Source organism: Pseudalkalibacillus hwajinpoensis (assembly GCF_015234585.1).
In the GTDB taxonomy this organism is placed as follows: domain Bacteria; phylum Bacillota; class Bacilli; order Bacillales; family Guptibacillaceae; genus Guptibacillus; species Guptibacillus hwajinpoensis_B.
The window spans coordinates 1,095,759-1,211,101 of the sequence record NZ_JADFCM010000001.1; the positions used below are offsets into that span (position 1 = coordinate 1,095,759).

Sequence of the window (115,343 nt, forward strand, 5' to 3'; positions counted from 1 at the left end):
CTGCTGATTTGGAATTATTATTGAGCCAAGACGACAGCGGAGCAAATAAACGTCTTGAAGATGAAGACATAACAAAATTTGATTTAAGAGATTATCAACAGAAAGCCGTTTTAGCAACAGAACAGGCTTTAAAAGAAGGACAAAGAAAAATGTTAGTTGCAATGGCTACTGGTACAGGTAAAACTCGTACAGCTATTGCGCTAATGTATCGTTTAATTAAAACTAAAAAATGTCGCAGAATACTATTCTTGGTTGACCGCAATTCCCTGGGTCAGCAGACAGAAGATTCTTTGATTGATACTAAAGTAGAAGGGCTTTCTTTTACAGATATTTATAATGTAAATACTCTTGAAGATGTAACGCCAGATATTGAAACAAGAGTTCAAATTGCTACGGTTCAAGGAATGGTAAAACGATTATTTTACAATGATGGCGACAACATTCCGAGTGTTGGTCAATTCGATTTCATTATTGTAGATGAAGCTCATCGTGGTTATTCAGTTGACCGAGAAATGACCGATGAAGAGCTTGAGTTTAAAGACCAAAATGATTACGTAAGCCAATACAGACGAGTAATTGACTTTTTTGATGCAGCTAGTTTGGCGTTAACTGCTACACCTGCACTTCACACATCAGAAATCTTTGGAGAACCAATTTTCAAATATTCTTATAGCGAAGCAGTATTGGACGGATTTTTAGTTGACCACGAGCCACCGTATTTATTCCAAACAGAGCTTGCTCAAGCAGGAATTAATTTTGAAAAAGATGAAGAAGTTGAAATATATGATGTCGATACCTCAGAAATCCAACTAGAGAAAATAGCAGATGAATTACATTTTGAAGTTGCTCAATTCAATAAGAAGGTTATCACTGAACCTTTCAACAGAGCTATTTTGAACAAACTTACGGATTATATTGACCCAACGAGTAATGAAAAAACTTTGATATTTGCGGCTACTGACCAACATGCTGATTTAATAGTACGTTTATTGAAGGAAGCATTCACAGAACGAGGCGATGAAGTAGAAGATGACGCTATAGCTAAAATCACTGGTTATACTTATCATGTTAAAGAAGCCATAAAGCGATTGAAAAACGAACGGTTACCTAATATTGTCGTTACAGTTGATTTATTAACAACTGGAATTGATGTTCCTGCTATTACAAACCTTGTTTTCATGAGGCGTATTCAATCACGTATTTTATATGACCAAATGCTAGGACGTGCTACTCGTTTATGTCCTGAGATTGGGAAAACTCATTTTAATATCTTCGATGCTGTAGGCATTTACGATAAGTTAAAAAGTTATACTGAAATGAAACCAGTAGTTAAGAAACAAAATGACACCATTGGAGCATTACACGAAGCGTTTGTTAATGCTACTTCAGAAGAAGAGCAAGCTTTCTTTAAAGACCAATTGGTTGCAAAAATCCAAAGACGTAAGCAAAAACTAAATGATAAAGCTGAACAAAAGTTCAAGGAATTGTCTGATGGGAAAAGCATTGATGAATGGGTAAATAATGTGAAGTCTCATACTCCACTAGAAGCTAAAAAAGATGTTTTGCTTTTTGAGTTTATTGAAACGTATAGACCAAGTGGCGAAAAGCGTTATATCTCAAATAAAGAAGATAATGTAGAATCTGTAGTTCGTGGTTACGGTGAAGGAAACAGTCGACCTGAAGATTATATTGATGGTTTCGTCACTTTTATTCGAGAAAATATTAATGAAATCCCAGCTCTTAATCTGATTTGTACAAAGCCAAAAGATTTAACTAGACAAGATTTAAGAGAGCTTATTACTATCCTAGAAACAAAAGGTTTTAAAGAATCACATTTGCAAACAGCATGGAAACAAACCAATAATCAAGACATAACAGCTGATATTATTAGTTTTATTCGACAAGCTGCTTTGGGTGAAGCGCTTGTTGACCATGATACACGTATCAGAAATGCCATGAAGAAAGTTTACTCTCTAAATCAATGGACTCCTAGACAAAAGAAATGGCTTGAAAGAATAGAAAAACAGTTGCTCCGATTTCCAATTTTAGCCCCTAATCCTCAAGAAGCTTTTACTGAAGAGCCATTTAAAAGTGATGGCGGATATAAAGCTTTAAAACGAGAATTTGGCGAGGACATTGATACTGTTGTAAAAACAATAAATGATAGCTTATACGTGAGTTGAAATAGTGCCTCTTCATAGAGGCGCTATTTACGTTATAATAGTAAAGTTCGCTTTATAAACACAAAAATATTATAAACATAAATAACGGAGGTAAAAAAATGAACAACCAAGAAATCGTTCAGAAATTATGGAAACTATGTGATGTGCTACGTGACGATGGTATTACATATCAAGAATATGTAACTGAACTAACATATATTTTATTTCTTAAAATGATGAAAGAACAAGAAACTGAAGCTGTTATTCCAGAAGGTTACCGATGGGATGATTTAGTACAAAAAGAAGGCGTGGAACTTAAAAACTTTTATCAAGAATTATTATTGGAATTAGGTAAAAGTGAAAACAAGAAGCTTCAGCAAATTTATATGGATGCTTCCACGAGAATAACGAGCCCTAAGAATTTAGATACAATAATAAAATCTATCGCTTCTCTTGATTGGTATAACGCTAAAGAAGAAGGATTGGGCAACCTTTATGAAGGACTGCTACAAAAAAACGCAAACGAAACAAAATCTGGAGCAGGGCAATATTTTACACCTCGTGTATTAATTGATTTAATTGTTCAACTTGTAGACCCAAAAGTAGGGGAAAAGGTAAATGACCCTGCAGCTGGAACGTTTGGTTTTATGATTTCAGCAGACCAATATTTGAAGAATAAAACAGATGATTATTATGATTTAGACCCACAACAAGCTGAATTTCAAAAGAAGGAAGCATTTACAGGAATGGAACTTGTACAAGGAACTCACCGTCTTGCATTAATGAATGCTTTACTTCACGACATGGAAGGTCGTTTGGAAAATGGAGACTCATTGTCAGGGAACGGAAAATGGATTAAGAATTTTGATGTTATTCTAACAAATCCTCCGTTTGGTACAAAAAAAGGTGGGGAGCGCGTTTCTCGTGATGATTTAACTTTTGAAACATCGAATAAACAGCTTAATTTCTTACAATTAATTTATAATGCTCTTAAAGATGATGGGAATGCTCGTGCAGCTGTTATAATACCTGACAACGTGTTGTTTGAAAGTGGAATTGGAGCTAAGATTCGTCTGGACTTAATGAATAAGTGTAATCTCCATACTATTTTACGATTGCCTACAGGGATTTTCTATGCACAAGGTGTAAAAACCAATGTACTATTCTTTACAAAAGGTAAAACAGACAAAGGAAACACAAAAGATGTATGGGTGTATGACCTTCGTACAAATATGGACTCTTTCGGCAAACGCAATCAATTAACGATGGCTCATTTTGAAGATTTTATGAAAGCTTATGTGTCTGAAGACCGTACTCAAATAAAAGATGAACGGTGGAACAAGTTTACAAGAGAAGAAATTTCTAACAAAAACGATAATTTAGATATTGGATTAATTGCAGATGAATCTTATTCTTCTTATGAAAACTTACCTGACCCAATAGAATCAGCAGAACAAGCAATCTTAAAACTTCGGCAAGCGATGAATTTGTTGAATGAAGTTGTACAAGAGCTCCGTAAATTAGATGATTCTGAGGAGGTGGACAAGTGAGTAAAAAGAAAAAAACTATGAATGTGTTATTGGAAGAAGCATTGCTATCAAATGAAGAAAAGCTTTATGATTTACCAGATAATTGGATTTGGGTAAATTTATATTCTATATCAGATTTGATAGCTGATGGTTCTCATAATCCTCCTCCTAAACAAGAAAAGGGTATACCGATGTTAAGTGGGAAAAATATTCAAAATGGATACATGACATTTGACACTAATAGATATATCACCGAAGAACAATATAAAAGAGAATTTAAAAGGACACCTTTGGAACCAGGGGATTTATTATTAACAATAGTAGGTTCTATAGGAAGGACCACTATCTTAAAAGAAGCTGCACCGCTCTTTGCATTACAAAGAAGTGTCGCTCATATTAAAGCAAAGCATATTAATTCAAGTTTTTTAAAATATTATTTTCAAAGCCTGCCATTTCAAAACTTTTTATTGGATAATGCTAAAGGTACAGCCCAAAAAGGAATTTACTTAAAAACTTTAAAAAGTAGTCCTATTGCTTTACCGAATAAATTAGAACAGGCGAGAATTGCCGAAAAAATCGAACGTCTTTTAAATAAAATTGAAGAAGCTAAAAAGTTAATTGAAGAAGCAAAGGGAACATTTGAACTTCGTCGAGCTGCAATTTTAGACAAAGCTTTTCGTGGTGAATTAACTAAGAATTGGCGTGCAGAAAACAATAAAAGCAATTTCCAGGATTACAAAGAAAATGATATAGAGATTGGTTATCATATTCCAAATCAGTGGCATTGGACTACATTTGGTGAGGTTACCACCTTTGTGAGTAGTGGTAGTACTCCCAAAGGTGGTAGTAAAGTTTATCAAGAAACGGGCGTTCCCTTTATAAGGAGTCAGAATGTCCTTAAAAACCACATGAGTGTTGACAATATAGTTTATATTAGTGATGAAATTCATTCTAATATGAAACGAACACATTTGGATGGCAGCGAAACTTTATTTAATATTACTGGAGCATCTATAGGTAGAGCGGCTAAAATGAATAAAGAATTAATACCAGCTAATGTTAACCAGCATGTATGTGCTTTAAGGTTTAATGATGATGTAAATGATTACCTGCCACAATATTGGTTGAACTCCCCATATATGCAAAGAGAAATCAATAAAAAACAAATTGGCGTAACAAGACAAGCTTTAAATTATACCCAGGTAAAGAACTTGCCTTTCCCCCTTATTCCAAAGGAAGAACAAAAAGAATTATTAAGAGTGGTGGAAAATTTATTAAATAAAGAAAATGAATTGCATGTAATAGAATCATTATTCAATGATTTAGAAAGATTGAAGGATTCTATTTTATTAAAAGCCTTCCGTGGTGAGCTTGGAACAAATGACCCGAAAGAAGAAAGTGCAATTGAATTATTAAAAGAAGTTCTTCAAGAACATGTAAAATAAGGATTTTAAATTTATAAGCTCATAAATAAGAAACGGAGTTCCTTTGGGAACTCTGCTTTTATGTTTGATTAAATTGATTACAAATAATATTTTGAGCCATTAGCAAGTGATAACCATTCAACTTCATAATTTCCGTCAATTATATAAACATCTTTCTTCTTACCCGTTGGCTTCATTATTTCACCATGCAACAGCTGACCATTGCTAAAATAAGAATATATACCATTGGTTTTTGAGCCTTTATAAATAATCTATCTTCAACATATGTAACAGCAAATGTTTGAGTAAAGCCAAGTTCCTTAGTTTGTTCCATAAATTTTATGTCTTTTACAAAGCTAAACGTGGATTCAGGGTATTGTCCGTTTATAGGAAACATTAATTCTATTGCATATTTCTCAGAAGCATCTTGATTGTAAATAACTTATAAATTTCACTTTTCACACACTTATCTCCAGGTTGAAAGGATCTTACGTTGCGTTCAAACTCAACTTTAAAATGTTTGTGTATTTCGTTTCTTAAGAAAATTCCTAGCTAATGATGTAAAAAAAATTCATTATAAATATCTACCTCGTTGTTTGCTACAAGAGTAAAAAATCATGTATGTACTTCGGTATATTCAATAAAAAAGCCCCTTCCCCAAAAAAACATTTTATTCCTTTTGATTATATAAGTAATTTAAAGATTTAAAAATGCAACAACACAAATACAGTAAAATAGAAGTTTCATAAATGGAGGATTTTGTCATTAGATGGCGAATTTTAATAGTTAAAGGAAATTATAGGAGTGAACCGTTTGCGAGAAAAATTCATGGATGTTTTTGTGGCTGTAGTTTTTGGAGGGGCATTAACATTTTTTGGCCCATTTTTGATAGTTTATTTTTTTGATGATACACCGGAAGTTAATATTGGTGAATCGCTGAAAATTGATAATGAACAATTTATGACTCCAATTGAATTATCAACTTTCAAAGAAGGAATAGATGAGCTTAAAATTAGTATACCTGTAACAATTTCACAAGAGCAAGTTAAATCAAATACCCCATTAACAATCTCACTTTTAGAAAATAATATAAAGACGGCAGTGGGAACAGATATTTATGTAACAAATATATCCGAAGATAAAAATGTTCAACTTGGTATCGTTACAACGGAAGAAATAAATGACGAAAAAATTAGTGTAGCAAGCTCGAACAGCAAAATTAATACTTCAAAGAACTATTTTCAACTCTTCTTCTATCATCAAGGATCGAATTACATTGAATTCCATACCGCCCCACCCTTCTTTCCACTAATTTCCTTCTTTTATTATACCACCATTACAGTATAGGATGGGGCTACTTCACACAGAAAGTGTGGCGTTATTCAGACGTATTCGAACTAAAAATTCCTAATAATTAATTATAGAACTGCTTGATTTATATAGGATATAGAATTAAAGCCTGAAGGGATAGAATCATATGCAATTGAGCTCATTATCCTATGTGATTGCTTCCTTTACCTGTTTGTCTTACATCAATTTGTGAGTTATCCAAATGTATAGGCTGCTATTCAGAAGCTTAGAACACGTAATAATATATAGTTAATAATGAGTGTAACCGAATTTGGTTATGTTCTTTTAAATAATTCGAAATTAATCAGTAAAATTCAATTTCTAAATGCATTATATTCTGCGAGGTAGAAACTCCCAAGAAGGGTTAAAGGCAGACTGGTAATGAATAAAATTAAAGGGCTATGGAATTGAGAGAACCTTCCCCACGTTTCTAAGAGATGAAGAAAAATATATTAATGAAACGTTTTCGTTAAGTAGGTAAATACTTTTTCTTAATACGAATACGCCAAAAATAAAAACGTTAATATGATAAAATTGTAATAAAAGCTAATATTTGGAGGGAGTAGAATGAACAATCAAATCCTAATGTTATATGGGGCACTTCTGATGATTGTTCCGACATTTATATGTACGTGGAAGCTAACGAGATGTTAATTTACCAATGATACTTTATTCTTCATAAATCTTTTATAGAAATTGAGGAAGAAGTAGAGAAATTGCACAATAGAATAGAAAGAAAATTTAATTTGGAAGTGATAACATGTCAGAAGGAAATGAAATTGCAAAAAAAATAATATCATCGGGATATTTTGCTAGCCAAATACCAAGTGAATTTAATTCTACTACTTTAAGTGAGATTATTGATAGTCTTGATTTAACAAAATCAAGACTATCAAAAGAAGGTTTAAATAAATGGTGCAAACTCATTGATTTTTCAATTCCGAAAACAGAAAATTTCCGAAGGATTCTGTCTGTTCCACACCCATTACATTATATATTGTTAGCAAAATTAATTGAAAATAATTGGGGTGATTTAGAGTCACATTTTGCAAAGTCGCAATTTTCTTTGACCACTCCACAAATTTCTGAAGATAGGATAGAACCAAAATATAAAATGTCTGAAAAGATCAATAGAAGAATTCATAATCTAGTATTAAATAGATATATATTACAAGCAGATATCACAAGGTATTATCCAAGTATTTACACTCATTCTATTCCATGGGCACTACATACAAAAGAGGTGGCAAAAGCAAATCCAAGAGAAGATGGGTACTTTGGTAATGTGATTGATAGATTGGTAAGAAATATGCAGGATGGACAGACTGTAGGAATTCCTATCGGTCCAGTTGTATCATTAATAGTACAGGAGATATTAGGAACAACAATTGATGATGAATTCAAAAGAGAATATGGTGATGGTTTAGTAGGTTATAGATATACAGATGATATGGAATATTATTTTAGTTCATCAGAAGAAGCTGAAAGAGCCCTGAATATCTTAAATAAAATTTTAAAAAATTATGGACTTGATTTAAATAATTCAAAGACAAAAGTAATTAAAATACCACAAGTTTTGGAATCTGAGTGGTTATTCTTCTTTAAAAAGTATGAATTTAGAAAACATAAAAAGGATAAGAGAAAATCAATTTCTATGCAACATACAGATATAAAGGAATTCTTTAGTACAGCTTTTAAAAATAAAATTCAAACAGACGAAAAAGGAATATTAAACTATGCAGTAAAAGTATTGAGGGGAGTGGTAATTTATAGAGAGAATTGGGATGTATTTGAATCATTACTATTACAATCTATCCTTGTAGATTCATCGATAATACCTACAGTGTTTGAAACTATTGAAGGATATAAATATAGAGGTTATCCATTAAATGATGTAAGGATACAAGATTTTATTAATGTACTTATTAGAGATAATGTAGAGTTAAGAAATGACTTTGAGGTCTCATGGGCTCTTAGTTTTGCTGCAAAGTTGAATATTCCTATAAAAGAAGATGTTAGTAAACTATTGTTAAAGGATGACAATGCAATAATAAATATATTGGTAATGATATTAAATTCTAAGAACCTTTTAAAAGGAACTTTAGATTTTTCCCATTATGAAACTCTTCTGTCTGAAGAAAGCCTTTATGATGGCAATTGGCTCTTCTATTAAGAATGCTGTATTCATGGTTGGCTAGGTAAATGCAAAGATAATCAACATTTTAAAGATGACAAGTTTTTTGAACAGCTTTTGGATAACAATGTATCATTTGTTAATCCTAAATATTCTAGTGTATTAAATGAAGTAAAGAAGTCAGTCATTTATATATGTATTAAACACTATAATAATAATATGAAGACCTTAGAAGCACAGGATATTATGTCAAATATAATTGAAGAGTACTCTTTTTCGATAGAAGCCGACTTAATAGAAGAATTGGTTAATGAGTTAAGGGTTGAAATCAATAAAATAAACGCTGCTGAAGGAGAAACAGAAGAAGCTGAAGGAACGGCAGGAGAAACAGAAGAAGCAGGAAGGAAGCTGAAGGAACGGCAGGAGAAACAGAAGAAGCTGAAGGAACGGCAGGAGAAACAGAAGAAGCTGAAGGAACGGCAGGAGAAACAGAAGAAGCTGAAGGAACGGCAGGAGAAACAGAAGAAGCTGAAGGAACGGCAGGAGAAACAGAAGAAGCTGAAGGAACGGCAGGAGAAACAGAAGAAGCTGAAGGAACGGCAAGAGAAACAGAAGAAGCTGAAGGAACGGCAGGAGAAACAGAAGAAACAGAAGAAACAAACATAGTACCTTCAGTAAGTAAACAAAGGAATGATAGCAACTGGCTATATTATTTCTTAACAACAAATTTAAACAAAACATCTAATATTGGTAGATATGAAATTGAGGATGACTATTAAGTTTTTTTCCTGGAATCTGTGGGGATGGTTTTTATGATTTTATATTAATATAGAATCAAAGGGTTGGATGTAGTTACCAGATTGAAATATTGAGTAATTGAATGAAACGTGAATGGGATATGAATCGTGAGAACCGTCCCGATGATTCGATAAAGGAAAGACCAAATGGAAATTTATTTTGGTGTGAAGTTAAACAACTTTGCTATAAAAAAAGGTAAACAGAGTGATAGATCATTTGGCTTAATTTATTATACGGAAAACGTTGAAGTTTGGATAAAAAAATGGAATCAAGTTATTCAAGATGGTAAAGGTAAGTATCAACATCTAAAAGATCAACTTGAATATGGAGTGCAAAATAATAATGAAGGTTTAAGTTATTTGCGGGAGTAATATAATCAATATCTACCACAATAAATAATTACGTTCCTTTAATATTCTATATAAGGTTATCTTAAAGAAAAGGGGGTTATCTCATTTTCCAAACAGATGATAAAGTGAAAAATAGAATAGAACATGCAGTCAAACAGGCATTTAAAATTCATAACATATCTAGAAAAGATAGGTGTAGAGATGTGTCGTTAATTACTGGTACTTTAATAGCCAGCTATGTTACTAAAGGGTATGTACTTGCTATAGGTAATGCTGTTTTACCAGAATATAACCTTGAGTATCCGTTTAATCCCCAAAATAATAGCTACCACATGTGGGTCTATACTGGATACTACGAAATTGTCGATCTTGCAATTGACTCTATTTTTGAGCGTGATGACTTCAAATATACTCCTAGTGATGGAGAAATCACCAACGTGTGGAAACCTATTGAAAAGAATGTAAGTATGTTAAAGGATCCAACTGAATTATTACTTAGAAAATTGCAGCCTGGGAATGGTGTAGTATACCAACCTTTTGATGTGGGGAGTTGGGAAGAGATAGGTACTCATCTGATTTCTATGGATGTTGAAGATAGCAAAACATTAGATCAAATTTATAATACTGCAGAACGAGTATATCGTGAATGTACCTACAAAGATAAGAAGATTTAATGGTATTGACTAATTTATTTAATACAGGGAATGTGCGGAATTCCACCCAAACTTAGCACCTTAGCAAGGTGATAATGGTAGAACAATATTTAATGAAATTCAGTTATACTGGGCTTATTTATCCCTTATCACTATCAATACTATTATGAAATCATGACTGGCAGTGTATAGGTCAGCGGTTCGAGCCCGCTATGCTCCACTTGAAAACCCTTGTGTATCAAGGGTTTTTCTTGTGTATGCATTTATTATAAAGACCAAAATTAAGAGTTTGTTGACGAAATTTTTATTCGGGGCATGTTAATCGAATTGACTTGCTGTTTGAGTAGCTCTTTTTAAATGGCTGGTAGAATAATGTTATCTATCTAACAGCATACAATGGCGTAAATCATGGAGACGAATTTTTTTCAAAACCCGGGGTATTACGATTAGCTAAGCTTGGAACCTAATTTTATTTATCTCTGTTTACCTGGGCAAGTGAAAGGTTCGCCTTATATTAGCCTGCTTTCCGTCGCGTTCAAACGTTTCTTCTGGAGATTTTTCATATCGAGTAAATAGAAAACTAATTGAATTGCTTCTTCAGACAGAACCCCAGTGTAAACCACGCCTCTCCAAGTAATATACACGTATCCAATTGGGAAAAAGAATTTCATCTCTTTCAGGATATCACTAAGTAATTCTCTTTAATCAGAAGAGCCAAAACATTCAGGTGTCAATGTATAAAGTATGCGTGCCAGTACGCATGCTTTATTGTGATTATTAATATTGACATCAAAATTGCCCCTCCCACTAAAATATTAGCGGAGGATGGATCATCCCAAATTCTATAGATAAAACCTGATATTCTACCGGTTGAATTTTCTATACACCAAAATGTAATCGGATTCATAAAACCAAAAAAACAATAATGAATATTCTGAAAAATTTCCATTAAAATCAAATGAATTTAAAACTATAATAAAATTATTAAGAACAAAGAGGGGGGAAAGAATGGGCGAAGATACATTTATATTACAAATGAAAGGTGTTTGTAAGTATTTTCCGGGTGTTGTTGCCTTGGATCATGTTTCTCTTAACATTAAAAAAGGAGAAGTTCATGCTTTAATGGGAGAAAATGGGGCAGGAAAATCTACTTTAATGAAAATACTCTCTGGAGTTTATTCGCCAGATGAGGGAGAGATTATCCTAAATGGAAAGATAACACAAATCAGTAACCCAAAAGATGCCTTAAATTCTGGGATAAGTATGATTCACCAAGAATTGGAAGCGATTCCAGAAATGACAGTTGCCGAAAATATTTTCATTGGTCGTGAACCCTCATATAAATTTTTAGGTGTAGTAAAGAGTAGAGAATTAAACCAACGAACAACCAAGTTATTTGATGAGATAGGATTGTCTATTAACCCAAAAGCTAAGTTATCAACCCTTAGTGTAGCAGAGATGCAAATGATTGAGATTGTAAAAGCAGTTTCCTTTAACTCGCAAATTGTTGTCATGGATGAACCTACATCAGCTATTACAGATCGAGAAGTAGAAAAATTATTTGGAATTATTAAGATGTTGAAAGAGAAGGGTGTCTCTATTATTTATATATCACACAAGATGAGTGAAATTTTTCAAATAGCTGATCAAATAACGGTATTGAGAGATGGAGGCTTTGTTGATAGTAGAAATGCAAGCGAGTTAACGAATCAAAAGCTAATCTCTTTAATGGTGGGTAGAGACATAAAGGATATGTTTATCAAAGAAAAGATTGAGATTGGCGGCCCTATGCTAGAGATAAAAAATTTTAGAAGAAAGGGTAGTAAACAAGCAGTTAATTTAAAAGTTAACCAAGGAGAAGTATTAGGTATTTCTGGTCTAATGGGTGCAGGTAGAACTGAACTCATGGAAGCTATCTTTGGAATAGGAGAAATTGTGGAAGGAGAACTATTTCTTCGAAAAAAACCGGTGAAGATTAAAAGTTCAATGGATGCAATCAAAAATGGAATATCATTTGTAACCGAAGATAGGAAACTATACGGACTCAATCTGAAGGGATCGGTGAAAGAGAATATTTCTTTAGTAAACTTTGATAATATCACTTACTTAAATCAAGTGATTAATAAGACTAAAGAAAAATCGATTGTTAATGAGCAAATCAATAGTTTGAATATAAGAATTGCTAACCAACAGCAGGTCGTTGGGACGCTAAGTGGTGGGAATCAACAAAAAGTTGTACTTGCAAAATGGCTGTTAAGAGAACCGGATGTATTAATATTAGATGAACCAACTCGTGGCATTGATGTGGGAGCTAAAGATGAAATCTATAAAATTATTACGGAACTGGCTAAGTCTGGGAAAGCAGTTATTATGATTTCATCGGAAATGCCAGAGTTATTGGGAATGAGTGACCGGTTAGTTGTTATGTATAATGATGAAATAACAGGAGAATTCGAGCGTGATGAGTTTGATCAAGAAAGCATACTCAGTTGTGCAACCGGTTACAAAAAAGGGGGTAGGGTATGTTAAATCAAAAAAGTGTTATTCAGAGGACTGCATCAATTCAAAACAATCAAACGGAAAAAAAGTCATTGAAGTATTTTCTAACGAATTATGGGATCACCATTGCTTTCGTTATCCTATGTATAGTATTAACCATTGCCTCTCCTGCTTTTATGACAGTAAGTAATATATTAAATATTTTGAGGCAAGTATCTATTATCGGTATTATTTCCGTGGGGATGACATTCGTTATTATCAATGGAGGAATAGACCTTTCAGTAGGTTCTGTGTTGGCATTATCCGCAGTAGTAGCGACAAGTTTTGCGCACCCAGAATCCTATCCATTAATTGTTCCTATTATTCTAGGTATGTTAGTAGGAACGGCATGTGGGGCTGTCAATGGTTTTGTTATTGCAAAATGGAACATTGCTCCTTTCATCGTTACATTAGGTATGATGACAGTGGCACGCGGAGTGACGTTAGTTTATACGGATGGGAGACCTGTTATTAACTTAAGTGAGAGTTACACCAGTTTAGGTGGAGGGCATATCTTAGGAATTCCGATTCCAATCATCTTCTTTATCGCGGTTGTTTTAATTGGAATCTTTATACTGAAATTCACCAAATTTGGCAGATATGTATTTGCATCTGGAGGAAATGAACAAGCAACAAAAGTTTCAGGTATAAATGTAAAATGGGTGAAAATAGGTGTATATTCCATTGTTGGTTTAGCTTCAGGGCTTGCGGGAATCCTTCTTTCCTCTAGAGTAATGACTGGTTCACCAGTGTTAGGAACGATGTATGAGTTAGATGCGATCGCAGCAGTTGTTATAGGTGGTACAAGTTTAGCAGGTGGTATCGGAAGTGTTAGAGGTACTGTACTAGGTGTTTTAATTGTTGGAGTAATGAACAATGGGTTAGATCTGTTGAATGTTTCTTCTTATTATCAACAAATTTTGAAGGGGATAATTATTGTGTTAGCAGTATTACTTGATCATAAGAAAAATTAAGAATCAATCAAAAAAACATCACTTATGGGAGGAAGAACAAATGAAAAAAGGTAAATTACTAAGTTTTATTGTGTTCACGCTCATCCTATCTCTTATGGCTGGTTGCTCTGGTAACATAGATCAGGCATCAGGTACAGACGAGGGAGCTGACGGTGGAGAAGACAAACTGAAAATCGGTGTATCTTATCAAAATCTTCAAAATGAGTTCATTATTAATATTCAAAATGCATTAAATGACAAGGCAGAAGAACTCGGTATTGAGTTAATCGAAAGTGATGGACAAGGAAAAGCGGAAGAGCAAATAGCTCATATTGAAAATTTCATCTCCCAAAAAGTAGATGCGATTATTTTAAATCCTTATGATAAATTTGGAACTGTTCCAGCTGTTGAAAAAGCCGTTGCAGCTGATATTCCTATTATCATAGTAAATTCACAAGTAGATAATTTAGAAAAGGCAACGGCATTCGTCGGGTCAGATGATGTGATAGCGGGAGAGCTTGAGATGGAGTATGTCGCTAAAAAATTAGGTGGAGAAGGAAACGTTGCAATAATCCATGGTCCGAATGGTAACTCTGCAGAAATTGGAAGAACAGAAGGAAACAAAAATGTCCTAGAACAATATCCAGATATTAATGTAGTGGCTGAACAAACGGCCAACTGGGATCGAGCCCAAGCGTTATCTTTAGTAGAGAACTGGCTGCAAAGCCATGATGATATTAGTGCAATAGTTGCACAAAATGATGAAATGGCTTTGGGCGCTTATAATACTGTAGAAGCTGCTGGTAAAGAAGACGAAATTATAGTTGTTGGAATTGATGCTATTCCTGATGCTTTGAATTCTGTTGGAGACGGGAAACTTGCGGCCACAGTATTTCAAGATGGGTATGGGCAAGGGGAAGCTGCATTCGAAGTAGCGGTAAAAGCTGCTCGTGGAGAAGAAGTTGAAGATACAACATACATTCCATTCCAGTTGGTAACGCAAGAAAATCTAGATGAATTTAAGTAATAGTAGTTTTAACAATTTTAATAAAAGACGACAGTGTACGAAAACAGTCAAAGTAGAAGGGTGAGGGAGTATGACAATTGAAAATAGAGTAGCTCTAATTGCCGGCGGTGGTCAAAGTTTAGGGGAAACATTAAGCTATCAGTTAGCAGAAGAAGGATACGATGTAATTGTAGCAGACATAGATATAGAGAATGCCGAACGAGTGGCTAAAACAGTGGAAGAAAAATATGACAAAAAAGCAATTGCTATCAACAGTGATTTCACAAAAGAAGAAGAAGTAACAGCTATGATTGGAAAATCAGTCGAAACATTTTCAAGGATTGATTTATTGGTCTATGTTGCTGGTGTTGCAAAAAGTAGAAAGGTTACCGATTTTAATTTAGAAGATTGGGGTCTAACTCTAGATGTAAACCTAACTGGCTATTTCTTATGTGCAAGAGAAGCATCTAAAGAAATGATTAAGCAAGGTGGCGGCAACATTATTCAAATAAACTCCAAATCTGGAAAAGTAGGAAGTAAACATAATAGTGCTTATTCTGCATCTAAATTTGGTGGTGTCGGATTAACGCAAAGTCTAGCACTCGACTTAGCGGAGCATAACATACGAGTAAATTCGATCATGCCAGGTAATCTTCTACAATCACCGATGTTCCAGAGCTTAATTCCTCAGTACTCTAAAAAGTTAGGAATCCCGGAAAATGAGGTGGAACAAGCGTACATTGACAAAGTGCCATTAAAGCGTGGTTGTAATAATGAAGATATCGCAAATGCAGTTATCTTTTATGCATCAGACAAAGCAACCTATATGACTGGTCAATCTATTAATGTGACGGGTGGTCAGGTGATGTTTTAGCAAGATAGGAACTCCAATGAGGTTTGCACTCAAAACGTCCATAAGAAAGAAAGGAATGAATGAGATGAAGACAAAAGCCGTTCGATTATATGGGTCTAATAATCTTAAATTAGAAGAATTTGAGCTTCCAGAAATTAAAAAAGATGAGATTTTGGCATCAGTGAAAACAGATAGTATATGTATGTCGACATGGAAATTAGTTCAACAAGGAGAAAATCATAAAAAGACACCGGAGGATGTTGCTGTTAACCCTATTATTTTAGGGCATGAATTTTGTGGAGATATTATTCGTGTCGGAGAAAAGTGGCAACATCAGTTTTCAGAGGAAGATAAGTATGTTATTCAGGCCAATTTGCAATTACCTGACCGGCCAGATTGTCCTGGTTACTCTTATCATTATGTCGGAGGGGATGCCACCTATATTGTTATTCCTAACGATGTCATGGAACAGGATTGCTTATTAAAGTATAACGGTAAAACTTATTTTGAGGGCTCCTTAGTTGAACCATTATCGACAATCATTGGAGCATTTAATGCGAACTATCATTTAATTGAAGGTACGTACAATCATAAAATGGGGATAAAAGAGCATGGAAACTTGATTGTTATGGGGGGGACAGGGCCAATGGGCTACTTAGCTATCGATTTTGCAATTAATGGCCCTAAAAAACCTAGAAATCTAGTTATCACAGGAAGATCTCAAGATAAGCTTGATAAGGTTAAATCGCTATATCCACCAGAAAAAGCAAAAGAAAATGGAGTGAACCTTTTCTACATCAATACGTATGGGGTAGAAGACCAAGAAAGTTTGTTGAAATCAACTATTGATCAGCAAAGTTATGATGACGTGTTTGTTTTTGCTCCTTCTAGGGAGTTGGTAGAGACAGGGACAAACCTTTTAGGTAAAGATGGTTGTTTTAATTTTTTTGCTGGCCCTAAAGATCAAGGGTTTAAGGCAGAAATTAATTTTTACGATATTCATTATAATTTCACTCATTATGTTGGCACTAGTGGAGCCAATAGTGATGACATGCGGCAGGCAATAGATTTAATTGAGACTAAGAAAATTGATGTTTCAAAAATAATTACACATATATTAGGGTTAAACGATGTTGCGGAAACAACCGCGAACTTACCTTCTATTGGTGGTGGGAAAAAGCTCGTGTACACACAAAAAGAATTTGATTTGATGGATTTAGAGAATACTAGTGAACTAAATCATAACGATAAATTAAAGAAAGATTTAGGAGAAATAATAAAACGGAATTACAATAGGTGGTCACTAGAAGCGGAAGAATACATTTTTAATCATGCAAAGGATATTTAATTTGATTTAGGGGGAAGGGAAGATGCGTTATATTGCATGTGGGCTTGTAGCGAACCTAGATTTAGTTGGGCATATGAATCAACACTTTTATGAAGAAGTTAAGGTTACTAATCCAGTACAGCCGGAATCTATTATTCATACTTGGGATGATTTTCGTCATGCGGTTTGTTGGAATAAAGAAAAAGGTTGTGGTGCGGAATATATCGTAGAAGATGAGTCTATTTTAAATCGTTTAGAGGATATGTTGCAGTGGCAAGTTGGAATTGGTGGTACGGGGTTACAAACGTCATATGCTGCAAGTTATGCGGGGTATCCTTCGATTGTAAATGTGCCGATTATTTCCGATGAACTGGAGCATATAGTAAAAGATAATCTTCTTTTAAATATCGCTGTAGACAAGAAGGGTGATACTCCAAAACACTATATCATTGAGTATTCGGATCAGGGACGGTCAAATCGACTCATTTTTAGAAAGTTTAATGAATTTACATCAGATTTAATTACAGATTCTTTTGTTCGACAAACCAAGGAATTTTCATGTGATTGGTTATTACTTTCTGGTTATCATGTAATCGATAATGCGGAGGATATTAATAAAGCTTTAAAAAGTACAATTGAATTTTTGGAATCTATAAGGAGTGAGAAACTAAAGGTTCATCTAGAATTGGCATCCATTTGGTCATTGAATGAACAATGGAAAATAATTGAAAAACTTCGTCCCTATGTTGATAGTATTGGTTTAAACGAAGAAGAATTTGCGGAATTAATTGGACTTAAAAAACAATTATTGATTTTAAATGATGTAGATTTATTAGAAGAAGTGGAAGCTGGCTATAGCATAATAAAGATTTCTAACCTGATTTTGCATACGAAACAGTTTTCCTTAGTTATGTCAAAAGATAATCATGTAATTTACTGGGCTAATGCCTTGGAAAGTGGGAATAAGCTTGCTTTTTCTAGAGCAGTGAAAGGTGATTTTTGTAACCGGGAAGAATTTGAACAGATAACTTTTAATGCTTCACGTTCAGATAGAGGGATAAGACTTAGAGAATTCGTCAAAGATAGAGAAAATATTATCATACAACCAGGGTTTGTTGGTGAGACGGTAAGTACGATTGGCTTAGGCGATACTTTTACTGCCGGCTTATTAGCTCAAGCTCCGTCAATCCTTCCAAAATACAAAAAGGATCAAAGTGAAAATTAACGAATGCACCCATACGGATAATCGAGAGAAGAGCGAATAACATTTGTTAGCTTGTAGAGAAATCTTTGTTTTTTCTCTACAAGTTTTTTTATTCTAATCCATTGGATCGAATCTCACTAAACCCTGGAAAAGCGAAGTATTCAAACTGTGGTAATAAAGCAAAATAATAACGCCTAAACGAAAATAAGGCTATTAAAAACGAATAATGTTTATTTTTCATTTGTTGCAATTATTCTTACGATAGATTTGCTGGTTCTGTTGAATTGATTTATAATTTCATTATTAAAGAATATTCTAATTTTTGTAAAATATCCAGAAAAAGCACTGGACTAGTATGCGATAGAGTGATAATAACAGCAGGGTGGATTCTCTATGATTAAACAGTTGATGCATCACTTATTTTATAAAAAAAGTATCAAGGTTCAGCTTTTCTTTGTTTTTGTATTGTTAAATATAATCATAATACTATTATTTGGATACATTTCATATAAGGTTTCTACGGCTGCAATGTTAGAAGAAGCTGAAAAAAACAACAAACAAATACTGGAAATTATCAGTAAAAATATAAACACTTACTATGAAGATGTTGAACAAGAATTAGATGATATATGTAAAATCTTCAATAAGAATGATATTACTAGTATTTCTGATCGCACAGAAAAAAATGATCTATCATTCCTTAAAGAAAAGATAAGAAACACTATCGATATAAAACATGCATTTTTTGATAGTGTACGAGTCTTTGATGATCAATCAGAGTTAGTTATTACTATAGAAAATCCAAATAAAGAAGGTTCCTTTTCCTATAACTCGCAGCAGGAGATCAATTGGAGGAAGAAAATGGAATCTAATGATGCAAATCAAATGATTTATAACGTTTATCAATCAGATGAGAATGGCGCCTTTAGTTTTGTTTCATCTAAACCTATTTTTGATCTCGATACAGGGGATAGAATAGGTTACATCAGTTATTCGAAAAGCTTGCCGGCTTTTTCAAGCATATTTCGTGAGTATGAATATAGAAAAGGAAGTATTGTACAAGTTATAAGACGGGACGACAGTATTTTATATCATAGCAACCATTCCTTAATTGGAAAGCAGGCAGAAGGTTATCTTTTAGATAAGCTCAAAACTTCTAGTATTGGAAGTATAAAAAAGAAAATAAATCAAGAAAATATTCTTGTATCTTATAATAAACTTACCTCTGCTGGTTTAAGTGTGGTTGGATTTTTACCTGTGACTGAATTGGAACGAGGAATCAATTCGTTACGGGTCCTTACAATTCTATTAATTTTTTTAGCATGTTTTTTAGTGTTTTTTTTCTCTTATTTTCTGTCTACTTATTTTTCAAAACCGATAAGAAACCTAAGTGATTCTATGCAAAAAGTGGAAAACGAAGATTTTAGTGTAAGGATCAAGGACAAAAATACAAATACTGAAATAGACCAATTGAATGCCAGTTTTAATTCAATGGTCCAAAAAATAAATGACTTAATTCAGAAACAATATAAAACTGAAATATTGAAAAGAGATGTTGAATTAAAAGCACTGTTGGTACAAATAAATCCGCATTTTCTTTATAATACGTTAGAAGTAATAAGTGGAATTGCTGCTACAAATGAGGTGGAGCAGATTGAAGATATTACGGATTCATTGAGTAGAATGTTAAGGTATAATATTGATTTACATGAGGACCAGGTCATGCTTAAAGAGGAAGTGAACTATTGTAATAGCTACTTATCGATAATGAAAAGTAGATATGAAGACCAAATTTCCTTCACGGTTGCCATTGATCAAAAAGTCGAAAACTTTATTGTGCCGAAAATGATTCTACAACCTCTATTAGAAAACGCAATAAAGTATAGTGTTGAACAGAATCAGAAACAGGCATCTATTCATTTATCAATAGGTATGGCGGAAAACTTAATTAATATTATTATTGAGGATAACGGTATCGGATTTAATTCAATCAAACGAAAAGCGTTTGAAACCTTTCAAATGAAACCTTCTATACAGTTTGAAGAAGTGACAAAAATAAACCATTTAGGTTTGAAAAATGTATATGCACGATTAAAGATGAACTATGGAAGAGGATTGGGGTTTACTATTGATAGTACAATGGAAAATGGAACGAGAATTTGTATCACATTTCCTGCTTTAAAAAGACAAATGGATGTGGGGGAGAAATGATGACAAAGGAGCAACAGAATATATCCTCTCTAGTGGTTGACGATGAACCAGGGGTGAGAAGGGGGCTTATAGCCAAAATTCAAAGAGAAACAAAAGATAAACGATTCGAAATAGAGGAAGCTTCCAGTGCTGAAGAAGCATATGAGAGGATAAAAAATAGAAAGATTGATCTTTTGTTTTTAGATATGAAAATGCCCGGCATGGGCGGAGTGAAATTTCTTGAATTAATAAATAATGAATTCCCTAATCTAAAAGTAGTTGTAGTAAGTGGATTTTCGGATTTTGAATATGCAAAGCAAGCGATTAAACATGGTGCATCTGATTATTTATTAAAACCGGTTATTAAAGAAGAGTTAGGAAAAACTCTCCGGAAACTTATTGAATTAATCGAAATTGAACAAGTTAGTAAAACAGGAAAGAATTCATTATTTAATGAAAGCATCCCTCTTTTGAAAAATCATTTGTTAAATAGATTACTAAAAAATTCTCAAGAAGAATCCGAGGAAATTTTAAAAAAGTTGAATTATCTAACGATTAATATCGATTATAAATCTTATCTGTTGGTACTCATTAATATAAAGAAGTTCCACAAAAACCGCAAGGAAAATACCTATCCTGAAGCAATAAAGCTATTCTCTATTGTAGAAAGTGAACTGGATGAACATTTCAATCGTTTCGGTAACGAATCTTACGTTAGTTTTAAAAGTTCCATACGGGAAAATGAATATATATGTATCTTTGAAGTAGAAAATGAACCACCTAGTATTCAGGAATTCAAGGAGAGTTTAAAGCGATTTAACAAAAAATTAGAAATGAACCAAAAGTTATTCTTAAATGTGGTGGTCAGTGATGTATTTAACGATGTGATACATATAAGAGATTATTATACTAGGTCATCGTATCATTTAAACATAGATAGAGAAAATAAAGATTTTTCATCAAAAGTTGTTTTCTTAGATGAGAAGAAAGAGGAGGAAGTTAGAGGGAATTTACTATCAAATGAAGATTATGAAGAAATTAAACAGCATGTGAAAAGGAATGACAAGAAGAACCTTTCCTCGAAAATTAAGACATTATTTGAAAGGAACCCTCAAAGCTCTTCTCAAGAAACTAAGAAGCTAGTTGAAAATCTTTATAGTGCTTTTGAAGAAGTCATAAATGACTTTCCGGAGTATTATAGGGATAAAGCTTATTATAGATTACCATCATACAATTATTTTATAACAACAATTGGTAATGAGGAATCTATGCAATTTGAAATTATTAAGATATTTTATGAAATAAGCAATTACTTTAACAAGATTCAGGATAAACATAATATTATACATAAAATAAAAGACTACTTAGATGGACATTTTTATGAAGAAATAACATTAGAATACATTTCAGCGAAGTTTTTTATAAATCCTACCTATCTTAGTGACCAATTTAAAAAAGAAATAGGTCATAATTTCAAGAAATACCTCAATGGTCTACGAATTGACAAAGCGAAAGAACTATTAATAAAAGAAAATATGAAACCTGTTCAAGTTGCCGAGTTAGTTGGGTTTAAGGATCCTATTCATTTTTCGACTGTTTTTAAAAAATATGTGGGAAAACCTCCTGGTAAATTTCAAGGGCAGTTAAAAAAAAAGAATAATTGATGGATAAAACCCACCAATTTTATCATAATTAAATTTATTTAGAGCATAAAGCATTTTCGAAATGAACGGTGAAGAACGATAGATTTTAGCTGCATTCTAAGATATGAAAAGGGACTCTCTACTTAATAATACATACATTTTCACTCTTGTGTGAAAATGTATGTATTAATTTGTCTTCTCCAACCTTATATACTAAAAACAGTTAGAAAGTGCTTACATCATCATATGAAATAAGGAGGAGAAATTGATGGGAAATTCCTGGTTAGATTTAGAAGGAAAAGTGGCAATTGTAACTGGTGGTGCATCGGGCATAGGAATTAAAGTGTCAAATGAACTATTAAATAATGGAGTGAAAGTGGTAGTTGCTGATTTAAATGGAGAAGAAGGGGAACAAGAAGATGGCTCTTACTTCCTAAAATGTGATGTGACAAATAAAGAAAGCGTTGATAACACAGTTGCTAAAACAGTTGAATTGTTCGGCTTTATCGATATTTTAGTAAACAATGCTGGTGTTAATCTGCCAAGATTACTAGTTGACGATAAAGGCGAAAAACCTGAATATGAACTAAGTGAAAAAGACTTTGATTTTATGGTTGCGGTTAACCAAAAAGGTCCTTATCTTTTTGCACAATCAGCTGCAAAAGAGATGTTGAAACAAAATAAAGGTATTATTATAAATGTTTCTTCAGAAGCAGGTCAAGAAGGTTCTGCTGGCCAAAGTTGTTATTCAGCAACAAAGGGTGCCGTAATTGCTTTCACTCGTGCTTGGGCAAAAGAATTGGGCAAATTTAATATTCGTGTTGTTGCTGTAGCACCTGGTATCATTGAGACGACAGGATTGAGAACAGATGCTTATAATGAAGCGTTGGCTTATACTCGCGGTGTAACGGTGGATGGATTATCCACGGATTATAGCAAATCAATTCCTCTTGGAAGAGAAGGAAAGTTAACAGAAATTGGCGATTTGGTTTCTTATTTAGCTTCAGACCGTTCCAGCTACATAACTGGAACAACTTTAAATATTTCCGGTGGGAAATCAAGAGGTTAAAAAGAAGTCAGAAAAGCCCTTTAATGGATGCTTAAAATATTTGCAAATGAATATATCTCCGTTTTCATAGGATCTAATGTTTGGCATCCATTTTATAAAGAGGTGATGAAATGTCTGACTTTACATTGGATGATAAAGGTGTTGAATTACTGGAAATCGTACGGAAACGAGACTACAGTTCCTTAGATTTTATTGCAGAATCATTAGGAGTCGGCACTAGAACGATTCGAAATCATATCAAAAAGTTGAATAGTGATTTAGAAGGAATAGCCTTATTGAAGAATAAAAGAGGTAAAGGCTATTGGTTATCCATTGAGGATACTTCTGCATTTGAGCTGGCATTAGAACAAATAAATGCCAAAAAAGGGTTAATAGACTCGCCAAAACGTCGAATTGCACTAATCATTGACCGACTGATAAATAGTGAAAAGAATTATACCTTAGATGACCTGGCTTTCGAGATGAATATCGGTAGAACTACTTTAGTAAATGAATTAAAAAAAGCATCCGTGTCCCTAGAATCTTATAATCTTAAGGTCTATGGCAAGCCGAACACCGGCATGAATTTAAGTGGAGACGAGCTGGATTTGCGTTTTTTTATCTTAGAGAATGTGTACGATTTATTGTATGATTCCTATCCATTAGATGAAGATATTGTAGAGGAGATTTATCAAATTGCTAATCGACATGATTTTGAATCTAGTACGCGAACTAGATTAATGCAATTTATTGTAGTTATGCTTGATCGGCTATTAAAAAATCATCCGCTTGAAGTGTCAAAGGAGAAATACTTAAAGTTACTGGAATCAACTGACTACCAGATTGGACTGGAATTAGCAGCAGCGATTGAAGCAAAACTCCCGGTTGAAATTCCCCTCGACGAAATCTTATTTATTACTATACCAATTGCCGGGAGAAGAACACCAACAAACAATCGCACAATTACAGAAATAAGAATTACCGATGATGTAAAAAGATTGTTAGAAACAATTGTAGAACAGATCGGCTTTAACAAAGAAACTATTAAAGAAAATCAATCTTTTTTTACTGACTTACAATATCACCTAACTTTTATGTTAAATCGTTTAATGTTTGGCTTCCATCTAAAAAATCCAATGCTTGAGGACGTCAAGGAAAAATATCCCGTTGCATTCAGGATGGCACAAATTGCCGGGAAAGTTATAGAAAAAGAGTACGAATTAAAAGTTTCCGATGATGAGCTTGGCTATATTGCTTTTTACTTTGGGGTATTTACCACGCAAAGCGAAGTGAGGTCGAAACGACTGCAGAAGGCTGCGATCATTTGTGGAACCGGCCGGGGCACCGCTAAGTTAGTTGCGAACCAACTGCGGCGTGTTCTCAACCAAAATACACAGTTCGATCTTTTTTCGGAATCGGACGTTACAGAAGAGATTTTGAATCAATATGATATTATTTTTTCGACTTTGAAATTGTCCTTTGAACCGAGACAGCCTATCATCGTAATCAATGAAATATTTGATGAACAAAGTGTTTCCAGAAAAATTGAAGAAGTGGCATACCGAAAAAGCTTTAAACTCAATGAAGATAGTAAAAGTTATTCCATATTAAATCACCTAATTAGCGAAGAAAAGTTTTTTGTTTTAAATAGTGAAATCAATTATCATGAAAATTTATATAACATGGTAGATGAATTAGTAAAAGCGAATCACCTTGATAAGGGTTTTAAAGAACGTCTAAAGAAACGGGAAGAAAAAGGATCAATGATTTTTGATAGGTTTATTGCCCTTCCACATACATTTAACTATCAATCTGCTCAGATTGAACTGGCACTTGGTATCTTTCCCGATAAAGTGGTTGCAGAAGGAAAGGAATTAAATCTTGTCTTACTGCTAGGGATACCCGAACATCAAACAGATAATATCGAACACCAACTAGTTAATATTTACGACGAGATTATTCAGATGGTTAATGATGAATCGTTAGTAGAAAAGATAACGAATGCATCCAGCTACGAAGATTTAACAGCCTATCTCAGGCAGGTCAAAAAGTTTGATTAATAAGCTGGTAAGCTTATGGCTATTAATTGTAAGCGCATGCGTTGTGGTTGAATAGGTTTGAAGAAAGGTTTTCTTCGATATATAAGAGTGAAAAGAGGTGGTGGAATGTTTTGGTCATTGATAATGCTGATTGGTGCGGCCTGGTTAACTCAAAGTTTGTTTGGTTTTTTACAAATCAAGCATTTTAATAGAAAATATGCAGAATTGCGTTCCTTAGGCCGGGTAGCGATCGGGAAACGGACAGGGCTTCTTCGGGCGGGAACAGTTGTAATGTTTGCCATCGATAAGCAAAACAACATTCTAAAAGCCGCAAAAATGCAAGGGGTTACGGTCTTCTCTCGGGTTAAGAAAATGAAAGAATTTGATGGGAAAAATTTGTTGACACTATCGGAAGACGACTACAAGCATGTCAATAAATTAACTAGAACTGCGATTGAAGATGCGTTGAATAGTTATGAGATTATTTCTAAGGGTGGAGAATTAAAGGTAAAAAAAGGTTGGATTGATTATTTAATTCCTAGAAAGAATTAACAAAGAAAGGAAGAAATGATATGGATTTTGTTATTTCAGGAGCAGAACTATTTATGGACTTATTCCGGCATGGGGGAGAAGTGTTCGTTGGTCTTGTCACAGACATCGTTCCCCTGCTAATCATGCTGCTTGTAGCCATGAACTCATTAATACGCATAATCGGAGAAGATGGCATTGAAAAACTAGCAAAAAAATCAGCAAAAAACCCAATTACAAGATATTTTGTTCTGCCGATTATCGGTACATTCGTGTTAGCTAATCCAATGACATTATCACTAGGGAAATTCCTATCTGAAAAACACAAACCTAGTTATTATGCAGCAGCATCATATTCTTGCCATACCCATAACGGCCTATTTCCACACGTGAATCCAGGTGAGTTGTTTGTCTTCCTAGGGGTCGCAGCAGGTATTACGACACTAGGTTATGATACCGCAGAATTAGCACTTCGTTACTTTTTAGTAGGGATTGTAACCAACTTCTTCAGAGGGTGGATAACAGACTTAACCACAACGTATGTGGCAAAACAGCAAAATGTGAAATTAAATGAAACAGTTAATTTAAAATCTTAAGGGCAGGTGAAACAAATGGCAGTTTATAAATCGGTCAAAGTAACAAAAGGTTCAAGTGGCTTTGGAGGACCTTTAGTGTTAACGCCAACCGCTGATAAAAACAAAGTAGTGTATATTACCGGAGGAGAAAAACCGGCTATTGCCGACAAAATTGCAGAACTGACCGGCTGTGAATTGGTTAACGGATTTAAAACAAGTGTTCCGGATAGTGAAATGGTTTGTGTTATCATCGACTGTGGTGGAACTTTACGTTGTGGGTTATATCCACAAAAACAAATTCCTACCATCAATATTATGCCGACAGGAAAAAGCGGCCCATTGGCCAAACATATAACAGAAGATATTTATGTATCCGGCGTGAAAAATGATAATATTCAAATCATTGATACTGATGCTGCAATTGATGTGGAAACAGAAGATGCGCCACTCGAAAATACAGATGCAATCGAAACAATAAATGAAACCGGTAATTATAAATACAGCTCCGATAAAAAAATCAGTGAACAGCACCAGTCTTCTGGTTTGATGACAAGAGTCGGTATGGCGATGGGTTCTGTTGTAAGCATTTTTTACCAGGCTGGACGTGACGCGATTGATACAGTAATCAAGACAATTCTTCCTTTTATGGCTTTCGTTGCCATGTTGATTGGTATTATTACAGAATCCGGGCTGGGTGATGTTTTTGCTCAAATCCTGTCCCCACTAGCTGGAAATATTTGGGGATTAATCGTGATTGCACTTGTTTGTTCATTTCCGCTTTTATCCCCGTTTTTAGGCCCTGGTTCTGTAATTGCACAGGTAGTAGGAACATTAATAGGTGTAGAAATTGGAAAAGGAAATATTCCCGTAAACTTGGCATTGCCTGCATTATTTGCCATAAACTCTCAGGCTGCAGCCGATTTTGTTCCAGTTGGATTAGGACTGGCAGAGGCAGAACCGAAAACAGTGGAAGTTGGAGTTCCATCTGTTCTTTACAGCCGGTTCCTTACAGGGGCACCGACAGTATTTATCGCCTGGCTGGCGAGTTTCGGTATGTATGATACTTAACCAATATCATTTAAACTAGGAATCCTAGCGCCATTATTTATAATATAAATAAAATAATAAAGGAGATTTACGCATGACTATAAAATATGAGACAAAAATTAATAATATTGGTTCATCTGTAAAAGCTTTTCTAGGAGATAAAATGCTGATCCTTTTTGGGGAAAATGCACCAGCAGAATTAGCAGATTTTTGTTTATCTATCACTGTCAATGAGGTAGAGAATAAGATAGAAGTGGGTGACACGCTTCAAATAGGAGAAAGGAAATATAAGATTACAGCTATTGGTGAGGCAGTAGAGAAAAACTTATCCTCGCTCGGTCACATCACTTTGAATTTTGATGGTTCGGAAACACCTGGATTACCTGGTACGCTTTATTTGGAAGAAACTGAAATTTATGAGGTAAACACTGGTGATATCATAAAAGTGTATGCAGATTAATAATTGCAATTAATTATATGGAGTGATAATTGTCACAGATTAATTAAACAGGTCCACCTGTACATTGTTAAAAAATACTAGCTTTTAATAGCCTAACCTTTAGTGATCATCTACTCATAGAGTAACACTAAAAGTTAGGCTATTATATTTTATCTTAAGGAGAAGCGAGTCGTGAAACTATAGATTGATTTAGCCAGTGTTGATCAAATAAAACAACTAAATGAATATTTTTCAATTTACGGAGTTACAACAAATCATAGTATTGTAACGAAGTACAAAAGGCATTTCTTCTATTATTAAAATAAATTTGTATTATTTGGTCCAGTACTAGAGTAATCATACATCAATAACAACAGTTTTGACACCCAATTGGATACGCCTCATAAGCGGCGCTGAATTTTTAATAAAAAATAATTTAATCAATTGGATTAGTCATATATATAGAATCATAGTTTCTAATTTTATTTATTTTAATTTCACAGAGAATTTTGCGGTATTCCAACCAAATTCCCCAACTTAGTAAGGTGACGATGGCAGAACAATAATTAATTATTGTTGTTGACGAATTGTTGACCAAACTCGTCAACAACTACTTTTTGAGATCATAATTAATCATACACCTATTTGAAGAAATTCAATTATACCAGGCTTTTTTCTCCTTTATCAGTAATCATATTACTAAGAAATCGTGACTGGCAGTGTAGAGGTCAGCGGTTCGAGCCCGCTATGCTCCATCTTTAAAAACCCCTCTTGCATCCGCAAGAGGGGTTTTTACTTGTTTGGGTATTTTATCAATATAAAACAATGAATCGTGAGAACCGTCCCCACGATTCTGCCCATTTAATAGAACATTTCTCATAAAATCAAAATTCCACTTATATTTGCTCACTCCCCTCTTCATATCCGTGCATAAGATATTATTACTAAATTTTTTGTATTTAAATTTAGCGATAATAGAAGGAGTGGGTATATTGAAATCAGAAACAAAATTGACGGGCCGAGTGATTTTTAAAGGCGAGCCCGGGTATGAAGAGGCGCGACTAAATTGGAATCCGTTTACTAACACATTTCCTCTAGTGATTGTATTCGCGCAAAATCATAATGATGTGTGTAATGCAATAAAATGGGCACGAGAAAACAATGTTCCTATTCGTGCTCGAGGCGGGCGCCATTCCTTAGAAAGAAATATGGCTACTGTAAAAGATGGCATCACGATCGATGTCAGCGAGATGACTCGAATTCGACTAAATAGTAATAAGGAAATAGCTCTTGTAGAAACCGGGAACGATGTAGGTCCGGTTGTAAAGACTTTAGCCCAAAAAGGCTTTATGTTTCCTTTTGGGGATAGTCCGTCCGTCGGCATTGCCGGTCTTACACTGGGTGGTGGTATTGGACCAATCCAACGCACGATCGGTTTAGCTAGTGATAACCTTGTTGGAGTAAAAATGGTTGATGCCAGGGGTAGAACACTAAAAGCTGATTATAATAGTAATCCTGACCTCTTGTGGGCCTCGCGCGGCGGTGGTGGAGGAAATTTCGGAATCGCTACAGAATACGCGCTGAAATTGCATCGTGCACCTGCAAAGGCTACGATTTATAGTATTACATGGCCGTGGGAACAAATGGAAGAGGTAGTTAAAGTTTGGCAAAGGTGGGCTCCTTTTGTTGACGATAGATTAGGTGCTATATTGGAGGTTTTCAGTAAAAACATTGGGTTACTTCAAGCAACAGGACTGTTTCTAGGTTCAAAAGCGGAGTTAACCAATTTATTAAAACCATTATTAAGAACAGGTACGCCAACAGAGGTTAACATTCAAACTTCATCCTGGCCATCCGTCGTTGACCAATGGCTTGTGCCTGACCCAATTCCGTCGGACATGGCGAATAAATTTTCATCATCATATGGTTTTCAACCATTTCCAGATGAAGCAATTAAAGTCATGCGCCGTTTTCTTGAGGAAGCAACTGGAACCGAATCCAACTTCTTTTTTCTAAACTGGGGTGGTGAAGTAAGTAGAATTTCTCCAAAAGACACAGCATTCTTCTGGCGTGATCCAAAATATTATTTTGAGTGGAGTGCAACCTGGACAAACCCTTCAGATGCCCGAAGAAATCTTGCTTTAGTGGAAAGAACCCGCGAGATGTTAAAGCCGTTCTCCAAGGGGTCCTATGTCAACGTTCCGGATTTTAACATTGAAAACTATGGCCATGCTTATTATGGAACGAATTTTGACAGACTCCGGAAAGTAAAAACAAAATATGACCCGATGAACGTATTTCACTTTCCGCAAAGTATCCCTCCAGCCTATTAGTGTTAAATGATAAAAGGGAACAAAAAAGGGAAAATGCTAGATTCTTTTCGGATGTTCCAGCTTCACTTGCTGTTATTGGTGGAGTTAATGCAGTTATAGGGACTTTCATCATTTTAGGTAGAAGGTTAATACAACCGAATAAGGAATTTAAAAGGAACTTGTTCAAAACCAATTGAACTGAAAAGCTTGAAAGATAAAGAGTAGTGTTTAGTATGCGATGTAATCGGTGTAATTGATGAAAATTGAATCGCTCTAACTCTAGAGCTTAACTTGGTGAGAGGGTAATTTGTAACTTTTGAATATCTTTTTTATAAGAGAAGCGCTATTCTGGTAAGAATAGCGCCTCTTTCTTTAATTAGAAAGGCTTGTAATGATTCTTTTTTTTAGTGACGGCTTTTGTTTTGCCTTCTATTTATTAGTTTGATTCCAGATTCTTTCTAGCTATAAAGGAACATAAACCTCATCACCATGAATTTGACGATGATGAATCGGTTTTTGAAATGATTGATTAATGAGATAGTAATCTTGGTGCCGTCGTGTGCTGGCAAGGGAAGAATGCTACAATTTAGCTGAGTCTACGAAAGGTGATTTTCCAGATTGTGACCCAGGAAAGCCTCGGACTCAGAACCCGTATTAAGTGTGAATTGAAAAGACAAATTGTATGCAATGACAGATAACCCCGAATCACTAAAGGAGTCATCTGTTTTTTTATCTAAAATTGATTTACTAAAGGCGTAGGATGAATAAAAGTAATCACAATGCTAACGTTTTCTCATGTATAGTTAAAGTATAATGCAGAAAGAGTGAAGGCGATCTCAAATAGATCCAAGGGGGAAATCGAATGCGAAGGATTATCTTATCCACCGAAAGCGGTGCCGACGTACCGGGTGATTTAGCTGAAAAGTACGATATTCAAGTCGTTCCCATGCACATCATTATGGATGGTATGGATTATTTAGACGGTTCATTGCCGGTCCAGGATATTTATGACTATTACGAACGCACGAAGAAAATCCCTTCTACTACCTCTACAAATGCTCATGAGTATCAGGAGTTTTTTGCGACGATAAGAGAAAATTCCCCAGATTGCATTATTGTACATATTGGTTATACATCAAAAGCGTCCTCTTCTTTTCAAAATGCTGTCATTGCTGCGGAAGAATTTGAAGACATTTTTCTCATTGATGCTTTGAACGTTACTGGAGGATTAGCTGCGATCGTATTGTATGGCGCTAAGGTTTTAGAAAAGGAACCTAGTATTGAAGCGGAACGATTAGTTGAAAAAATAGAGACAATTGTTCCTAAATCAAGACTGGCTTTCATCCCAGGCAGCCTTGATTTTCTTAAAGCGGGAGGACGGGTAAGCAATATGGCTTCACTGATTGGAGCTTTGTTGAAAATAAAGCCATGCATCGAGTTGAAGGATGGAAAGCTGATGTCTACAAAGAAGTACCGCGGGAAAATGAGTGGAGCTAGTGAAAAACTTTTGAGAGATTACTTAAATGAATTCAACATCGATCGAGAGCAGCTTTATTTTATCTATTCGATCGGTCTCGATGAAAAGATCAAGCAGCGGGTGGATGAGGTTGCTAAAGAAAACGGTTATCAAAACATAAGGTGGATCCAAGCGGGCGGTATGATTTCGACTCATTCTGGAGCCGGTGGCTTCGGGATAGCGGGGATAGAGGAGGGACGATTCTGAATGAGCAGTCGTTTGAGTGACACCCCACATGATCAAGCTGCTTTTCAGCCATAACAACATATAATAGTAAAGAGTATAACCATACTTGGTTATGCTCTTTTTGTTGTTTTGACATTATTATTAATGATACCGTTCTTTGAAGTGAAATCAGAAAATACGCTCTAGTACAATGAGGTGAAAGCCTGAACATGAGAAAGGGAGATTTTGAGCTAGAAGATGGCGCTTGTTTTCCCGGGAAAACCTACGTAGACGAACTGCTTAAACCGGTTTTCAAAGATCAGCGTGACTACTTATTTGATGCGATGTTTATGATTCATCGCGCGCATACAACGATGCTAAAAGAACAAAAAATTATTACCGCAGGGGAAGCAAAGAAGATATTGGACGGCGTAAATAAAGTGGCAAAGATGGAGAAGAAACTACTAAACTATGTGCCAGAATACGAAGATTTCTTTTTCCTTGTTGAGGCCGAAGTGGCGAAGGTAATTGGTGACGATTTAGCAGGCAAGATGCATATCGCGAAGAGTCGAAATGATATGGGTGAAGCGATGTATCGGATCGTAATTCGAGATCATATGCTCGATCTCTTGAGTAATGTAAGAAGGTTAGGCCAATCGCTTGTCACTCAGGCGGAAGACCATCTTCATACGATCATGCCCGCCCATACGCACACGCAGCCTGCGCAGCCAACAACCTTTGGTCACTATCTCCTAGCCATATCCGATAATCTATCAAGAGACGTGGACCGCTTGTGGCAAGCGTATCAAACAGTCAATCGTTCTCCGATGGGGGCGGCTGCTATTACAACCACTGGATTTCCGATCAGTCGAGAACGAATGGTTGAGCTACTAGGGTTTGATGATGTGATGGAAAATTCCTATGATGCGATTGGGACAGGAGACTATTTACTAGAAACAGCTTTAACATTAGTTAGTTTGATGACAAACATGGGCAGGTGGATTCAAGAGCTTCTCCGCATGGCTTCCAATGAAGTCGGCCTATTAAAAGTTTCTGATGCTTATGTCCAGGTGAGTAGCATTATGCCGCAGAAAAGAAATCCGGTATCATTGGAACATTCAAGAGCACTCGCTAGCAGCGCAGTTGGCGAAGGACTAAGCGTCATCCAAATGATTCACAACACGCCATATGGAGATATTGTGGATACAGAAGATGATTTGCAACCGCACCTTTATAACGGGTTTCATAAAGCCAATCGTGTTACAAAGCTCTTAACAGCTGTCATTACCACGATGAAATTTAACAAGGAACGCGCACTTGAACAAGCCAAAACAAATATGATTACGATTACTGAGTTAGCAGACGTCCTTGCTAGAGATTATGATGTGCCATTTCGAAAGGCTCACCAGATTTCGAGCTTCGTTAGTAAGAAAGCAAGTGATGCAAAGAAGGAATTATATGAAGTAAGCCTTTCTGAAGTAAATGAATGGATCAGTGGTGTCCAGCTTTCAGAAAAAGATTGGGAGCACATAGTTGACCCATCTAAATTTATTGAGAGAAGAAACATCACAGGTGGACCGAACCCACAAGTTGTTGAGCGGATGGTACGGGATCGTGAAGTGCGTTGGGAAGAGTTGGGTGAGAAGGTAGAAAAGTATGCTGCACAGATCGATTCCATTAAAGATGATTTAATAAAATTGTAAGTGAATGAAACGGTCTGGAGCATTTACTGCTAATCCTGAGTACATGATAAATAATAGCTAAGTAATTGTAACGAAGTCCTTGGAAACAAAGGCTTTTTTAGTGCAGAGGCAGTATTCAGAATACCACTGTTTGAGAAAAGTGTAATTTCATGGCTAAGCGGGAAAAGAGAGTATATGTAATTGGCTATTTAATTCTTTTGAGAAAGAGTTCTGTAGCTGAGGAGTATCCGAAGGAGGAATCACAAATGACTAACCAAAATTCAGAAAATCAGGAAACTATTGAGAATATAAAAGATTTGATTAAAGATGAGAAGGTGGCCATGTTGACCACTATATCTTCAGGTGGCAAGCTAATGTCCCGTCCAATGCAAACGCAGGAAGTGGAATTGGATAGGGAAGAGATCTGGTTTATTACGAAAAAAGATACAGACAAATATGATGATATCAAGTTTAATCCTGCCGTAAACTTAGCATACGCAGGTTCATCTTATGTATCGATTAGCGGTACTGCTGAATTGGTTCAGGACAACGAGAAGAAGAATGAGTACATGAATAAGATTGTTGAAAAGCTACTAAATACTTCTGCTGATGATCCGGATGTTGTACTGGTTAAAGTGACCCCTGAAATCGCTGAATATTGGGAGTCGGGAGTAAATGTGAAGACGGTCAAAGAGTTTGTAAAAAAGGTGACAAGTAGTCATTCATTAGAAGAAGGCAATGATTTAAAAGATACAGTCCACTTTAAAAATTGAACGAGATAGATCTAGGCTCATTGAACGACTGAGTATATAAAATTGACGAAACCCCTCTTGCTGAAGCAAGAGGGGTTTTCATGAAGATAATGGAAGAGGTTCCACTACTAATAGAGAAAGCCAGATGATCCATTTTGCCACTTTCGTAATATAAGGATAAAGACTGTGAGATTTTTAGTATACTTGAGTTAGTAACAAATTAGATAACATATACTTCATATAATATGGTCTTACTGACACAACGTAAGTTAAAGGGGGAGAAGCTGATGAATATAAAGCGGATTCATACAGGCTATTTACTAGGCTTATCGCTGCTTATCAGTAGCATCATCTATTTCTTCGCATCGAATTGGCAAGGAATCGAGCGGGTGGAAAAGATCGGGCTTGCGATTGGACTGATGTTGTTGTTCTTTATTGTAGCGACAATCCTTAGTCGTTTTCAGCATTCACACCGATTTCTAGAAAGATGGCTCTGGCTGACTGGAACGATTGCGTTTGGAGTTAGCGTGGCGCTTATTGGTCAAACGTATAATTCACATGCCGATTCGTATCTCCTGTATCTGATCTGGCTGGTTCCAGCGCTCGTATTTGGTGCACTTACGGGGTATAAAGCGTTTTATGTCTTAGGTTTTTTATTAAGTCAGCTCGCTTTTTATTTCTATGTGTTTCCATCATCCTATTTTCCAGATTGGGAGCCAGAGACAGCCCTGATTCTAGTATTCATCTATTTACTATTCACTCATGCTTGGTTTTTTCTGTCGCGATCCTCATGGCTCCGATCTAATTGGATCATGTTCGGTAGCTTTTGTTTCATTAAATATGTCTTCATCGCTTCTAGTTTTGGCTATTGGGAATACAGTCCGATTATGGCATGGCTTTATGTCGGCTACGGATTGATCAGCGTATTTCTTTGGAAACATCGTGAAGAAAAAGAACTGTTTATCTTAACAGGAATTTCACTAGGATTATTCCTATTCGGTAAAATGTTAGAAGGGTTAGGCGATGCACTGGGTGACCTTTTGCCATTTTTCTTATTAGTCGTTGTCGGTTTCATTGTATTTCTGACCATTAAGTATCTTCCTAGATTGGATCGAAGTGAAAAGGGGTCGGAAACTTGGAAACGGATGTTCAAATCATCCTTACTTTTTGTGATAACGGTAGTTAGTACAGTGATGTTAATCTCGGCCTTTTCTGGCATCATGTTTCTTACCTTCAGCTGGGATAATGCTCTTGCATTTATGTTTTCATCTCTTTTTTTATTGTTACTACCAGGTCTCGCATTAAAAGAGAAAATTCCGTTTTTATCAAATATTCTCCTGCTGTCTGGGTTATCAATCTTAGCATTAGCTAACTTAATAGATGCCTTTTCCAATCGTTTTCAGACTGAAACGGTCGTTGTGATGCTCGTCTCTTTTGGTATGATTGGAGTCGTACTTAAACTCATTGCGAATCCCTGGATTGGTTCGTATGCCTATCTGCTCGCAAACGGAGTACTTCTTTTATTTCTCTTTAAAATGGAAGAATCACTTATTTCGTTGGATTCCAACGAACCGCTACTGTTGCTCGTTCTTATCGTTGGTAACGGATTGATTCATATTCTCGGACGTGATGGATGGTTCAATCGCAACGCGCTCGTTTATAGTATCGTGCCACTGTTTATCTTAACGTTCTTCTTTGAAGGACAGTGGTTATATTGGCTTTTAAATAGTGTGTTTCTTCTTCTATCCACGCTGCTTGTCTTTTACAAACCATGGCAGTCGAATCCATTTCGCTATTGGATAGGGCTCGTGTTATGGTATGCGTTTCTGTTCTACAAGTACTATGACATCGCATGGTCGCTCGTTCATAAATCGATCACGCTACTGGTAGCTGGTCTTCTTGTATTAGTCATTACGCGAACGGTATCACGAAAGTACACACAAACGACTGATGAAGAACCCACTTTCGTCGCAAGTAGATGGAAATTAATCTGGTTGGTTGTCATTCTGATGATTTCGTTCGTCACCTATAATGGCGTCAAAAATGAGGTAGCGCTTCAATCTGGGAAAGAGATTCGTCTTGCTCTTGCACCTGTTGATCCCCGCTCGATGTTACAAGGGGATTATGTGACGCTTCGCTACGATATTTCAACGTTGCCAGGTGCCGTTCTTCCAGCTAACAAGAAAATAAAAGTTGTTCTCGCTTCTACTTCGGATGGAAGTTATGAGTATGGAGGGTATTACAAAATCGAAGGTGATTGGAATAAACCATATGAACCTTCTGATGACGATATTATCGTGAATGGCACCACCTATTCTGATCATGATGTCCAATATGGTATAGAGAGTTACTTCATTTCGGAAGGAGCGGGGGAAGTTGTTGAGGATAAAACGATGGCACTAATTAAAGTCAGTGAAAATGGAAATGCCTTACTCAAAGAGTTAGAATAAACAAGAAAAAAGTCACCTTGTTTTTAAGGTGACTTTTTTCTTGTATCTGTATTTTAGTTTACCCATTCATCAATCAAATCTTGATTCTCTTCTACCCATTTCTCAGCTCCATCAGCAGGTTCTTCGCTACTTTCTACGTAGTCAATAAGCTCGCTGATTTGTTGATTATTCATCTTCCAATTTTTGAACCACTTGCTTACTTCTGGATAATCTTCTTCAAAACCTTGTCTTGTTGCATGATGAATTTTTTCAACACCACCGAATGTATTTTGTGGATCTTCAAGAAATTTCAAGTCATATTTGGAGAATACCCAGTGTGGGCTCCAAAGTGGTGCTACGATAGGTTCTTTATCGTTTACTGCTTTTTTTATTTCGGCTAACATGGCGGCTTCAGAACTAGGTACTAGTTCAAAATCGAGATTATAATCTTTAATTAATTGTTCGGTAACTTCCATTGTACCTGCGCCAGGGTCAAAACCAACAATTTTGCTATTGAACAGTTCTTTATGTTCATTTAAATCTTCCACACTATTAATGTCTTCTAAATAGTTTGGAACAACAAGTCCTACTTTTGCTTCGTCAAACCAAGTCTCATCTGAGAAGTTAACCGTATCTTGATATTCCTCCAAATAATTCGCATCTTGAACAGGTAACCATACTTCTAAACTAGCATCGAGATCTCCGCTTTCTAAAGCCGTCATCGTAGAACCCATATTCAGATAGTTAAACTTCACATTATACCCTTTATCTTCTAAGATGACTTTCCACATATTCGTTACGGCGATGTTTTCAGCCCAGCTAATTTGACCAATTGCTATATCTTTATCTTTTTCCTCAGATTCTTTACCCTGGCTACTATTTCCGCATGCAGTCAGTGCAGCAACCATTAGAATGGCTAATATAAAACTGAGTCCCTTTTTCCCCTTAATCATGTTGAAAAACTCCTCTATTTATTATGTCTATTAACTCCAACACCCTTTATGTTAAATGTGTTAAGAATTTATTTAACTAAAATACAAACCAAAGCCTACTTTTATATGTAATTGTGGAAAAGTGATATTACCAGGTAGTCTATAGTAGCTCAGTTATAGGCTACCTGATCACTTATTATTAGCTTTGTTGATCTTTTGGTAAGAATTCGAATATCTTTCCGCTTTTTATACTTTCAACTAAGTCATCCAACCAGTGATAGTATTTTTTAGATTCTTCTAATTGATCATAGTGTTTCTTTGCTGTTGCCACGATTTCTGGCGTGCTGGTGGAATCTTTAATTACATCTATGAAATCTTCTTGTGCTTCCTCAATTGCTTCCAAATTCATTTTCACTTCGCGTTCCCACATTTGACAATAGAACGCCATAAAGGAACGAAAGAAATTTTTCTCAGCTACATAAGTATGTTTTCGAGAACCTCGCGTAAATGTTTTTTTAACCATTTCGATTTCTTGAAGCTTGCGAACGCTCGTACTCATACTTGGTTTACTCATACCGAGTTCCGTGCGCATTTCATCAAGTGTCATTTGATCTTTAAAGTACATCGTCGCGTATAAATTAGCGGCAGCTGGTGTTACCCCATATAAATCCATCGTTTCCGCAATCGCGCCAATTACTTTATCTTTGGCTTCTTCTATTTTCACTTTGGGTCTTTCAGTAGATTCACTCATTAGGTCTCTCCTTCGATATAAAGTAAATCGTGTTAAGTATTTATCAAATTTTCTTTACGAACTTAATGTTAACTTGTTCAGATGAAATGTCAAATATAAGATTTTAACTTTATCTATTATAAATGATTACTACTTTATTAATTATAGCCTTTCCATGTCAGCCTTATTCTTTCTAAACTTTACATGTGAATTTATTTTGACAGCCTTAAAATGACGTGTTAACGTTAAGTATGTTAAATAAATTCTTAACAAACTTAACTTAATTTAAAAATTGGAGTTGATAGATATGAATCTAAAACTACAACAATACATAAATGGTAAATGGGTAGAAGCGAACTCGGGGAATACACGTACAATTATTAATCCATTTAATCAGGAAGTGATTGCTAGTGTTCCGGAAGGCGATGAATCAGATGCAAAAGCAGCGATCGCTGCAGCAAGAGAAGCGTTTGATAACGGAGAATGGGCTTCTACACCAGCAACTGAGCGAGGGGCTATCGTAAGGAAAATTGCTGAATTTATTGAAAGAGACAAAGAAGAACTAGCTCACTTAGAATCGTTGGATACAGGTAAAACAGTAGAAGAAAGCCGTGGAGACATGGATGATATCGCTGGAGTATTTCGTTATTTTGCTGAACTAGCAGATAAAGATGGAGGAGAGCTAATCGATTCTCCAGTACCTAACTCGATCAGTAAAGTGGTCCGTGAACCAGTTGGTGTTTGTGGCCAAATTACTCCTTGGAATTATCCTCTCCTTCAAGCGTCCTGGAAACTAGCTCCTGCGCTTGCGACTGGTAATACGTTGATCATAAAGCCAAGTGAAATTACACCGCTTACTCATATAAAAGTATTTGAACTGATGGAAGAGGCGGGAGTGCCTGCCGGTGTTGCAAACCTGGTTCTTGGAGCTGGCGATACAATTGGCGCAGAGCTGTCCAGTAACACGGATGTAGACCTTATTTCATTCACAGGCGGCATTGTGACCGGAAAGAAAATTATGCAAGCTGCAAGCGTGAATGTGAAGAAACTTGCACTTGAGCTTGGCGGGAAAAACCCGAATGTTATTTTCGCTGATGCTGATTTTGATATTGCAGTGGATCAAGCGTTAAACGGAGTATTCTTCCACGCAGGACAAATTTGTTCCGCTGGTACAAGACTGATTGTAGAAGAAAGCATTCACGATAAGTTCGTTAACGCGCTTGTTGAGCGAGTGAAGAAATTCAAACTAGGAAGCGGATTTAATGAAGATACTCAAATGGGTCCTCTTATTTCAGCAGAACACCTTGCGAAAGTAGAAAAGTATGTAGAAGCAGGGGTTCAAGAAGGTGCTACAGTAGCAGTCGGCGGCAAACGCCCAGAAGATCCTGAATTGCAAAAAGGCTTCTTCTACTTGCCTACGATCTTCACAGATTGCACAACAGACATGAGTGTTGTACAAGATGAAGGCTTTGGTCCGATTATTACGGTTGAGAAATTCCGTACAGAAGAAGAAGCGGTCAACCTATCGAATGACTCGATCTACGGACTTGCTGGCGGCGTCTTTACAAACGATATTGCAAAAGCTGAACGCTGTGCAGCGAAAATGCGCATGGGTACTGTGTGGATCAATGAATTCAACCTTTATTTCCCACACGCACCGTGGGGTGGATATAAGCAATCTGGTATTGGGCGCGAACTAGGTAAATTAGGTATGGAAGAATATACAGAAACAAAGCATATCTTCCAAAACCTTAAGCCTGAAACGTTGAACTGGTTCTAAGAGAACGATCTCTTCTTACCATTCTATAAGATGAAATCAAGCTGAGAAATCAGCTAAACATAAAGAATAGCAAACTAGAAAATACATGTAATAGGGATGAAAAGATACCGGGCATTGCGTTTATTGTCTGAATACCTTTTTTCCTATATCACCATCAAGGAGGAACAGAGTATGACTGAATCATATGATTATGTAATCGTTGGTGGCGGTAGTGCGGGTTCTGTACTCGGCAACCGTCTAAGTGAAGATGGAAAGAAAAGTGTGCTTATATTAGAGGCGGGACGAAGTGATTATTCATGGGATCTCCTGATTCAAATGCCAGCAGCTCTACCTTTCCCATCTGGAAAAGATCTCTACGATTGGCAATACGAGACGGACCCTGAGCCATACATGAAGGGACGGAATATCCCACATGCTAGAGGAAAGGTGCTCGGCGGTTCTAGTTCTATTAACGGTATGATCTATCAACGCGGAAATCCGATGGACTATGAACGATGGGGAGCTGACACTGGCATGGAAGCGTGGAATTTTGCGCACTGCCTTCCATATTTCAAGCGTTTGGAAAATGCTCTGGCATCACCGGATGATGATCTTCGCGGTCACGACGGTCCGATCAAATTAGAACGCGGACCTGCCAAAAATCCATTATTCCAGGCATTCTTCAATGCAGGTGTAGAAGCTGGTTATTCACGCACTCCAGATGTGAACGGCTTTCGTCAGGAAGGCTTCGGCCCATTTGATAAGCATGTGTACAAAGGTCAACGTCTGTCCGCTTCACGTGCCTACCTACATCCATTTATGGATCGTGAGAACTTAACGGTTAGAACGCGTGCTTTTGTTTCGAGCATCGACTTCGATGGTACCCGTGCCAAAGGATTGACGTATCGTCGAAACGGAAAAACCCATCAAGTTGAAGCAGGTGAAGTAATTCTTTCAGGCGGTGCGATAGCAACGCCGCAAATGCTTCAACTAGCAGGTATTGGGGATGCTAAACATCTTCGCTCTCTTGACATCGAACCGATCGTAGACCTTCCTGGTGTAGGCGAAAACCTTCAGGATCACCTCGAAGTCTATGTGCAACACACATGTCCAGAGCCTGTTTCTGAACAGCCTAACCTAAGTAAAGCGCGTATGCCTTGGATTGGCTTGCAGTGGATGCTAAACCGTACGGGCCCTGCGGCGACAAACCACTTTGAAGGTGGGGGATTCGTTCGTTCTAACGAGGATGTTGACTATCCGAACTTGATGTTCCACTTCCTTCCTGTAGCGGTACGTTACGATGGTCAAAAAGCAGCTACAAAACATGGCTTCCAAGTACACATCGGACCTATGTACTCTGATGCACGCGGATCATTAAAGATTCGCTCGAAAGATCCTAAAGAGCATCCGAGCATGGTTTACAACTACCTTTCTACTGAACAGGACAAACGCGAGTGGGTGGAAGCGATAAGAGTTACTCGTAATATTATGTCTCAACCAGCCTTAAAGAAATATAATGGCGGCGAAATTTCCCCTGGACCTTCTGTTAAAACAGACGAGGAAATCCTTGAATGGGTGAAAGAAGATGCTGAGACGGCACTTCACCCATCATGTACATGCAAAATGGGGCCAAAGTCAGATCCTATGGCTGTTGTGGACCCAGAAACGATGAAAGTTCACGGAGTGGAAAATCTACGAGTGGTCGATGCATCTGCCATGCCTTACGTTACAAACGGCAACATCCATGCACCTGTATTGATGTTAGCGGAAAAGGCAGCAGACCTCATCCTTGGTCGTAAACCGCTTGATCCAATTGATGCTGATTTCTATCGTCATGGCGTTCATCCGGCAGATGCTGGAACAGTAACTAAATAACGCTTTCTATGAGAAGGCCTCTTTCAAAGTGTATGTGCTCGTGAAGCATACATTTATGAGAGAGTGCCTTCTTTTTTATCTTTTTAAATAAACACAAGTTTTCAAGAAAATAGGTCAGTTATAAATCCGATTCAGCTAGAAAGGTTTAAGATTTTTTCGTTTTCCTAAAACCGCGTCCGCAATTTTAAGTGGTTAATAGGCGGATGTAGATGATTTGAAAAGTTAAAAGTAAAGGGGAGTAAAGGTTTTTTTGAAATTCGTTCATCTAGAAAGAAATGCCTCTAAATTTAAGAAGCATTAAGTTGGGAGTGCGAGGTATTCTTCAAGCAGAATAACGCTATAAAGAGAGGGATAGTCATCCAGTTATGTGGGTAGTAGCAGACACCTATTGATTGAGATGTGCTCATCTGAAGAATACTTAGCAATTCTAGTTAATCAAATGTCTGTAACTCTTAAGGTGCAACAACACTTCAGCGGTCCTCTCAAGAAACAATATTGTAAGTAGAAGAATTATCCCTAATTAGTGGCAAAGTATCTTGTATGCCACCAAGTGTTGTTTAGAAGTCCAGTGCTAATCCTTATTGATGATTCACTCTTCTCTTATATCGCTAATTTAATAACTAATGGAAGAATAATAACAAAAAAACGGCTTACTTCATTAAAGTTAATGAAGTAAGCCGTTTGCTACTTAATGTACTATCCTAAATCAAGATTATGAATGACGATTGAGTCGATATAAATCATAACCGTCATCTCACTCTTAGACCTATGAAGCAATCTTCTCATTACCGTTCTCTCTCTCTTCTGGCATCAAGAGAGGTTTAGGTGGACACATTTTCTTGGTCATTTTAGATACAACGATAATCGTTACTAAGCCTGCAACCATTGCAAGTGTTCGAAATGGGAACAGTACCACACCATCTTCGATCATAGGATATGGCAGGAAGACTGGGAGTCCAATGATTGGTTCTCCGCCACCTATTCGAAGTATGAAAGAAACGATTAAACCTGCAATCGAACCATATTTATTCGCATCTTTAAAGAATAAAGCGGTTGTTAACTGAGGGAATAAAATAACATAAACAAGGTCTGCAGCAAGATACCATAAAGCGTAAACACTTTGAACATTTAGTGCAATGATGGTGGCTGCAATTCCAACCAGGATGATCGAGCGCTTAATCATTTTCTTAAGTTGATCGCTTGATGCATTAGGTTTGAAAAGTGGTCGATACACATTCCAAGCAGCCATTGAAGATGCTGAAAGAATGGAAGAATCCATTGATGACATTACGGCTGCGGCAAGAGCTCCCAATCCAATTGCGCCGATAATATCAGGCGTTAAATATTGCAAGACAAAAGGAAGGATCATAGATGGATTATCAGGTGCGTTTACACCGAGACTTGCCCAATCTGTATCCAATCCGATAGCACCGATAATAACGGCCGGTATCGCTGCAATAATACAGATAAACCCTGCTATGATTGAAAGCCACATGGCAGTGTTCTCCGATTTAGCTGAAAGAACGCGTTGGAAATAGACCTGCCATGGTATACCACCGAATATAAGTAGCAAAGCAAAGTCCCACCAATTCCAATAATAGTTCCCCCACTCAGGATCTTTCCACCCGTCTAATGGAGGGAAGAGACTTGCATAGCTCCCCATATCTGATTGATAGTGGTTCCAAACCGAACTTAATCCGCCTACTTCTGACAGGGCAAATGGAAGTACTAAGAACAGTCCTATCATGACAGCGAGCATTTGAAAAACATCTGTAAATGCTACTGACCACATGCCTCCTACGACAGTATACGCAACTGCAATAATAGCTGATAGAATAATAGATGTTTGAAAGTCTAATCCTAGAATCGTTCCAAAAGTTGTTCCTAAAGCTGTTAAGATCGCACCACTCCAAAAAACTTCACCTAATAGAGCGGGGAGATATAAGACACCAGCAACTTTTTTTCCGAATCGCTGTTCAAGTGGATCAATCATTGTCATAAATTCGTATCGACGCATTTTTCTAGCATAGAAGATACCACCGATAATTAAACTTAGCGCATAACCCCACGGGGCCTGAGCCCATGCTAAACCAAGTGAATATGTTGATTCTGCTGTACCAGATATGTAACCGCCGCCAACCCAGGTTGCGGCCATTGTAAACATTGAAATCCATAGTGGTAAAGAGCGTTTCGCTACCATCATATCTGATGCAGATTCAGATTTACCACTAGCCATGAATGCCCCAATATAATAGATTACTCCGTAAAATACTAACATAGCAATAAATGATCCCCAGTTAATATTAGAACTAGTCGTTCCTAAATAAATAAACATCACCAATATGGCTGCTACAAATGTACCGATTTTTAGTAGATTTCCTTTTTTTTCACTCAAATACCTTCACCTCAAGAAAATTTTAAGTTAAAACCTTTTTTAAGCTTCGATTCAAATCGTATTCGCTCCCCGCTTTCTTTTTACTTTCTTCTTTATTATTGATTTTTTACTTCTCAAACTTAAGGGAGTTGTTCCGTTGCTTTATCATTTACTTCCTTCACTTTCCAGTTTCCCCTTCCATTCAAAATTAATTATGTTAAATATTTTCTTAACGTATTTAATAATAAATATTACATGATTAGATTTCCTTGTCAAATGTACACAAATATAGAAGGTGGCTAATTTCACTTCATTTTCCTAATAGAATGGTCAACCAGCTTAGTGGATATATGCGTTTGATTTCCTCGACGGATTCACCTTCCTGACCATCTTATTCATTCTTATTCTCCATACTGAAAACCTAGTTTTAGAAGAAGCATTTGAACCCTTTTGACAGATAAAACCTTAAATGATAGCATTTAAGGTTGTTGGAAGTGTTAAGAAAATATTTAACAAAGTAAATCTTAATTCTGATAAGGAATTTTTTTCTGTTGGCTCGAGAGCACAGTGAGTAGTGGAAATAGGGCTAGTGATGAAGCAATTCATGAAAGTTACATCTTATATATGAAAGAGAAGATAATAGGGGTAAATGATGCTACAAATGAGCTTATAAGTCTGAAATATGTAAGGAGGGATCGTAAATGCCATCTACCAAGTCGCCTATGAGTGAACGTATAGAACGAGCAGCTCTGCCCATGTTTGCGAGAAAAGGTTTTGAAGGAACATCATTGAGCAAAATTGCTAAAAGTGTCGGGATTAAAAAACCTTCCTTATATGCTCATTTTGATAGTAAGGAAGATCTATTTCTTGCTATCCTCCAAAAAGTGAATCGAGATTATCGGGATTTTCTAGAACTGCAAGTACATAATTATCGCAACATGGCCACGGATCGGCAGTTATATTGCTTGTTGAAAGACCATTCAACTTATCTTGAAAGTGAAGATCTTGGACTTCTATTTAAGAGGTTCATGCTTTTCCCACCACTAGTATTAAAAGATACACTTAATGAACAATTTATTAAATCAGAGGAAGCACTAAGGGATGTATTGATTGCTATCGTAAAAGAAGGGAAGCAAAAAGGAGACATTCAGGCGGAACAAGATGAGGTAATCGATGCTTATATATGCCTCCTTGATGGCACGTTTGAACAGCTTTTTTATTATTCGAAAGTGGAACATGAGGAGCGTCTTCAAAACGCCTGGCGAATTTTCTGGAGAGGAATTCAAGGGTGTTAGAAATTATTTACTAGGAGAACGGTTCAAAATCAATTAAGAGGTTGCTTGTCTCTATATGCTTAGAGAGAAAAGAAACTTTAACATTTGCTGGTTTAATGACTAAGTAAATAATAATAAATAGCCGACGAATTAAAAATGTTCTTATGAAACCGATCGGTCTATAAATTAGTCCGATCGGTTTCTATATTCCCTGTCAGGTATGCATTTCTCGGGCGATTAATGGAGGGGTAAGCAAGACGAGAAAAAAGTAGAAGTGTGGCGCAACTCACCCCTCATCAATTCATTGATATATCTCAATATGCTTAATCTTATAATCCCCATATTCATCTGTCACAACATAATAGTCCTTGGTTCGTTCATACATGCTCCATTCCCCAGCCGCATTCATAAAATCAAAAACTTCATAGGTGCTAACGATCGCTTGATCAGTCTGCATGTCAATATTGGTTACATCATTTAACGTGAATTTAAAGACCATTCCCTGACCGCTTATCTCGTCAAGGTAGTTAGCCATTTCATAATATGCCTGACTGTCATACAAAAGCTGGTCTTCAATATAACCAAAGTCTTCATCTCGCAATGCCGTTTCATAGTTCCCTCTAAAATTGATGATGAAGTTAGCGAGGCTTGCTTCATCATATGGAACATCGTACGTGTCTTCTTCCTCTTCTGCATATTCATCATACACTGAAGCCTCATTGTAGTAGTTAAAGGTGCTGGCGACTTCATTTTCATCCATTGGCGATTGCGACCAGTTCGTTAAGAGATCCGTCATTGTGTATATTGGGATTGAGAAGGCGATGGATTCATCGCTCGTTAACAGGGCGGAGTTAATGCCGATCACTTTTCCTGTCTTTCCATCTAACAATGGACCTCCGCTGCTTCCGGGTGAAACTTGGGCATCGATTTGATAGACGTTTTCGTATTGAAATTCGGATTCAAATGAACGGTCAAGCCCGGTGAGATATCCGATTGATGCTGTGTTTTCTAACCCTTGGGGGCTTCCAAGTGCGATTACTTCTGTTCCAACTTCTGATTCTTTCATTTCCATCTCCAAAGGAGAAGTACCTTTTAAATTCTGTACTTCAATTAGAGCGACATCATACTGATTAGAGATGCCAATCACCTTGCCATTCATTTCTCGTCCATCCTGATCACGCAAGGTGACATCAATATAGCCTGCCACTACATGTGCATTGGTTACAACTGTTCCATTATCCTGAAACAAGAAGCCAGAACCAAGCTGATCCTCCGTTAAAATGGTATACACTTTTGTTTGTGCTTCACGTATAATTTCTTTCTTATCTTTTTCTATAGGTGTTTGAGGGGAGGGGACTTTCTCTTCTGACTTACTCTTTTCCTTAGGAACGCTTGGTGTTGTTTGGGGACTCGCTTCTTTTTCTTCTTTTGGTTCTTCCTCTAGTTTAGTAGATTCAGAGATGGTTTCGACTGGGGATTGAATTGTCTCTTCTCCTGTTGTTTCGTCTGTTCGTTCTTTATCAAGAACGAAAACGTAAATAAAGACACCGCTTATTAATAAAAAGGTAAGGATGAAACCGGTCAACCACCATCGACTCCTCTGCTGATCCCTTGCATATGAGTGACCACACTGGCTGCAAAACCGAGCATTCTCTATGTTTTTCGTCCCGCACTTCGGACAAAACATAATCATCTCCTCCTTCATACTCTTTGTAGATTATTATACCTCAGTTAAAAGTATGAGAGGGGTCAAAAATAGAATATATAGGAAGTAAGGTAGAAATAGCGAAAGCGACTGATGATCCTTTGAATTTGTACTCCCTCTGTTTAGTAGGAATATCATCACACTTTCATCCCACTGTTATTAGGTTATATTTCCTATTTATCCAGAAAACGATACCTCCTAATTGCACATCAAATAGAAGAGGAGTAAAGTGTCTCGATGTTAACAGTCTATTTAAGAAAGGGTGGATGAAATGATGAAAGATGGCTTTGTGAAAGTGAATGATGTCAACCTTCATTACGTAACAGAAGGAGAAGGGGAACTGATGCTATTTCTCCATGGTTTCCCTTATTTCTGGTACAACTGGCATCATCAGATGGAAGAGTTTTCGAAGGATTATCGTGTTGTTGCTGTTGATATGAGAGGATACAACGTATCTGACAAACCTGAAGGTGTTTCTTCATATGATATGTCCATTCTAGTCGAGGATGTAAAACAGTTGATTGAAGCGTTTGGGGAAAAGGACTGCGTTTTAGTCGCCCATGACTGGGGCGGAGCGGTAGCTTGGACGTTAGCTTACACCTCACCTGAATTTGTGAACAAACTAATCATGTTCGATGCACCTCACCCGTATACATTTAGACGAGAGTTAGCAGAGAACCCAGGGCAGAGAGAAGATAGTAGCTATATGGCATTTTTCCAACGACCTGATTCTCATGAAGCGCTGATAGAAAATAACGCAGAACGATTAAGAAAGATGATGACGATTCCTGGAAAGAAAAAAGGTTATTTAACCGAAGAAGATGAAGAGAAATACATAGAGGCATGGACACAGCCGGATGCGATGGAGTCAATGCTTAACTATTACCGGGCTATTTCATTCTATCCGTTCGAAGAGCACGTACAAAAGCCATTGGAACTTCCATATCAAATGTTTGATTCGCCAACGTTAATCATTTGGGGCGATGCAGATCCCGCTTTTGAAAACAGCAATCTTGACGGGTTGGAAGAATATGTTAATGATCTTACGATTCACCGAATGGAAGGCGTAAGCCACGCCCCGCATCATGAGAAACCGGAAGTGGTGAACCACTATATGCGCGAATTTTTAAAAGGTAAGAAATGATGAAGAAGGCTGTCCCTGATAAGGGGCAGCCTTCTTTGCTACTCTAATAGGCATTGAAGTGTAAGGCTAATCCTGCCCCATAAAATGTAAGAAAAAAGCGAGGTCAGCTTCAAGATGTTTCTTCATAAGTTCTTCTGCTTCTTCGGGATTTCGATTCCGAATCGCGTTGCAAATTTGTTCATGCTCATCAATTAGATGAGGCCGCTTATGGTAGACAACGGTTTTACGGAAGAGGTAAATAATCGATTGCATTCGATCCATTATTTTAATCATCACCTTGTTATTGTTCGTGTCTAAAATTATTTCATGAAAGGCTTTATTTGCTTTCATAATTTCTTCGGTTGTTCCATTTCTTCCAATGTCTACACATTTTTGTAGCTCTTCTATCGCTTCTTCACTCATATAAGTAGCTGAAGCGCGTGCCGCAAAACCTTCTAAAAGAATACGGACTTGAAAAATTTCTCTCAAATCTTTTTCAGTTGGGAGGACGACTCGTTTATCCTGAATCAAATCTTCTTGCTCAAGCTTACGAATTGCCTCTCTTATAGGAGTACGACTCACACCAAGATCTTTAGCCAGTTTTTCTTCTACTAACTTAGTGCCGCCAGCAATCTCTCCATTCAAAACTTTATCTCGAATACTCTCATAGGCATGCAGATAGGCCGATTGTGAAGCGTTTTTTTTCATAATGAACTCCTGTTAATAACAATTTGGTTTTTAATGAACCATTTATTGAACCATTTTTCTATCTTAAATTATAGAGTTAAAAATGGTTAATGAAAAGGATTCAATATTTTTTGTATACAATTTATATAATAATGTATACAAAAACAAATGTTTCGTGTACAATCGAAACAAGAAATGAAAGCGCTATACATAAAGGAGAGGTTATGATGAGTGAAAATATAGGTTTTATTGGGTTAGGAATTATGGGGAAGCCAATGGTGAAAAATTTAGTGAAGTCTGGTGCCAACGTAACTGTCTTTGATATTAATGATACAGCCGTACAAGAATGTGTTGGATTTGGGGCAAACGGTGCGCTATCACCAAAAGAAATTGCTAAAGAGAGCTCAATCATTTTCACGATGCTTCCTAATTCCAACCACGTAAAATCCGTTATTACAAATGAAAGCGGAATCATTAAGGGAGCAAAAGAAGGAACTGTCGTCGTAGATATGAGTTCCATTTCTCCTGTTGTGTCTGAAGAGTTGGCTAATGAATTGAATACCTATGGTGTTCATATGCTCGATGCTCCTGTCAGCGGAGGAGAGCCAAAAGCGATTGATGGTACTTTGGCCATTATGGTTGGTGGAGAAGAGAAAGTATTTGAGAGAGTGCTGCCTATCCTTCAAATACTTGGTGAAGATATTACCTTAGTCGGTGGGAACGGTTGCGGTGCTACAGCTAAATTAGCCAATCAGATTATCGTTAACGTAAATATAGCGGCTATGTCTGAAGCACTCGTACTAGCTTCCAAAGCAGGAATCGATATAGAAAAAATGTATCATGCGATTCGTGGTGGACTTGCTGGTAGTGCTGTACTAGATGCGAAAGTCCCTCTCATCTTAGAAAGAAACTTCGTAGCGGGTGGTCGAATTGACATTAATATGAAGGATTTAACAAACGTGATGGAAACAGCACATGAAATAGGCGTTCCACTCCCACTTTCAAGTCAAGTTCTTGAAATGTTTAGTGCTCTTAAAGTAGATGGAAAAGCTGGTGATGATCACGGTGGACTAGTGCAGTATTATGAGCGTTTGGCAAATACAGTTGTAAAAAAGGATGTGAAGGAGCATGTCTAACCAGCTAGTAATAGAAAAGCTTCCGAAATTAAAATCAATTGATTACGAATCCATTTCTGATCTTTGGAAGAAAGAGAGATCTGATTTTAACCATCAGATTGTTGTACTAGATGATGATCCTACTGGAGTACAAACTGTTCACGGAGTGTCCGTTTATACAGATTGGACAGAACAGACAATCAAACAGGGATTTGAAGAAGATACTAGTATATTTTTCATTCTAACGAACTCCCGAGCATTGTCAGAGCAAGACACAGAAGTTCTTCATCGAACGATTGCCGAACGTGTTAGCCACGTTGCGAGAACTCTAAATAAACCTTATCTCATTATTAGTAGAGGAGACTCGACTTTAAGAGGCCACTACCCACTTGAGACAGAAGTGATGAAAGACCGCATTGAGGAGAGCGATAAACTGCTAGACGGTGAAGTGATTATCCCGTTCTTTAAAGAAGGCGGCCGCTTGACAATCGATAATGTTCACTATGTTCAAAATGACAGTGTCCTCATACCGGCGGGTGAAACTGAATTTGCGAAGGATCGAACATTTGGGTTTAAATCAAGTGACTTAACAGAGTGGGTTGAAGAGAAAACGGCTGGAGAGTTTAAAAAGGAGGATGTCCTAACGATCTCTCTAGAAGATATTCGTGAACTTCGAATTGATAGAATGGTAGAGCAATTATCAGGTGTTACTGATTTTGGAAAAGTGGTCGTTAATGCCGTGGAAGAAGAAGATATTAAGGTCTTCACGATTGCCCTAATGAAGGCTATGAAAAATGGAAAGCGCTTTATCTTCAGAACGGCAGCCACATTCACAAAAATAATTGGTGATATTTCATCAAAGCCACTTCTTACAAGGGAACAATTAATTGCGGAAAACGCTACGACTGGAGGACTTATTGTTGTTGGTTCTCACGTACAGAAATCTACTGATCAACTTAATGCTTTAAAAGAACTCTCTCAAGTTCATGCCATTGAATTTGACTGTCACCTTGTTTTGGAAGCTGAAGCGTTTAAATCCGAAGTAAAGCGTGTTAGGAAAGAAGCTGAAGCAAAGGTTGCAGAAGGAACAACGGTTGTGATCTATACGAGACGAGAACGGTTAGACCTTGGTGATGGAATGAAGGAAGAGGAGCTTAAACTTTCAGTTGAGATATCAAATGCTGTAACGAGCATTGTAAGAGATTTCTCCATTGCACCTAAATACGTTATTGCGAAGGGCGGCATTACGTCTAGTGATGTCGGAACAAATGGTCTGCAAGTGAAGAGAGCCACAGTTCTAGGACAAGCGGCGCCCGGTATTCCTGTTTGGGAAACAGATGAAGAGAGCAAATTTCCTCACCTTCCTTACATTATTTTCCCTGGAAATGTTGGGGCGGTTACAACGCTGAGAGACATTGTTCAGAATATAGAGACGGTATAACCTTTAAGGAGTTGACATGATGGTAACTGGCAACACGCTTATATTAATCTTTCTACTTTCTCTCGTTGCTTTGTTTGTTCTTATTTTAAAATTTAAGCTTGAGCCTTTTCTAGCACTGATTGGTGTAGCATTCGGAACAGCGCTAGTCATTGGCATCCCTATTGTGGAGATTCCAGGCATTATCACGAGCGGTTTTGGTAATACTCTTGCTGGCGTTGGAATTCTAATTGGACTTGGTGTGATTTTTGGGCAGTTTCTAGCTTCTTCAGGGGCCGTAGAGAAAATTGCCCAATCTGTACTTAAAGTTTTTGGAGCAAAAAAATCAGCAGCTGGTCTGGCTCTTACCGGGACCGCTGTATCAATTCCAGTTTATTTTGATGCCGCATTTGTTATCCTAACGGGATTAATCAAAAGTTTATCAAGAAAAACGGGTATTTCAATTGTGACGTTTGTAACCGCGCTTGGTGTAGGGCTGATTGTGTCGCACAGCATGATTGCTCCTACGCCCGGGCCACTCGTTGTTGCTGAAAATACTGGTTCAGATTTAGGACTATTTATCATATATGGATTAGTTTGCGCGATCCCTGCAACATTAGTAGGCGGCTATTTCTACGGGATGTTTATTGGAAAGCGCGTTCAGTCGAAACCTGATGATGAGGCTGAACAAGAAGTCGCAGTAGCAAGAGAAGAACCTTCAAAGGAAATTAGTACAGGATTAGCTTACGCGATGCTAGTCCTACCAATCGCTCTCATTTTAGCGAATACTGTTTCACAGCTACTGGTTCCAGGAACAACTTTTGCTTCAGCACTTGCTTTTGTTGGAGATAAAAACATGGCGCTGTTCATAAGTGTAATCGTTGCCATTTTAGTATTAACACCTTATATCAATGCACCAAAACAATCTCTGTACACGGAAGCTATTAATTCCGCAGGTGTCATTCTCCTTATTACTGGTGCCGGTGGTGCTTTTGGAGCTGTCATCAATCAAAGTGGGATAGGAGACCATTTAATTCAAACGATGCAGAACTGGAGTATTCCTGCTCTATTGCTAGCCTTTATTTTCTCTCAAATCCTACGAGCTTCATTAGGTTCAACAACCGTGGCGCTTGTCACCACTTCAAGTATTCTAGGCCCACTGGCTCTTGACCTTGGCGTTTCACCTGTCTTATTAGGTCTTGCGATTTGTGCCGGAGGGGTTGGACTCTCTCTTCCTAACGATTCTGGATTCTGGGTCGTTAGTCGATTCGGTAAATTGACCGTACCTGAGACAATTAAAGCGTGGACAATTGGAGGTTTTATAGCAGGATTAAGTGCGTTTGCAATGGTATATCTTCTTAGTTTATTCTCCGGCATTTTACCGGGTATTTAAGCAGGGCACTTGCCCTGCTTTTTTTATTTGTTAATTTGGCTATGTTAGCTTATATTGTTGATTTCTCGTTTTTTGTGCATCACAGGGCGCAAGTGATCCAAATATCAACACCATTCATTAACATAGCCATTATTTTAGAGTTATCCCCGCATATACATATTGTTTATAAATAAAAGAGATGTGGTAAAAATCTATAAGTGAAAAGAGATGATTAAAGGAGAAAATAAATGGTGAAAAAAACGAAAAGATCAAAGCAACTAGTGTATAGTAAGAATCCTAATCTGTGGTCTGGCATTCTGTTTGGAATTGGTGTTGCTGCATTTCTAGATGAGGTGATTTTTCATCAATTGCTTCGTTGGCATCATTTCTATGATAAGTCTACTACGGATATTGGCCTAATCTCTGATGGCCTATTTCATGCATTTAGTTGGTTTGCCACTATTGGTGGACTGTTTCTCCTTGCTGATCTTAAAAGGAGGGGCGCATTCTTTCTGAAGAGATGGTGGGGCGGCGTACTAGTTGGAGCGGGTGGCTTTCAGTTGTATGATGGGACCATTCAACACAAATGGATGCAACTTCACCAAATTCGTTATGTGGACAATATTCTGATCTACGACCTTATGTGGAACGCTTCAGCTATTTGCATGATCCTAGCTGGTTTCTTACTATTGAAAGTTACTTCGAAAGAAGAGGTAGCGTAGATGAGTCCTCATCATTCAATAACTCATGGGGATGAGGCGACACATTTAGAAATAATAGGAATCTTACCTCAGCTTGGGTTAGCATTGCCCTTTGCGATTGTTTTCGTTTTGTATGTGATAGCTATTGTTCGTTCAAACCGGTGGTACAAACCGTGGCCGAGGTATCGAACGGTATGTTGGACTATTGGTGTGGTGTTGGCTATCTTTTCAGTTATGGGCCCATTGGCTAGGTTGGCTCATATGAACTTCACGGCTCATATGATAGGCCATTTGTTATTTGGGATGTTAGCACCGTTACTTATGGCGTTTGGCGCTCCGATTAAGCTCATGCTTCGAACGTTACGAATTCCCACCGCAAGAAAAGTTTCTAAGCTCCTTAAGAGCTCGCCGTCACGACTTCTTACAAATCCTATTGTTTCGTCTATTCTTAACATAGGTGGGCTCTGGTTATTGTATACGACTAGTCTCTATTTTCTTATGCATGAAAACATACTCCTTCATCTTATTGTACATTTTCATGTATTTATTGCTGGCTACCTTTTTACCATTTCAGTGATTTATATCGACCCCAGACCTCATCGGCTTTCGTTTTGGTATCGTTCGATTGTGCTCGTCTTTGCCTTAGCTGGACATGGGATCCTATCAAAGTATATCTATGCTCATCCACCTATTGGTGTCTCCATAGAGCAGGCAAAAAGCGGTGCAATACTAATGTACTATGGAGGAGATGCAATTGACATTGTTCTGATTTTCATTCTTTGTTTACATTGGTTTAGAGCCAGTCGACCTAATGGTTTAGCTACAAGTTAGCAATAAATATAGTAATCCTATTCCACGATTAAAAGCCACATTTCTTAGAATACAACGAGAAATGTGGCTTTTTAAAAAGATGGAGAAGGTAGTTTTACAACTCACGACTCTTGTAATCAATAAGAGCACTCTGATTCTTAGTGTACTGTATTGCAAAGCGGCTATTTTAATTTTCTAAAAACTAGTTGACTCTTAATTAGAAAACGCTTACAATAAAATCAATCAAAACATCTACGTAAACGATTACATGGATTCTTCTTTTTATGATAATAGGCTAATCAGATGAATCATTCACAGGGAATTCATTTTTTTTATCACAAAAAGTAATCGATTACGTAAACGATTAATTATAGGTGAGGAGAGATTATGGAGACGAAACTTAGAGCGTTACCTAGAAGAAATGTCCGTAGTGTCCCAAAGGTCAACAGCTCCTGGAAAAAGGTTTTACATAACTATGAATTGTACTTATTTCTACTACCTACGTTAATTTACTTTATTGTCTTCCACTATGTCCCTATGTATGGTGTCCTCATTGCGTTTCAAGATTATATGCCCACATTGGGGGTATCTGGAAGTCCCTGGGTTGGTTTTGAGCACTTTGAACGCTTCTTCAATTCCTTTCAGTTCTGGACTCTGTTAGAGAACACCCTCGAGCTCAGTGTGCTGCAATTATTATTTGGCTTTCCGTTACCGATCATGGTTGCTCTTCTTTTAAATCAGTTAAGAAATCAGCGTTACAAAAAATTCGTTCAAACTGTTATCTATGCTCCTCACTTTATTTCGGTCGTTGTTCTTGTAGGTATGGTGTATGTTTTCTTCTCACCGAACGGTTTAATAAACAATTTCCTCATGATTTTTGGTGCCGAACCTGTTCATTTTATGTCACAGGCAGGTTGGTTTAAACCACTCTACATTTCTTCAGGCTTGTGGCAGGAGACAGGGTGGGCAGCGATCATTTATCTTGCCGCATTAGCTGGTGTTAGTCCAGAAGTTCATGAAGCAGCGATTATGGATGGCGCTAGTAAGTGGCAGCGAATTCTTCATGTTGATATTCCAGCGATCTTACCTACGGCGATGATTTTATTAGTGCTCTCAGTAGGAAATCTCATGAACATTGGATTCGAGAAAGCGTATTTAATGCAAACGCCGTTAAATGTTTCAGCAGGTGAAATTATTCCAACTTATGTGTATAAAGTCGGTTTGCAGGGTGCTCAGTACAGTTTTGCTGCAGCGGTTGGGTTGTTTAATGCAGTCATTAACTTTATCTTGTTATGGGCAGTAAATCGAGCTGCTAAGAAATTATCTGGTTCAGGCTTATGGTAAGGGGGGGAGTAAGCAATGACTCAATATGTGATGAATCGATCGAAATTATGGTCTAGGAAATCGAAAGAGGATAAGATATTTGATCTGATAAATCTCCTTTTTCTTACAACGCTATCACTCGTTGTGTTATATCCGCTGTATTTTATCATCATTGCTTCAATTAGTAACCCGGATAGCGTCTATAATGGTGACGTTTGGTTTTGGCCACAGGGGATTACGTTTGAAGGATATGAACGAATTTTCCAGGATAACCGGATTTGGACAGGTTACAAAAATACGGTGTTGTACACCGTCGTTGGAACATTAGTGAATGTTACGTTAACCCTTATGGCAGCTTATGCGCTCTCAAGAAAAGATTTAGTGGGTAGAAATTTCTTCATGATCCTCTTTGTCTTTACCATGTTTTTCTCAGGGGGATTAATCCCTACTTATTTAGTCGTTAAAAACCTTGGTATGGTAGATACGATGTGGGCCCTCATTATTCCAAAGGCGGTTGCGGTTTGGAACCTGATTGTGGCTAGAACATTCTTTCAATCAACGATTCCAGATGAGCTGTTAGAATCAGCAAAAATGGATGGGTGCTCAAATACAAAATTTTTCTTAAAGATCGTGTTGCCGCTATCGAAACCTATAATTGCTGTCATGGTATTGTTTTATGCCGTTACACACTGGAATTCATTCTTTGATGCTTTGATTTATTTAAATAATGAAGACAAATATCCGTTACAGCTAATTCTAAGATCAATCCTGATTCAAAATGAAGCTTCTGCCAGCATGGTTGGCGATGTTGAATCGTTTGCTGCTCAGCAAAGAATTGCTGATTTAATCAAATATGGTGTCATTATTGTTGCCGCGATCCCGCTGCTCGTACTCTATCCTTTCATCCAAAAGTACTTTGTGAAAGGAGCTTTAATTGGAAGTATAAAAGGATAGCCATTTGTTTTACTTCGTTAATAGGAGGTGGATCGCTAGTCATATTGCAATACCGAAGTAGCTTGCCGTAAATTAAAACCATTCGGGGGGAATTTAGAGATGGGTAAACGAAAAATTTGGGCTTTTCCGTTCATATGTTTAATGCTCTGTTTCATTCTTGTATTAAGTGCTTGTTCTTCGAAAGATAGTAGTTCTGATGGGAAGGCAGAATCAGCTGAGTTTAATAAAGAAGGACTTCCAATTGTTGACGATCAAGTTACCCTGGAATTTGTATCACCAAAAGCACCACTTGCCCCAAAATACGATGAGATGGAAATTTTCAATACGTTAGAAGAAGAGACGAATGTGAAAATTGAATGGAGTAATATTCCGGATGACGGTTATGAAGAAAAGAAGAATTTGATGCTTGCAAGTGGTGACTTGCCTGATGCGTTTTATTCAGCTAAATTCACAGACCTTGACATTGTGAAGTATGGACAAAACGGCACGCTAATTCCTCTTGAAGATTTAATTGAAGAGCATGCACCTAACATTCAAAAATTGTTTGAAAAACGCCCTGAACTAAAGAGCATGGTAACCGCTCCTGATGGACATATTTATACGCTGCCTCGTGCAGAAGAAGCTGGACTTGGAGCTGTACCAAACTTTATGTCTATTAATAAAACATGGTTAGATGAGCTCGGCTTAGAAATGCCAACAACGCTTGAGGAGTATCATGATGTGCTTGTGGCCTTCAAAGAAAAAGATCCTAACGGAAATGGCAAGCAAGATGAAGTTCCGTTAAGTTTCATGTTCAACTTCTGGACTGGAAACTTCGGTGATATGTTTGCGGCATTTAATATGCCAGATAACGTGGATCATCGTATTGTAAGAGATGGAGAAGTGATCTATACAGCTGTTCAACCGGAATATAAAGAAGCCATTGACTATTATCATCAGTGGATGGAAGAAGGCTTGATTGATAAAGAATCCTTTACTCAAGATGTCTCTCAGTACTTCGCTAAAGGGAAAAATGAAAAATATGGCTCATATATTTGGTGGGAATCGGAAGAAGTAGTTGGACCAGAATTGAAAGATGATTATGTTCTCTTACCACCGCTTGAGGGCCCGAGTGGAGATAAAGTTGTTGGTCGCTCCAACTACTCAGACTACTCTCGTGGCGAGTTTGCCATCACGTCGGCAAATGCAAATCCAGAAATTACAATGCGTTGGGTTGATCAGTTATATGAAACAAAGATGTCAGCTCAAATTAACTGGGGACCAATTGGTACCATTTTTGAAGAAAAAGATGGGAAACTCGTTTTAAAAGAACAGCCTGACGATGTTGTAATGGGAGAATTAAGACAAAAGGTTGCACCAAATGGACCAGTAGCAATCTTGAAAGAAGACTTTGAAGAAACAGTTGAAATGGAACCCCGTGCAAAACAGCGTTTGGAAGATTTGAATTCCATCTATGCGCCTTATCTTGAAGATGAGAATTACCCGCAAATCTTCTTTAGTCCTGATGAACTAGATGAAATTAACCGTCTAGAAGTAGATATTAAAGAATTTACGAATCAGAAGAAAGCTCAGTGGCTAATGGAAGGCGGCGTAAACGAGGAGTGGGATAGCTACAATAAACAGCTTGAAGACATGGGTCTAAGTCGCTTAATGGAAATCTACCAAGATGGATTGGATCGCTTTAAAAAGAATCAGTAGAAAATAGAATAGGCATGATGAAGAAAGTTAGAACATGATTGAGATGTTCTAACTTTCTTTACAAACTAGGAGTGTTAAATATGTTGAATGTTGAGTTGGGAAAATCACTGGTAGCTTATTGGGGATTCTCTGAAGGAGAAGGGAAGTACGTCCATGACGGCTCTCGTAGAAATCCTATTCACTATGTGTTTAATGATCGTTCCGATTCCCCTATTCATGAACCTCAGTGGCGAAAAGGAATCAACAACCACGCACTTTTATTTGATGGCTATTCAACATGGGTTGAAAGTAAAGAAGGGGTCCCTACAATTGAACAAGCGTTTACCATTGAGGCATGGCTAGCCCCACGTTCATTCGGCGGGATTGAGGATGAACGGTTAACAGGTATTGTTAATCAACATAATAGAAAGATGAATCAAGGATTTATCCTTGGTGTTCATCGCCATGGGGAATGGTCATTACAACTTGGTGTAGAAGATGAGTGGATCGAAGTTTGGGCAGATAATTGTCCATTACCAAAGTTGAAGTGGTCTCATCTTGCAGCAAGCTTTAACGGTAAAGAAGGGCGTATTCAATTGTATCTTAATGGTGAAAAAGTCGCTGAGAAAACAATCGCTCAAAACGTTTCTATGACGGTGAGTCATGATGCGCTCTTGATAGGTAAAAGCAATGATGCGCTTACGATTGAAAGCGTGTTTTCATTGAATATGTTCAGTGGTTTAATCGATGATATTAAGATCTATAATCGAGCATTTAATGACTCGGAAATAAAAACGAGCTTCACTAACTATCTATTACCTTATAAAGGAGAGATTCCACACCTACCTTATGAAGAAATTGCGATTGATCGAAGCATTTATGATCATGACCCATTCCGACCTAAGTTTCATTTAACACCACCGGGTCACTGGATGAATGAACCACATGCGCCACTTTATTTCAAAGGGAAATACCATCTGTTTTATCAGCATAATCCACAGGGCCCTTATTGGGGTAACATCCAGTGGGGACATTGGGTGAGTGATGATCTCGTGTATTGGCGCGATTTACCTATTGCCATTGAAACGGAAGCGGATGATTTAGCTCCGGACGGGATTTGGTCAGGAAACGCCGCTTATGATGAAGATGGATTACCCGTTTTGTACTTTACGGCAGGTCATTCATCAAAGAAGCCAAATCAGATGACAGGTCTTGCAAGAAGTACGTTTAGGGAAGATCAAGATATCGATTTAAAGAAATGGAGAAAGCATCCCGTTCCCGTAACGGTTCAGCCTAAAGGATTAGGCTTGCATCATGATGGGTTTCGAGATCCTTTTGTATGGAAAGAAGAAGACCTCTGGTACCAAATTGTTGGGACTGGTATAGAGGGGGTGTGTGGAGCAGCCATTATATTTACTTCTGATAACTTAGTAGATTGGGAATGTAAAGGCCTTCTATATGATGATAAGGATCAAGAGTTTCCTTTCCTAGGTGAAGTGTGGGAACTTCCGATTTTACTTCCCATTGGGAAAGGAAAGCATCTTTTTATCATTAGTCCTGTTGGAAAAGACGCGGATGTAGAAGTGTTTTATTGGATTGGGAGATGGGATAAACAACATTGTCGATTTGTACCAGATCAGAAGGAACCACAGCTCATTGATGTAGGGGATTTTCACTTTACAGGACCAAGTGCCATGATTGATCCAAAAACCGATCGATTGCTTTTGTTTACAATCGCCCAGGGAAGGCGTTCGATTAAAGATGAATATGAAGCAGGATGGGCACATAATGGAGGTCTTCCTGTTCAACTAAGGTTACGAGACGATGGAAGATTAGGCGTTAAGCCGATCGAAGAATTAATAAAGCTTCGTAAGAAAAAACTTGTTTCATTAGAGAATCAATCTGTTGAAGAGAGCAATGATATCTTAGCTAATGTGAAAGGAAATATGCTTGAAATCTGTGTTGAATTTCAAAATGCTGTTGCGATTGAATATGGCGTAAAGGTTTTAAAGTCTGATCGTGGGAATGTCGAAACGCTCCTATACTATAACCGTCAAGAAGAGACGTTGAATGTTAAAAAGAAAACAAATGATTCAAACCCGGTCCAATCTCAAGGTGGGGAACTTCTACTAAATGGAGAACAGTTAAAGCTTCATATTTATGTCGATTGTTCCATCGTAGAGTGCTATGCCAATGAATTAAAAAGTATAACGACGAGAGCATACCCTGAGATTGAAGCACTAGGTATAGAGGTGTGGGCGAATGATCACATAAAAGTGAAGTCGATGGAAGTTTGGGAGATGGGGCCTGGATTTTAACACTTTTTGCCCTTGAGTCATATTGATGAAAGCTAGTCACCTAGTTGCCCGAATGGATAAGTCACTTATTTTGAAGGGAGCTTTACAAACTCATGTTCAATCGCTGTAGGTTGAAAGTGGTTTCTCTGACTGTCTTATTAGTTATAGGTAGCCTTATGCCAATGAATATTTCGAACTCTGTTCATGCTCAAACGACCATTGCAAACCCAAGTTTCGAAACAGGGGATTTGTCTGGTTGGAAAATTGTAAGTGGTAACGCGTTCAATGAGAAAGATGTCACAGATGAATCTAGCTATTGGGATAAGCAAACCTTTAATCAAAAGAACTTCTGGCATATATGGGGCGGGCGAGGAGACGATACAAAAGTTGGGGTTATGCAGTCTGAAACTTTTACTCTTGGTGGAGATGGTCAGATTGATTTTCTTACAGGAGGAGATTCTGATGCGGAGCACTTATCGATCTCTCTCGTTAGAGAATCAGACGGAGTAGAATTAATGAAGGAAACAGGGACTGGGACAGATACATATTCCAAGAAGAGTTGGGATGCCTCAGCTCATATAGGCACAGTTGTTAGGATTAAAGTTGTTGATTCAACGACAACGGGGCATATCAATCTTGATGATGTGAATGTTCCTGCGACCCCTTCTTTACATGACCATGTGGAGCCTTCTATTTATAATCATGATTTCGAATATACGGCACTAACTCCGTACGAAATAAGGGGATGGGAAATTGTCAGCGGAGATGCGTTTGGCCCAGAGAGCCTTGTTCATGAAGATGAATGGAGTGAAGGCGATGAATTTTTGCATGAGGGGCGCTACCATTTATGGAATTTTAACGATGGTGGAGACGATCAAGTAGGTGAGCTGCACTCAGAGCCATTTACGATCGATCAAAATGGCGGAATCGATTTTCTTATTGGAGGAGGGGATGACAAAGACAATCTATATGTTGCTCTCGTAAGAACGTCTGATGGAAAGGAATTACGAAAAGAAACCGGACGTGATACAGAAAAGTACCAACGCGTTTACTGGGATGTTTCAGATTATGTCGGTGAAGAAGTGATAATCAAAATCGTAGATAATGCTAAAGGGGCGTATGGACATATCAATGTTGATGACTTTCGAACAACCAATTCTCCTTTCACTGATGGGTTAATGGCTCACTGGAGTTTAGATGAAGGTACTGGTCAGGATACTGTAGAGCAAGTAACAGGTGAAACCAATTTAATTGATTACCATCTTAGTAAGGGAGTCTTTCAGGAAGCACAGGATCCACTGTGGAAGGACGGCATTTCAAACGGTTCCTTATTATTTGATGGGTACTCTACCTGGATTAAACAGAGCCCTACGAAACTACCTGCGCCTAAAGAAGCTATAACAGTTGAAGCGTGGGTCGCGCCAAGAAATTTTGAACACGGAGACGAAGGCCGCTTATCTGCAATCGTAAATCAGCATAACCGGGAGAAGAAAGAAGGATTCATACTCGGAAATTTTCGCCACGGTACGTGGGGGTTACAGTTTGGTACTGGAGACGAGTGGCATGAAGTGATGTCAGATACACTACTCCCTTTAAATGAGTGGTCATACGTCGTCGCAACGTACGATAGCACAACTGGAGAAGCAGTTCTCTACCAAAATGGTGAAAAGGTAACATCACGAAAATTTGATGCAGGAGCTGCGATTAAACCGAGTGTAAGAGATTTGTTAATTGGAAAGAACAATGATGGCATGTGGTTGTATGGCTTTGATTTAAATATGTTTAGTGGGCTTATGGATGAAGTGAAAATCTACAATCAGGCTTTGAGTGCTGGGAATGTGAAAGGTTCCTACGAATCTTATGTAAGCGCTTTAAATGGTAATCTGCCGACCGCTGATGTAAAAACCGATCGCAGTCTTTTAGCGGACGACCAACATCGGCCACAGTTTCATATGTCTCCTCCGAACCATTGGGGAAATGAACCAGGTGGTCCTATTTACTTTAATGGTCAATATCATGTGTTCTATCAGAGTAATCCTAGAGGTCCATACTGGAATCATATTCGCTGGGGGCATCTAGTAAGTGATGATATGGTTCATTGGAGAGATGTTGACGATGCCGTTATCCCTGGGCGATATGATGTGGATCCCGAGGGGGCGTGGGCGGGTGGTGCTGTTGTCGATGATAACGGTGTGCCTGTTATCTTTTACACAGCGGGTGATGATCGTGATCAGCCTAATCAGCGCATTAATTTAGCAAGAAGTACGTTTTTGCAGGATGGGGATAACGATCTTAACCGTTGGGAAAAGAATTCAGAAGTGATTCTAGATCAAGAAGAAGGACAGGGGATCATGGGTGAATTTCGAGATCCTTACGTTTTTAAAGATGGTGATACCTGGTACATGTTAGTGACTTCTGGTAAAGAAGGAACTGATGGCAAAGCCGTTGGAGGTACCGCGCTAGTGTATTCTACAAAGGATGAGAGTTTTGAAGATTGGACCTTCGAAGGAGACTTATTCGTTGGAGATTATGGAACCTATCCAGAAACTGGACGCGTTTGGGAACTGCCGATTTTACTCCCATTAGGAGATAGCGGGAAGCATATTTTCTTAATCAACCCTGCCAAAATGGAAAGAGAGGAGTATCAGTCGAGGTATACGTACTATTGGATTGGAACGTGGAATCCGGATACCGCTAAGTTCACGCCAGATAATGAAACCCCACAATTACTCGATGTTGGAGACCATTTTACTGGACCAGCTGGAATGGTAACGCCTGATGGAAGAACCGTTATTCATAGTATTACGCAGGGCAGGCGTCCAGCAAACGACGATTATGATGCTGGCTATGCCCACAATTATGGTTTGCCAACAGAGGTTTTTTATCGAGATGACGGCAAGTTAGGGATGAAGCCGATCCAAGAGTTGAACGAATTACGTGGCGAGCAGCTTATTAATCTTACTTCTGACACTTCTATGGAAGAAGCGAATCAACTTCTTTCCAACATAGAAGGAGATATGCTTGAGATCCAGTTAGAACTAGACAATGGATCTGCTAATGAAGCGGGAATTAGCTTAAGACGTTCACCGAATGGGGAAGAAGAAACGATTGTTTATTTCAAAGAAAGTAGCAAGGAGTTTTGGGTGAACCGAACCAAATCAAGTCTCGATCCCGATGTCGAAAAATGGTACCAGGGTGGAGAGGTAGATACTGATTCAGAGACGATCAATCTCCATGTATATGTGGATCGTTCTGAGATCAATGCTTATTTAAATGAACAAAAAGGGTTAACCACAAGAGCCTATCCGACAAGAGACGATGCGAAAGGTGTTCAGCTCTGGTCAAATGAGCAAAGTGAATCCGTCACCGTAAAATCATTACAGGTTTGGGAGATGAATTCTGCGTACGAAAAGGTGAACGCTACTGGGGTGTCACTCAATCCAGATTCGCTAGAATTAATTGCTGGAGATACAGAACGACTAACACCTGAAGTGAAGCCAGCTCAAGCAACAAATAAAGAGGTGATCTGGACTTCAAGCAATCCAAGCATTGCGACTGTGGTGAATGGAAAAGTTACGGCTCATTCTGAAGGTGCTGCTACGATTAAAGCTGAAACAAGAGACGGAGGTCATACGGCAACGAGTGCGCTTACTGTCGTTGAAGAGCCTCCTCATGATGAGTTAGTGAATCATGATTTTGAAGCTGGTAACTTAACGGGGTGGACTGTTATGGAAGGTGATGCCTTTAGCGATCTTGATGTCACGTCTGCTGATGATTGGGGGTGGGGAGGTCCATTTAATCAAAACGGAGCTTTTCATCTATACAGCGTTCATAACGGTGATGATGCCGCGACTGGAACGATACGTTCACAGAAATTCACGCTTGGAGGAAATGGACAAATCGATTTCCTCGTTTCTGGAGGAAACGATATTTATAACCTTTATGTTGCGCTAGTAAGGAGTTCCGATGGGAAAGAGGTAATGAAAGTAAGTGGTGGAAACCAGGAAGGTTATACACGAGTTAAGTGGGATGCTTCTCATTACATTGGAGAGGATGTTTATCTAAAGGTTGTTGATCGTTCCAAAGGTTCATGGGGACACATCAGTATTGATGATGTGAATGCTCCCGTAGAGCCTCCGAATAAAGTAACGATAGCGAACCCCGGTTTTGAAACGGGAGACTTGAGCGGGTGGACGGTTACCGGGGAGGCCTTTAGTGACCAGGATGTCACACAGGAGGAAGAGTGGGAGTGGGACTGTTGTTTCAATCACCAAGACGCCTATCACCTTTGGAACTTCAAAGATGGGGGAGACGCCGACAGAGGTGAAATACAATCTGAGCCCTTTACTCTCTATGGAAGTGGGTGGATTGACTTCTTGATTGGCGGAGGGAAGGATAATGATCACCTATATGTTTCTCTCGTACGGGAAGCTGATGGAAAGGAGCTTTTGAAATCGACCGGTACAGAGAATGAAAAGTATAAGAGGGTCTACTGGGACGCTTCTTCCTATATAGGGGAAGACGTATTCATCAAAGTGGTGGATAAGGCTACCGGCGGGTGGGGTCATATCAATGTTGATGATTTTCATGTATTCAATTCAGAAGAAGATATTCTAACGAGTGAGCGGTATGAAAAATACCGTTCACAGTTTCACTATACTCCCGAAAAAAATTGGATGAATGACCCTAATGGGCTTGTTTATCATAACGGAGAATACCATGTGTTTTATCAGTATAATCCAACTGGCGTCACATGGGGACCAATGAATTGGGGGCATGCGGTTAGTACAGATTTAGTAAATTGGGAACGACTGCCGACTGCGCTAGAAGAAGATGAGAACGGATTTATATGGTCAGGTAGCGTTGTCGTGGATGAAAACAATACGGCCGGGTTTGGGAAGGATGCCATGGTGGCGATGTTTACGCATGAAAAAGGAGGGAATCAAAGTCAAAGTCTTGCTTACAGCAATGATAACGGCCGTTCATGGCAGAAGTATGCTGGAAATCCAGTCCTCACAAACATCGACCAATTTTCAGTGTTCAGAGATCCGAAAGTATTCTGGCATGAAGCATCCAATCAATGGGTGATGCTGCTTGCAGTGGAAGATCAATTTCAAAAGCAATTTGTTCGAATCTATCATTCGGAAGACATGAAGGATTGGACATTTGCGAGCGACTTTGGTGAAAATCAAGGATCACATGAAGGGGTTTGGGAAGTTCCGGATCTTTTCCAATTACCTGTGGATGGTGATTCTAACAACACCAAATGGGTGATGCAGGTAAGTCTTAGTAAAGGTGCTCCTGCTGGTGGGTCAGGTGTACAATATTTTATTGGTGATTTTGATGGAACGACCTTTCGTAATGACAATCTAGCAAGTACCGTACTATATTCTGATCATGGCGCTGACTATTATGCTCCGCTAACCTTTAATCATACTCCAGATGGTCGTCGAATTGCGATGGGATGGATGAATAATTGGGAGTACGGTCAAGCGATCCCAACTGCTATTTGGCGAAGTAAAATGACGATACCAAAGGAACTTAATTTGAACAGCATTTCGAATTTAGGTATTCGCCTCGTTCAAACTCCTGTCAGTGAGCTTCAGAGTTTAAGAGGTGAAGAAAGTTATTGGACGAATGAAGTAGTGCTACCGGGTGAGAATCTATTATCTGATATGAAAGGAGATACGTTAGAAATTGTTGCTGAATTTCAAACAGATCAGTCAACGGCGAAAGAATTTGGTTTTAACGTTCGTGTAGGTCATGACGAGTTTACAAAAGTTAGTTACGACATAGCAAATGCTACGCTATCTTTAGATCGTTCTAAGTCTGGTGATACGAGTTTTAGTAGTTCTTTTAGTGCTAAGCACGAAGTAGTCATGATGCCTTCAAATGATTCAGTTACAATTCACTTATTTGTTGATCGTTCTTCTATCGAAGTGTTTGGGAATGATGGTGAAGTTGTGTTATCTGATCAAATTTTTCCTGAACTAACGAGTGATCAGCTAGAACTATATGCGATCGGTGGTGAAGTAACTTTAAACTCTTTAGCTATCTATCAGTTAAATGGAGCCAGTATTATCAATGGAAATTAAGCTCATTCTTATAGAAATATATCCTTTTTATTTAACGTAGAAAGTTAATTGACAGCGCTTACTTTAATAACTATAATTAAAGTTACAATATACGTAATCGTTTACTTAAGCTCTTTTTAAGAGCTTCTTTTATAAAAAGTAACGTAATCGATTACGCGTCACGTGGTTTGCAGTTTAAAAGGGCGAGTAATCTGATAAGTAGGTGAAAAGGATATGGGCACCGTTAAAGATGGAAACAATATGCGTTCAAAAATGAAAGATGTCGCTCAAAAAGCAGGTGTCTCTACTGCCACCGTTTCTCACGTTATTAACGGTACGAGGTATGTTTCTGAAAATACGAAAAAAAAGGTCTATCAGGCTATGCGGGATCTCAACTACAGTCCAAACTTTGTTGCTAGAAGTCTTCGAAGCAGTAGTTCAAAAACGATCGGTTTGATTATTCCTGCTAAAGAAATGGATACCTCGGGCTTTTTCTTTATGTCGATTGCTCACAGCATTGAGAAAAAGCTGAAGGAAATTGGCTATCAGTTAATTTTAAGTAATTCAAATGAAGAAATTGAAAATGAGATTCAACAAATTAATATGTTTAAAAACCAAATGATCGATGGGTTAATCATGGCGCCAACTTACGGGGATCATAGCTATTTAAAAGAATTTGAAGATCAATTACCCATTGTATTTATTGACCGAAAGCCAGAGGGAATTGATTGTGACTGTGTACTGGTCGATAACTTTAAAGGCACGTATGAGGCGATGAATCATTTAATTCATAAGGGACATCAAAGAATCGGATATATTTCCGGTCCGCTTGGCCTAACGACGAGTGATGAACGGTTTAGAGGATATAAACATGCGTTATTAGAAAACGATCTTCAGGTTGATGAATCAATGATTGTAATTGACGAAGCTTCATTGGAAGCTGGCAAAAATGCGATGGCATTTTTACTGGAGCAGTCCAAATGCACGGCGGTTATGATTGGGAACAACATTCTCACATTAGGATCAGTCGTAACGTTAAATAAAAGCAAGATTCAAGTACCAGAACAGATGGCTGTCATTGGCTACGATAACTATGAATGGACTGAAGCAACCAATCCACCGTTAACCATTATTAAACAGCCAATTCATGAGATAGGCGAAAGAGCAGCAGAATTGTTGCTCGCTCGTTTAGATAATCCACAGAAAGAATCTTCCTGTGTGAGCTTGCCATCAAGCTTAGAGATACGAAGTTCATGTTAGGAGAACAGTCGATGTATACGATGGGAGGAGAGTGAGTTGGGGGATCATAAATACAAGGTATTTTCTTTTCTAGAAAAAGCAGTGGATTTCCTCTTTCTCAGTTTCATATGGGCGATCATGTGCATTCCAATTATCACAATTTTCCCTTCAACAGCGGCTATGTTCGGTGTTGTTCGAACGTGGCAACTTAAAAAAGGAGATGCAGGTGTTTTCATTACGTTCTTTAAGTTGTTTAAGGAGAATTTCAAACAAAGCTTTGGTTTATCCCTTATTTGGAGCTTAGTTGGACTCTCTTTATATCTTAATTTTCAAATTGTATCTCTATCTGGATCAGTAATGGAAGTCGTGATTTTTATCGTAAGTGTCTTTCTAAGCGTCATATATCTACTTATGACCATCTACTTATTTCCTATGATGGTTCATGTAAAAGCAAAGTGGTACGAACTGGTGCGAAATTCGTTTTTTCTTGTTGTAGCAAGTCCATATTCAACGATCATAATTGGTGTTGTTACCCTTGGGACAGTCTATTTCTTGTTAGATAATCCAGCAGGACTATTTTTTATCACAAGTATGTTAGCTTACTTTATTAGTTATTGGTTTCTTAAAGCAATTAGTAAACTACAAATCAATTAATGGTTTAGTTAAAAACTTTGTTGACGGAAAGGGTGCTGAATATTGGATGTTGAACAAGTCGTTCCTCGAAGCAACTATTCAGAGAAGCATAGACCTCAGTTTCATTTCACTCCAGAATCAAATTGGATGAACGACCCAAATGGGATGGTTTATTTTAATGGAGAATATCATTTATTCTATCAATACCATCCTTATAGTAGCGTATGGGGACCGATGCATTGGGGACACGCGGTGAGTATAGATTTAATTCACTGGGAGCATCTCCCTATTGCGTTAAAACCAGATCAAAACGGGGCTATTTTCTCGGGCAGTGCCGTTGTCGACTGGGATGATACAACAGGTTTCTTTAACGGGCAAAGTGGACTCGTAGCCATCTTCACTCATGCGGATACATACCCTGGATCCGATAAACCACGGCAGCGGCAGAGTCTAGCTTACAGCAGCGATAATGGGAGGAGCTGGACGTTGTATAAAGGGAATCCGGTCCTATCAGAACCTCGAATTCTAGATTTTCGAGATCCTAAAGTTTTTTGGCACAAAGAAACGAATCGTTGGGTGATGGTTATCGCTTCAGGGCAATCCATTAGTATCTATACGTCATTAAATTTAATCGACTGGGAGTTTGCCAGCACGTTTGGAGAGAAAGAAGGATCGCATCAGGGGGTATGGGAATGCCCTGACTTATTTAAACTACCAGTCGACAACGATCCATCCAAACAAAAGTGGGTATTACTCGTTAGCCTTGGCGACCATCCAGATGTCGATAGCGGTTCAAAAACACAATATTTCATTGGTGAATTTGATGGTAAAACGTTTCGAAATGATCACCATCCAGATCATGTGTGCTGGCTTGATCACGGGAGAGATAACTACGCAGGGGTAACGTGGTCAGATTTACCAGATCATGATGGGAGAAGAATTTTAATTGGATGGATGAGTAACTGGCGTTACGCGAATGAAACGCCTACAGAAGGTTGGCGAAGCGCGATGACAATCCCTAGAGAGCTAGTCTTGAAATCCACATTAGCTGGTGTCCAACTTACCCAACTACCAGTTACAGAACTTAAGAATATTAAAGAGCCTCTTGTACTGGTGAAAGAACAAAAGATAACATCAGGTGAAAATGTGCTAAGCGGTATTCATGAAAACACACTTGAAATAACCATGGATCTTAATCCTGGTTCATCAGAAGTAGTAGGCTTAAAGGTCTTAAAGTCTGATAATGAAGAGACAGTCATCGAATATAATGCAAAAACAGAAATGCTAACTTTTGACCGAACTCAATCAGGAGATTCTTCTTTTCATGCCTCTTTTGCTTGTAAGCAGACAATAAAGATGAACTCTCCTCATGAGCGTTTGCAATTGACCGTATTAATTGATCGATCCTCCATTGAGATTTTTGGGAATAGTGGGGAAACGGTCGTTACAAATTTGGTGTTTCCTAAAGAGGATAGTAATGGTCTGGAGTTATACAGTAGCGATGGGATTTTTATTCATTCGATGGAGATAAATCGATTGAAATCAGTGTGGACTAACCCATAAATTGTTTTGGGAAATGGTAGGAAAACATGTACCTACTTATAAGGTTAAAAGGTCGAGTTTCCATTGGAAACTCGACCTTTTAACTATGTTTTACTATTGAACGACTTAATAGAATTAAAGTGACGTCGTTTCGCTTTTCTTAAGCAAGTGAGCAACGTTTTCTGCTTTCAAATTTATAAACATGTTAATAACGAACAGGATGACACTTAATACAAGAAGGTTAGGAAAGATCATGAGGAGAACGTTTAATGAAGTATTGCCTGCAAGGAAAAAAGATAGTCCAAGCATAAATAAAGGGAATGACACGTTATAAAGCCAGAAATGCAGTTTTGCTAAGAGCGTTTCACTGGCTTTGGGGAATAGAATATAGATAAAACCGAATAAGCCCATGGAAGCCCAACCTAATAGATTAATATGAGCGTGTGCGCCTGCCAAACTGTGATCCTTCATAATCTCCATCAATAACCCCATACTAACTCCAATTAGGAAATAAAGTGCTGCCAATTTAAAAAAACATATCCCCATTCTCATTACATCCCTCCTATACATGTTTGATTGCCTGTTTAAATATATATCGCTAGAAGGAGGATTATGCCGAATATAAGTGTTTGTTCCAATAGTGAAGACCTTATCCGTCAATTATTTGTGAATATCCTTGGCCATCTAAACTTTTTCACTTCTCATTTTGTTACAATAAAACCAACCAATGCTAGATTTCTTACAAGAAGATAAACTCTGAAAAAAGGTAAGGTGTCAAAATGAACATGAAACAGAAATGTGCCAAAGCAGCTCTAGAATACATAACAGATGAAACTATCATCGGTCTTGGTGGCGGAAGTACAATTGGATATTTAATTGACTTTATTAAGGAAGAAAAGTTAAATGTGAAAGTCGTAACTCCATCTCTAAAAACAAAGCATCTATGCGTAAATCAGGGACTGGAAGTGCTACCAACAAGTACCGTTGAAGAAGTAGATGTTGCATTTGATGGTTGTGATGAGGTTGATGAAAAGTTATATGCACTAAAGAGCGGCGGTGGTATTCACACGCAAGAAAAGCTTATTGCTCAGATGGCCAAGGACTATATCTTGCTAGTTGATGATTCTAAAGTTGTTCCGGAATTAAGTTATCAGCATCCAGTCGTACTGGAGACTTTGCAAGATTCACTGGCATTTGTACTAAAGAAAGTAGGAGAGATGGATGGAAAGGCAGAAGTGCGTTCAAGTTCTGCGAAGGATGGATATACAGTTACCGATTATGGAAACTTTTTAATTGATGTTTGGTTTGAGAAAGGGCAGGAGAGTGTCCAACTTGAAAAACACCTGAAAGAAATACCTGGTGTAATTGACGTCTCCCTTTTTGCGAGTGTTGTTACAAAAGCATTAGTGGCAAGTGGAGAAGGTATTTACGAGATTTCAAAATAAGGTGATCTATTGCTAGTGCCTGTCACTTCTTACAAGTTAGTAAGGTAGTGACAGGCACTCTTTATTTTTGATTCTCAGTCCCCCACAAGTGCATCTGCTCTAAAATCGGCATCAACGTTTTGCCTTTTTCCGTTATGGAATATTCCACTTTTGGAGGAACGGTATTTTGTTGTTTTCGATCGATGAAACCTTCTTCTTCTAGTTCTTTTAACTGATGACTCATCACTTTATGGGTGACGCCTGGTAGTAACTGGCGTAATTCATTGTAGCGAAAACTCCCATCCACACAAAGGTGCCACAAAATCACCGTTTTCCATTTACCGCCGATTTTCTTTAATGTATATTCAATCGAGCATTTTAGTTTTCCGTTTTGATCCACTGGAGAAGTCATGTTGGATCGACTCCTTTCTTACCTTTTGGTTAGTATCGCACAAAAAAGTGCGTTCTTACATGATCATTTTGTTCTCAGTATAATAAACGTGTGTTGACAGAACATAATCACTAAGGAGGAGTTCAAAACTATGTTACCATATCCAAGAAGTTTTTCTCATATCGGACTATCTGTTCCAAATCTTGAAGAAGCTATTAAATTTTATAAGGAAGTATTCGGATGGTATATTTTGATGGAGCCATCTGATGTGCACAATGATGATTCTCCGATCGGACAAATGTGCCGTGACGTCTTTGGAGATGATTGGGATACATTCCGAATTGCTCACTTATCAACCGGAGATAAAATTGGCGTCGAAATGTTTGAGTTCCCGGAAAACGAAACGCCAGAAAATAACTTCGAATACTGGAAAACAGGTATTTTCCACTTCTGTATCCAGGACCCTGATATTGAAGGAATCGTTGAGAAAATTAAGCAGCACGGCGGGAAACAGCGTATGCCGATCCGCGAATACTATCCAAATGAAAAGCCATTTAGAATGGTGTATGTGGAAGATCCGTTCGGCAATATTTTCGAGATCTATTCTCATAGCTATGAACTGACTTATTCAGAGGGTGCTTATTAATGATTAGGCCAAAAAGAAGTGAGCTGGGAGGGAGACTCCAGGTTCACTTCTTTTTGGATTATTTATGTAGATAGAGATGAGGTAAATACTATTTACCTTCAACTTAGAAATAAATTTCCTTTCACATACTTCAAATATAAAGGAGATTTTCCGCTTAACTGTTTTCGGGTAAGGCTTGTTTTCAACTATTTAAAGAGTTCATCAATCGTTTAGCATATGAATTAACCCTAAATATTTTCGTACTCTATAGGAGCAGCTTCTTGAAAGACGTCTACTAGAATTTCCATTCCTTTCTCTATTTTATCCTGAGTGGAATGAGTGAAATTGAGACGCATTGTATTTTTCTTCGGATCTGAAACATAGAAAGGAGCTCCTGGTACATAAGCCGCACCTTTTTTTACAGCTGTATTTAATAAAAGCGTCGTATCAATGCCTTCTGGTAGTTCTACCCAAAAGAACATGCCGCCTTTAGGAACCGTATAAGAAAGTCCAGGTAGATCAGCTTGATCAAGCAATCGTTGCATGACCTTCATTCGTTCAAAATATGTACTCCTGAGGTTTTGAATATGACCGTTCAAATCAAAGTCGGAGCAAAGGTGATAGAGTGCTTGGTGAGCAAGAGAGTTTGAATGCAAATCAGCCGCTTGCTTTGCTTGTGCCATAATGCGGATGATTTGATGAGGTCCTCTGATCCAACCTGTTCGTAACGCAGGAACAACGGTTTTAGAAAAGGTACTCGTATAGACTGTGTGCGATCCATCGTCTAAAGCAGATATAGGGGTATATGTTTTTGTTCCATCGAACTTGATTTCTCCGTACGGATCATCTTCAAAAATAATCACTTTCTTTTTTATTGCTGTATCAAGTAGGTGTTGTCGTCGTTCAAGTGACCAAACTTTTCCCATCGGATTTGAGAAGGTTGGGACAACGTACACACACTTCGGCATATACTTTTTCATTTTGTAATCAAGATCCTCTGGTACCATTCCATGCTCATCCGAATCAACAGGGATAATTTTCACTTCATACGATTGAAAAACCTGTACGGCTGCAAGATAAGTTGGATTTTCTGTTAGAACAATATCTCCGGGGTTAAACATTACCCGCGCAAATAAATCGATTGCTTGTTGCGAACCAGTGGTGAGCATAATATCATCCACGCGTGAAGCGATGCCCTTCTTGTTCATGCGATCAACAAGAACCTCCCGAAGTGGAGCATATCCCTCCGTGGCATCGTATTGAAAAGCCTTTCCTCCTGATTGAAATGTTTTCGAAAATGCATCTTGTACTGCCTCTACAGGGAAAAGTTCGTCGTCTGGTAACCCTCCCGCAAACGAAATGACATCACCTTTATTCGTGATTTTTAAAATATCGCGTACTGCAGATGATTGAAGATGCTGCACTCTCTTAGCAAATCCGTACCTCATGACCAAAACGCCTTCCTTTGTTTTAATATTTAAAATATTGTCATTATAGCATTTTAATGCGTTGAAAGGCTAGTGTGTTTGTTTAAAGTTAGTAATATGGTTAGATTCAATAAAACTAAGGTGAAATACCAAATTAAATTAAAATAAAAAACTCAAGTTCTGACTTCAGAAATTGAGTTAGGATTTGAGCGGTATACTCTTATAGAACTTAAGCCATTTCTTTAGTAGTAACAGGTAATGAAAATAAATCAGGGAACATCCAATGAGAATACTAAAGGTAGCAAGCCACTCAACTACTCTGCCACTATCGAAAATAATAGGCAAAATAGAAGAAAGTACTATTCCTGCGAGTGTATAAGCGAGAAAATGATACCGATAAAGGCTCCGTTCCTTTCTAGTTAAATACCAATCAATAAAGATAGAGATCGGTACACCAATCAAAAGGAAAAATGGAAGCATTAGATAGGCATTAAGCATCGCATCTGAGAAATGGAATGCACTCTCACTAGTATTGTCAAATAGATACAATAAAGTGTTTATGATAAGTGACACAGTAAAGGCTGAAAGAAAGGATGATAAAATCCTAAAGATAAAGGTCATAAGTGGAACTCTCCCAAAGATTGTTTTCAAGACATAAGCTAGCAACTATCGAGGTTTAATTATTTCTTTTTGTTTTCTTATCTTTAAAATTATTCCATAAATACTAGTTAACTTACAAGTGTGAAATAATTTCTGTCGGTGAGTGTAGTTCCGTCTCCATTATTAAGAAAGCAGCCAACCTATATATAGCAAGGAAGCTTATGTAACTATTTTTTATTGGATAATTCATTAATAATCTCTAAATAAGATGAAAGAAATAGAAAAAGCATGAAGCCAGTTCGCTTCATGCTTATTTCTATTGATCTGTTTTACTCCATAATCCCTACCGAATCAAATCCACCTGCAGCAGCCACCACTTCAGCGCTACCTTCACCGTAAAGGTCAATAGCAGATTGCACGATAGCTTGTCGTGCATCACTAAAGTCAGAGTTAGCTGTAAGGTATTGAGTCAGAGCACGATAATAGATTTGCCCAAGCTTCTCACGGCCAATGTCTTGAGCGGTTAGGTAAGCGGCGTGATTAATAATCGAAGAGTTGATGTGAACACCGCCGTTATCTAAGTTAGCTGGAAGGTCGTAAAATTCATCCATATGGGATGGATACATTCCTTCGCCGTTTCCATAAGCAACATAAGCAGCACCAACAGGGTATTTACTAGGATTACTTAAGCTTCTAAGAGAAGTGCGTCCATCTGCAACGGCAGCGGGTGCCATAATGTCTTCCCCGATCTCCCAGTCTGAGTCATCAATTAATGCGCCGAAAATATCCGAGAAGGATTCATTCAAAGCGCCGGATTGAAAACGATAGATGAGGTTAGCTGAATTAGATGTGACCCCGTGAGTCATTTCATGTGCTGCTACATCCAGGCTAGCAGCAAGAGGGATGAAGAATTCACCATCGCCATCTCCATATACCATGTAAGTCCCATTCCAGAAAGCATTGTTGTAATTATCTCCGTAATGAACGACTGATTGGATCGGCATGCCGTTATCATCGAGAGAGTTCCGTCCATGCTCACTTAAGTAATAGTCATACACTTGTTCCGAATTATAGTGAGCATCAACAGCAGGTTCTGCAAATTCAGATTTAAACGCCGCGCTTTTGTTTGAAAACAATTCAAGATAATTTTTTGAGTAATCATAGGTGATGATCCCATCTAATCCTTCGTGACTGTAATCAGCTAGTTGAAAAACGGTGCCTTCTTTTTCACCTTTGCTTTTTGTCACGTGGAGAAGACGATGATCGCCGAGTACCCCGGTACCAGTCCCAGTTTGGGTTTTAAAATGACCTGCGTCCATGATGGCGTTATATTGATCCACAACTTTACCAGACGTAGCATCAACAAAAACATACCAGTTACCAGGCTCATCACCTAAGAAGTTCACATTCACTTTGTAGGTGAGGTGATTTTTTCCTTCAAATGGATAAACAACTAACTCGGATGTTGGAGCTTGATCTAATGTAGAAGGAGCATGAGTAGAAGATTTTGCGACTTGCAATGCTTCTTCTGAAGAAAGGGTAGGTTTAGTATCGAGCTTACTTGCTTCGATATCTTCATTATAAGCTCCGTTTACGACAGTGATTTCATTATCCACATTGTAGTGAACAATAATCTCAGCCCCTTCAACCGGGACGCCGTTTTTTGTTTGATTAAACCTGACGTGAGTCATTCCAAGTTCATCCTTGGCGGAATTGTTCTTTTTTAGGTCTGCTTTTGGATTTTTGATCTTAACTTTTTCTTTATTTTGTTGCAAGTAGTTTAGGGCATCTTCAGCAGAAGTAGAAGAACGTTTAACTGCTTGCTTCTCTTTCACGAATAGCGGAACGTTCGCTTTTTCGTTCCATTGCTTAACCATCTGGTTCTCCGCTTGATGATCAGGCTGGACGGCTAGAACATTATTATAAGGGAGCGATGCGGTTATTAAGGCAGTCGTCACAACAAGTGGGGCAATAAACTTTTTCCTCAAATAAATTCCTCCTAATATGTAATCTATTTACAATTATAAGGTGGAATTGAACTTCTCTCATGAGTCCTTGTAATTATCTTAAGATATAGAATAGTTAGAAAATATGGTTATATAGAACTATTAATAATCGTTTAACAACTTCATTAATCTCAATTTTTAAAGTGAAACGGGAATGGAGAAGTTTAAGTAGAAGGTTAAAAATTGGTAAAAAGTAGAAAGGGTGTGAGTGGCTGTTGTTTTTTTAAGAAAATGTTATTGACCACTAAAAAGTGACAATGATTTTTCTGGTTCTATGGCGGTTCCATCTATTAGATACTTGAAATTAAAAAGCTACGGTCCAGAAAATGGACCGTAGCTTTTTTGATGAGCGATTAGCTTTTCGAAGACGACAATCGATTATAGATCACTAACACCATGATTAGAACGATGAGGCACACACCAATTAAAATACCAATCAGTAGTTGAAAAGAGGATGACGTTGTTTCTGTATCCTCTTCATTAATCGATTTAAAAGCTGCTGTCTCCGTCTCAGAGAAAAGGTTTAAATTCTCCGCTTTATCTTTAATCGTACTATTTTCTTTACTCATAGAAAGAAATAATTCATTTAGGGTATTCTCAGGGTTGAAAACTTTTTTCCCGTTAAATGAAATCGTCTTCTGATTTTCAGAAATCTCTTCCATTTCCTTCGAGTTTGAAGAATCATGGATCAAGTCAGTGTTTTTCTTGAACTTGTTTTTTTGATATTCATTCGGTAATAACTCGTTTATGTCCGTACTTGCTTCTACTGCAACTGGAACAAGGTGACAGCAAAGAAAGATCATTGTAATAAGACAGATAATTTTAGGCTTCATGAGCCTCATCCTCTTTAGTTTGTGTCCATGACCGTTTGTTTAAAGCATATTGAATAATAATCAGGACAATTAAAATAGCGGTTAAAATCATCGCACCTTCTGTAAAGAGCGTTTGTGTACTGTTCTGTATAGACATATACACGCGAGACATTGGATCAGTAAAGCTAAAGTTCGGTGTCGAAAGTGCAAGTAAAGGTGTCACAAACAGGGCAACGAGGCCAACTGTGACTAGCCATCCTAATAAATGATGTCCCATAAAGGCAACGCGAATTAACGCTGCACAGCTTAATAAAAGTAAGATCGTAAAGATTGTCCATTCCATTGAACGATCGTTTCCTAAAGGGTAAATCGATAAGCTGTAGAGACTTATAACGAGACCAACGATACTTGTCAGCATTAAGAATAAGATACTTTGTAACCACCACGGACCATGTTGGAAGTAGTAGCTTGCATAACCAATCAACAAGCTGCTTAAGAGAATAATGAATAAAATCACAACAGGTGGAAGATTCGTATCTTTCTTATCTGTAAAGACGCTACCGGTGACGTCAATTGGAGTAGCTAGGAAATCATAGACGTAATCGTTTGATCGACCATCTACAAAGGCATTCCCCATGACGTTAAAGACATCATCACGAATCATAAGGGTTGAAGCGACATTCGTGTCCCACTTATTATTCAGTGTGTTAGCGTCTGTTTGCACTTCAGCCACTCGAGACTGGAGTTCATCTGTGTAGGTAAGAATTTCGGATTGGCTATCTTCAATTGAATCCACCCAATCATACAGAGAACCCATCTGACTTTTAACTTGATCATGATTACTTATAACTTGCGTACCCTGCGTAGTTTCATCAGGGGTTTGTTGCTGAGCTTGTTGCATCTGGTTTAGAACGTTATCTGCTTCTTCTTCAATTCCATTCAAGCTTTCGAGTAACTTCGCTTGCTGTGTGTCGAGAACGTTTTTGTAGTCCGCTAAAAAGACAGTGAAATCATCTTGTAACGTCGTCAGGGCGTCGCTCGTTTTCGGTACTTGAGTTCCAACCGCGTCCCATTGGCCTTCTTCTTTGTTGGTTAGTTCTAACATGCTATTTACTTCTTCACGAAGGTCATTGTCCTGTAGAACGGTGTCTTTCACGTTGTTTTTAGAAAGCATACTATTTAGCGTTGCTTCATATCGATCCAGGGATGCATAGTACTGAAGAACATCCGTCAAATTCGCCCCTTTGATCGGACGTTGGAAATAGACGGATAGCGTATCTTTTCTAGCTTGTGATAGAGCAGGTGATGCTAGAATCGCATTTTCTTTTTCATTAATGCCGGATGAAATACGATAAATCTTATCAGATACCATTATTAGCAAGTCTTTTAACTCGGTATTTGATTCTTTTAATACATCAACCTGTTCCATTAACGTTTCTTTTTGAGAAGAGAGCGTTTCGTTTTCTTTTGTTAGCTTTTCAACTTCCTTTGTTAACTCTACAATTTGTACAAGTAAACTTTTATTCTCTTCAGTTAGCGTATCGATAAGCTTCTTTAGCTCTTCCAATTCGCCGTCAAGTGGGTTGTCGCCGCCTTCTTTGGCTAGAAGTTGCTGCTCGGTTTGCTTTATCCGATCGTTGAGCGTTAATAACTTTGTCGATGCGGTTTGAAGATCTTCTACTTTTGGTTCCTCGAGCGCAATCAACGTTTCCTGTAGCGTCACAATTTCCTGTGCGATGGCTAACAACTCATTGCGTTCTGCACTTAAATCAACTGGAGTTGGACCATTTGTTTCTCCATCTTCATCGATCACAGGAGGCTCTTCATCCTGTAAGCTCTTTAGAAGTTTCGTAAGGTCTTCCATTGGATCTTCTTCTTCACCTGGCTCTTCCGGATCAACGGGTTCTTCTGGATCTTCAGGGACCTCAGGTAGTTCAGGGTCATCGGGAATGACAATCTCATCTCCATCACCGAGCTTATTACTAAGCGTGGCGATATCTCCTTCTAGTTCATTTAAAACCATGGAGTCTTTTAGCTGCTGATAGTAATTAAGAATTCGCTCTTGTAGCGTATAGAAATCGTTAACCTGGCGCTCAACCTGGTCATACCGAAGTTCTTTTAAACCAGCAAACATTTCTTGCTGCTGCATCATCTGATTTTCTACCTGAGACATGTTTTCAAGAACGCTCTCAGATTTACCTTCGAACAATTCTTTGTTGTTCATAAACATCGGTTGAGGCATTTCAGTTGCCTGTGAAATCGAATCGACTGAATCAGCTTGAATTTGTTCAAGAACTTCTTGTTGTTTCTGCTGATACTCACGATAGTCATTCGTATAAGTAACAAAGTTTGCTAGATTTTCTTGAAAATCTTCCATCGTATTTGTTTGATCTGCTGCTCGTTCCTCAGCATTTTCTGACGTTGATTGAAGAGTGGCAAGCATCGACACTTGCTGCTCCATTTGCTCAGCAAGGTCTTTGGAGCTTGGTGTATAGAAGGAGAGCATTGTTTGCTGGAATGCTTTCTCTTTCTCTACAATTTGATCAAACTCTTGTTGGATGTTGACGAGATCGTTTGAAACATAGTTCCAATAAAGAGAAGACATCTTCGTATTAACGCGATTTGTTGCTTGCTCAAGTTCAAGCAAAACTTTCTCTTTATTGATGGCATTTAGTTGATTCTGAACCGTGTATTCTAGTTTTGTTTGTTCAGGTTGGTTTTCATCATAAGTTAGAATCTTCTCAGAGAATGTTGACGGGATGTACACTATGGCATCATACTTTTGATTGTTTAGTCCATTTTCTCCGGCACTACGTCCAACGACTTCCCAATTGTATTGTGATTCTGATTTAAGAATGGGAGGGACGTCATTTCCGAATTTCACGACTTCCTCGTCTTCTTCTGTTCCCGTATCTTCATTAATAACAGCGATGGTTTTCGTTGCGCTCTCTTTCTTCTTCATTGGATTTTCTCCAATGGAAGTAAAGTATATGAGTGGAAGAACTAAAATGATCGCTGTTACGAGAATGAGTTTAAGGATGCTTTTCTTCTCTTTCACGCATGTACCTTCCTTTCTATTTGGACAAGTGGAACCTGGATTTTTTGCGCTTTTTCGCTTTGAACATAATAAGCAAATCCGGCTTTAATATCGGGTTCTTTCCGGTCAAAAGGTAGATTAATGAGCGTTTGATCGGATTTCTTCATTAATAGTATAATTTGACGAATTTGCTTTAATTCGACCGTAAGTGGATCGTATCCTTTCGTTAGTTCATTGCTACTGCCAGATGCGATAATACTTAAGCCGAGGTGGCTATAGTTTTTCATTAATGCGGTCATTCGATCCTGAAGGAGGTTTCCGAGAGTTTGGGAAAATCGTCCATATCCATCAATAAAGAGGAAAACTCTTGAGAATTCAGGAAGTGTTCGGCGATTATTCATACTCTCATGATAGGTGATTGCACGTGACTTGAATTCAGTTGTCACTTGTTCAATCCATTCTTCGATTTGTTCTTTTGTTTCTAAATAAGTCGTGTTTACCTCGTCTTTTAGATGAAAAAGTCCGCGATCGATTGAATCAAATATAGCAATATGATCACCTTCTTGCTGTAACGCTTGCTGCGTAAGAAGACGCATGATATTGGTTTTACCTTTCTGGGCCTGTCCAAGTACAAGACAATGGGAAGTCTGCGCAAAGGAAAGGGAAACAGGCTTAACTGTTTCTTCATGCAATCCAATCGGATAAGTGTTCTTTGATTCCGAAGCTGGAATGTACGTATGTAACGTCTTTAACGTAAGATCAGTCGGTAGCATTGGAATAGCTTCAGGCTTGCTCACATCACGGTATTTGTCTTGTAGCATTTGGACTTCTTCTTTCAATGAAGCTAGCTGTTCATAGTCATCTTCCCCTCTAGTTGGTAGCACTATTTGACCGAAGTGTGTTTTCTCCTTCTTCATAATGGCTCTACCCGGTACTGCTTCTGGAGCAAAGGGGATTCTTCCAAGAACGGTGTAAGCTTCTGAGTTATCTAATAAATAATGGACAATTTTTGTTTTAAGGTTATTCATCAGTGCCTGACGAACCGAGTTCAAACGCGTAGCGCTCAAGATCATATAAATACCGAGCGACTGTCCGTCTCGCGCAAACTGAGTGAAGATCGGATCAAGGTCCATCAGTTCTTCTTTTACGAGATCATAGTTATCGATCGTAATAAAGAGTAGAGGAAGAGGTTTGTCATTTAGACGATTGTACATCGTAATGGAGCTCACTTCTTCACGCTGAAAGAGTCGTTTACGCTTCGTAAATTCTTCCTGAATGAACTTCAACAATTTGTTTAGTTTGCGTTCCTCATCTATTAAGAAATAATCTCCCGTATGAGGCAAGTTCTTAATGGATAATAAACCACCGTTACCGAAATCAAGTATATAAAATTGCGCTTCTTCCGGCGTGTTTGTTGATGCGATGCTCATAAGTAACGTTAAGATGGTTTGCGTCTTACCAAAACCTGATGAGCCAAATATGCCAACATTGCCATCCTTAATTAATTCATAATCGTATGGAGATTGTGCTTGTTTTTCAGGTTCATCCAGCAGGGCAAAGGCGATTTTCTTCTTATCTGATTCAAAATCATGACGATACAATCGCTTTTCGAGTGGTGGAAGCCATGGACTCGGCAATCTACTGAGTCCAAGTTCCTGCTGGACATCTACGATTTTATCTACAATTACTTCGATTTCACTTTGCTTCTTTTTCTTACTTTCTTTTGATGATGATAGCTCTGAAAGAGGAACGAGACCAAGATCAGTAACTAAGGCAACCTCATCTTCCATATCGGAGGTGTCTTCCATATATGTCGCTCGGCTATAGGCCGATTGAAATAAATCGTACACCTCATTATTCCCAACCTGTAAGTATGCCCGACCTGTCACGGTTAGTGATGCAGCATCACCGTTCTTTAAAATTTCACGACTATCCTCTACGTTTTGTACTTTTAGAGCGACGCGGAAACGAGCGTTACTCCAGATCTGATTATCAATTACGCCACCAGGTTTTTGCGTGGCAAGAATGAGATGCACACCTAGACTTCGACCAATTCGTGCAGCACTGACAAGCTCTTTAATAAATTCTGGCTCTTCTGTTTTTAACTCAGCAAATTCATCAGAAATTAAAAAGAGATGAGGCATAGGTTCAGCCGCTACGCCATTTTTATAAAGAACCGTATAGTCATTAATATGACTCACTTCATACTGATCAAAGATGGTTTGTCGTTTCTTTAGCTCACTTTTTATGGAAGCGAGTGCTCGCGTACTGAAATTTTCGCTACCTTCTATATTTGTAATTGTCCCTAACAAGTGAGGGATTTGTTTAAATGGCTGTGCCATACCTCCACCTTTATAGTCAATTAACAGAAATGCCACTTCATGTGGATGGTAGTGGACGGCTAGCGAAAGAATATATGTTTGTAAAAATTCACTCTTCCCGGATCCAGTTGTACCAGCAAGTAATCCGTGGGGACCATGAGCTTTCTCATGAAGATTTAATTCCACAACATCCTGGCGCCCTTTAAGTCCCACTGGTGCTGCAAGTGATTTCGATGATTGATTCGTCACCCAATTATGTGAAACCGGTAATTCATCAATATCTTCCATATTCAACATTTGCAGGAAGGATACTTTCTCAGGAATGGAATTCGTTATGCCGCGCTGGTGATTCAGCGTGCGGAGCATTCGGGAAAACTGTTCATTACCACTTTGCTTGTGCTGATCAAGTTCGAATGAAATTTCGGCTGCTTTTTTCTCTTGAATGAGAATATCGCCTTCGCTCTTGTTAATATAGCGAATCAGCGTATGGATATTGTCTGATAGGCTCTCTTTAGCCTCTGCAACGAAAATAGTTGAAAGACCAAGATGTGTATGTTCACTTTCTAAGTACTCCAAAATGACATGGTCCGAGATTAAGTTGTGATTCGAAATAATAAACACATAATGTGGTGCGAATCGTAGCTTTTCTTTATCTTCTTCTAGATCCCGTTCTCGAATCATTTCATAGATCGAAGAGAGGAGCTGATCTCGCGTTTGCTCATTATAAATAAACCCTTTTGCAAATGATCCCGGCATTTGCAAGTGCGGTAACCATTTCATCCATTCCCATTCGGCGTATTCCTCTTCATTAAAGATGAAGACAAATCGGATGTCATGATAGCTATGGAAGAAGGCCAGCTGTCCAATGATTTGATGCAGTTCATTTTTAACAACTGCTTCTTTTCCGATAAGGCCAATTGCTCCCTGGAATAAGTCTGCGGTAATAGGAAGGGAGTGCAGTTCATTGTATACTCGCTTCAGGTTCTGGGATTCTTCTAATAGTTCATCCATTTCTCGTGTCGACATGTCAGCTGAATTAACGGATATTTTATAGCTTGCTGGTACCGTTCCCGTTCCTAAGCGAAATTGAAGGAAGTCAGGACTCTCTAGGCTACGTTCCCATAAACGGTCAGAAACCTGCTCGGTTAAGTATTTCATTCGCTCAAAGCTAGGGTAGTGGAACGTAAGAACTTTTCTCTGCTTTTGAGCCAATTCATGAAGTTCGTGTCGCTTATCCTCAAGGTATCTTTTATATATCCGTTTCTTACGTGCTTTTGATTTCTTTTGATGACTTTTATCTTTAAAATATTGCACTGTCGATGTAACGAGTGTTGTCGTAAACATAACAACAGAAATAAGAATGAAAATGCCTCTTGGAATAAGAATCGCTACTAACCCCATAACGATAAGCATCATTAATGGAGGAAGGATAATAATCCAAAGGCTTCGATTATTCCGATCAGATTCTTGAGTAGGGAAGGATAGATCAATCTTATCCTCAGGTAATTCATACATCATCCTCGGCGTACGACGGTAGTTTGGGTATTTTTTCTTCATTTCAGATGACGGAATCGTGGCCTCTGGGAGAGAGGTTTCAAACGTCTCTGGACTTGTTACCTCAAGCATATCCTCAGCTATTAGTGTCAATGTCATCATCGGCAGGAAAACCATGTCACCGATTTGAAGTGGTGATTTACTATGTAAGAGCGAACCATTATGATAAACGGTTGTTTGACTAGTAGCTGTAATTGTCCAATGTTTCTTCTCACGGGTTAAAACAAGGCTAACTTTTTCAGGAAGAGCCCTCATTTGAATCTCTGATGAGGACCTCGAAATGGTTACTTCCTGCTGATCATCAATGTAGTAAACATGCTTCTTCGCTTTAGGAGTTATCATGATGGCAACTTCTTCAGAACCTAATTCAAAAGTAGAGCGCTTATTGAGAGACAATGGAATACTCTCTTCATCATCTTTTTGCAAATGAAAGTTCTCGTTATGAAGCTGTACCGAGTAGACATGCTCGTCTGAATTGGACGAGGGTATAGTAAAAGTGTGGTTGATACTAGTGCCAATTGTGATAGGGTGGTTTGACTGCTTATCAAGTTCAATCATTTGATACGTACCACGAAAGAACACCCATAATTGTTCCATTATTTCACCTCCGATCTATTTCTCTTCTTTTTTCTGGTCACCTTGTTGCTTCTCTTCATTTGTTGTTTCCTGCTGGGCTTCTTCCTGTTCTTGCTGCTGCTCTTCTATTTCTCTTTCGTATTCTTCAAATTCTTGCTCTAACTCATTGATCATCTGCTGCTTCTTCTCGCTCTCCAGATCTGAATCAGCTTTAACCTGTTCCTTGCGCTTCAAAATGCCATACATTAATAAGTCGCGATCTTCTAAATAACGTGCGATTTCAAGTGCTTGTTCCGCTTCTCCGCGTCCAATATGAATCCAATACTCATAATACCTTGGGTCAGATTGAAGGGAGATCGTATTACGCACACTTTCTTTTTGTTCATCTGTTAGAGATTCATTGATGATATAGGAGAGGGCTAGCTGATATTGCGTCACTTTTGGAATGTCGTCAATGTCATAAGATTGAAGCGAGTTCACAACCTCACTATACTCATTCGTTAAAAAGTTCTCCTGTGCCTGGACGATATTCTCCTGCTTTGGTTGGAGAAGAAACAAAGAGTAAAGAGAGTAGAGTAAAGCTGGTAGTAAGCAAATAGATACGCCAAGAAGGAAATAACGACTTGTTTTCCACTTTTTTTTATTCACTTTAATGAATTCAGATTCTTTCTTATGTAAGTGTTCAATTTGTGAATGAATGATTGGCTGAAGCTCATGAAGTGTTTTGGCTTGAAGCACTTGTTTTAGTTCAGATGACAGTGTGAGCGTGTCAGAATAATGTAGGTATTGTTCAAATGATTGCTCTGGATTCATCATAGCTGCAACTGTTGCTCGTGTTTCATCAAGAATACGTTCAGGATCTTCCTCATAAGGGGGAAGACTTTCCTTTACGCCGAAATGTAAAAAATGTGGCGTCAATCCTTGATCCAGCACAAGATTATCTGGACAAATAATTAAGTTAAGACGCTTGTAGCGGTGGCCCTTTACTTTTTGCACCAGTTGATAGGCACTTGTGAGGCGATCGCTTTCAGTCATTTCCTTAAGCTTCGCTGGAAGAGCGATAATAGAAGGTGAAAGTTTGTGCTGGATGCTTACCTCATCCTCATTCATTTCAATTGTTTTCGGGATCCCGGTATGGATCTCGCTTAGGAAATGAACTTCTGACAATTCATCGAATTTGATTTTCTCTTTCTGAAACAGAAAGGTAATGACATCTTTTTCGCTAATAATTTTTGCATCTATTTGTGTTTCAAGATAGGGTTTCACTTGATTCGACATGGTTGTGATCTCCTTCAAAGTATTTCAATTCGATCTCCAGTCATAATCCCAGCATCAATTAATCTCTCATTAGCGGCTACTACCTTATGCTTATTCACTAGCCTAACCCACCCCGTTTGATCTGGAGGAGTTTGGATTTGTTCCGTTTGGCACACTATTTCAATGAGTTTCTTGACTGAATGATAGTTTGATAGTCTGAGGTCAATAAAGCGACCTTTTTTGTAATGATGAAGATCGACCGTTACTTCAATGTACATATTGTTCACCTCATAAGGAAGGAGCGCCTAAGCGCTCCCGATCAATTCTTTATCGCTTATCCGCGAATTTGATTAGCAATTTGTGCGTCAGCATCTTCAAGAGATTTCGCAGTGCTTGCTAGTTGTGTTGAAATATCAGCGAGGAGACGCTGCATGTCTACGAAAGATGGACGTAGAGATTGATATTGATCACTAAAAGCTTGGCTTGCAGCACCTTCCCACATACCTTCTAACTCAGCAATCATTTTGTCTAAATTACCAATTTGTTCTTCTACTTTACTTTCTTCTGTTTGATAGCGTTGAGACATCGTAATAAGTTCTTCCGGTGTTACGCGAATTTGACCTGCCATTCAGAATCACTCCTCTTAAATTAGTAATGTGTGCATTATTCCTACAGAACTGCATCAGTCTTTCTTATATATAATTAGCATAATTTGTAATAACTTGATAGGTTTAATACACACATCGGCAAAAAATGTAACTTATATACCATGACATAATACCCCTGAATTTCCAGTTAATAAACATTAAAATGTAAAATATGGATGGATAATATAAGATATGGAATTTTTGAGTGTGAATCCTATGAATTTAAAAATGTAGGGATGTGTTGTAACCCCTGATTGCTATGACTTTCACAAGTTGCTATACAGACTAAATACTCATTTTTGTATAAATTAGCAGATTGGAATTAAATTGAACCGGTAAATGGTAAGTTGTATTTAGAGTTAGACATTTATTATGAAAAAGATTTTAAATTGGTGTAACTAAACAGTTAATCGAGCAGGGGGAGAATGAATGAACATAAGTAGAGGTCAAAAAGTACCTATTACAAAAGGGAGAAGCGTATCGGATCTTAATATAAGGATAGAATGGCAAAACGATCATCAAACAATTGAAGTAGACGCCGCTGCATTCCTATTAAATGAAACAGGCAGATGTAGTGGCGATGAGAGTTTCATATTTTATGGGCAGCCTGTAAGTATTGACCAAAGTGTGAAGCAGATCAAACAGGGGGATAATCAGAGTGAAACATACATTTCTTTACAGAAGGTGTCGTCTGACATTCAGAAAGTTGCTTTTACACTCACGATCCACGAGGGGGAAGAAAGAGGCCAGAATTTTGGTCAAGTTTCCTCATTATCACTTCGTATTGCAGACAAATCTACTGGAGAGAACCTCGTTTCATTTACATTTGGTGAAGAATTAACGAAAGAGACGGCCATCGTTGTAGGCGAGTTATATTTACATAACGGAGATTGGAAGTTTAATGCGGTAGGTAGTGGTTTCTTCGGCGGACTCGCAGCGCTGTGTGAGAATTTTGGCATTGAGGTTGAAAGTAACAAAGATAATCATAAGCAGCCAGATCCTATTCAAAGCCAGCCCGTTCAGTCTTCACAAGAAGCGGTTGTCCCTCTAACAGTCACTTTGAAGAAAAAAGAAGCGATCTCCATTCGTAAGTCCGAGAAAGTAGTCGCTACGCTAGAATGGAAAAGTAAAAAAGATCTGGATCTTTACTGTTTTTACGTCCTTAAAGACGGAACAGAAGGAAAAGTATATTATCGAACACCAGGACATGCTCATAAAGAACCGTATATTACGTTAGATGGTGATGCACAGGGAGCAGGGAAGGAAACGGTGGTTGTACATAAACCGTCTGAGCTAAAATACGTGCTGTTTTCAGCGTATAGTGCGATATCAAATGGCATTGGAAGTTTTAAGTCTATGAAGGCAAAGGCAGTTGTTGATAATCAAATGGGGCAAACAGTGACCTCTCCTCTATTTGAAAAGAATAACTTTGCTTATTGGGTGGCTATTGCTAAGATTGATTTTACTGATCCGCTTGATATGAGCGTTAGTCATGTTGAGAAGTATTCGAAAAGTGGTACGGAGCGATCGCCACTTTTGTATCAAGATGGGTCGTTTGAAATGAATGTTGGACCAATGGAGTTTAAATAGATTACTAAGCTGTTAAACGAAAACACCTCATCCTTTTGGACGAGGTGTTTTCGCTATTGTTGTTCGACTATTTTTCTGCGAGTAAGACTTATATTTTCGCTGAACAGAGTTGGGAGCGTCATTCCGATGATAATAATCACAATACCCGCTATTTGCAGAACTGATACTGTTTCACTTAATAAGATGACGGAAACCATGACAGCGATTGGTAGTTCAATTGCACTAAGAATCGAGGACTTACCTAAGCCCACCTTGGGAATGGCAATCGAAAATAGGAACACCGGGATGATCATTCCAAATAAGCCTAGTGCGATTCCGTATAGCCATAGCCCTTCTGCGAACAGTGTACCGTTCCAAACGATTTCTGGAGATTGAAAAACTGCTGACATCAGGAATGCGAAAAACGAGACAATGACTAATCGATTTGACGTATTCATTTTGGCGTTCGCTTTCCCATTAAAATAAAGGAAGAGTGAATAACAAAGTGCAGCTCCAAGTCCCCATAACCAGCCTTGAAAAGGGATGTTAGATAAATCTGCATCAATAAGTCCTGCAGCAGGTATCGTTCCACCGATTAAAATAACTAGTGATAGCATTTCCATCCTTGTTGGAAGCTGACGTTTCGTAATGCTTGAAATCAGCATGCCGATCCATGTGAATTGAAAGAGCAGTACGACAGCCAGGGAGGCTGGTAAATAATTTAATGATTGCCCATAGAGAATATTAGTTAAGCATGTAAAAACCCCTGCGAAAATTAGAATTTTAACTCCAGCGAAACTTAGCTTTTGTCGGTTTGTGATGAGAAAGATGAGTACTGCAATTACAAAGCCGATAAAGAATTGGCTCGTAACGGCTTCAGATGCTGTAAATCCGCTTCCCATCGCTAATTTAATAATAGTTGAAACAACTCCGTAACTGCTTGCCCCGATAATGACAAGCAATGGATATAAGTACATTTTCATTGAACGTTTGCCTCCAGTTAAACTCTTGTTTCATCGTATCCACCGTGGCGTGGATCTCACTTCTTTATGTGATCTTTGAAAGCGCTTTTGATTTAAAAAACACAAAATCAAATATATCGTATTTACGATGCTTAAAGCAATGGTTAATTGAGGAAAAGTGCCTGTCACCACCCGATTAATGTTCTTTTTTGTCGAATGAAAACTCTTTTCTCTTCAGTCTGTGACATCCCTCACATTTCACCTCCTTTCTGATTCAAGTGTCGAAATTCGCACACAGGACAGACAAAAACCGTTCAAATTCATCTGCTCACTCATTTTAGCGTCTAAGGTAATCTAAGGAAGAAGTTAAAAGAGACTTTGGTCATAGGAGAATTTATCTAAATAGTGATTATTTACGTATTTGTTACTTTGTGCATGTGTGAATAGTCATTAGAGAGGATTGAGGGGGATTTAGTATGAGTGAACTATTTTTAGCAAGACTACAATTCGGATCAACAACGATTTTTCACTTTTTGTTTGTTCCGTTGTCTATTGGGCTTGTCTTTCTAGTAGCAGTCATGGAGACGCTATACGTTGTGAAAGGAGAAGAAGTGTATAAACGAATGGCGAAATTCTGGGGGCACTTGTTTCTCATTAACTTTGCTGTTGGGGTTGTGACGGGGATTATCCAGGAATTTCAGTTTGGGATGAACTGGTCTGAGTATTCTCGATTTGTTGGAGATGTGTTTGGAGCTCCGCTTGCGATTGAAGCGTTGCTGGCCTTCTTTATGGAATCAACGTTTATTGGTTTATGGATTTTTGGATGGGAGCGGTTATCGAAGAAACTTCATTTAATGTGTATTTGGCTCGTCTCACTCGGAACGTTGATGTCAGCGTTGTGGATTTTAGCAGCGAATTCATTTATGCAGGAACCAGTAGGTTTTGTGATTCGAAACGGAAGAGCAGAGATGAATGATTTCTTCGCGCTCCTTACAAACCCGCAGCTATTCGTCGAATTTCCACACGTGATCTTTGGTGCACTTGCAACCGGTGCTTTCTTTATTGGAGGCGTGAGTGCGTATAAAATTCTCCGTAAACAGGAAGTCGAATTTTTTAAAAAGTCATTTAACATTGCTATGATTGTCGCATTTGTTTCAGGTATGGGTGTTGCGTTTAGTGGCCATGCACAGGCGAAGCATTTGATGGAATCACAGCCAATGAAGATGGCGGCTAGTGAAGCGCTATGGGAAGACAGTGGAGATCCAGCAGCCTGGACGGCTTTCGCGTTGGTTGACTCCAAAAATCAAGAAAACTCATTTGAAATCAACATCCCTTATGCACTTAGTTACCTTGCTTACGAAGAATTTAGTGGTGAAGTACCGGGTATGAAGACCTTGCAAAAAGAGTATGAAGAAAAATACGGAGTGGGGAATTATATTCCTCCAGTTAAAACGACTTTCTGGAGCTTTCGCATTATGGTGGGTGCTGGAATGCTAATGATTTTCACTTCATTCCTCGGGTTGTTACTAAATTTCTATAAAAAGCTTGAGGGTAGCCAATGTTACTTAAAAGGAATGGTGTGGCTCATCTCGTTTCCATTTATTGCGAATTCAGCTGGATGGATTATGACGGAAATCGGACGTCAGCCGTGGACGGTATTTGGATTGATGACAACTTCTGCGTCTGTCTCACCAAACGTATCAAAGGCGTCATTACTTTTCTCATTCCTATCGTTTACAGCGATTTATACGATTCTCGCTATCTTACTCGTTTATTTATTCGTTCGTGAAATTAAAAAGGGATCAGAACATACTGCTCATGAGGACAAAGAAGTGGCAGTTGATCCGTTTGATCAGGGGGCCTATTTATGATCGCACTTAATGAACTGTGGTTTATACTCGTTGCTGTTTTGTTTGTTGGGTTTTTCTTTCTCGAAGGGTTTGATTTCGGTGTGGGTATGGCCAGTCGTTTCCTCGGAAGAAATGAGCTAGAGCGGCGAATAATGGTTAACACGATTGGACCATTCTGGGATGCGAATGAAGTGTGGTTATTAACAGGAGGAGGCGCCATCTTTGCGGCGTTTCCACACTGGTATGCAACGATGTTCAGCGGTTATTATATACCGTTTGTGTTTGTCCTTCTTGCGCTTATCGGTCGTGGAGTTGCCTTTGAATTTCGTGGGAAGGTGGATACCCCTAAGTGGATCAAGTCGTGGGACTGGGTTGTTTTCGTTGGAAGTATCATGCCGCCATTTCTGTTTGGGGTTCTTTTTACAAGTATTTTAAGAGGAATGCCAATTGATGAACAAATGAATATCCATGCGGGTTTTAGTGATTATGTCAATGTATACACGGTGTTAGGTGGGGTAACGGTGGCCATGCTTTGTTTCTTACATGGACTTGTATTTCTCACTCTGAAAACTGTTGGAGATCTTCAGAAGCGTGCGAGAGAATTAGCGAGCAAAGTGATTTATGGTGTTCTGGCTTCATTAGTCGCTTTTGTTGGACTTTCATATTTTGAAACGGATTTATTCAGCAACCGCGGGGTTATAAGTGTAACGCTTATTGCTCTGATTGTACTCAGTTATTCTTTGGCGATCGTATTTTTGAAAAAGCATCGTGATGGGTGGGCATTTGGAATGACTGGCGCAGGGATCGCATTAACGGTTTCAACCATATTTGTAGCATTATTCCCACGCGTAATGATTAGCTCAATCGATGCCGCTTATAATTTAACCGTTTATAATTCTTCTTCTGGAAACTATTCATTAAAGGTGATGACCATCGTGGCGCTCACGCTTCTTCCTTTTGTCCTTGGTTATCAAATCTGGAGCTATTATGTTTTCAGAAAGCGTGTAGATGGTAAGGATATGGTTTACTAATGGGTAAAATTCTATTTCAATTAAAAGACGTCAAAAAGGTGCTGTTTATCCTAACGGTGTTAACCGTTATTCAAGGGACCGTGATTATCCTGCAGGCGAAATGGCTTGCAGAAGCAGTAACAAGACTCTTTGATGGAGAAGCACTGCAACGGATTTTATTCGTTGTGTCGCTTTTCCTCGCTGCTTTTATCATCAGGCATCTTGTTAAACTGATTATGACCAAAGTGATCGATCGTTATGCTGCTCAAACGGCTGCTTCTTTAAAGAAAGATGCCATTGCAAAATTGTTTGCGTTAGGTCCAATCTATTCAGCGAAGTGGGGTACTGGCAATCTTGTTACGTTACTAATTGACGGGGCAAAACAATTCCGTCTTTATTTAGAGTTATTTATTCCTAAATTAACGGCCATGCTTATTGTTGCTCCGCTTGTCCTTATCTATGTTTGGACTCTTGATGTTACGTCAGCCATTATTTTAAGTCTAACTCTGCCAATATTGATTGGCTTTCTGATCTTACTTGGATTAGCTGCAAAGAAGAAGGCGGATAAGCAGTGGACCACACATCGCATTTTATCCAATCATTTTGTTGATTCCCTTCGTGGACTTGAAACGCTGAAGTATCTTGGATTAAGTGGAAAACACGCCAGAAGTATTAAAGAAGTGAGTGAGAAGTATCGGAAATCGACGATGAGTACGCTTCGAGTAGCTTTTCTCTCTTCGTTTGCTCTCGACTTTTTTACAATGTTAGGAATCGCTACAGTAGCTGTATTTCTTGGATTGCGCCTTGTAGAAGGAGAGATATCTTTAATGCCAGCTCTTACGATTTTAATTCTTTCTCCTGAATTTTTTCTTCCAGTTCGTGAACTAGGAAATGATTATCATGCAACGTTGGATGGACAAGAAGCAGGAAGAAGGTTATTGGATATGATTCAAACACCAGGTTTTAAAGAAGAAAATGGAGCGATTCCTCATTGGTCCGATAAAGATCTTTTAATGATTCAAGATCTTTCCGTAGATTATGGAAATGAAAGAAATGCTCTTCAAAACATCTCTTTTTCAGTAAAAGGAAAGCAGAAAATAGGGATTATTGGAGAAAGTGGTTCTGGTAAATCGACTTTAATTGACATTTTAGGAGGGTTTCTTGAAGGAAGTGAGGGGACTATTGAAATAAATGGGCAGGAATTGACCCATCTAAAGCATGATGAATGGCAGAAGCAGTTATTCTATATCCCGCAGCACCCTCATCTATTTCATGATACTTTAGCAAATAATATCCGTTTCTATAATCAAGATGCTTCATTAGAAGCGGTCGAACGCGCAGCAGATGCAGCTGGTTTGAGGAAAGTCCTTGATCATCTTCCTAATGGTTTAAATGAAAAGATCGGGGAAGGCGGAAGAGAATTAAGTGGTGGTCAGGCACAGAGAATCGCGTTAGCTCGCGCATTTCTTGAAGATCGCTCCATTCTACTTCTAGATGAGCCAACAGCCCAGCTTGATGTTGAAACAGAATACGAGATAAAGAAAAAGATCCTTCCCTTATTAGAAGATAAACTTGTTTTTATGGCCACGCACCGTCTGCATTGGATGATAGAGATGGATCTGATTCTTATGCTTGAAAAGGGTAAAGTGGTTGAGTTTGGTACTCATGAAGAGCTCATGTCTAGAAGAGGTAGCTACTATCAAATGGTGTATTTGCAAATGGAGGGGGTCTCATAATGGAGAAGAAAGGATGGATCCTTCCCTATTTAAAAGAGAATGCAAAGCTCTTCTCGCTTGTCATTCTGCTTGGTTTAGTGACAGCTTTCTCAGCAGCCTTTCTTATGTTTACATCCGGATTTCTCATTTCTAAAGCTGCCACTAGACCGGAGAACCTTCTATTAATCTATGTGCCAATTGTTGCGGTAAGGACATTTGGCATCTTACGTGCTGTTTCAAGATATAGTGAGAAGTTGCTAGGTCACCATATTATTTTAAAGGTTCTTTCACATATGCGCTCTCGATTATATGAAACCATTGAACCGAGAGTTTTAAAAGAAGGAGCCAGTATAAAAACAGGAGATCTCCTTGGTGTGATGGCCGAGGACATTGAATATTTACAAGATGTTTACGTAAAGACGATCTTCCCTTCTGTGATCGGTTTCTTTTTATATGCAGTCGCGATAGGAATGCTTGGGACTTTCTCCTGGGTATTTGCGGGATTAATGGCCACCTATGGCTTTATTCTCGTCTTTCTCTTTCCTTTAGTGTCCTTATTAGTTACCCGTAAAAATGTAGCAAGGCTAAAAAGTCGTCGTAGCTCTCAATACAGCACGCTAACAGATGGTGTGGTTGGAATTGGAGACTGGGTCTTTAGCGGTCACCAGAAAACGTTTATTGAAAATGTGGAAAAGAATGATGCGGAGATTTATAGGGAAGAGAGACGTCGGTCTGCTTTTGTTTCTTATCGAAATTTTGCTGCTCAGTGTGTTGTTGCAATCATTGTTTTATCTATGCTTGTTTGGACAGGAAATCAGAGTATGGATGGACAGATTTCCCATACGCTAATTGCCGCATTTGTTCTTATTCTCTTTCCATTAACAGAGGCCTTTCTTCCACTCTCTGATGCTGTGAGTGAACTTCCAGGATATGAAGATTCGATTAATCGATTGAAAGGATTGTCATTGGAGAAACCTTCTGAGGAAGAATATGATGAGAAAAGCGTTTGGAAAAACAGTCATCTTCGCTTTGATAAGGTTAGTTATCAAACGAACGAAGGACAATGGATACTCAAAAATATCAATCTAGAAATACCTCAGGGAACAAAGCTTGCTATTCTTGGTCCGAGTGGTTCTGGTAAAACGAGCCTTCTTAAGCTTATGAAAGGAATCTATTCTCCTTCTGAAGGTAGTGTGTCTATAAACGGTTTAGAGACAGCTCTGTCTAAGGGGAATAAACAACAGTTAAGTGTACTTAATCAACAGCCTTATCTTTTTGATACATCGGTATTGAATAATCTTCGACTCGGGAAGCCATCTGCTACAGATGAAGAGGTATATGAAGCGGCGAAAAGCGTCCAACTTCATGACTTTATTGTTGCATTACCTGAAGGCTATCAAACTTCTATGGAAGAAGCGGGAACGAGATTCTCGGGAGGAGAGCGTCAACGAATTGCACTAGCTCGTATTTTGTTGCAAGATGCACCGATCGTCCTCCTGGATGAACCTACTGTTGCTCTTGATCCTCGAACGGAACAGGAATTACTCTCTACTATTTTTCAAGTTCTTGAGGGAAAAACCGTTGTTTGGGTTACACACCACCTTGTTGGAATGAAAAGAATGGACCAAATTCTGTTTATGGATGAAGGTGAAATTGTAATGGAAGGAAAGCATGATGAGCTGCTCGTGTCGAGTGACCGCTACAGAAGGCTTTATGAATTAGACACGCCATTTCAATTAAAGAAAGTTAATGATGAAATGAAAATGATAGGATAAAGGACCTTGTGAAGGGAATGCAATAGCATGTTTGAAAAGAATTCATTTAATTTTGTTCTTTTTGAAGAACCTAAAATAAGGGTTTTTACTAGTTAGTTGACATAATTGTAATAAACACATGACGTAAATAGGTATTAGGTACTATATTGTGCAAAGTTTATAAAAACCGTATTAATCTGTCATATTTATGTAACCGACTTGTTATTGGACTAAAATCACTGTGTTATATTTGCCTGTTATCATGTGGAACATGGGTGATTGAGAGATAAACAAACCAACACCAATATTAAAAACTCTCAGGAGGAATGTATACATGGTAGCTCGTAAAAACATTGTAAGAAACGTGGTTACATCCACAGCACTAGCTGGAATGATGTTTGCTAGTCCAGTAGTTTCAGAAGCGGCACTAGGAGATCAAACACTTTCTTATGGTGAAAAACACGGCGACGTTGTCGAGTTACAGGATGTACTGTCTGCCAAGGGGTATTTCAACTATGATGAATCTACAGGATACTACGGATCTATTACTGAAGGTGCTGTAAAGCAATTCCAAAAAGAACACGGTCTTTCAGTTGATGGTATCGCAGGTCCAAATACATTTTCAGCAATGCAAAGCGTAAATAATGGACAAGCTATGCGTACGCTCGTTCAAGGTGATCACGGTCACCAGGTACAAGCACTACAAGAAGAGCTTGGCGGTTATTATAACTATACAGTAGACGGAATTTATGGTCCTATCACTGAACAAGCAGTTCGTGCGTTCCAAGCTGACAATGGTCTATCAGTAGATGGTATTGCAGGTAAGAACACGTGGTCTGTACTAAACGGTGGTAGTGCTCCAGCACCGAAAGAAACAGCTAATAAAGAAGCAGTACAAACATCTACGACTTCTAATTCCACGCCTGCAAAAGAATCAAACACTGAAAGTAAGTCTTCACAGGCAAGTGGACAAGAAATTCAGGTGGAAGCAACAGCTTACACTGCTTTCTGTACAGGATGCTCAGGTGTAACAGCAACTGGTATTGATTTGAGAGCTAATCCAAATCAAAAAGTAATCGCTGTTGACCCTGATGTAATCCCACTAGGTTCTAAAGTATATGTAGAAGGTTACGGAGAAGCAGTTGCTGGTGATACTGGCGGCGCAATCCAAGGTAATCGAGTTGATTTATTCATGGCCGACCAACAAGATGCACTAGACTTTGGTCGTAAAACAGTTACTGTAACGGTACTTGACTAATTAAATAAAAGATAACTGCCTGATTTCTTAATCAGGCAGTTTTTTTTATCCTTAGGATAGGTTTATGAATGTTGTTGTTTTTGAATCATTAGTATAAGTGAAACTTATCCTTAATGAAAGATACGTAAAATAGAAGATGATTTTCAACTTTATAACCTAGTTTACAGGGTGGTTTTTATGTTTTCTCTCTTATGATATAGTTTCAAAGGTTTGAAATTGTATTGTTTGAGAGGGGCTTTTCAATGCGAAATAAAATCATTCGGTGGAGTTTCTTTTTCGTAGGTCTCGCTGTTCTTGGTCTAGGGATTGCAATGACCATTAAAGGGAAAACATTTGGAATTGGGCCCTGGGATGTTTTTCACTATGGCTTATTTAAGCATTTTGGATTAACGATCGGAAGCTGGTCTATTCTAACTGGCTTTATTATACTGAGCTTCACTTCACTTTATACAAGGTCACTTCCGAAAGTGGGGGCCTTTCTAAATATGCTGCTACTGGGATTATTTATTGATTTTTTCTTATATGTTTTACCAGATCCTGAAACATTGCTGGCACAAGCCGTCATATTCATTGTCGGTGTTGTTGTACTAGGTTACGGTATTGGTTTATATGTAACGTCTGGTCTCGGTGCTGGACCCCGCGATGGTATTATGTTACTCATTGTTGAAAAAACAGGTTGGCGCATTGATTGGGTTAGAAACGGTATCGAAATTACTGTGTTACTCCTCGGATGGATGCTGGGAGGACCAGTTGGTATTGGCAGTATTTTTATTGCTTTTATGCTCGGTAAAATCATTCAATTTGCGCTACCTCAGTGTAAAGCGTTACTAACAGCTATATTGCACTATCAACATCCTGTGTCATCTAATGAATCCTCTTATTAAGCTGATCGATGATTCAAAAAGATCAAAGAACGATAATCATAACAAAAAAGCCTACCAATAATTGTTTGGTAGGCTTTTTTTCTATTCATTTTTCTCTTTAAGCCATTCTTTGAAAATAGTAAAATCTTGTTTTACGCGATTCTGATAAAAAGAGGCCCAGTGGTTCACTTCATTCCGAAGATTTTCCCAAGTATCAATCACATTAAGGATTTCTGTTTCGCTATGATATGTTAAGTAGTGGTGATCGATATCAGAATCAGCACGTGCATGAATTTTGGCAGAAATCTTTGCCATCATTGTAACAGTTTGTTTAAATTCAGGATAGTTTTGAATATGATCTGGTTCAATTTCAGCTGAGTAAGGTGATTTTTCTCGTACATAGAATTCTTTATCGTTAATCGTGATATAACCAAGGTGCGGATCTTGTTTATGATGCATCGCTTTTTGGGTCTTAATTACGCGTAACCCTTCATGTTTATTTGTATCCCAGAATGCTTGATCGTATGGGAAGAAATAAGCAGGTATAGGAGTGCGAGCTTCTTTTGCTTCAAGGATAAGGTCAGTCATATGATCTTCCGTGTTAACACCTTGTACTAGAATAAGATAACGTTTAAGTCCAGTAGAGCCCACTCCTGCACCAACAATCTCTACCATATCTTTTATTTCATAATGTCTCAGATTATTGTCCACTTCATCTTTTAAAGTGGTGGTATAGGAGCTCCATGCTGTTTTGATTAAATTTTTCTCCGAATCTTCAAGTTCATTTACTTTATCCTTCTTACGGATAAACTGGCGATTCCCCTCATTATTAATAAATGTTTGTTTCTCAAGTGCATCAGTAGGGGAGTGGCTTTCTAGTTCTGCTAATGTGTCCTTGATCGGACCTTCTGTATTTTGTTGGGTAAATTGAAGTTCAACTGGATTTTCGTTTGCTTCTTCGAACTGTTGAAGTTGATTTACGTAATTTTCTATATAGACACTAACCAAATTATCTTGATTTTCTTCTGAATAACCCAGATCTTCAGCATACAAACGTATACTTACAGCCATTCTGAGTAAATCATACAAGTAAGAACCCAGGTATCCTTCATCAAAATCATCTACATCAAAGACGTTTTCACCATCTTCATTGCGAAAAGCACTAAAGTTATCGAAATGAAGATCTCCCATTAACCAGGTAGGTTTGTCACCTGGGGTATGATAATGAAATGGAATTTGTGTTACATCATAGTAGTATAAATAGGCGCTGCCACGAAAGAAACTAAAAGGGCTTTCGCTCATTTTTTGATATTTCGTATTGCGCTCTGCTTTTGTAAGTTTCATCAATGTTGAATCAAATTGCTCAATAATCATTTGTAATGTTTGTTTACGAAGGTAGCTTCTTGTGTTTTTAATGTGCTCTGTAGAAATGGATGACATGCTGCTTCCTCCTTAATTTTGTTATATCCCCAGTGTACTTGAAGAAAAGATACGAGCAAAATAAAAGGTATTATAGTAGGGGTCAGTTAGTTTAGATAAGAAAGAACTTAGGATGACAAAGACTATGAAATGCAGATTCAAAGGCAAACAAAACGATTTCAATGACTCATATAGTGAGGTTGGTAACGATAGTCGGAGAGGCATTGTTTGTAATTTAGTAATGAGTAAATGAAAAATCCCTCTCCACCAATTTGGAGAGGGAGGACTATAGAGTTAATTTCTGATGATCTCTTCTTTCAATTCATGTTCTTTAATATAAGCAAGCGGAAGAAGAGTACTTTCGAAATCGAATGGTTTTAACTCTTTTCCGGTTGAAAGACGATTTGGATAGTCAGGGTTTGCGAGAGCGCTAGTACCAAGGCTAACAAAATCACCTTCTTTGTTTCCGATAAGGTTACTTGCTTTATCTGGATCACCTAGCTGTCCATTTGCGATCACTGGAATGGAGCTGAAGGTTTTCGCTGCCGAAGCTAACGTTTTCGTTCCCTCTCCAAATGCAGGTTGAGTTGCATCAGGATCTGTGACGTGGATGTAATCAAGCTCTTTTTCTAGAATGGAGAAGATGATTTTGGCAGATTTTTCGCCTTCAGGCCATTTATAAGCCGGGTCAGCAACTTTGATTTGAGATAAACGAATGCCAACTGTAAAGTCCTCTCCTACTTCATTTCGAACATCCTCAATCACTTCAACTAGAAGTTTCAGCCTGTTTTCAAGTGATCCACCATATTCATCGTTTCGATGGTTTGAATAGTCTGTTAAGAATTGGTCAAGAAGATATCCGTTGGCCCCATGAATTTCAACACCATCAAATCCAGCTTCTTTTGCATGATGAGCAGCACTGATAAAGGAGTGTCTCACTTCCTTAATATCGTCGATCGAAAGAGGTGTTGGTGTATCAAAGTGACCTGATCCTCCATAAAAGCCAAGCTGTTCTCCTTTGGGAGGAATATTAGAAGGAGCTACAGTTACATCTGAATATGCATTCCCTTGACTTTGTCCACCTGCATGCATCAGTTGGGCAATAATTGGAGTCCCGAACTCGTGAACGGAAGAAGTGATATTTCTCCACGTCTCAACGTGGTTTTTATTTGTTAACCCGGGCTGGTTTAAATATCCCTGGCTATATCTTTCATCCGTATAGATGCCTTCAGTGATGATAGCACCAAATCCTCCTTTCGCAAAACGCTCATAATAATCGCGCATTGTTGTTGTTGCACTACCGTCAACTGTTGCCGTTATTCTAGTCATTGGAGCGACGATAAAGCGATTTTTTAATGAAATCTTTCCTAGCACTTCTGAAGTATATAAGTTTTCATATGTCATGATTATCATCCTCTCTTCTATCGTGTGTATGGAGTAATTATAAGGGGAAGCCTAAGATTACACGAAAGTTATGCTCAGTATAGTAGAATCCTCAATGGCTACTACTTCATAGAAAAACCACCCTTTTCTTTAAAGAGTGGTTTAGAGTACGTTTATCTGATTTGTCCAGTACCTGTCATGCAATATTTAATCGTTGTTAATGCAGGGAGACCCATAGGTCCTCTGGCATGTAGCTTTTGGGTAGAAATACCGATTTCCGCACCAAAGCCTAGAGCAGAGCCGTCTGTAAAGCGAGTAGATGCATTGTGATAGACTGCTGCCGCATCTACAAGACTGCGGAATAGGGATGCAGATTTGGCATCTTCTGTAATAATCGCTTCAGAGTGCTTCGTGCCATACTTTTCAATATGATCAATTGCCTCTTCAGTGTTTTCGACTGTTTTGATTGCAATTTCAAGACCAAGGTATTCGTTACTCCAGTCATCTTCATCAGCAAGTACAGCATCTTTAAACGTGTTCACGATATGCTCGTCACCATGAACTTTAATTTTATGATCAGCTAGTGATTTTTCAAGAACGTCCAGATTTTCTTCTAGCCATTTCTTGTGAACGATTAGTGTTTCAACTGCATTACATACAGCTGGTCGATCTGTTTTTGCATTAATCAAGATGTTTATTGCCTTCTCAGCTTCAGCCGACTGATCAAAATAAATATGACAGTTTCCTACGCCTGTCTCTAGTACTGGGACAGTTGCATTGTTCACGACTGTATTAATTAGAGCGCCTCCTCCACGGGGAATTAGAACATCAATGTGTTCTTTCATCGTAAAGAGTTGACTCGTTGCTTCGCGATCAGTTGTAGCGATTAGTTGAACCGCGTCTACAGGAATTTTGGTTTTTGGAAGTGCTTCATGAATCACGCGAACAATCCCTTTGTTGGAATTAAGAGCGTTAGAACCACCTTTGAGGACGATGGCATTTCCTGATTTAAGTGCAAGACCCGTTGCATCAACGGTTACGTTTGGACGTGCTTCATAAATCATACCAATAACGCCGAGCGGGACGCGGACTTGTTCGACTTGCATGCCGTTATCAAGTGACCAATCAGAAATGACTTCTCCAACCGGATCTTCTAGCTCGGCCACTTCGCGAAGACCTTTAGCAAAGTCTTTTACGCGTTCTTTAGATAAGCTTAAACGATCCATAAACGCCTCTGTAAATCCTTTTTCTTTACCGCGCTCAAGGTCTTTCTTGTTTTCATTTAGGATATAATCTGTTTCTTTTTCGAGCTCATCAGCAATAATCAGTAGTGCCTGATTTTTTTCCTCAGTTGTAAGCAAGGAGAGGGCTTTGGAAGCCACCTGTGCTTGCTTTGCTTGTTCTTTTACATTTACTTTAATCGGATCTAGAGTAGTCATCAAACGCCTCCTATATTTTTTCTTTTATTTTATCTCATACGTATAGGGCAGTAAAACGCTAATCTTAAAATATGGGTTCATCTAAATGATAAGATTAGAATTAACTTTCCCTAAAGCTTTAATGAACGATCGATGAAGGGGAAAAACCCCTTACAATCATCGTTCTTTTTATTATGAACCGAGTGGAATAGCTAGCTGATCGTGATAAACAAAATCATTAATATGAACTGCTTCTTTCACTGAAATATCGATAAGCTCAGATATTTCTTCAGTTGGAAGTCCTTTAATCATTTTCAAATGCTTGGAAGAATAGTTTGTAACACCAAGACCTATTTCTTCACCATCCATGTCTGTCAGTTTCACAACTGCCCCTGGCTTGAAGTGCCCGTGTACATAATGAACGCCTACAGGTTGAAGACTGCGTTCATGTTCAGAAATCTCAGAGCTTGCTTTATCTGTCACGATGACTTCACCTTCAGGACCTGAATTGAAGGCTATCCATTGTTTCTTGTTATCAAGCTCGGTTTGACCTTCTGGGGTAAAGTAAGTTCCAGTTGCTGTTTGATGCACAGCATTATAAATAATTCCTTTAGTTGTTGCGTTTCCAAGGAAAGAAGGTGTACCTGATGCCATAGCAATCTTGACTGCATCAATTTTCGATCTCATGCCACCAGTACCGACAGAGCTACCAGGTTCTCCGGCAGATTCTTCGATTTCTGGAGTAATTTCAGTTACGTGCTCTAACAGTTTAGCATCTGGGTTCTTTCTCGGATCTTCACTATACAGTCCATCTATATCAGAAAGAATAATAAGCTGGTCGGCACTCACAAGTGCAGCGACTTTAGCTGAAAGGGTATCATTATCTCCGAATTTTAGACGTTCAACTGTTACAGTATCATTCTCATTAACAATTGGAACGATTCCACGTTCTAAAAGTACATTAATAGTGTTTCTTGCGTTGTTGTATCTTTTGCGATCAGAAAAGTCACTGCGCGTAATCAGAATTTGTGAAGCAGTGTAGCCGTGAGATATGAAACGTTCTGAGTAAGCTTCCATTAACAGTCCCTGACCGATTGATGCAGCGGCCTGTTTTTCTGAAAGTGATGTTGGACGTTCTAAGCATCCTAGTCTGCGATATCCAGCAGCTACTGCGCCAGAAGATACAAGAAGTACTTCATGTCCTTCATCTTTAAGCATTACAATGTCATCTACTAGTCGTTCAAGTTTTCTTCGGCTAATGTCTCCGAGTCTGCTCGTTAAAGAGCTGCTTCCGATTTTAATTACGATTCGTTTCTTTTCGTCGTTTAGATTCATTATTTCACTCCTATATAACTTGCCGTTAAATGTGTGATTGCTTTAATCAATTGACTCTATGAGTATAACAAACGCTTATGTGCTGACAACAAGACTTGCCCAAATAGTCCGAATAAGTGGAGAATAACTAAGAATATGGACGATGTTTGCTCTAAACTCGTTTAACATACGCTTAGAAGATGAGAGGCTTGCTCACCACTCCATATAAGAAGTGAAAAACATGAATTATTTACAAAAACATCCATTTTATTCGCAGAACTGTATAAGGTGAGTGAGAGACTATCGCTTAATGTAAGGGTTTTCATTTGTGGGATTGTATAATGTGACTGTTTTATACAAACCCGCCTATCTATGTCAGACAGTAAGGATTGAAGTCTGGTATACTGCTGATTAAGGTATATTAAAGGGGGAGCGCTATGAGTGTAATTGATGTATTATTCATTCTGCTTTCGGTTTTATGGATAAGTGAATTTATCATGAAACGAGGAAATAAAAACACAGAAACCTCTTCTTCTGAGAAGCGGTCCTTTGTTTTTATTTTGTTAGCGATCTCTGGTGTGATTATAGGAACGCTCTATTTTAATGGGGTTGGTCTATTCACATTTCAAAACAACATATTTACTCAAGTTTTTGGGCTCTTTCTTTATGGAAGTGGGATTGGGTTAAGATATTGGGGCATCCAAGAACTAGGACGCTTTTTTTCTAGAAATGTAGTAGTAGAAAGCAAGGTAGATCTTGTTAGTTCTGGTCCCTATCGCTTATTACGCCATCCTCTATATACCGGACTACTCTTGATCATTATAGGATTTCCATTATACATAGCTACGTGGGGCGGCATTTTACTATCTATTCTACTCATTGTCCCGGCTCTCTTATACCGTATCCGGATTGAAGAAAGAATGCTCTATATGTCAGTTGGGGAAACTTATCACGAATGGGGGAAAGATAGATATAGGATTCTACCGTTCATTTATTAAAAGTTATGTTCATGGTTTGCGTTCATTTTCCGACCATTCGGGCCCTCAGAAGAGGTTGAGGCATATTACAAAGCACGGTTACTCACATGGGATATTAATCCATTATCGAGTATTAGGATTAACTCAAGTGAATGAGGGAACAAGAAAGAGATGACACAATAGTGAAAGAGGATTTTGCACATGAATTATTCTAAGACATCGATTAATTTACGCAACAGCTTCTGGTTCCTTCCAGTCGTATATGGCATCGTATCTATCGTAGTTGTTGCTCTAAGTACTTGGATTGACATTATGTATATTGCGCAACTTGAAGGAACAATTCCTAAGCTATTTCTAGCTACGGAGAAAATCGCTCAGGCACTATATGCACCGTTAATTACGGCTATTTTAACGATGACAACCATTTCATTCTCATCTATTATGGTGGTGCTTACAACTTATTCTTCACAGTTTTCACCGAGGGTGTTACAAGATTTTATTTCTGATCGCTTCACACAGCACGTGCTAGGTGTTTTTGTGGCTGGATTTATTTTTGCTCTTGTGAATATGCTTTTATTAACTGGTAAGGACGGCCGGATTATCTTATCACCTCTTTTAACAGTCATCCTTGCAATTGCGTGCTTATTGTTCTTTGTATTATTTATTCATCATTCGGCTACTTTCGTACAGGTCAATAATTTGATTGAAAAAATCACACGCAGATCGCTATACCTTGTCGAAAGTAAAAGTGAATTACATGAAGGTGAAACCTTTGAGAAGTGGGATAGATGGGAAGAAAAAGAGTTAAAAGAAGAGGCAGGTATACCCATATATAGTAAGAAAATGGGCTACATTCAGCGAATACCCTACCCTAAACTAGTTAAATTGGCTACTGAATATGAAAGTGTACTAAGACTAGATGCAGATGTAGGAAACTATGTACAAAACGGATCTAGGATTGCCACGATCTGGGCTAAAGATGCTTCTTCGATTTCATCAAGTGATATATTAAATATCATTGCAATTGGAACAGAGAGAATAAATGACCAGGACTTAGAATTTTCAATTCAAAAACTAGTTGATATTGCTCTTAGGGCTATTTCTCCCTCTGTTAATGATCCTCACACAGCTGTGAACTGCACGAATCGAATTGGTACAATTCTCGCCAAAATTGGCCATACGTATGAACCTAAGGAAGCGTTTTTTGATGATAAGAGAAATTTACGTGTATTAACTACGCCTAAGCCTTTCTTTCAATATCTTTATAAGGCCTTTTATCAAATTCGACACTACGGTAAAGACGATGTATCCATGTTAAATGGTATACTTGATGCACTTATTTTAACCGCGGATGGTCAACGCAAAGAAATTAAAGCAGATGTTCAGCGATTCCATCACTACTTACTGACAAGTATTGATCTCGATGAACTTCCTGATCTTGATCGGGAGTTTCTATTAAATACTTCCCGGGTATTAGATGACACATGCAAATAGTTAATAAAGGCTCCCGTTTCAAAACGGGAGCCTTTATTTTTGCCGCTCAGCATGGGCGAGTGTTTCGTCAGGTAGTTTAAATTGTTCAAGAACACTACTTTCTTGATTGCGAATCACAAAGTTTAATGGAAGACCGGTTTCTGGTTCAATCCAGATGCTAAAAGTCATCTTCTCAAAATATCCTTCTGTGATTTTACCTTGAACAAGAACAGTGGAATGAGTTCCATAGGTAGCGCTATGATTGGTGATCTTCCAGTTACGCTGATTTTCTAAGTACGAAAGGGCAATGGAGCGAACTTTTTCCTGATCCTTCTGTATATCAATCATTTCTGCAGAGGCAAGGACATTTTCATATAACATTTCTTTTGTAAGAGAATGTTCATTAATGCTAACAGAACTATTCTTAGGTACAAGGCCAACTTCAGATGCTGCAAATAGTCCAGTGCTAACTACTAGGAAAAGAAGAGTAAGGTAGGTTAGCGCAATAGGAAAAAAGTTTTGCAGAGAATTTATCAGATTGAATCTAGAAATGGATGTTTCCTTAATTCTTCTTCGAATATGATCTTTATGAGTATGATCGAAGGTGACAGCTTTTGTATCGATCATTCGCGAACGAAGGTCTTTCAATCGTTTGTCCATTGTCACCCTCCTTAGTACATTTCTTTAAGTAGCATCCTGGCACGCCGCAATCTTGTTTTAACCGAGTTTTCTTTAATTGATAACAAATCACTGATTTCTTGAACCTTTAAATCCTCAAAGTAATGAAGAAAGATGACTTCTCGATACTTGGCTGGAAGTTTAAGGACATTTGTAGCAAGCTCTTTATTTTCTTCTGACCCAATTAAGACCATGTCAGGTTCAGAGCTGCTATGTTTAAACGTATTTAATAAGGATTGGGCAAACACAATATTTCGATAAGACCAGCTTTTGAGTACGTCTTTACATTTATTCGCAGTTATAGTTAATACCCAGGATTTAAGTGAGGCTTCCATATTAAAGGTATCTAATTTTGTATAACAGGCAATAAAGACTTCTTGTGCAACATCTTCCGCTTTTTCTTTGTCTTTTAAATAACTGAAAGCAAGCCAAACAACACTTTCACCGTATTCATCCATTATCATTTCAAGGACGGCTTCCTTATTGGTAAGGTCAAGATATTCTGTTGGTTCTTTGTTCCCCAAGGTTGCGCCTTCCTCCTTCGGCCCTTCAAACAAAAGACGATCTGCATGCGCGAAGGGTTTCATATAGTAATTTTTCCATAATTTGTGTGTGTGTTTATTATAGAATAGTTTGATGTAAACTGGGTAGATTTTCCTTGAATTATATTCAAAATGTCTTATTTGAGAATAGGAATTCATGCTGGTCATCCTTCTAATATCTGATAAGATGAGTCAAAAGAAGGAGAACGCTGTGATGATGTGGAACGATTTCTGAGAGGAAAAAGACTCAAGTAAAGGATGAATGAAATGAAGAATGCAGCCCTAAATCCTACAAGTGCAAGTGATCGAATTCAATCTATTGATGCCATGCGTGGTTTTGCTTTGCTTGGTATTTTTTTTGTTAACATGGTCGATTTTCATTCTCCATGGATGTACGTTGATAAAATAAACTACTGGGGTGATCAATGGAATCAGCTTGTCATGAACCTCATTGATTTTTTTGCACAAGCCAGTTTCTACCCGTTGTTTTCTTTCTTGTTTGGGTATGGTTTTATTATTCTACAAAACCGAGTAACATCACGTGGCTCTAGATTTCTTCCTATAATGCTGAGACGCTTACTATTCCTATTTATCATTGGAATCTTTCATTTTGTTGCCATTTGGCATGGAGATATTCTATTTACGTATAGTCTATGTGGATTATTGCTACTTTTCTTTATCCGAATGGAAGGGAAACGACTATTGCAAATAGGTCTAGGATTATGGTTGTTTTATGCCGTCATATTCTTTCTCTTGTTGCTACCGTTTAGTACGGCTGACTTAACATCGCATGACCCAGAAGCCATAAGAAATTCGATTCTGGTGTATGGTTCGGGAAGCTATATTGAGATTTTAAATGAACGAGTAAGCGATTGGTATTATGTAAATGGAGGAGTAAGTGGCGTTTTTCTTTTATTTTCTATTTTTCCTTATTTTCTAATAGGGGCAGCTTTTGCGAAAGAAGGATGGTTCAATGGGCATCGCAATCAGCTATCATTAGTGAAAAAGTTACTAGTTATCGGCTCTGTAGGATTCTTGGTGAAGTTAACGCCTTTTGTTTTTGAATCTTACGCCTTTTCGCATCTTCAGGATAGTCTCGGTGGGCCACTCGTTTCACTCTTTTATATGGCAGCTATCTCCTTAATTTATTATTCAGGAAGAAGTCTTAAAGCGCTTGAATGGGTAGGGAAAATGGCTCTTACGAATTATTTAATGCAATCTATTGTTAGTACGCTTATTTTCTACAATTATGGATTGGGTTTTTATGGAGAAACAGAAGTAAGCACGGGAGTTCTTTTATTAATTTGCATTTTCCTTATACAAATCGGATTCAGTAGAGTCTGGCTATGTAAATTTAAGTATGGACCAATCGAATGGATTTGGAGAATGATGACTTATCAAAGGCGATTTCCGTTAAAACGTAATCAGAAAGAAGGAATTGTATATGAAAATCATTGAGAAAGCAGTCGAAATAGCAGCATTGGCACATGATGGCCAATATAGGAAAGAGTCAACGCTCCCTTACCTTTCACACCCAATAACAGTTGGATTCTATTTAATGGAATCAGGAGCTTCTGAAGAAACGATTGCAGCAGGAATTCTTCACGATGTGATAGAGGATACGTCAATTACTTATGAAATGTTGAAAGAAGAGTTTGGTCAAGTTGTGGCGAATTTAGTAGCGGCGTGTTCTGAACCTGATAAGCAATTAGAATGGGAAAAAAGAAAAGAACATACGATTGAAAAGGTGAAGCAGGCGCCATTTTCAGTAAAACAAATTACTTGTGCTGATAAACTTCACAACTTAACGACAATCAAAAAAGATTATGATCAAGTAGGAGAACAAATTTGGCAGAGGTTTAACCGTGGTCGAGAAAAGCAAAAGTGGTATTATGAGTCGATTTACAATAGTTTACTAGAAGGACTCTCACCTCATGAGGCTCACTTTCCTTTGTTTAGTAGGCTAAAAACAACGATTGAAGAAATGTTTTAGAATAGAGTTATTTTACGGCACGTTAATTTTATGATTATATTTCCTACTCGAGGGTATTGGTAATTATATTCAATTAGAAGTAGGAGGCATTGTAATGGAAATTATTCTTTATGTAGCAGTAGCTATTATCGCAATCGTGTTCGCAGTATTAAGTGTATTTTTAATTAAAGTGTTAAAATCTACTGAAAAAACTCTTTCTAACACAGCAGAAATGATCGATTCTTTACAAGGGCAGATCAATGGATTATCGAAAGAAACCACAATGATGTTGCATAAAACAAACGTACTTGCTGATGAAGTTCAATCAAAGGTTGGTGAATTCTCACCAGTGTTTGAGTCAGTTAAAGAAACAGGAGCTTCTCTTCAAAATTTATCACGTTCTTTTTCTAAGCTAAGCCACTCTGTTGAAAAAGGTGTTGAGTCGAAGCAGGGAAAAGCTGCGGAGGCGGCGAATTGGGGAAGTACTGCTCTGGCAATGTGGGAAAAGTATCGATTTAAGAAATCAAACATTCAATCTGTTAAGGAGGAAGGATAACGATGAAAGATTCAAAATCAAACCATGAGGTGAAGGTTGAACGTGAGCCAGCACCAGAAGGATATTCATCCTCAACTAGAGAAGTGATTCGTATTGATCGAACAGATCCAGTGAAGTCAGAAAGTCAGTTTAAAGGTCCGGCAATAGCGGCAATAGCAGGTAGTGTGGTAGGAGCAGCAGCTGGTGTCCTGCTTGCACCAAAGGCTGGAAAAGAGCTTAGAAATGATATTAGTGATAGTGTGACAAAGGCAAAAGATAAAAGTGTAGAAGTATCAGGTAACATGAAAAATAAATCGAGCGCTTTTGCTCAATCCGTCAAAACTAAATCAAATGACATTGTGGACAAAGTGAAGAATCGCAAAGGTGAGAAGGAAATTCCTGCTGCAGAGGAAGAAGCATTAGTAAGCGGATATTCAATCAAGCGAGCAGCAGAGTTAGACGAGTCGGAAGTTCCGATGTCTACAGTCGTTAATCGCGATATCGAAAAGATAATCGTCGAAACAGAAGGTGCTGAAACGTTTGATGATGTGATTGAACGTGATGTAGAAAGAACTCTTGAAAGAGATCCGGACAATCCCGAAACGTTAGACGAAGCAGCTGAAATGGAACTGAAGAGAACTTATCGCAAGCGTAAATAAAATAAATAATGAACAACCGCCAAACGGCGGTTGTTTCATTGATGTAGAAAAGCAGATAGGCGCATATGCACCTATCTGCTTTTCTAGCTTTATAGTTAACTTATAGTCTATGAGGGATGGATTGAATTCACTTTCGTTGCTTCTCTTACAACATTTCTAGCTTCTGAAGCCTCTCGATGATCTTTCATAGCTTTGTTCTCAATTTCTTTAATCGTCTGGATTGTAGGACCAGTCATGGTTTAATATACCCTCCTAAATTTGTTCTAGTAAACTCTTCCCCTGTCTCATAAAATAAAACAAAAAATCAGTAAAAAGTTGTAAAATGGTAAAAAAGAACGTCTGTCTTCTATAATGCGCTTACATTTCTTAATAATGAACGTTCGATAGGGCGAAAATGTGCGAGATTTGTAATCTCGTGACTAGTTTCGACGAAGTTATTTTCAATCGGCTTTAGATGATGCACAATAATGATAGGAAGTCACATGATCTGAGACTATATCGCAAAAAAGGTGGGCATACGATGAAGAAGATATTAATTGTGGACGACCAGTATGGCATTCGAGTGTTATTAGGTGAACTATTTAAGAAAGAAGGGTATCAAACACTTCAAGCTGCAAACGGTTTGACGGCAATTGAGCTTTTTAAGCAGGAATGTCCTGATCTCGTAATCCTCGATTTGAAAATGCCCGGTATGGATGGATTAGAAGTATTTAAGGCGTTAAAGAAGTTTGATGAAAAAGTCCAGGTTATTTTTATGACTGCATACGGTGAATTACAGCTCGTGCAAGAATTTATGAAACTAGGAGCAATTACTCATTTTGCTAAACCATTTGATATAGAAGAAGTTTGCCGAACAGTAAAGCGCGTATCCCCGCTGGATGAAAAAGAAATGGCCCGTACGAAGTAAAGAGTGAAAAGCCTGTCTCCCTATGGAGCAGGTTTTTTACTGTAAGGAATTCGAAACCTTTCATTATGTTAGAACGTATAGCTATCACAATGATAAAAGGGAGAGCTGTGAATGAACAACCACGAAATAGATTTTAAACTATATGGGGATGATATGCAGTTTGTAGAAGTTGAACTTGATCCAGGGGAAACTGTTATTGCTGAAGCAGGGAGCCTTATGATGATGGAAGATCATATTGAAATGGAGACTATTTTTGGCGATGGAAGTGGTCAACAAAGCGGGATAATGGGGAAATTATTTAGTGCAGGTAAACGTGTTTTAACTGGCGAGAGTTTGTTTATGACGGCTTTTACAAATGAAGGAAAAGAGAAAAAGCATGTATCTTTTGCTTCACCTTATCCCGGAAAAATTATTCCCATGGATTTAAGTGAATGGGATAAGAAGATTATTTGTCAAAAGGATGCTTTTCTAGCTGCAGCAAAAGGCGTATCAGTAGGTATCGAGCTTCAGAAGAAATTAGGCACAGGTTTCTTTGGAGGAGAAGGGTTCATCATGCAGAAGCTAGAGGGAGATGGTATGGCTTTTGTCCATGCTGGAGGAACGATCCACAAAAAGGAGCTTCAAATGGGGGAAACGCTTCGTCTTGATACTGGTTGTTTAGTGGCGATGACTGGAGAGGTGGATTACAATATCGAGTTTGTTAAAGGAGTAAAGACAGCTTTATTTGGTGGGGAAGGGCTGTTTTTTGTAACGCTTAAAGGGCCTGGAACAGTATGGGTGCAGTCTCTTCCATTTAGTCGTCTTGCAAGCAGAGTATTTGCAGCTATGCCTCAAACGCCAGGTGGAAGTAAGGGCGAGGGAAGTATGGCAAGAGGTCTTTTCGATATGTTTAATGGGGATTAATAGATTCAAAAAGCTGCCTTTCATCGATAATTATCGATGAAAGGCAGCTTTTAGTATTATACTTAATTACGCTTACGAGATTTAGTAGTAGATGGTCTTGGCACGTTCTTTCTAGTGAGTTCAAGATCTAGCTTTTGGGTAATTTTCTCAAGATACTTTTCTTCACCAGGGAGCAATAGCGTGACAACTGAACCCTCTTTCCCCATGCGTCCTGTTCGTCCTGAGCGATGCAGGTATGTTCTTGCATCTTCAGATAAATCATAGTGGAAAACATGAGTAATATTATCGATGTCTAGTCCTCTTGCAGCAAGGTCAGTTGTTAATAGCAATTGGATTTGGTCATTACGGAAACGATTTAATACATTCTTTCTTTCCGTCTTATTTGTCGAACTATCTAATACATCGAATGAAATTTTCTTAGTTGCAAGAATGTCTTTCAATCGAGAGAGGTAGTTACTGTTGTTAACAAAGGCTAGCGCTTTTACACCGTCTTTACGAGCTAGCTTCCGCAGTAATTCTGGCTTCTCTCGTCGATTTGTTACATAGTAACTGTGGTCAATCGCTTTTTTGTCTTCTGCTGTAGCCTTGATGCTTAAGACGGAAGGATTATCAGATAGTTTCTTTGCCTGCAAGAGCACTTTATCACTGAGCGTGGCAGAGAAGAAAAGGAGCTGACAATCTCTTAGCGCAGATTGACAAATATAGGAGACATCTTCAAAGGTAGACGGATGTAGCACTTGATCAGCTTCATCGGCTACAAGGGTTCTTACTTCGTTCATTTTCAATTTTTTCATATCAATTAGCTCGGCAATCCTATTGGGTGTACCAACAATGAGCTGGGGGTGCTTCTTAAGTTTGTCTAACTGTCGTTTAATAGCAGCTCCCCCAATCATTGAAGCAGCTGTCATGTTACTGCCCTTTAGGAATTGTTGAGAAACTTCAAAAACCTGCATGGCGAGTTCTCGCGTAGGAGCAAGAATAATAGCCTGTGTATTTTTTTTATCTGGATCAAGCATTTGCATAATCGGTAAAAGATAAGCAAGTGTTTTTCCAGTGCCGGTTGGAGCTTCAACTAGTAAGTCTTCTCCGTTCAAGATCCGAGGAATGGCTTGTTCTTGAACCATTGAGAAATTACTAAAGCCGGCAGCTTGCCAGTTTTCAGAAAGAAAAGGGTGTTGATCAAACATTGTCATATCGTTACTCCTTTATTATCGTATATAGTGGGCCACAGGGGGCTTCTGTTAAATGTAGTATCAGTACTTTATGTCGTTAACACTATCATGATTGGTGCACTTTTGTAGTGTTTCATCTTATTTTAACATAGTAGCCGTTGTTCAATACTTTCTCTCTTTACCTAGCTCTATGGTTTTACCACAATAAACACCGGGGAATAAATAATGACCAGTCCAATATTTCACTATTGATCAGATTCCTTTCATGTTTTGTTGCTTATTTAGAGGGAATGATTAGGAGAGAAGGAGGTAATGAACGTGAACGGATATTTACTTAGAAAAATGTCAGTATACACATTACTAGCAGGTATTGTGGCCGCTATATTCATTGGTATTACACTTGGAGAAAACTTACCAAATTATTCAACTATTGAAGAACCTTATCCAATGCGCTGGATTATCGCATTAGGTGCATTTGGTGTTAGTGGAATTATTTCATCCATCTTCTATACTGGAGGCGTGATTGCCGACATCATTGTTAGAAAAGATGAAGGCAACTCTCTATAAATTGATAAAGAGCGCATCGCTTAGATGCGCTCTTTCTACGTTTTATATAACGATCGTTATTTATTAACAGTAACTCCTTCATTGCCGCGGTAAACATACCATAGAGATCTGTTGATCTCTCAAACAACGAAAGCCCTACCTCTCTTCCATCCTTACGGCTCCGAAGCCGCGCCAGTGTGAGTGAGGAGGATCAACAGCAATTGTAGTATGGCCATTAACTTGATACAAGCCAATTAGAATCATGCTGTTCATACCTTTCCAGTTATGAATTTTAGTTCTCCTTATTTTAAAGGAGCTAGTTGTTAATATCGGGTTTTTGTTACCCCAACTACACATTATACACGCTTGAGAAGTATTGTCAACTTTTTATTTGTTAATTATTTCCTCGAGAAATAACCTATTAACCCAAGGCCAATCCCTAGCAAAGCACCACCGGCCACTTCAGCAGGCTGATGACCTAGAAGTTCATTTAATTCAACATCTCGTCTCGCGTGAAATAAATCAGGATAGTGCCCCGATAATAGTTCGATGTCTTCATCTAGGTCATTGACCAATCGAGCTATCTCGCCCGTATGTCGTCGAATACCCTGTGCATCATACATGACGATCACTCCAAATACGACAGCCAGTGCTGTTTCGACAGAGCTTTTTCCTGTTTTTAATGCTGTGTAAGTAGCTAAAGCAGATACACCTGCAGAATGAGAACTTGGCATTCCTCCCGTTTGAAAGAAAGGGCGCCAATCCCAATGTCCCGATTTCGCTTTATGTGTTACTATTTTTAACCCTTGTGCTAGCATGATCGCTGATAAAGCTGTATTCATTCCCTGGTTCATTTTGTGTTCACCTCATCGTTATTCTGGCAAAAAAAGCACATGATTATGACGTCTATCGGAGAAATTATGTAAAAGGGGGAAAGGAGGACTTCAAATGAACATAACGCGTAGAGAAGCAGAAATGATTCGAACAGCTCTATCAACGTTAATTGATGATAACAACAAAGAAACATATGCAGGGATATTAGAAAAATTGGTGCTCACTCCGACTCTTTATCAATTTAGTGATTGGGAAGGGTTTATGAATGATCGTCTAATTGATAACGAAGAATCAATAAATTAGTCAGGGCTACTCAGCACCTGACTAATTTTATTTGATAAGACACAAAGAAGCGAGCCAGATAAGATTTGTTTACATATGATGGATATTAGAGAGGAGGGGGGAAGAAAAGAAAGGGAGAGTGAAATAATGGCAAGTAATTCAAAATATACAATTACTAGAGACTATATCGATAAAGGCAAGTCCAGACCAAAAGAAAAAAATGATGGAATTAGCTTTATTGTCGCTCATGATACAGGTAATCCAGGTTCAACGGCATACGTAAATCGAGCCTATTTTGCTAAAAATGTTATCTCAGCGTCTGCTCATACGTTTATTGATGATTCAATTATTCTTGAAATCATTCCATTAACTGAAAAAGCATGGCATGTACGTTATGTAACGGAAAAGGACA

General features: G+C 38.2%; 89 protein-coding genes and 1 pseudogene (2 of these 90 cut by a window edge). 64 read left to right on the top strand and 26 right to left on the bottom strand.

Annotation, left to right across the window (positions count from 1 at the left end; translation table 11 throughout):
• The 27 genes from hsdR to IQ283_RS05485 form a co-directional block, all read left to right on the top strand.
• Positions 1 to 2,183: the 3' portion of a type I restriction-modification system endonuclease gene (gene hsdR / locus IQ283_RS05355; protein WP_194219614.1), read on the top strand. 1,024 nt of this gene lie to the left of the window's left edge; only the last 2,183 of its 3,207 coding nucleotides appear in the window; the start codon falls outside the window, past its left edge; it ends in the stop codon at positions 2,181 to 2,183.
• A gap of 98 nt (positions 2,184 to 2,281) precedes the next feature.
• Positions 2,282 to 3,712, top strand: a complete 1,431-nt coding sequence (locus tag IQ283_RS05360) for an N-6 DNA methylase (RefSeq protein WP_194219088.1) — start codon at positions 2,282 to 2,284, stop codon at positions 3,710 to 3,712.
• Positions 3,709 to 5,136, top strand: coding sequence for a restriction endonuclease subunit S (locus IQ283_RS05365; protein WP_194219089.1), 1,428 nt, complete (start codon positions 3,709 to 3,711; stop codon positions 5,134 to 5,136). Before IQ283_RS05360 ends, IQ283_RS05365 begins: the two co-directional genes overlap by 4 nt.
• Before the next feature lie 792 nt (positions 5,137 to 5,928).
• Complete coding sequence (locus IQ283_RS05370; RefSeq protein WP_194219090.1) at positions 5,929 to 6,462, top strand: hypothetical protein; 534 nt, start codon at positions 5,929 to 5,931, stop codon at positions 6,460 to 6,462.
• 763 nt (positions 6,463 to 7,225) lie between these two features.
• Complete coding sequence (locus tag IQ283_RS05375; protein ID WP_194219091.1) at positions 7,226 to 8,638, top strand: RNA-directed DNA polymerase; 1,413 nt, start codon at positions 7,226 to 7,228, stop codon at positions 8,636 to 8,638.
• A gap of 207 nt (positions 8,639 to 8,845) precedes the next feature.
• On the top strand, positions 8,846 to 9,265 hold the full coding sequence (locus IQ283_RS05380) for a hypothetical protein (RefSeq protein WP_194219092.1): 420 nt from the start codon (positions 8,846 to 8,848) through the stop codon (positions 9,263 to 9,265).
• A 278-nt stretch (positions 9,266 to 9,543) separates the two neighbouring features.
• Positions 9,544 to 9,768, top strand: a complete 225-nt coding sequence (locus IQ283_RS05385) for a hypothetical protein (protein WP_194219093.1) — start codon at positions 9,544 to 9,546, stop codon at positions 9,766 to 9,768.
• Positions 9,769 to 9,950: 182 nt separating this feature from the next.
• Complete coding sequence (locus IQ283_RS05390; protein WP_206759431.1) at positions 9,951 to 10,421, top strand: hypothetical protein; 471 nt, start codon at positions 9,951 to 9,953, stop codon at positions 10,419 to 10,421.
• A 987-nt stretch (positions 10,422 to 11,408) separates the two neighbouring features.
• Positions 11,409 to 12,929, top strand: a complete 1,521-nt coding sequence (locus tag IQ283_RS05395; protein ID WP_194219095.1) for a sugar ABC transporter ATP-binding protein — start codon at positions 11,409 to 11,411, stop codon at positions 12,927 to 12,929.
• Positions 12,923 to 13,912, top strand: coding sequence for an ABC transporter permease (locus IQ283_RS05400; RefSeq protein WP_194219096.1), 990 nt, complete (start codon positions 12,923 to 12,925; stop codon positions 13,910 to 13,912). Before IQ283_RS05395 ends, IQ283_RS05400 begins: the two co-directional genes overlap by 7 nt.
• Before the next feature lie 40 nt (positions 13,913 to 13,952).
• Positions 13,953 to 14,918, top strand: a complete 966-nt coding sequence (locus IQ283_RS05405) for a sugar ABC transporter substrate-binding protein (protein WP_194219097.1) — start codon at positions 13,953 to 13,955, stop codon at positions 14,916 to 14,918.
• A gap of 70 nt (positions 14,919 to 14,988) precedes the next feature.
• The gene (gene srlD, locus IQ283_RS05410) at positions 14,989 to 15,771 is read left to right on the top strand and encodes a sorbitol-6-phosphate dehydrogenase (protein WP_194219098.1); all 783 of its coding nucleotides are present in this window, start codon (positions 14,989 to 14,991) and stop codon (positions 15,769 to 15,771) included.
• Positions 15,772 to 15,835: 64 nt separating this feature from the next.
• The gene (locus IQ283_RS05415; protein ID WP_194219615.1) at positions 15,836 to 17,098 is read left to right on the top strand and encodes a zinc-binding dehydrogenase; all 1,263 of its coding nucleotides are present in this window, start codon (positions 15,836 to 15,838) and stop codon (positions 17,096 to 17,098) included.
• Between the two features lie 22 nt (positions 17,099 to 17,120).
• A complete protein-coding gene (locus IQ283_RS05420) occupies positions 17,121 to 18,302 on the top strand; it encodes an ADP-dependent glucokinase/phosphofructokinase (RefSeq protein ID WP_194219099.1) in 1,182 nt (393 codons plus the stop codon).
• A gap of 372 nt (positions 18,303 to 18,674) precedes the next feature.
• Complete coding sequence (locus tag IQ283_RS05425; RefSeq protein WP_194219100.1) at positions 18,675 to 20,492, top strand: sensor histidine kinase; 1,818 nt, start codon at positions 18,675 to 18,677, stop codon at positions 20,490 to 20,492.
• The gene (locus tag IQ283_RS05430; RefSeq protein WP_194219101.1) at positions 20,492 to 22,135 is read left to right on the top strand and encodes a response regulator transcription factor; all 1,644 of its coding nucleotides are present in this window, start codon (positions 20,492 to 20,494) and stop codon (positions 22,133 to 22,135) included. The genes IQ283_RS05425 and IQ283_RS05430 overlap by 1 nt, the downstream gene beginning before the upstream one ends.
• 247 nt (positions 22,136 to 22,382) lie before the next feature.
• Positions 22,383 to 23,183, top strand: coding sequence for an SDR family oxidoreductase (locus tag IQ283_RS05435; RefSeq protein ID WP_194219102.1), 801 nt, complete (start codon positions 22,383 to 22,385; stop codon positions 23,181 to 23,183).
• Positions 23,184 to 23,293: 110 nt separating this feature from the next.
• Positions 23,294 to 25,222, top strand: a complete 1,929-nt coding sequence (locus IQ283_RS05440) for a BglG family transcription antiterminator (RefSeq protein ID WP_194219103.1) — start codon at positions 23,294 to 23,296, stop codon at positions 25,220 to 25,222.
• A 105-nt stretch (positions 25,223 to 25,327) separates the two neighbouring features.
• Entirely contained in the window at positions 25,328 to 25,753 is a 426-nt protein-coding gene (locus IQ283_RS05445; RefSeq protein WP_194219104.1) for a transcriptional regulator GutM, read from the top strand.
• Between the two features lie 20 nt (positions 25,754 to 25,773).
• On the top strand, positions 25,774 to 26,325 hold the full coding sequence (srlA, locus tag IQ283_RS05450; protein WP_194219105.1) for a PTS glucitol/sorbitol transporter subunit IIC: 552 nt from the start codon (positions 25,774 to 25,776) through the stop codon (positions 26,323 to 26,325).
• 15 nt (positions 26,326 to 26,340) lie between these two features.
• Complete coding sequence (srlE, locus tag IQ283_RS05455) at positions 26,341 to 27,372, top strand: PTS glucitol/sorbitol transporter subunit IIB (protein WP_194219106.1); 1,032 nt, start codon at positions 26,341 to 26,343, stop codon at positions 27,370 to 27,372.
• A 73-nt stretch (positions 27,373 to 27,445) separates the two neighbouring features.
• The gene (locus IQ283_RS05460; RefSeq protein ID WP_194219107.1) at positions 27,446 to 27,811 is read left to right on the top strand and encodes a PTS glucitol/sorbitol transporter subunit IIA; all 366 of its coding nucleotides are present in this window, start codon (positions 27,446 to 27,448) and stop codon (positions 27,809 to 27,811) included.
• A gap of 971 nt (positions 27,812 to 28,782) precedes the next feature.
• Positions 28,783 to 30,123, top strand: a complete 1,341-nt coding sequence (locus IQ283_RS05465; protein WP_194219108.1) for an FAD-binding oxidoreductase — start codon at positions 28,783 to 28,785, stop codon at positions 30,121 to 30,123.
• Between the two features lie 841 nt (positions 30,124 to 30,964).
• Positions 30,965 to 31,825 carry a DegV family protein gene (locus tag IQ283_RS05470; protein WP_194219109.1) on the top strand — a complete coding sequence of 287 codons (861 nt, stop codon included), beginning with the start codon at positions 30,965 to 30,967 and terminating at the stop codon, positions 31,823 to 31,825.
• A 188-nt stretch (positions 31,826 to 32,013) separates the two neighbouring features.
• Entirely contained in the window at positions 32,014 to 33,486 is a 1,473-nt protein-coding gene (gene argH / locus IQ283_RS05475) for an argininosuccinate lyase (RefSeq protein ID WP_194219110.1), read from the top strand.
• A gap of 245 nt (positions 33,487 to 33,731) precedes the next feature.
• Positions 33,732 to 34,238, top strand: a complete 507-nt coding sequence (locus IQ283_RS05480) for a pyridoxamine 5'-phosphate oxidase family protein (RefSeq protein ID WP_194219111.1) — start codon at positions 33,732 to 33,734, stop codon at positions 34,236 to 34,238.
• 266 nt (positions 34,239 to 34,504) lie between these two features.
• The gene (locus IQ283_RS05485; protein ID WP_194219112.1) at positions 34,505 to 36,667 is read left to right on the top strand and encodes a GDYXXLXY domain-containing protein; all 2,163 of its coding nucleotides are present in this window, start codon (positions 34,505 to 34,507) and stop codon (positions 36,665 to 36,667) included.
• 53 nt (positions 36,668 to 36,720) lie between these two features.
• Here the strand turns inward: IQ283_RS05485 and IQ283_RS05490 are convergent, their stop codons facing one another.
• Positions 36,721 to 37,599: a glycine betaine ABC transporter substrate-binding protein gene (locus IQ283_RS05490; RefSeq protein ID WP_194219113.1), complete on the bottom strand. Its 879-nt coding sequence runs from the start codon at positions 37,597 to 37,599 to the stop codon at positions 36,721 to 36,723.
• Between the two features lie 178 nt (positions 37,600 to 37,777).
• Positions 37,778 to 38,329 (bottom strand): choline uptake/conversion transcriptional regulator CudC, encoded by a 552-nt coding sequence (gene cudC, locus IQ283_RS05495; RefSeq protein ID WP_194219114.1) that lies wholly within the window; start codon positions 38,327 to 38,329, stop codon positions 37,778 to 37,780.
• A gap of 286 nt (positions 38,330 to 38,615) precedes the next feature.
• On the opposite strand from cudC, the gene betB reads away from it, so the two are divergent.
• Positions 38,616 to 40,088, top strand: a complete 1,473-nt coding sequence (gene betB, locus IQ283_RS05500; RefSeq protein WP_194219115.1) for a betaine-aldehyde dehydrogenase — start codon at positions 38,616 to 38,618, stop codon at positions 40,086 to 40,088.
• Positions 40,089 to 40,259: 171 nt separating this feature from the next.
• Entirely contained in the window at positions 40,260 to 41,942 is a 1,683-nt protein-coding gene (gene betA, locus IQ283_RS05505) for a choline dehydrogenase (protein WP_194219116.1), read from the top strand.
• Positions 41,943 to 42,708: 766 nt separating this feature from the next.
• Here betA and IQ283_RS05510 read toward each other — a convergent pair.
• A complete protein-coding gene (locus IQ283_RS05510; RefSeq protein WP_194219616.1) occupies positions 42,709 to 44,277 on the bottom strand; it encodes a sodium:solute symporter family protein in 1,569 nt (522 codons plus the stop codon).
• Positions 44,278 to 45,017: 740 nt separating this feature from the next.
• On the opposite strand from IQ283_RS05510, the gene IQ283_RS05515 reads away from it, so the two are divergent.
• On the top strand, positions 45,018 to 45,611 hold the full coding sequence (locus IQ283_RS05515; protein ID WP_194219117.1) for a TetR/AcrR family transcriptional regulator: 594 nt from the start codon (positions 45,018 to 45,020) through the stop codon (positions 45,609 to 45,611).
• Positions 45,612 to 45,891: 280 nt separating this feature from the next.
• On the opposite strand, the gene IQ283_RS05520 is transcribed toward IQ283_RS05515, so the two are convergent.
• Positions 45,892 to 47,295, bottom strand: a complete 1,404-nt coding sequence (locus IQ283_RS05520) for a trypsin-like peptidase domain-containing protein (RefSeq protein ID WP_408962565.1) — start codon at positions 47,293 to 47,295, stop codon at positions 45,892 to 45,894.
• Positions 47,296 to 47,569: 274 nt separating this feature from the next.
• On the opposite strand from IQ283_RS05520, the gene IQ283_RS05525 reads away from it, so the two are divergent.
• Positions 47,570 to 48,439 carry an alpha/beta fold hydrolase gene (locus IQ283_RS05525; RefSeq protein ID WP_194219119.1) on the top strand — a complete coding sequence of 290 codons (870 nt, stop codon included), beginning with the start codon at positions 47,570 to 47,572 and terminating at the stop codon, positions 48,437 to 48,439.
• Between the two features lie 66 nt (positions 48,440 to 48,505).
• Here IQ283_RS05525 and IQ283_RS05530 read toward each other — a convergent pair whose 3' ends face one another.
• A complete protein-coding gene (locus IQ283_RS05530; protein WP_194219120.1) occupies positions 48,506 to 49,126 on the bottom strand; it encodes a GntR family transcriptional regulator in 621 nt (206 codons plus the stop codon).
• A 203-nt stretch (positions 49,127 to 49,329) separates the two neighbouring features.
• Between IQ283_RS05530 and garR the strand changes: the two genes are divergently transcribed.
• The 13 genes from garR (at position 49,330) to IQ283_RS05595 (ending at position 70,280) form a co-directional block, all read left to right on the top strand.
• Positions 49,330 to 50,241, top strand: a complete 912-nt coding sequence (gene garR, locus IQ283_RS05535) for a 2-hydroxy-3-oxopropionate reductase (RefSeq protein WP_194219617.1) — start codon at positions 49,330 to 49,332, stop codon at positions 50,239 to 50,241.
• Positions 50,234 to 51,661 (top strand): four-carbon acid sugar kinase family protein, encoded by a 1,428-nt coding sequence (locus IQ283_RS05540; RefSeq protein ID WP_194219121.1) that lies wholly within the window; start codon positions 50,234 to 50,236, stop codon positions 51,659 to 51,661. Before garR ends, IQ283_RS05540 begins: the two co-directional genes overlap by 8 nt.
• 19 nt (positions 51,662 to 51,680) lie before the next feature.
• Positions 51,681 to 53,030, top strand: a complete 1,350-nt coding sequence (locus tag IQ283_RS05545) for a GntP family permease (RefSeq protein ID WP_194219122.1) — start codon at positions 51,681 to 51,683, stop codon at positions 53,028 to 53,030.
• A 227-nt stretch (positions 53,031 to 53,257) separates the two neighbouring features.
• Positions 53,258 to 53,731 (top strand): DUF2243 domain-containing protein, encoded by a 474-nt coding sequence (locus tag IQ283_RS05550; RefSeq protein WP_194219123.1) that lies wholly within the window; start codon positions 53,258 to 53,260, stop codon positions 53,729 to 53,731.
• A complete protein-coding gene (locus tag IQ283_RS05555; protein WP_194219124.1) occupies positions 53,732 to 54,541 on the top strand; it encodes a cytochrome c oxidase assembly protein in 810 nt (269 codons plus the stop codon). It abuts the gene before it with no gap.
• A 366-nt stretch (positions 54,542 to 54,907) separates the two neighbouring features.
• The gene (locus IQ283_RS05560) at positions 54,908 to 55,864 is read left to right on the top strand and encodes an ABC transporter permease (protein ID WP_194219125.1); all 957 of its coding nucleotides are present in this window, start codon (positions 54,908 to 54,910) and stop codon (positions 55,862 to 55,864) included.
• 15 nt (positions 55,865 to 55,879) lie between these two features.
• The gene (locus IQ283_RS05565) at positions 55,880 to 56,797 is read left to right on the top strand and encodes a carbohydrate ABC transporter permease (RefSeq protein ID WP_224882569.1); all 918 of its coding nucleotides are present in this window, start codon (positions 55,880 to 55,882) and stop codon (positions 56,795 to 56,797) included.
• 99 nt (positions 56,798 to 56,896) lie between these two features.
• Positions 56,897 to 58,495, top strand: coding sequence for an ABC transporter substrate-binding protein (locus tag IQ283_RS05570; RefSeq protein ID WP_242057250.1), 1,599 nt, complete (start codon positions 56,897 to 56,899; stop codon positions 58,493 to 58,495).
• 80 nt (positions 58,496 to 58,575) lie between these two features.
• Positions 58,576 to 60,792 carry a LamG-like jellyroll fold domain-containing protein gene (locus IQ283_RS05575; RefSeq protein ID WP_194219126.1) on the top strand — a complete coding sequence of 739 codons (2,217 nt, stop codon included), beginning with the start codon at positions 58,576 to 58,578 and terminating at the stop codon, positions 60,790 to 60,792.
• 161 nt (positions 60,793 to 60,953) lie between these two features.
• On the top strand, positions 60,954 to 66,866 hold the full coding sequence (locus tag IQ283_RS05580) for a GH32 C-terminal domain-containing protein (RefSeq protein WP_194219127.1): 5,913 nt from the start codon (positions 60,954 to 60,956) through the stop codon (positions 66,864 to 66,866).
• A gap of 213 nt (positions 66,867 to 67,079) precedes the next feature.
• Entirely contained in the window at positions 67,080 to 68,105 is a 1,026-nt protein-coding gene (locus IQ283_RS05585; protein ID WP_242057251.1) for a LacI family DNA-binding transcriptional regulator, read from the top strand.
• 36 nt (positions 68,106 to 68,141) lie between these two features.
• Complete coding sequence (locus IQ283_RS05590; RefSeq protein ID WP_194219128.1) at positions 68,142 to 68,738, top strand: YesL family protein; 597 nt, start codon at positions 68,142 to 68,144, stop codon at positions 68,736 to 68,738.
• 42 nt (positions 68,739 to 68,780) lie between these two features.
• Positions 68,781 to 70,280 (top strand): glycoside hydrolase family 32 protein, encoded by a 1,500-nt coding sequence (locus IQ283_RS05595; RefSeq protein WP_242057252.1) that lies wholly within the window; start codon positions 68,781 to 68,783, stop codon positions 70,278 to 70,280.
• A gap of 114 nt (positions 70,281 to 70,394) precedes the next feature.
• Here IQ283_RS05595 and IQ283_RS05600 read toward each other — a convergent pair whose 3' ends face one another.
• The gene (locus tag IQ283_RS05600) at positions 70,395 to 70,811 is read right to left on the bottom strand and encodes a cytochrome-c oxidase (protein ID WP_242057253.1); all 417 of its coding nucleotides are present in this window, start codon (positions 70,809 to 70,811) and stop codon (positions 70,395 to 70,397) included.
• Between the two features lie 233 nt (positions 70,812 to 71,044).
• On the opposite strand from IQ283_RS05600, the gene rpiA reads away from it, so the two are divergent.
• On the top strand, positions 71,045 to 71,704 hold the full coding sequence (gene rpiA / locus IQ283_RS05605; RefSeq protein WP_322098033.1) for a ribose 5-phosphate isomerase A: 660 nt from the start codon (positions 71,045 to 71,047) through the stop codon (positions 71,702 to 71,704).
• Between the two features lie 61 nt (positions 71,705 to 71,765).
• On the opposite strand, the gene IQ283_RS05610 is transcribed toward rpiA, so the two are convergent.
• Positions 71,766 to 72,095, bottom strand: a complete 330-nt coding sequence (locus IQ283_RS05610) for a winged helix-turn-helix transcriptional regulator (RefSeq protein WP_194219130.1) — start codon at positions 72,093 to 72,095, stop codon at positions 71,766 to 71,768.
• A gap of 130 nt (positions 72,096 to 72,225) precedes the next feature.
• Here IQ283_RS05610 and IQ283_RS05615 point away from each other — a divergent pair, with 130 nt between their 5' ends.
• Positions 72,226 to 72,720 (top strand): lactoylglutathione lyase family protein, encoded by a 495-nt coding sequence (locus IQ283_RS05615; protein WP_194219131.1) that lies wholly within the window; start codon positions 72,226 to 72,228, stop codon positions 72,718 to 72,720.
• A 227-nt stretch (positions 72,721 to 72,947) separates the two neighbouring features.
• On the opposite strand, the gene IQ283_RS05620 is transcribed toward IQ283_RS05615, so the two are convergent.
• The 9 genes from IQ283_RS05620 to IQ283_RS05660 all read right to left on the bottom strand — a co-directional run bounded on the left by IQ283_RS05620 (position 72,948) and on the right by IQ283_RS05660 (position 86,917).
• Positions 72,948 to 74,147, bottom strand: coding sequence for a PLP-dependent aminotransferase family protein (locus IQ283_RS05620; RefSeq protein ID WP_194219132.1), 1,200 nt, complete (start codon positions 74,145 to 74,147; stop codon positions 72,948 to 72,950).
• Positions 74,148 to 74,324: 177 nt separating this feature from the next.
• Entirely contained in the window at positions 74,325 to 74,747 is a 423-nt protein-coding gene (locus IQ283_RS05625; RefSeq protein ID WP_194219133.1) for a hypothetical protein, read from the bottom strand.
• A 308-nt stretch (positions 74,748 to 75,055) separates the two neighbouring features.
• Complete coding sequence (locus tag IQ283_RS05630) at positions 75,056 to 76,714, bottom strand: M4 family metallopeptidase (RefSeq protein ID WP_194219134.1); 1,659 nt, start codon at positions 76,712 to 76,714, stop codon at positions 75,056 to 75,058.
• 371 nt (positions 76,715 to 77,085) lie between these two features.
• A complete protein-coding gene (essA, locus tag IQ283_RS05635) occupies positions 77,086 to 77,565 on the bottom strand; it encodes a type VII secretion protein EssA (RefSeq protein WP_194219135.1) in 480 nt (159 codons plus the stop codon).
• Complete coding sequence (gene esaA, locus IQ283_RS05640) at positions 77,555 to 80,602, bottom strand: type VII secretion protein EsaA (RefSeq protein ID WP_194219136.1); 3,048 nt, start codon at positions 80,600 to 80,602, stop codon at positions 77,555 to 77,557. Before esaA ends, essA begins: the two co-directional genes overlap by 11 nt.
• Positions 80,599 to 85,053, bottom strand: coding sequence for a type VII secretion protein EssC (gene essC / locus IQ283_RS05645; protein WP_194219137.1), 4,455 nt, complete (start codon positions 85,051 to 85,053; stop codon positions 80,599 to 80,601). Before essC ends, esaA begins: the two co-directional genes overlap by 4 nt.
• A 15-nt stretch (positions 85,054 to 85,068) precedes the next feature.
• Positions 85,069 to 86,310: a type VII secretion protein EssB gene (gene essB, locus IQ283_RS05650; RefSeq protein WP_194219138.1), complete on the bottom strand. Its 1,242-nt coding sequence runs from the start codon at positions 86,308 to 86,310 to the stop codon at positions 85,069 to 85,071.
• A 14-nt stretch (positions 86,311 to 86,324) separates the two neighbouring features.
• Positions 86,325 to 86,567 (bottom strand): EsaB/YukD family protein, encoded by a 243-nt coding sequence (locus tag IQ283_RS05655; RefSeq protein WP_194219139.1) that lies wholly within the window; start codon positions 86,565 to 86,567, stop codon positions 86,325 to 86,327.
• Positions 86,568 to 86,623: 56 nt separating this feature from the next.
• Positions 86,624 to 86,917, bottom strand: coding sequence for a WXG100 family type VII secretion target (locus IQ283_RS05660; protein ID WP_194219140.1), 294 nt, complete (start codon positions 86,915 to 86,917; stop codon positions 86,624 to 86,626).
• 448 nt (positions 86,918 to 87,365) lie between these two features.
• Between IQ283_RS05660 and IQ283_RS05665 the strand changes: the two genes are divergently transcribed.
• Positions 87,366 to 88,526, top strand: a complete 1,161-nt coding sequence (locus IQ283_RS05665; RefSeq protein WP_194219141.1) for a TerD domain-containing protein — start codon at positions 87,366 to 87,368, stop codon at positions 88,524 to 88,526.
• 53 nt (positions 88,527 to 88,579) lie between these two features.
• On the opposite strand, the gene IQ283_RS05670 is transcribed toward IQ283_RS05665, so the two are convergent.
• On the bottom strand, positions 88,580 to 89,482 hold the full coding sequence (locus IQ283_RS05670; RefSeq protein ID WP_194219622.1) for an EamA family transporter: 903 nt from the start codon (positions 89,480 to 89,482) through the stop codon (positions 88,580 to 88,582).
• 461 nt (positions 89,483 to 89,943) lie between these two features.
• Here IQ283_RS05670 and IQ283_RS05675 point away from each other — a divergent pair, with 461 nt between their 5' ends.
• From IQ283_RS05675 to IQ283_RS05700, 6 genes are all read left to right on the top strand, one after another.
• Complete coding sequence (locus tag IQ283_RS05675; protein WP_194219142.1) at positions 89,944 to 91,338, top strand: cytochrome ubiquinol oxidase subunit I; 1,395 nt, start codon at positions 89,944 to 89,946, stop codon at positions 91,336 to 91,338.
• Complete coding sequence (cydB, locus tag IQ283_RS05680) at positions 91,335 to 92,348, top strand: cytochrome d ubiquinol oxidase subunit II (RefSeq protein WP_194219143.1); 1,014 nt, start codon at positions 91,335 to 91,337, stop codon at positions 92,346 to 92,348. The genes IQ283_RS05675 and cydB overlap by 4 nt, the downstream gene beginning before the upstream one ends.
• Entirely contained in the window at positions 92,348 to 94,063 is a 1,716-nt protein-coding gene (gene cydD, locus IQ283_RS05685) for a thiol reductant ABC exporter subunit CydD (RefSeq protein ID WP_194219144.1), read from the top strand. Before cydB ends, cydD begins: the two co-directional genes overlap by 1 nt.
• Entirely contained in the window at positions 94,063 to 95,817 is a 1,755-nt protein-coding gene (gene cydC / locus IQ283_RS05690; protein WP_194219145.1) for a thiol reductant ABC exporter subunit CydC, read from the top strand. The genes cydD and cydC overlap by 1 nt, the downstream gene beginning before the upstream one ends.
• Positions 95,818 to 96,130: 313 nt before the next feature.
• Positions 96,131 to 97,054, top strand: coding sequence for a peptidoglycan-binding protein (locus tag IQ283_RS05695; RefSeq protein ID WP_194219146.1), 924 nt, complete (start codon positions 96,131 to 96,133; stop codon positions 97,052 to 97,054).
• A gap of 242 nt (positions 97,055 to 97,296) precedes the next feature.
• Positions 97,297 to 97,938, top strand: a complete 642-nt coding sequence (locus tag IQ283_RS05700) for a YczE/YyaS/YitT family protein (protein WP_194219147.1) — start codon at positions 97,297 to 97,299, stop codon at positions 97,936 to 97,938.
• Positions 97,939 to 98,019: 81 nt separating this feature from the next.
• Here IQ283_RS05700 and IQ283_RS05705 read toward each other — a convergent pair whose 3' ends face one another.
• The 4 genes from IQ283_RS05705 to proB all read right to left on the bottom strand — a co-directional run bounded on the left by IQ283_RS05705 (position 98,020) and on the right by proB (position 103,472).
• On the bottom strand, positions 98,020 to 99,357 hold the full coding sequence (locus IQ283_RS05705) for a DUF2252 domain-containing protein (RefSeq protein ID WP_194219148.1): 1,338 nt from the start codon (positions 99,355 to 99,357) through the stop codon (positions 98,020 to 98,022).
• Between the two features lie 273 nt (positions 99,358 to 99,630).
• Positions 99,631 to 100,740, bottom strand: coding sequence for an NADH:flavin oxidoreductase (locus IQ283_RS05710; RefSeq protein WP_194219149.1), 1,110 nt, complete (start codon positions 100,738 to 100,740; stop codon positions 99,631 to 99,633).
• 152 nt (positions 100,741 to 100,892) lie between these two features.
• Positions 100,893 to 102,158, bottom strand: a complete 1,266-nt coding sequence (locus IQ283_RS05715; RefSeq protein WP_194219150.1) for a glutamate-5-semialdehyde dehydrogenase — start codon at positions 102,156 to 102,158, stop codon at positions 100,893 to 100,895.
• Between the two features lie 171 nt (positions 102,159 to 102,329).
• Complete coding sequence (gene proB / locus IQ283_RS05720; RefSeq protein ID WP_194219151.1) at positions 102,330 to 103,472, bottom strand: glutamate 5-kinase; 1,143 nt, start codon at positions 103,470 to 103,472, stop codon at positions 102,330 to 102,332.
• Between the two features lie 416 nt (positions 103,473 to 103,888).
• On the opposite strand from proB, the gene IQ283_RS05725 reads away from it, so the two are divergent.
• Together IQ283_RS05725 and IQ283_RS05730 are read left to right on the top strand one after the other, a co-directional pair.
• On the top strand, positions 103,889 to 104,449 hold the full coding sequence (locus IQ283_RS05725) for a methyltransferase family protein (protein ID WP_194219152.1): 561 nt from the start codon (positions 103,889 to 103,891) through the stop codon (positions 104,447 to 104,449).
• A gap of 180 nt (positions 104,450 to 104,629) precedes the next feature.
• A complete protein-coding gene (locus IQ283_RS05730; RefSeq protein ID WP_194219153.1) occupies positions 104,630 to 105,922 on the top strand; it encodes a DUF2254 domain-containing protein in 1,293 nt (430 codons plus the stop codon).
• Positions 105,923 to 105,955: 33 nt separating this feature from the next.
• Here IQ283_RS05730 and IQ283_RS05735 read toward each other — a convergent pair whose 3' ends face one another.
• Positions 105,956 to 106,561: a hypothetical protein gene (locus IQ283_RS05735; RefSeq protein ID WP_194219154.1), complete on the bottom strand. Its 606-nt coding sequence runs from the start codon at positions 106,559 to 106,561 to the stop codon at positions 105,956 to 105,958.
• Positions 106,562 to 106,572: 11 nt separating this feature from the next.
• Complete coding sequence (locus IQ283_RS05740) at positions 106,573 to 107,103, bottom strand: sigma-70 family RNA polymerase sigma factor (RefSeq protein WP_242057254.1); 531 nt, start codon at positions 107,101 to 107,103, stop codon at positions 106,573 to 106,575.
• 285 nt (positions 107,104 to 107,388) lie between these two features.
• On the opposite strand from IQ283_RS05740, the gene IQ283_RS05745 reads away from it, so the two are divergent.
• From IQ283_RS05745 to IQ283_RS05760, 4 genes are all read left to right on the top strand, one after another.
• Positions 107,389 to 108,579: a DUF418 domain-containing protein gene (locus tag IQ283_RS05745; RefSeq protein WP_194219156.1), complete on the top strand. Its 1,191-nt coding sequence runs from the start codon at positions 107,389 to 107,391 to the stop codon at positions 108,577 to 108,579.
• Entirely contained in the window at positions 108,566 to 109,114 is a 549-nt protein-coding gene (locus IQ283_RS05750) for an HD domain-containing protein (protein WP_194219157.1), read from the top strand. The genes IQ283_RS05745 and IQ283_RS05750 overlap by 14 nt, the downstream gene beginning before the upstream one ends.
• A gap of 94 nt (positions 109,115 to 109,208) precedes the next feature.
• Complete coding sequence (locus IQ283_RS05755) at positions 109,209 to 109,649, top strand: DUF948 domain-containing protein (RefSeq protein WP_194219158.1); 441 nt, start codon at positions 109,209 to 109,211, stop codon at positions 109,647 to 109,649.
• Positions 109,650 to 109,651: 2 nt separating this feature from the next.
• On the top strand, positions 109,652 to 110,287 hold the full coding sequence (locus IQ283_RS05760) for a YtxH domain-containing protein (protein WP_194219159.1): 636 nt from the start codon (positions 109,652 to 109,654) through the stop codon (positions 110,285 to 110,287).
• A 107-nt stretch (positions 110,288 to 110,394) separates the two neighbouring features.
• Here IQ283_RS05760 and IQ283_RS24250 read toward each other — a convergent pair whose 3' ends face one another.
• A complete protein-coding gene (locus IQ283_RS24250) occupies positions 110,395 to 110,523 on the bottom strand; it encodes a hypothetical protein (RefSeq protein WP_255622845.1) in 129 nt (42 codons plus the stop codon).
• A gap of 284 nt (positions 110,524 to 110,807) precedes the next feature.
• Between IQ283_RS24250 and IQ283_RS05765 the strand changes: the two genes are divergently transcribed.
• Both IQ283_RS05765 and IQ283_RS05770 read left to right on the top strand, forming a co-directional pair.
• Entirely contained in the window at positions 110,808 to 111,194 is a 387-nt protein-coding gene (locus tag IQ283_RS05765) for a response regulator (RefSeq protein WP_194219160.1), read from the top strand.
• 111 nt (positions 111,195 to 111,305) lie between these two features.
• Complete coding sequence (locus IQ283_RS05770; RefSeq protein ID WP_194219161.1) at positions 111,306 to 112,097, top strand: TIGR00266 family protein; 792 nt, start codon at positions 111,306 to 111,308, stop codon at positions 112,095 to 112,097.
• Between the two features lie 62 nt (positions 112,098 to 112,159).
• Here the strand turns inward: IQ283_RS05770 and IQ283_RS05775 are convergent, their stop codons facing one another.
• Positions 112,160 to 113,290 carry a DEAD/DEAH box helicase gene (locus IQ283_RS05775; protein WP_194219162.1) on the bottom strand — a complete coding sequence of 377 codons (1,131 nt, stop codon included), beginning with the start codon at positions 113,288 to 113,290 and terminating at the stop codon, positions 112,160 to 112,162.
• Between the two features lie 297 nt (positions 113,291 to 113,587).
• On the opposite strand from IQ283_RS05775, the gene IQ283_RS05780 reads away from it, so the two are divergent.
• A complete protein-coding gene (locus IQ283_RS05780; protein ID WP_194219163.1) occupies positions 113,588 to 113,836 on the top strand; it encodes a hypothetical protein in 249 nt (82 codons plus the stop codon).
• A gap of 377 nt (positions 113,837 to 114,213) precedes the next feature.
• Here IQ283_RS05780 and IQ283_RS05785 read toward each other — a convergent pair whose 3' ends face one another.
• Positions 114,214 to 114,669: a divergent PAP2 family protein gene (locus tag IQ283_RS05785; RefSeq protein WP_194219164.1), complete on the bottom strand. Its 456-nt coding sequence runs from the start codon at positions 114,667 to 114,669 to the stop codon at positions 114,214 to 114,216.
• Between the two features lie 94 nt (positions 114,670 to 114,763).
• On the opposite strand from IQ283_RS05785, the gene IQ283_RS05790 reads away from it, so the two are divergent.
• Together IQ283_RS05790 and IQ283_RS24085 are read left to right on the top strand one after the other, a co-directional pair.
• On the top strand, positions 114,764 to 114,952 hold the full coding sequence (locus IQ283_RS05790) for a hypothetical protein (RefSeq protein ID WP_194219165.1): 189 nt from the start codon (positions 114,764 to 114,766) through the stop codon (positions 114,950 to 114,952).
• A 126-nt stretch (positions 114,953 to 115,078) separates the two neighbouring features.
• A pseudogene (locus IQ283_RS24085) lies at positions 115,079 to 115,343 on the top strand (peptidoglycan recognition protein family protein); its annotated part runs 272 nt beyond the window's last position; the annotation flags it as partial.

Bases quoted from the DNA above. Each gene is read 5' to 3' on its own strand.
- IQ283_RS05360 (WP_194219088.1), top strand. From the start codon at position 2,282: ATGAACAACCAAGAAATCGTTCAGAAATTATGGAAACTATGTGATGTG.
- IQ283_RS05375 (WP_194219091.1), top strand. From the start codon at position 7,226: ATGTCAGAAGGAAATGAAATTGCAAAAAAAATAATATCATCGGGATAT.
- IQ283_RS05380 (WP_194219092.1), top strand. From the start codon at position 8,846: ATGTCAAATATAATTGAAGAGTACTCTTTTTCGATAGAAGCCGACTTA.
- IQ283_RS05385 (WP_194219093.1), top strand. From the start codon at position 9,544: ATGGAAATTTATTTTGGTGTGAAGTTAAACAACTTTGCTATAAAAAAA.
- IQ283_RS05395 (WP_194219095.1), top strand. From the start codon at position 11,409: ATGGGCGAAGATACATTTATATTACAAATGAAAGGTGTTTGTAAGTAT.
- IQ283_RS05400 (WP_194219096.1), top strand. From the start codon at position 12,923: ATGTTAAATCAAAAAAGTGTTATTCAGAGGACTGCATCAATTCAAAAC.
- IQ283_RS05405 (WP_194219097.1), top strand. From the start codon at position 13,953: ATGAAAAAAGGTAAATTACTAAGTTTTATTGTGTTCACGCTCATCCTA.
- srlD (WP_194219098.1), top strand. From the start codon at position 14,989: ATGACAATTGAAAATAGAGTAGCTCTAATTGCCGGCGGTGGTCAAAGT.
- IQ283_RS05415 (WP_194219615.1), top strand. From the start codon at position 15,836: ATGAAGACAAAAGCCGTTCGATTATATGGGTCTAATAATCTTAAATTA.
- IQ283_RS05420 (WP_194219099.1), top strand. From the start codon at position 17,121: ATGCGTTATATTGCATGTGGGCTTGTAGCGAACCTAGATTTAGTTGGG.
- IQ283_RS05425 (WP_194219100.1), top strand. From the start codon at position 18,675: ATGATTAAACAGTTGATGCATCACTTATTTTATAAAAAAAGTATCAAG.
- IQ283_RS05430 (WP_194219101.1), top strand. From the start codon at position 20,492: ATGACAAAGGAGCAACAGAATATATCCTCTCTAGTGGTTGACGATGAA.
- IQ283_RS05435 (WP_194219102.1), top strand. From the start codon at position 22,383: ATGGGAAATTCCTGGTTAGATTTAGAAGGAAAAGTGGCAATTGTAACT.
- IQ283_RS05440 (WP_194219103.1), top strand. From the start codon at position 23,294: ATGTCTGACTTTACATTGGATGATAAAGGTGTTGAATTACTGGAAATC.
- IQ283_RS05445 (WP_194219104.1), top strand. From the start codon at position 25,328: ATGTTTTGGTCATTGATAATGCTGATTGGTGCGGCCTGGTTAACTCAA.
- srlA (WP_194219105.1), top strand. From the start codon at position 25,774: ATGGATTTTGTTATTTCAGGAGCAGAACTATTTATGGACTTATTCCGG.
- srlE (WP_194219106.1), top strand. From the start codon at position 26,341: ATGGCAGTTTATAAATCGGTCAAAGTAACAAAAGGTTCAAGTGGCTTT.
- IQ283_RS05460 (WP_194219107.1), top strand. From the start codon at position 27,446: ATGACTATAAAATATGAGACAAAAATTAATAATATTGGTTCATCTGTA.
- IQ283_RS05470 (WP_194219109.1), top strand. From the start codon at position 30,965: ATGCGAAGGATTATCTTATCCACCGAAAGCGGTGCCGACGTACCGGGT.
- argH (WP_194219110.1), top strand. From the start codon at position 32,014: ATGAGAAAGGGAGATTTTGAGCTAGAAGATGGCGCTTGTTTTCCCGGG.
- IQ283_RS05480 (WP_194219111.1), top strand. From the start codon at position 33,732: ATGACTAACCAAAATTCAGAAAATCAGGAAACTATTGAGAATATAAAA.
- IQ283_RS05485 (WP_194219112.1), top strand. From the start codon at position 34,505: ATGAATATAAAGCGGATTCATACAGGCTATTTACTAGGCTTATCGCTG.
- IQ283_RS05490 (WP_194219113.1), bottom strand. From the start codon at position 37,599: ATGATTAAGGGGAAAAAGGGACTCAGTTTTATATTAGCCATTCTAATG.
- cudC (WP_194219114.1), bottom strand. From the start codon at position 38,329: ATGAGTGAATCTACTGAAAGACCCAAAGTGAAAATAGAAGAAGCCAAA.
- betB (WP_194219115.1), top strand. From the start codon at position 38,616: ATGAATCTAAAACTACAACAATACATAAATGGTAAATGGGTAGAAGCG.
- betA (WP_194219116.1), top strand. From the start codon at position 40,260: ATGACTGAATCATATGATTATGTAATCGTTGGTGGCGGTAGTGCGGGT.
- IQ283_RS05510 (WP_194219616.1), bottom strand. From the start codon at position 44,277: ATGTTTATTTATTTAGGAACGACTAGTTCTAATATTAACTGGGGATCA.
- IQ283_RS05515 (WP_194219117.1), top strand. From the start codon at position 45,018: ATGCCATCTACCAAGTCGCCTATGAGTGAACGTATAGAACGAGCAGCT.
- IQ283_RS05520 (WP_408962565.1), bottom strand. From the start codon at position 47,295: ATGAAGGAGGAGATGATTATGTTTTGTCCGAAGTGCGGGACGAAAAAC.
- IQ283_RS05525 (WP_194219119.1), top strand. From the start codon at position 47,570: ATGAAAGATGGCTTTGTGAAAGTGAATGATGTCAACCTTCATTACGTA.
- IQ283_RS05530 (WP_194219120.1), bottom strand. From the start codon at position 49,126: ATGAAAAAAAACGCTTCACAATCGGCCTATCTGCATGCCTATGAGAGT.
- garR (WP_194219617.1), top strand. From the start codon at position 49,330: ATGATGAGTGAAAATATAGGTTTTATTGGGTTAGGAATTATGGGGAAG.
- IQ283_RS05540 (WP_194219121.1), top strand. From the start codon at position 50,234: ATGTCTAACCAGCTAGTAATAGAAAAGCTTCCGAAATTAAAATCAATT.
- IQ283_RS05545 (WP_194219122.1), top strand. From the start codon at position 51,681: ATGGTAACTGGCAACACGCTTATATTAATCTTTCTACTTTCTCTCGTT.
- IQ283_RS05550 (WP_194219123.1), top strand. From the start codon at position 53,258: ATGGTGAAAAAAACGAAAAGATCAAAGCAACTAGTGTATAGTAAGAAT.
- IQ283_RS05555 (WP_194219124.1), top strand. From the start codon at position 53,732: ATGAGTCCTCATCATTCAATAACTCATGGGGATGAGGCGACACATTTA.
- IQ283_RS05560 (WP_194219125.1), top strand. From the start codon at position 54,908: ATGGAGACGAAACTTAGAGCGTTACCTAGAAGAAATGTCCGTAGTGTC.
- IQ283_RS05565 (WP_224882569.1), top strand. From the start codon at position 55,880: ATGACTCAATATGTGATGAATCGATCGAAATTATGGTCTAGGAAATCG.
- IQ283_RS05570 (WP_242057250.1), top strand. From the start codon at position 56,897: ATGGGTAAACGAAAAATTTGGGCTTTTCCGTTCATATGTTTAATGCTC.
- IQ283_RS05575 (WP_194219126.1), top strand. From the start codon at position 58,576: ATGTTGAATGTTGAGTTGGGAAAATCACTGGTAGCTTATTGGGGATTC.
- IQ283_RS05580 (WP_194219127.1), top strand. From the start codon at position 60,954: ATGAATATTTCGAACTCTGTTCATGCTCAAACGACCATTGCAAACCCA.
- IQ283_RS05585 (WP_242057251.1), top strand. From the start codon at position 67,080: ATGGGCACCGTTAAAGATGGAAACAATATGCGTTCAAAAATGAAAGAT.
- IQ283_RS05600 (WP_242057253.1), bottom strand. From the start codon at position 70,811: ATGAGAATGGGGATATGTTTTTTTAAATTGGCAGCACTTTATTTCCTA.
- rpiA (WP_322098033.1), top strand. From the start codon at position 71,045: ATGAAACAGAAATGTGCCAAAGCAGCTCTAGAATACATAACAGATGAA.
- IQ283_RS05610 (WP_194219130.1), bottom strand. From the start codon at position 72,095: ATGACTTCTCCAGTGGATCAAAACGGAAAACTAAAATGCTCGATTGAA.
- IQ283_RS05615 (WP_194219131.1), top strand. From the start codon at position 72,226: ATGTTACCATATCCAAGAAGTTTTTCTCATATCGGACTATCTGTTCCA.
- IQ283_RS05620 (WP_194219132.1), bottom strand. From the start codon at position 74,147: ATGAGGTACGGATTTGCTAAGAGAGTGCAGCATCTTCAATCATCTGCA.
- IQ283_RS05625 (WP_194219133.1), bottom strand. From the start codon at position 74,747: ATGACCTTTATCTTTAGGATTTTATCATCCTTTCTTTCAGCCTTTACT.
- essA (WP_194219135.1), bottom strand. From the start codon at position 77,565: ATGAAGCCTAAAATTATCTGTCTTATTACAATGATCTTTCTTTGCTGT.
- essC (WP_194219137.1), bottom strand. From the start codon at position 85,053: ATGGAACAATTATGGGTGTTCTTTCGTGGTACGTATCAAATGATTGAA.
- essB (WP_194219138.1), bottom strand. From the start codon at position 86,310: ATGTCGAATCAAGTGAAACCCTATCTTGAAACACAAATAGATGCAAAA.
- IQ283_RS05655 (WP_194219139.1), bottom strand. From the start codon at position 86,567: ATGTACATTGAAGTAACGGTCGATCTTCATCATTACAAAAAAGGTCGC.
- IQ283_RS05660 (WP_194219140.1), bottom strand. From the start codon at position 86,917: ATGGCAGGTCAAATTCGCGTAACACCGGAAGAACTTATTACGATGTCT.
- IQ283_RS05665 (WP_194219141.1), top strand. From the start codon at position 87,366: ATGAACATAAGTAGAGGTCAAAAAGTACCTATTACAAAAGGGAGAAGC.
- IQ283_RS05670 (WP_194219622.1), bottom strand. From the start codon at position 89,482: ATGTACTTATATCCATTGCTTGTCATTATCGGGGCAAGCAGTTACGGA.
- IQ283_RS05675 (WP_194219142.1), top strand. From the start codon at position 89,944: ATGAGTGAACTATTTTTAGCAAGACTACAATTCGGATCAACAACGATT.
- cydB (WP_194219143.1), top strand. From the start codon at position 91,335: ATGATCGCACTTAATGAACTGTGGTTTATACTCGTTGCTGTTTTGTTT.
- cydD (WP_194219144.1), top strand. From the start codon at position 92,348: ATGGGTAAAATTCTATTTCAATTAAAAGACGTCAAAAAGGTGCTGTTT.
- cydC (WP_194219145.1), top strand. From the start codon at position 94,063: ATGGAGAAGAAAGGATGGATCCTTCCCTATTTAAAAGAGAATGCAAAG.
- IQ283_RS05695 (WP_194219146.1), top strand. From the start codon at position 96,131: ATGGTAGCTCGTAAAAACATTGTAAGAAACGTGGTTACATCCACAGCA.
- IQ283_RS05700 (WP_194219147.1), top strand. From the start codon at position 97,297: ATGCGAAATAAAATCATTCGGTGGAGTTTCTTTTTCGTAGGTCTCGCT.
- IQ283_RS05705 (WP_194219148.1), bottom strand. From the start codon at position 99,357: ATGTCATCCATTTCTACAGAGCACATTAAAAACACAAGAAGCTACCTT.
- IQ283_RS05710 (WP_194219149.1), bottom strand. From the start codon at position 100,740: ATGACATATGAAAACTTATATACTTCAGAAGTGCTAGGAAAGATTTCA.
- IQ283_RS05715 (WP_194219150.1), bottom strand. From the start codon at position 102,158: ATGACTACTCTAGATCCGATTAAAGTAAATGTAAAAGAACAAGCAAAG.
- proB (WP_194219151.1), bottom strand. From the start codon at position 103,472: ATGAATCTAAACGACGAAAAGAAACGAATCGTAATTAAAATCGGAAGC.
- IQ283_RS05725 (WP_194219152.1), top strand. From the start codon at position 103,889: ATGAGTGTAATTGATGTATTATTCATTCTGCTTTCGGTTTTATGGATA.
- IQ283_RS05730 (WP_194219153.1), top strand. From the start codon at position 104,630: ATGAATTATTCTAAGACATCGATTAATTTACGCAACAGCTTCTGGTTC.
- IQ283_RS05735 (WP_194219154.1), bottom strand. From the start codon at position 106,561: ATGGACAAACGATTGAAAGACCTTCGTTCGCGAATGATCGATACAAAA.
- IQ283_RS05745 (WP_194219156.1), top strand. From the start codon at position 107,389: ATGAAGAATGCAGCCCTAAATCCTACAAGTGCAAGTGATCGAATTCAA.
- IQ283_RS05750 (WP_194219157.1), top strand. From the start codon at position 108,566: ATGAAAATCATTGAGAAAGCAGTCGAAATAGCAGCATTGGCACATGAT.
- IQ283_RS05755 (WP_194219158.1), top strand. From the start codon at position 109,209: ATGGAAATTATTCTTTATGTAGCAGTAGCTATTATCGCAATCGTGTTC.
- IQ283_RS05760 (WP_194219159.1), top strand. From the start codon at position 109,652: ATGAAAGATTCAAAATCAAACCATGAGGTGAAGGTTGAACGTGAGCCA.
- IQ283_RS24250 (WP_255622845.1), bottom strand. From the start codon at position 110,523: ATGACTGGTCCTACAATCCAGACGATTAAAGAAATTGAGAACAAAGCT.
- IQ283_RS05765 (WP_194219160.1), top strand. From the start codon at position 110,808: ATGAAGAAGATATTAATTGTGGACGACCAGTATGGCATTCGAGTGTTA.
- IQ283_RS05770 (WP_194219161.1), top strand. From the start codon at position 111,306: ATGAACAACCACGAAATAGATTTTAAACTATATGGGGATGATATGCAG.
- IQ283_RS05775 (WP_194219162.1), bottom strand. From the start codon at position 113,290: ATGACAATGTTTGATCAACACCCTTTTCTTTCTGAAAACTGGCAAGCT.
- IQ283_RS05785 (WP_194219164.1), bottom strand. From the start codon at position 114,669: ATGAACCAGGGAATGAATACAGCTTTATCAGCGATCATGCTAGCACAA.
- IQ283_RS05790 (WP_194219165.1), top strand. From the start codon at position 114,764: ATGAACATAACGCGTAGAGAAGCAGAAATGATTCGAACAGCTCTATCA.